The sequence below is a fragment of the Paramagnetospirillum marisnigri genome (genome assembly GCF_001650715.1).
In the GTDB taxonomy this organism is placed as follows: domain Bacteria; phylum Pseudomonadota; class Alphaproteobacteria; order Rhodospirillales; family Magnetospirillaceae; genus Phaeospirillum; species Phaeospirillum marisnigri.
In genome coordinates this window covers 169,896-270,336 of record NZ_LWQT01000077.1, presented here as the reverse complement: position 1 = coordinate 270,336, position 100,441 = coordinate 169,896, and the positions used below count along the sequence as shown (strand labels likewise).

Genomic DNA, 100,441 nt, shown 5'->3' with positions numbered 1-100,441 from the left:
TCACCTTCAGGCGGCTCGACTTTCCTGTTTACCTTGCTGACACCTGAGTAAACCCGTTTGGTTGACGATGCCTATTCATCGTGCCATTCGTTATGGCCATGCTTTTTGTAGGGGGGCACATGAACAAGACCGAATTGATCGCCGCCGTCGCCGATGGTGCCAACATGACCAAGGCCGACGCGGGCAATGCCATTGACGCTGTTTTTGCAGCCATCACTACCGCCATGAAGTCCGGCGATGATGTGCGTCTGGTTGGCTTTGGAACTTTCTCAGTTTCTGCCCGTCCTGCACGTGAAGGCAGGAATCCGCAGACTGGCAAGACCCTCACCATCGCGGCCAGCAAGTCTGCCAAATTCACCGCCGGAAAGAGCCTTAAGGACACCATCAATGGCCGATGACATCAAGGCTCTGACGACCAAGATCGTGGTCGCCTACTTGGGTGGCACCGCCTTGGCAGCCACTGAAATCCCAAGCCTGATCAAGTCCGTTTATTCGACTTTAGCCGCTACGGACAACCCTGCTTCAGCACCGGCTGAACGGCAGCAACCTGCCGTTTCTGTGAAGCGGTCGGTGACCCCAGATTACATTGTCTGTTTGGAATGCGGTGATCGGCAGAAGATGCTCAAGCGACACCTCACGACTGGGCATGGGCTGACCGCTGACGAGTACCGGGCCAAGTGGTCTTTGCCCAAGGATTACCCTCTCGTCGCCCCGGAATATGCTGCACGCCGATCCGAACTCGCCAAGGCAGCGGGGCTTGGCTTCACGCGGAAGAATCGTCGGCCCAAATCAGCCACCTGATGAACAGGGAAGGGATCGCCATGCCGCCACGTAAGAGTTCCAAGCCCGCAACCGCCCCCAAGCCTGCCAAGGTCGCCAAGAAGGCTGGCCGGTCTACCAGAGGTCGCTTGGACGATGGCAGTGCCAATCCCATTGATGTCCATGTCGGTGCCCGAATTCGGCTTCGCCGGACCCTGCTGGGCATGAGCCAGGAGAGGCTTGGTGAATGTCTGGGGCTGACCTTCCAGCAGGTCCAAAAATACGAGCGTGGAGCCAATCGGGTGGGGGCTTCGAGGCTGTTCGACCTGTCCCGCGTTCTGGATGTTCGCGTCGGCTATTTTTTCGAAGAAATCTCTGTGACTGCCCAGGCAGCATCGCCGGTCGAAGTGATCCGGGGCAATGTCACCAAGTCAGTTGATGTCCCCGACGATGATCCGATGACGAAGCGGGAAACTCTCGAATTGGTACGGGCCTATTTCAGCATCAATGACCACAAGGTCAGGGATCAGGTTCTGGCGATGGCAAAGGCTCTGGGCGGTGCCAAATAATGGGGGGCTTGGCGGAACATCATGCTGCTCTGGAAATTCCCTAAAGCTTCAGGACTATCTCGTCTGCAATCGCCCTGATCGACCGACCTTCCTTTTCGATCAACCCCGCAGCGGCCAGGGCGTCCACATCTTCATAGACGTTTTTATAATCTCGACCGAGTTGCCGGGCGAGTTCTGCAACTGATGTCGTGGGGTGCTCCCGAAGGAAGCGAACCATTTCCAATCGCTTCGGCGTAACGTGACGGAGAAAAGCCTCCATAGACTCGAATGTCACGTTGAGTTCGGGTTCACCGATTTTTCCATGTTCGGCGTTATGCCATGCCGCGATCACTCTCTTGCCCATGTCATCAAGAGGATCGCTATGCCCGTTGCCGATGGAAACATTGATCCGGTTCAATTTGCCCTCCGCCGTCTGACATCGGCCTTAAAATCCTCAATCAACTGCTCAATGGTGGAGAATGAGTACGCAGTCTCATCGCCATCAAGATGCCGGTGATCGCCCTTTCCAGCCTCGTTGTCGTAGCCGACGATCCGCCTTCCGTCTCGACCGTAGAACAGCGAGTACTTGAAACCATGGCCGCTGCCTTGAACCTGCATCGGCACTGCCCAGACTCTCATCTCAACGATGGACCCATCGTCGTAGACCGCCTTGGTGTGGAGAATAAGGGTCGCCTTCATCCGATCCTCAGAACCATATCAGATTTATGGTATCCACGGCCATAGATTGCTGCGGGCTGATGCATCTAATCGCCCATCATTGCAGATGCCAATCCTTCTGCAATGTCGTGATTCGCCTTGAGCTTGGTTTTCCGGGCAATCTTGTTGTAGTGGATTCTGGTGACCTCCGGGCTTGAGTGCCCAACTGCCTTCGAGACCGTCTCAAGGCTAATCTTCAAGTCATCAATGGCGAACGTAATCCATGATCGGCGAAGATCGTGGATGTTCACATGGGGCAAGCCAGCTTCCTTTCGGACATCACACCATACTTCGTCAACTGAGGTGATGTGTAATTCCGGGGCCGTGGAACGAGCAAAAAGCCACTTTGAGTTTTTCGGGATTCGGCCAAGCAGTTCCTGAACGGGTTCCGTGATCACGATTTGCTTGATCTTCGGCTTGCGACGCCGTGAATTTCCTTTGTCAGTCACATGAATATATCCATCTTTTATGGCATCCCACTGCATTGACAACACCTCCATTTTTCGGGCGGCTGTGAAAATAATCATTTCGATTGCCAGATACATTGATGGGTTGTTTTGAGGGTTTGCTGCTCGATGGGCAATGAGGGCTTTGTATAGCTCTCTATATTCATTTTCATCGATCACAACATCTCTTGATTTCTTCTCGTTCATCTCAACTTTAAATGTTGGGTTGCTGTTCATCGGCAGAATTTTTGGGATACACCAGTTCCAGGCGGATCGAAGGTAGCCAACGGCATTGTTGCCATTCCCTTCTCCCGATGTCTCCGTCACATGATCGAGTAGCTTCTGGCAGTCATCTTGGGTGACATCCTTCCATGGCTTAGTTCCCATGAATGGACGCACATAATTTTTATACATTGCTCTGTAGGAACGCTGCGTGTTTGCTCCTTTTTTCTCAATATGATTTGCCATGTACAAATCAAGTATATCATTTATAGTGATACACTTTCTGTCATCCTGCTTATCTTTAGCGGGGTCGCCGCCCAGAGTTACTTTCGCCAACACTTCTTTCGCTCTGGTTCGAGCTTGCTCAATGGTCAGCACTCGCACATCTGAAAGTGTCATGCGTCGATCTACGCCATACGAGTTGCGGTACTGAACGACATAGCTCCTGTGCCCATTGGGGGTGACCTTGACGCCAAACCCCGGCAGAGTTTCATCCCAGTAGATTCTGTCAGTGCATTGCGGCACGAGGTTGCGAAGAGCGGTGGTGGTTAGGCGAATTTTAGGCACAGTGGATTCCTTCGACGTGTTAGGCTTTGCTCATCCAAAGAAATGGCGGATTTCCGCCTTTCTTATTCGAATGTCGGCAGCCTTTTCGGGAAAGCAACCGGTAAGCAGCGAAGTACACTCGTGTACGTTATGTTGGTGTTGTGTTCTGTATGCATTCTCAGTTAAGCCCCCCGTTAGGACATTGAAATTGAGAAAAAAACAATAAAATCAATGGTGTGCGATTGGGGTTGACGAAATCATCCGCCAATGCCAATTGTCACCCTCCATGGTGTCCTGGGTGCTGCTGGAACTGGAATTGGCAGGCCGTCTGGATCGCCATCCCGGCAATCGGGTCTCGCTGCTGATGGGCTGAGATTGCCGAGAGTCAAAGATGTGATCGGAAGCGGATGAAAGTCGTCGTCGTCGAGTCTCCGGCCAAGGCCAAGACCATCAACAAATACCTGGGCAGCGACTTTCATGTGCTGGCCTCGTTCGGCCATATCCGCGATCTGCCGCCCAAGGACGGCTCGGTGAGGCCCGAGGAGGGCTTCGCCATGGACTGGGAGACCGACCCCAAGTCCGAACGCCACGTCAAGGAAATCGCCGCCGCCGTCAAGGGCGCGGAAAAACTGTTCCTGGCCACCGACCCGGATCGCGAGGGCGAGGCCATCTCCTGGCATGTGAAGAAGGTGCTGGAGGACCGCAAGGCGTTGAAGGGCGTCGAGGTCAAGCGGGTGGTGTTCAACGAGATCACCAAGACCGCCGTACTCGACGCCATGAAGAAGCCGCGCGACATCGACCAGGAACTGGTGGACGCCTATCTGGCGCGGCGCGCCCTGGACTATCTGGTGGGCTTCACTCTGTCGCCGGTACTGTGGCGCAAGCTGCCGGGCTCGCGCTCGGCCGGACGGGTGCAGTCGGTGGCGCTGCGCCTGATCTGCGAGCGCGAATCCGAGATCGAGGCCTTCCGGGCGCGGGAATACTGGACCATCGCCGCCGATTTCCAGACGCCCAAGGGCGCGGTGCTGGGGGCGTCGCTGACCCATCTCGACGGGGTCAAACTGGACAAGTTCGACTTAGGGAACGAGGCCGCCGCCCGCGACGCGGAGAAGAAGGTGGCCGCCGCCAGCTACTCCGTGTCCAAGGTCGAGCGCAAGCGCACCAAGCGCAATCCGTTTCCGCCCTTCACCACCTCGACCCTGCAGCAGGAAGCCAGCCGCAAGCTGTATTTCGGCGCCCAGCGCACCATGCAACTGGCCCAGCGCCTGTATGAAGGCGTCGATATCGGCGGCGAGACCGTGGGTCTGATCACCTATATGCGAACCGACGGCGTCCAGATGGCGGCCGAGGCCATCGCCGGGGCCAGGGACGTCATCGGCCGCGAATTCGGCAAGGCCTATGTGCCGGAAGCGCCGCGCCTGTACAAGACCAAGGCCAAGAACGCCCAGGAGGCCCACGAGGCCATCCGCCCCACCGATCTGGCCCGCAAGCCCGAGGATGTGGCCCGCTATCTCGACAAGGACCATCTGCGGCTGTACGAACTGATCTGGAAGCGCACCATCGCCAGCCAGATGGCCTCGGCCGAGCTGGATCAGGTGGCGGTGGACATCGCCAGCGCCGACCGCCAGATCATCCTGCGCGCCACCGGCTCGGTGGTGGTGTTCGACGGCTTCATGAAGGTCTACCAGGAAGACCGCGACGATTCCGACGACGACGAGGCCGAGAAGCTGCTGCCCGACGTGGCCGAGGCCGACGCCATGCTCCGCCGCTCGCTCAAGGCCGAGCAGCACTTCACCCAGCCGCCGCCGCGTTTTTCGGAAGCCAGCCTGGTCAAGCGCATGGAAGAGCTGGGCATCGGCCGCCCTTCCACCTATGCCTCCATCCTGGGCGTGCTGCAGGACCGCAATTACGTCAAGTTGGACGCAAGGCGCTTCATCCCCGAGGATCGCGGCCGTCTGGTCACCGCCTTCCTGGAAAGCTTCTTCGGCCGCTACGTGGAATACAATTTCACCGCCGAGCTGGAAAACCAGCTCGACGATATTTCCGGCGGCCGCATCGACTGGAAGACGGTGCTGGATCAGTTCTGGAAGGCGTTTTCCGGCTCGGTGGACGAGACCAAGGACCTGCGGGTGACCCAGGTGCTGGATGCGCTCGATCAGTTGCTGGGGCCGCATTTCTTCCCCGATGACGGTTCGGGCAAGGACCCGCGCGTCTGCCCCACCTGCTCGTCGGGGCGGCTGTCGCTGAAGCTGGGCAAGTTCGGCGCCTTCATCGGCTGCTCGGCCTATCCCGAATGCCGCTTCACCCGGCCGCTGACCACCGGCGAATCGGGGGGCGAGGACGAGGTTCGCGAAGGCCCCAAGGAGCTGGGCAACGATCCGGTGTCCGGCCATCCCGTGACGCTACGCAAGGGGCCTTACGGCTATTACGTCCAGTTGGGCGACGAGAGCACCCTGAAGGCCGAGCCGGTTCCCGAGCCCCAGCCCGAGGCGCCGCCCGCCAAGGGCAAGAAACCGGCCAAGCCCAAGGCGCCGAAGGCTCCCAAGGCGCCCAAGCCCAAGCGGGTCTCGCTCTACAAGGGGCTGGAACCCGCCGATGTCACCCTGGACGTGGCCTGCCAGTTGCTGGCCTTGCCGCGCGAGGTGGGGCCGCATCCCGAGACCAAGCTGATGATCAAGGCCGGTGTCGGCAAGTTCGGCCCCTATCTGATGTATGATGGCGGCTACAAGTCGCTGGCCAAGGGCGACGACGTGCTGACCATCGGCATGAACCGGGCGGTGGAACTGCTGGCCCAGGCCAAGGGCCGCTCGGCCGCCGCGCCGCTCAAGACCCTGGGCGAGGTGGACGGCAAGCCGGTGACTGTGCACGAGGGCAAGTACGGCCCCTATGTCTCGCGCGACGGCGTCCACGCCACCCTGCCCAAGGATACCACCCCCGATAGCGTGACCCTGGAAGCGGCCATGGCCCTGATCACGGCGCGGGCCGCCGCCAAGGGCGGCAAGGCCCCGGCCAGGAAGACCTCCGCCGCCAAGACAACGGCAGCCAAGAAGCCTGCCGCCAAGAAACCCGCTGCCAAGAAGGCTCCGGCGAAGACCAAGGCGGCAAAATAGGTCCGATGGCCCCCCTCCCGACCTCCCCCCATGCGGGGCACGGGGGGAGGGGTCGTTACGAGCGAGACAAAGATGAAGCCCGCCAATTCCATCCTGTCCTCCTTCGGCACCACCATCTTCGAAACCATGTCGCGCCTCGCCCAGGCCCATGGCGCCGTCAATCTGGGCCAGGGCTTCCCCGAAGGTCTGGAATCGTCCGAGGTCATCGCCAAGGCGGCCGAGGCGCTGGTGAACGGCCCCAACCAGTATCCCTCCATGATGGGGACGCCCGAACTGCGCCAGGCCATCGCCGCCCATGACAAGCGGTTCTACGGCCTGGAGCTCGACCCCATGGCCGAGGTGATGGTGACCTCGGGCGCCACCGAGGCGCTGGCATCGTGCCTGTTCGGCCTGATCGAGCCGGGCGACGAGGTGGTGTTGATCGAGCCGCTGTATGATTCCTACCTGCCCATCATCCGCCGCGCCGGGGGTATCCCAAAGCTGGTGCGCGTCGCGCCGCCCCATTGGGACTTGCCGCGCGAGGCCCTGGCCGCCGCCTTTTCCCATAAGACCAAGCTGATCATCATCAACAGCCCGATGAATCCGGCGGGCAAGGTGTGGGATGCCGAGGAACTGGCCTTCCTGGCCGGGCTGCTGGAGCGCCATGACGCCTATGCCGTCTGTGACGAGGTCTACGAGCATCTGGTCTATGACCAGCGCCGCCATATCCCGCTGATGACCCTGCCCGGCATGCGGGAGCGCTGCCTGAAGATCGGCTCGGCGGGCAAGATATTCTCGCTGACGGGCTGGAAGGTGGGCTGGGTGATCGCCGCGCCCGCCTTGCTGCAGCCGGTGGCCAAGGCCCATCAGTACCTCACCTTCACCACGCCGCCCAATCTCCAGACGGCGGTGGCCTTCGGACTGGGGTTGGGCGACGACTATTATGGCGGATTGCGGGCGCTGTTGCAGGCCAGGCGCGACCATCTCGCCGAGGGTCTGTCCCGGGTGGGGTTCGAGGTACTGGCCACCGGGGGCAGCTACTTCATCTCGGCCGATTTCCGCCCGCTGGGCTATAACGGCTCGGACGAGGATTTCTGCCGCATGATCACCGAGAAGGCCGGAGTGGCGGCCATTCCGGTCAGCGCCTTCTACCAGGCCAAGGATGTCAGCCATTTCGCCCGCTTCTGCTTCGCCAAGACCGATGCCGCCATCGATCAGGCGGTGGATCGGCTGGGGCGATACTTCGGCACTTGACGGGACCACCGGGTATTCGCTAAAAGTGCGCCCTCCGGTGGCGGGTGTAGCTCAGTTGGTTAGAGCGCCAGTTTGTGGTACTGGATGTCGTCGGTTCGATTCCGATCACTCGCCCCATCCCCCTTCTTTTGAAATATTCAATGTCGGTGTGGCGTCCGCCTGCCCGGACCGTTAGTATCCGGCGCGCAACGGTTCAGGACCCAGGCGCATGAGTTATCCCGACATCCATGCCCCCAATTCCATCTGGAAGGGGCGGCGCAATACCCTGAAAAGCCATCTGAAATTCGAATACCGCGCCTGGTTCGGCGAGACCTTCCTCAAGGACTTTCCCCCCGAACCGCCGATTCCCGGGCCGAGATACCTGAATATCGGCAGCGGCGAGAAGCCGACCGAGGGCTTCGTCAATGCCGACTTCTACAAGACCCGCCTGTTCGCCAAGTGGCGGCGCAAGGACAAGAAGTTCGATCCCAACTGGATGGTGGATCTGCGTCGGCCGTTGAAATGTGGCGATGGCCATTTCGACGGCATCTTCACCGAACATGTGATCGAGCACATGCAGCCCATGGAAGCCCTGGTCCTGCTGCGGGAGCTGCATCGCATCCTGAAGCCGGGCGGGGTGCTGCGCCTGATCGTGCCCGATGCTGATATCTATGTGCGGGCCTATCTGGGCGAGGTGCCCCAGGACTTTCCCTTCGCCGACGTGCAGGACCGCACTGACATCCTGGCCCAGCTCACCCAGGAACACGGCCATCAAAGCATCTGGAATGCCGAGATCATGGCCAAGGTGCTGGCGGCGGCGGGGTTCGCCCAGGTGGAGAAGGCGGCCTTCCGCCAGGGACGTAATCCCGACCTGCTGCGCGACAACCAGATGTACGAATGCCATTCGCTCTACATGGAAGCGGTGAAATAGCCCCCATGAAGCGTGTGCTGACCATCCTGGCGGTCAATCTGGGCCTGTTGCTGCTGGCGGCCCTGGCGGCCGAGCTGATCTTCGGCTCCTGGCTGTCCTCGGATCCCATCCATAAGCTGGCCCTGGCCCGTGACACCCGCCACGACGTGACCGCCGAGGGCCTGTATCCCGGCGGAACGAAATTCGTCTATCGCCGCGATCATTGGGGCTTTCGCGGTCCCGACTTCGACCCGAAGACAGTGGAGGTGGTCAGCCTGGGCGGCAGCACCACCAACCAGCTCTATCTGCCCGAGGAGGCCACCTGGCAGGCGGTGATGGCCAGCGCCTTCGCTGCCAGCGGCCGGTCGCTGGCCATCGTCAATGCGGGCATCGACGGCCAAAGCACGGTGGGCCATCTGGTGGCGGTGGAGTCCTGGCTGGCCCATGTGCCGGGGCTGAGGCCCAGGCTGGTGCTGGTCTATGTCGGCATCAACGACACCTTTGTCGGCGGCAATGTCATCGACCAGATGAAGCATTCCAGCCGCTTCAAGTGGCTGTCGCAGAACAGTGCCCTGCTGCGGCTGTGGCAGTCGGCGCTGGGGGCGGTCAAGGCGCGCAAGGCCCGCCTCAACCATCACGCCTTCGATTTCGCCGCCGCCAGTTGGACTACCGAAGGCGCCTCGCGGCCCGAGCTTGATCCCGACCCAGCCGCCTATCCCGGCCGCCTGCGCCTGCTGGCCGAACGTATCCGCGCCTTGGGGGCCGAGCCGGTCTTCGTCACCCAGGCGCGCGGCGACTGGCGGGTCAGGGATGGCCGGGGCGAGGGCGTGGCCGCCAGCCACGACGTCAACGGCGTCCTGCTCAACGGTGTCGACCATCACCGCCGTCTGGCCCGGATCAACGCCCTGACCCTTGAGGTTTGCCGCGAGACCGGCACCACCTGCCTGGATATGGCCGGCGAGATCGGCTTCCAGGACGGGGATTTCTACGACGGCGCCCATAACACGCCCCAGGGCGCCGAGCGTATCGGCCGCTATCTGTTCGAGAAGCTACGGTCACACCCCGCCCTGGCGCGCTGATCAGCCGCCATGGGTGCTCTTGGCCCGCTGCGCCGCCCGGGCATCCTCGGGGGAGTAGGCGCTTCCCTGCCACAGCAGGGTATAGGCGATCTCCTCGTTGCCGTTCTCGCACAGCTCCAGCACCTGCTGGAACAGCGGCTGGAAGGTGGGGCTGCGATGCGAGGCCTCATGCTCCTCGAAGCTGCGCCAGAAGGTGACGATCAGCGCCTCGCGCCCGGCCAGCGGGCTGGCCACCGCCTGGCCCACGGTGGAGCCCTCGTTGGAGATGCGCCCCGAATTCAGGCAGACGAACCCACCGATGAAGCCGGTCTCGGAATGCCAGGTCTTGACGTTCTCGCACAGCATCGCCACCCGCTCCTCCAGATCATCGACGGTATAGCCTTGGCGCAGCACCACCCGGTTTACCGTGATCACGCCATCGGAATTGAACCCTTCGATCATCATGGCCGCTCTCCACTCTAAATATTCGTTGATTCTAATATGTGTGCGACCGTGACGGTTTCAAGGGTGCAACGCGCCCATGACAGGTGGTGCCGAGCCTGCTAGGCTTCATGGGGGGAGAGATGCGGTAGTGGAGGACGAGATGACGGAAGCGGGTTGTCGGCAACCGGGAACGGTCTGGGCAGGGCATCCGTTGCTGACGGCGCGGCTGCGGCTGCGGCCGCTGACCATCCACGATGCCGAGCCGCTGGTGGCCCTGCTCAATGATTGGGACGTGGTGCGGCTGACCGCCGCCATTCCCCATCCCTATGGCCTGGACGACGCCAAGCGTTTCATCAATGACCAGGAAGTCCGCCGCATCGAGGGCAAGGGCGTCGCCCTGGGCCTGGAGCGAACCACCGACAATCTGCTGGTCGGCGTGATCGGCTTCGGGCTGGAGCGTAATGGCGAGCCGGAACTGGGCTATTGGCTCGGCAAGGCCTTCTGGAACCAGGGCTATGCCACCGAGGCCATCCGCCGACTGCTCCGCCATCTGTTCGACACCCTGGGCTTCCACCGGGTCTGGGCCTCGTTCCATCCCGACAACGAGGCATCCAAGCGGGTGCTGGAAAAGGCCGGGCTGAACTATTACGGCGTCGATACCTGCCCCATGCCCGCCCGTGGCCAAAGCGTCATCGCCCCGGTCTTTCACCTGAAAAAGGCGGAATGGCAGATGGCGCGTTCCACCCGGACCACGCTGCTGGTGGTGGCCGCCGCCCTGGTGGACCATGACGGCCGGGTGCTGATGGCGTCGCGGCCCACCGGCAAGGACATGGCCGGGCTGTGGGAGTTTCCCGGCGGCAAGGTCCATGAGGGTGAAACCCCCGAGGCCGCGCTGATCCGTGAATTGCAGGAGGAACTGGGCATCGATGTCACCGAAAGCTGCCTGGCGCCGGTGGCCTTCGCTTCCCACGACTATGACACCTTCCATCTGCTGATGCCGCTTTACGTGGTGCGGGTATGGAAAGGCACCCCCGCCGCCCGCGAGGGCCAGGAGTTGCGCTGGGTGCGGGCCGCCCGGCTGGCCGACCTGCCCACGCCGCCCGCCGATATTCCGCTGTTCGCGCTGTTGCGGGAATGGGTATGAGCACCGCCGCCGTCCTGGTCATCGGCAATGAAATCCTCTCGGGCCGCACCCGCGACGCCAATGTCGCCTATCTGGGGGCGGAACTGGCGGGGCTGGGCATCACCCTGGCCGAGGTCCGCATGGTCCGGGACGATACCGACGCCATTGTCGAGGCGTTGAACCATCTGCGGCGGACCTTCACCTATGTCTTCACCAGCGGCGGCATCGGTCCCACCCATGACGACATCACCGCCGCCGCCGTGGCGGCCGCCTTCGGCGTGGCGTTGGAGCGCGACCCCGAGGCGGTCGGTCTGCTGGCCGTCCGTTACGGCGCCGAGGATCTCAACGCGGCGCGGCTCAAGATGGCGGATGTCCCCAAGGGGGCCACGCTCATTGCCAACCCGGTCAGCCAGGCCCCCGGCTTCCGGGTCGAGAACGTCTTCGTGCTGGCCGGGGTGCCGCGCATCCTCCAGGCCATGTTCGACGGGCTGAAGGGCAGCCTGGTGGGCGGGCCGCCGCAACAGTCGCGCTCCATCACCCTGGCCGTGCGGGAAGGCGATCTGGCCGATGGTCTGGCCCTGATCCAGGCCGCCCATCCCGAGACCGAGATCGGCTCCTACCCCTCGTTCACCGAAGGGCGTTCACTGGTGACGGTGGTGGCACGCGGCATCCATGGCACACGACTGGACGAGGCCCTGGCCGAGACCCGGGCCTTGGCCAAACGTCTGGGTGCCCCCGTGCTTGATCCCTGAATCCTCGATCCCTGAGGGCCATGATGACGCCGCAGGAAAAGGAACCGCTGAAATTCCTGGGGCAGCACCTGATCTACGGCGTGGCAGCCGCCATCGCCTTTGGCCTTGCCGTTTTGGCCACCGATCTGTCCCATATCCGCACCATGCTGATGGAAACCAATAATCCCGGCCTGGTGCTGGCCCTGATGTTCTTCGGCCTGATCGTGACCTTCGGCAGCGTCGCCATGGGCGTCGGCATCATGAGCCTGGCCAGCGATGATGATGAAGGGGACCAGGATTCCGGTCCGTCATGATCCGAGCTTGCCCGGCAGGCTTTTCCTCCGGCCCGGCAGAAATTGCCGCCATCGTCCCGGGGATGCCTCCTCTCCCCAGCGGCCTCTGGAAAATTTTCATTTAATATCAGTGACGTAGTTAGGTTGGCCCGAGTTGGCCCGGCCCTTGCTGAGGGTAAGGCGCAACCATCCCATTCGCGGGGACCTGACCATGACCGTGCAATCCATCGACAAGCGCCTGGTAGCCGAGGCCAACATGACCTCCGTCACCACCGACAAGACCCAGCCGACGGTTTCGGTGGAGGACGCATTCGTCTCCCTGCTGGCGCAGACCAACCAGCGCTATGGCGCCAAGACCGCCGATGCCTCGACGCCCGGCAAGGTCCTGGCCCAGCACTTCAATCGCAAGGCGGCCGAGACCAAGGCCGACAAGGCGCAGCCGACCCGTGACGAGGCTCCGGCCGAGCGCGCCCCCGCCGCCAAGGAAACCCGTGCCGCCGCCAAGGCCGACAAGGCGCGTCCGGCCCAGGCCGCCGCGCCTGCCGCCAAGCCCGCGCCCAAGGATGATGCCCCCACCGCCAGCGCGCCGGTTTCCGATGAGGACGGCAAGACCGTTGCCGCCGCCGACGACAACGCCCCGCGCTCCGATGCCGATCAGGGTGATGCCCAGACCGCCGGTCAGGGCAATGCCAAGGCCGAGGCCCAGCAGGTGGAAGCCAGTGCCGTGGCGGTGCAGCAGCAGGTGGTGGTCGAAATCGACATTACGGTCGAGGAGACGGTCGAGGTGGTTGCCCTCGATGCGTCCGCTCCCGTGGCGGCCGATGCCGACGCCGATGCCGGTGATGATGGCCTGGACCTCGACGCCGTCACCAAGGGTCCGCTGGCCGGACTGAGCAAGGATGACCGCAAGCGCGTCCACGATCTGGAAAAGCGCATCGTCGCCGATCTGGACAGCGGCGACGTGAACGATGCCCTGGATGCCGCCACCGAACTGGTCAGCCAGTTGATCGACAAGGCCGGGCAGCAGAAGACCGCCGACGCCCAGGTCGTGCAGCAGGATCGCGACCTGTTCGACACCATGCGCGAGCAGATCAATGACCTGTCCCAGCGCCTGGCCGGAACCGACTCCCATCTCGACATTAAGGTCCAGGTCAACCAGACCGCGACCGATGCCGGTGCCGAGGTTTCCGCCGTGGACTCCACCTTGTTCCAGGTGGCGGCCGAGACCGAGCAGATGGCGGGCGACGCCGCCCGGCACGGCCCCCAGCAGCAGGGACCCCGTCTGGCCGATACCGCCGCCACCGCCCAGCTTGCCACCCAGGCCAATACTGCCGTCGAGCAGACGGTCGACGATCTGCGCACCTTCAGCGCCGTGCTGGCCGCCCAGGTGGAAGCCGCCGCCCAGGATACCAAGGCGGCGCCGGAACAGCGTTCGGTGACTGGCCTGGCCGCCATCGGCCAGACCCAGGCCGCCGAGAAGAGCTCATCCGCCCAGGCGGCCCAGGCGCCGCGCGCGCCGAGGGTTCCCCTGCAGCAGCAGGTGATGGAACAGGTCAGCGTCCAGATCGACAAGGCGGTCAAGGACGGCGCCGACACCGTCAAGATCCAGCTCAAGCCGCTGGAACTGGGCCGCATCGAGATCAAGCTGGAAGTGGTCGACGGCCGGGTTTCCGCCACCGTCACCGCCGACAAGCCCGAAACCCTGGCCCTGCTCCAGAAGGACTCCAAGGGCCTGGAAAAGGCGCTGGAAGATGCCGGTCTCAGCCCCGAGGCCAATGCCACCAGCTTCTCATTGCGCAACGGCGAACAGCAGAACACGGCTGATCGCGGTCAGCAGGGTCGTCGCGGGCGTGGCCACGCACAGGGCGGCAGTGATGCCGACCTGCCGGTGATCGACTCCGCCCAGGCTGCCCAGCCGCGCCGCTCCGGCGGTCGCGTCGGCGTCGATATTTCGGTTTAAGGAGAGCTGCCATGACCACCGTCGATACCAGCGCCTCCGCCGCCGCCTCCGCCGCCGCCGCTTCGTCCACCAGCAAGTCCACGGCCGCCAAGGCGACGCTTGGGACCAACTTCAACACCTTCCTGAACATGCTCACCACCCAGTTGAAGCATCAGGACCCGTTGTCGCCCATGGACTCGACCCAGTTCACCAACCAGCTGGTGCAGTTCTCCAGCGTCGAGCAGCAGATCAATGCCAATTCCAACCTGGAAAAGCTGATCAGCCTGCAGACCGCCACCCAGACCGCCCAGGCCATCGCCTATGTGGGCCAGACGGTGGAAGTGGCCGGATCGACCCTGCCCATGCAGGGTGGCACGGCGCCGTTCTCCTATACCCTGGACGGCAACGCCTCCAGCGTTGAAATCCAGATCAAGAATTCGTCCGGCAACGTGGTCTTCAAGACCAATGGCGATACCGCCTCGGGCCGCCACGACCTGAAGTGGGACGGCACCAACAGCTCGGGCGAGGCCCAGGGCGACGGGTTGTACACCATCGCCGTGGTGGCCAAGGACAAGGAAGGCAAGGCCATGGCCGCCTCCACCACCGTGACCGGCCTGGTGACCAAGCTGACCAACGACGCCACCAACGGCGCCACCCTCGAACTGGGGGCGGGCGACAAGGGCGCCAAGATCACCGTCACTCCCGACAAGGTTCTTTCGGTGGTGTCCGACACCACCCTGGCCAGCAGCCAGATGGCTGCGGCCAATGCCCAATACCAGGCCGCCATGGCAGCACTGCAGGCGGCTCAGTCCAACACTTCCTCGTCGTCCTCGACGACGACGGCGCAGTAGTTCCTAGGAGGCTGTCATGAGCTTGTACGGCGCATTATTCTCGGGTGTCTCCGGCCTGGCCTCCCAGTCCAGCGCCATGGGTGCCATCTCCGACAACATCACCAACGTCAACACCACCGGCTACAAGGGTGCCAAGGTCAATTTCCAGACCCTGGTCACCAAGCAGGTCTCCATCACCCAGTATTCACCGGGTGGTGTGCAGTCCAAGCCGCGCGCGGGCATCGACGTGCAGGGATTGTTGCAGGCGACCTCGTCCTCCACCGACATCGCGCTGTCGGGCCAGGGCATGTTCGTGGTCAACACCGCCCCCGACTCGGCCACCAGCGGCACCGGCATGTTCGCCTATACCCGCGCCGGGTCGTTCAAGACCGACAATCAGGGCTATTTGACCAATGTGTCCGGCTTCTATCTGCAGGGCTGGCCCCTGGCCGCCACCGATAACAGCTCGAGCGCCCGGCCGACCGAGACCGTGATCGACGGCAACACCTATATGAAGGCCTACAAGGACACTACCGGCAACTACCACTACGTCAACCAGAACACCATCAACGCCACCGAGATGAAGTCGCTGAACCTCAAGACCATCGGCGGCACGGCGGACCCCACTACCCAGGTCAAGATGGGCGCCAACCTGCCGTCCGGCGACGATATCTTCGATCCGTCGGTGGCGGGATCGGGCGGTCTGCATGAATCCAGCGTGCTGATCTATGACTCGCTGGGTGACAGCCACTCCATCAACACCACCTGGATGAAGACCAACGCCAATCAGTGGGATGTGGCCAACAAGACCAATTTCTTCGGTGTCGGCATGTCCATCGCCGATACCACCGCCACCCCGGAAACCTCGGCCACCTTCTCCATCGCCGGCCAGGCCACGGGCGGCAGCTCCACCGTCATCACCGGCAGCAGCTATGCCGGTGGTAACTCCATGGCCTTCTTCGCCAACGGTGTCATCGCCTTCCAGGCCGCCGCCGACGCCGCCGATCTTCCGGCAGGCACCTCCTTCACCGTGGCGGGCGCCGAGGATGCGGCCAATAACGGCACCTTCCTGGTGGATACCGCCTCGACCGCTTCGGGCGCGCCCACCACCATGACGGCGGGCAACATCACCGTGACCCGCAACGGCACCAGCACCACCTATCCCGGCGTCACCCTGGCGGCCGGTTCCTTCACCTTCGGCGGTGCCACCACGCCCACCCTGAACGCGGGCGACATTGTCAAGGTGACCGACTCCACCGGCGTCACCGGCTATTATCAGGTGACCGCCTACGCCGCCACCGTGGCCAGCGTCACCGCCTTGAACTATGTCACCATCGATACCACGCCGTTCCAGATGCAGCGCGGCATCAAGCCGCCATCGGGTGCCGCGGTGCTCGATATCTATGATCCCAGCGGCAATTCCAACGCGGTCTATGCCTCGCAGGCGCGGCTCGACTTCACCGCCGCGTCGCGGGCCGACATCACTGCCATGGACGGCAAGACCTTCACCATCACCCCGTCGGGCACCAGCGTCGCGGTGAAGATCGAGTTCGACACCGATGGCACCAACGACCTGTACGACGCCGGTACCAACCCCACCGGCACCACCAATATCGTCATCGACCTGTCCACCACCTCCTTCACCTCGGGCTCCGACGTGGCCGATCTGGTGGCCAAGGCGCTGAACAACGCCGCCAACTGGGACTCCACCACCAACACCCACCTGGCCAGCACGGCGGTGTCGACCTCCACCAGCGCGGCGATCCCCATGTTCCGCGCCAATGGCGGCACCCTGGAAATCGTGCAGCAGACCTCGGTGGCCGACAGCTACACCTTCGACGTCTCCGGCCTGGGGACCTCCTGCACCCAGTCCCAGACCCGCCAGTGGAACTCGTCCATCCCGTCGGTGGACCGGGTTACCGGCCTGTTCACCCTGCAGCACATCTCCACCTCGCTGGCCACCACCCCCGCCATCAAGTTCAACGGCGACGGCACGCCGCAGACCGTCATGGGCTATGGCAGCACCTCGGGCAGCTCCAGCACCGCGCCGACTCCGCGTATTTCGGTGACCTGGGCCAATGGCGCGCAAAGCATGACCTCGGTGCCCAACGGTACCGGCGCCGACCATCGCATCACCTGGTTCCTGGGCAATACCTCCCAGGCCGACGGCATGACCCAGCTGGGCGGCAACTACCAGATCTCCTACCTGACCCAGAACGGCGCCAAGTTCGGCAATTTCTCGGGTGTTTCGGTGGGCAGCGACGGCGTCGTCACCGCCTTGTTCGACAACGGCGTTCGGCGTCCGGTGTTCCAGATCCCGGTGGCGACCTTCACCAATGTCAACGGCATGGAATCCCTGACAGGCAATTCCTGGATCGAGACCAACTCGTCTGGCACCTACACGCTGCGTGAAGCCAACAAGGCCGGTGCCGGTTCGGTGGCCTCGGCCTCGCTGGAAGCCTCCACGGTGGATATCGGTGCCGAGTTCACCACCATGATCGTGACCCAGCGGGCCTATTCCGCCGCGGCCAAGATCATCACCACCGCCGACCAGATGCTGGACGAACTGGTCCAGATCAAGCGCTAAGTCCTGACATGACCGAACCGCCGATGGCCAGAACGGCCATCGGCGGTTTCGTTTTTGCTATACCCTGCCGCCAGGTGTTGCGCATAATCCCGCCATGGTTACGCATATCCGGTTCAGGAACGGCGCGGCGGCGGCCCTGGTCTTCTGGGCCTGGGGGCTGGGCTGCGCCTCGGCGGCGGACTGGTCTGCGGCCGAGGCCGAGCGTGTCATCGCCTTTGGTTTCGATGCGGTGGTGGAACGTCATCTTCAACCGGTGACGGCGGCTTCCATCGCGCTCGACGGCATGCGCGGCCTGGCCGATATCGATCCGCAACTGGCCGTGGCCTCCCAGGACGGGGCCGTGCGGCTGTCCACCGCCGAGGCGGTGGTGGCGGAATTCGCGGCGCCCGCCGCGACGGACACCCAGGGTTGGGCGCGCGTGACCGTGGCGGCGGTGAGCGAGGCCCGGCGGGTGTCCGAGCCCATCCGCACCGCCGATGACGAGAAGCTCTATCAGGCGGTGTTCGAGGGCGCGCTGGGCAAGGCCGATGTCTATTCCCGCTATGCCAGTGCCCGCGAGGCGCGCGAGCATCGGGCCAGCCGCAACGGTTTTGGCGGCATCGGCATCAAGTTCGATCTGGTGGATGGCGAGCCCCGGGTGGTGGAGGTGGTCGAGGACACCCCGGCCCATCGCGCGGGCATGAAGGCGGGCGACATCATCTTGAGCATCGATGACCAGTCGGTGCGGGGATTGGACCGGAACGCCATTTCCAGCCTGCTGCGGGGGCAGGTGGCCAGCGATCTGTCGGTTCGGCTGCGCCGGGGTGGCGACGCCCTGCAATTGAGCCTGCGCCGTTCGCGCATCATTCCCAAGACCGTGACCATGACCCTGACCGGCGGCATCGCCGCCTTCAAGATCAGCAGTTTCAACCAGGGCACCGCCCACAGCCTGGAAGGCCTGCTGCAGGATGCCCGTGCCAGGCTTGGCGCCGGTCTGGTGGGGGTGGTCCTGGACCTGCGCGGCAATCCCGGCGGGTTGCTGGACAAGGCGGTGGCGGTGGTGGATCTGTTCGTGGACAAGGGCACCATCGTCTTCACCAAGGGGCGCCATCCCGAGGCGGGCAATTCCTTCGACGCCCATCCCGGGGATATCGGAGAGACTCTGCCGGTGGTGGTGGTGGTGGACGGGCGCTCCGCCTCGGCCGCCGAGATCGTCGCCTCCGCTCTTCAGGATGCCGGGCGGGCGGTGGTGGTGGGGACCAACTCCTATGGCAAGGGCACGGTTCAGACCGTCATCGCCCTGCCCAATGACGGCGAGATCACCCTGACCTGGTCGCGCTTCCATACGCCGTCGGGCTATGCCCTGCATGGCCTGGGCGTGCTGCCCGCCATCTGCACCGGTTCCAATCCCAATCCCGCCGCCGTGGTGGATGGGTTGGCGCGGGGCAGCCAGGCGAGCCGCCTGCCCGAGACCCTGGCTGTGTGGCGCCATGCCGGTTTCGAGGAAACCGGACTGCGCCAGCGGTTGCGGGACGGGTGTCCTCCGGCTCGCCGTTCCGAGGCGCGGCTGGACATGGACATCGCGGAGCGCTTGCTGCTGAACCGCGCTGCCCATATGCGGGCCATCGCCCTGTCGGGGCCTGGACGGACGCTGGAAACCTCGCAGCGCCGGGCCTTGGAGCCGGAAAGCAGCCCGCACTGACAAGGCAGTCCTGCATATTTTCGACTTCCGATTCAGGCCTCGGAGAGGCCACAATGCAAAAGCAAGGGGTTACAATCGGAAGTTCAATGGACGCAGTCATCACGCCGGAATCGGTCCTGTCCTCCGTGGTCAGGATCACCGAGCAGCGCAGCCAGCAGCATCTCGAGGACAGTCTGGTCGCCACCTTGGCCGATCTGGCGGACCTTCCCTTTTGCGCCATCTGCCGTCCCACCCAGACGGCGGCGGGCATCTTCATCGATTACGTGGCGATCAAGGCGGCGCCAGGGCAGGACGTGCCCGAGTCCATGGCTGAAATCGGCAATGACATGTTGCTGCTGCAATGCATGGCCACCGGTGGCAGCCACGATATGGTGCTGCCCGACGGGGCGATTCGCCGGGCCCAGGCGGTGGTGGACGACCGCGGCACGGTCTGCGCCTTCCTGGTCACGGTCTCGGCGCCCGAGCAGGCGGGCAAGCAGGCGCTGGTGGATGGTTTCGCCGCCATCTATCGCAACTATCTCGCCATCCTGCGCGATGCCGCCCGCGACACCCTGACCGGGCTGAAGAACCGCAAGACCTTCGACGAGAATTTCAGCCGGATCGTCGCCAGTTCCCGTCATTTCGAGCTTCCCTATGCGGGTGACCGCCGCAACAGCCATCTCGACGGCGACCATCACTGGTTGGGTATGATCGACATCGACCACTTCAAGCGGGTCAATGACAGCTTCGGCCATGTGTTCGGCGACGAGGTGCTGTTGCTGCTGGCGGCGCTGATGCGCAAGGCCTTCCGGGGCGAGGACCTGCTGTTCCGCTTCGGCGGCGAGGAATTCGTGGTGATGCTGGCGCCGACCACCTTCGCCAATGCCCAGGCGGTGTTCGATCGTTTCCGCGCCACCGTCGCGTCCTTCCCGTTTCCCCAGGTGGGCAAGGTCACGGTCAGCATCGGCTTCGTGCGCATCCAGTCCGACGATTTGCCCTCGGTGGTGATCGGCAATGCCGACAAGGCGCTGTATTACGCCAAGGAGCATGGCCGCGACCAGGTGTGCTCGTACGAGCAGTTGATTGACGAGGGCGGGCTGTCGGTGGAGCGGCGGGCGGGTGACGATATCGAGCTGTTCGCCTGAAACGGAAAGGGCGCCCGATGGGCGCCCTCGCAACATAAATTCCTCAGGAGCGGCAAGACTACTTGATCTTGGCTTCCTTGAACTGGACATGCTTGCGCACGACAGGGTCGTACTTGCGGAATTCCAGCTTTTCAGTCGTCTTGCGCGGGTTCTTCTTCGCCACGTAGAAGAAGCCCGTCCCCGCGGTGCTCAGCAGCTTGATGAGAATGGTGGCAGGCTTGGCCATGACGAAAATCCCGACAAACGTTGGTGATCGAAACTCAGGGGGCGCACCATACTGATCCCGACGCCAGAGTCAAGTACAAGTGTGAGGGCTGCCCACCAGGATGATCTGGAGGTCGCAGACATTGGTTCCGGTGGGGCCGGTTCGCAGCAGTCCCCCTAAGCGATCGAAGAAGCCGTAGGAATCGTTATTGCCAAGGAAATGGGTCGGCGACAGCCCCAGGGCGCGGGCGCGGACCAGCACTTCCGGGGTAGCGAAGGCGCCTGCCGCGTCGGTGGGGCCATCACCGCCATCGGTGGCGGCGGACAGGAAGGCGATGTCGCGCCCGCCTTGGGGATCCCCCGCCATTTCCGCCAGGAAGGCCAGGGCCATTTCCTGGTTGCGGCCGCCGGAGCCGGTACCGCTCACCGTGACCACGCTTTCGCCACCCGCGATCAGGCAGGCCGGGGCGGGGGCCAGCAAGCCGCCGTCGCGGCAGTCCCGCGCTATGGCGAACAGCAGCTTGGCCACCTCGCGGGCCTCGCCCGTCAGGCTCGAGGTCAGCGCCAGCGTGTCGTAGCCCAGGGATCGGGCCTTGTCGCGGGCGGCCAGAACGGCGGCGCGGTTGCTGCCGATCACGGCATTGGTGACACGGGCCAGGGCGGCATCCCCGGGCTTGGCGGTTTCGGGCTCGTGGCCCTCGTCACCCCGGCGCAGCAGCGCCATCACCGAGGCGGGCAGGCTTTGGTCCAGACCGTACCGGCTGATCACCGCCAGGGCGTCGGCGAAGGTGGTGGGATCGGCGGCGGTTAGTCCCGAGGAGATGCTGTCCAGCCGGTCGCCCACCACGTCGGACAGGATTAGCGCCAGGCAGCGGGCGGGGGCCAGAAGCCGGGCCAACCCGCCGCCCTTCAGGGCCGACAGATGCTTGCGCACGCAATTGACCTCGTGAATGTCGGCGCCGCAGGCCAGCAGCGCCGCGGTGGTCGCCTGCTTGTCGGCCAGGCTCAGCGGCGGCCGGGGAGCGGGAAGCAGCGCCGAGCCGCCCCCCGAGATGAGCAGGATCGCCAGGCAGCGTTCGTCCAGCCCCCCGGCGTAATCCGCCAATTGGCGCGCCGCCTCGACCCCGGCATCGTCGGGCGTGGGGTGCGAGGCTTCCAGGACCCGGATATGCCGCAGGGGCAGGGCATGGCCGGTCTTGACAACCACCAGCCCGTCACCAATCCGGTCGCCCAGCACCTGTTCCAAACCCTGTGCCATGCGGGCCGAGGCCTTGCCCGCGCCCAGCACCGCGATGCGGTCGAACACTGTCAGGTCGATCTCCTCGTCGCCCTGGTCGCGGCTGAGCCTCAGCCGATCGCCCGCGAGTCTCACATGGTCCAGGATCATCCCCAGCGGATCGACCCGCTGCAATCCGGCTGTAAGGATGGCTTTCAAATCGTTTGGTGCCGTCACCTCGCCCTCCGGACTCCGTCGCGTCTTACGCAAGAATAGCGGCGCTGGAGTCCCCCCGCCACCAGCATGGGGATGCGCCAAAGACGCTCGGTCATGGTCACGGGCGGCACTGGGAAATAGGTTGATAGTATGGGGCAAGTACTATAGCGTCGGTATTAGAAGCCAGTTTGGGGTGCTTCTTGATTGCGTCTGGGTCATCTAGCTGACACAGTCGCAACAAAGGTATGGGGTACTGGGGAATACGAATAATGGCAGAAAAGAGAATTACCCCTTCGGGTAAGGAGCGGAGTTTCGCCGCCCATGAATTGATCGTCAGCAAGACCGACCCGAAGGGGCGGCTGACCTATGTCAACGACGTCTTCATGGCGGTCAGCGGCTACACCGAGCCCGAACTGATCGGCCAGCCCCATTCGCTGATCCGTCATCCCGATATGCCCCGCGCGGTGTTCAAGTTGCTGTGGGACACCATCTCGGCGGGGCGGGAGCTGTTCGCCTATGTCAACAACATGGCGAAGAATGGTGACAATTACTGGGTCCTCGCCCATGTCACCCCGAGTTTCGATTCGGCCGGGCAGATCATCGGCTTTCATTCCAACCGCCGTGTCCCCGACGCCGAGGCCTTGGCGGTCATCAAGCCGCTCTATGCAAACCTGCTGGGCGAAGAGGGCCGGCACGCCGATCGCAAGGCCGGGCTGGAATCCTCGTGGGCCATGCTGAACCGGGCCGTGGCCGATGCCGGGTTCGACAGCTATGACCGCTTCATTTTCGCCATCACCCCCGATCGTTGAGCGGAGCCAGTCCCATGCAGAAGACTCTTCACTCCGAGGCGCGGGCGGTGATGCTCGCCGTCCTGATTCCCGCCGTCATCTGCCTGCTGGCCGGTGTGGGCGGGATCTGGGCTGGAATCGTCGGGATCGGCAATGTGGCCGACATGGCCAGCCGTTTCCGCACTCAGGTGTTCGGCATCGCCCAGGCGTCCAAGGATCTGCGTTTCGACGTGGTGCAGGTCCAGCAATGGCTGACCGACGTGTCGGCTACCCGCGGCCTCGACGGCCTGGATGACGGTTTCGCCAAGGCCAAGGATTTCGCCGAGCGCTTCGATAAGGACGCCGCCCGTCTGGCGGAACTGGCCGGGCAGATGGGCAATGCCGACCTGACCGGGGCCTTGACCGCCGCCAAGAGCCATTTTCCCGCCTATGTCGCCGCCGGGCGGACCATGGCCGAGGCCTATGTCGCCCATGGCCCCGAGGGGGGCAATAAGCGGATGGCGGAATTCGACGCCAAGTCGGAGCAACTGCAAAAGGATCTGGAGAAGATCGACGCGACCGTCGCCCTGCTGATTCAGCGCAGCCAGGAAGACGAAGCCGCCACACTCGGCAGCAGCCGGGGCACCGCCATCGTCTTCATGATCGTCGCCGCCCTGTGCTCGCTGATCGGGGTCGGCGTCGCGGTCTATATTGGCCGCGGCGTCGGAGCGGTGGCCGAGGATCTGTCCGGCGCCAACAAGATCCTGGCGCGGAGTTCGGCCGGTGATCTCAATGCCCGCGTCATGGGAATTCGCCGCAACGACGAGATCGGCGAGTTGCTGCGCAACATTAACCGCCTGCTCGACGTGGCGGAAGCCTTTGGCAAGGAAGCCTTCGCGGCGGTGGAATCGGCCAATGGCCGCCGCTATTTCCGCCGCATCCTGCTGACCGGGCTCAGGGGTGACTATCTGGTCTACGCCAAGAGCATCAATCGCTCGCTGAAGCTGATGGAAAGCCGCGATGCCGAGTTCATCGCCTTCGCCAATGATCAGGTCAAGCCGGTGGTCAATGCCGTGGCCGCCGCCGCGACCGAGCTGGAAGCCTCGTCCGGCGCCATGTCGGCCCAGGCCACCGATACCACCCAGCAGGCCATGACGGTGGCTGCCGCCGCCGAACAGGCCTCGGTCAATGTTCAGGCCGTCGCCTCGGCGGTGGAGGAATTCTCCGCCTCGATCCAGGAGATCAGCGCCCAGGTCAACCGGGCCGCCGTGGTGGCGTCCGAGGCGGCGGGCGTGGCCGCCCGGACCGATTCCACCGTCCGCGGCCTGAGCGAGGCGGCCCAGCGCATCGGCGCCATCGTCAGCCTGATCAACGACATCGCGTCCCAGACCAATCTGCTGGCGCTCAACGCCACTATCGAGGCGGCGCGCGCGGGCGAGGCCGGCAAGGGCTTCGCCGTGGTGGCGGGCGAGGTCAAGAACCTGGCCAACCAGACGGCCAGGGCCACCGAGGACATCACCAATCAGGTCGCGCAGATCCAAGGCGTGGCCGCCGAGGCCATCTCGGCCATCCAGGATATCTCCCGCACCGTGTCCGAGATCGAGCAGGCCTCCTCGGCGGTGGCGGGCGCCGTCGAGGAACAGAACGCCGTCACCCTGGAAATCGCCCGCAACGTGGCCGAGGCCGCCTCGGGGGCGGCGTCGGTCTCGGCGGCCATCGTCACCGTCCAGGCGACGGCGGCCGAGGCGACCGAATCCTCCGGGCAGGTCGCGGCGGCCGCGGCGGAATTGTCCCTGCAATCGGAAACCCTCAGCCGCGAGGTGGATGGCTTCGTTGCCCGCATCGGCGGCAGTTAACTTGACGGTCGGACGACAGGTTTCTACAGTGGTCAGGTTGTCCCCGGGGAAACCCGGGCGGGCGGACAAAACCGTCTTTCGAATTCGACAAGGAACTTACCTATGAAGAACGTGACCGACTCCTCGTTCGAGGCCGATGTGCTCAAGGCCAGCGGTCCGGTTCTGGTTGATTTCTGGGCCGAATGGTGCGGTCCGTGTCGCCAGATCGCTCCGGCGCTGGAGGAACTGGCCAAGGAACTGGGGGCCAAGATCACCGTCGCCAAGATCAATATCGACGAGAATCCCGGCACCCCCGGCAAGTACGGCGTGCGGGGCATTCCCACCCTGATGATCTTCAAGGACGGCCAGGTGGCCGCCACCAAGATCGGGGCCCTGCCCAAGAGCAAGCTCTACGAGTGGGTCGAGGCCAGCATCTAGGCCGAGCATCCAAGGTCAGGAGCGAGCCCCGCCGGTGTGCGGGGCTCGTCGTTTTTGTGAACCGGGAGAGGGGCATGGCAGTCTTCGCCGAAGAGGATCGCAAACGGCTGTTCGATTTCATGGTGGCGTCCATGGACGAGGACAATGCCGCCACCATGGATGCATTCGCTCAGAACTTTCTGCACAATGGAAAAGTCTGGGATCTGTTGGCCGAGCACTTCCCAACAGCATCGCCGTCGGCCGTGAAGGCCATCATGCTGGACGCCTATGCGAGCAGGAAGTCCGCAGTCTAGCGTTACATTCTATTCATATAAGGTTGACTTGGTTTTCACAATATTTTGTGACGCTGTTCTAATAGTCACAAATGTATTGTGGGAACTATTGCCTTGCGGCCCGATTTTGCCGGGGTATACTATCGTCATGGATAAGCCTCGGGTTTGGGGAGGGGCGTTTGGACGGAAGGATGGCCCGGAGGGAACCGCATGGACGCCGCGACGCTTGAGATGGTTTTGACCGCCTATGACGAAACCGTCCAGGACGCCCTGGCCGGGGGGCGTCCCGACGATATCGCCCATACCGAGGGACTCGCCGCAGCGGCCATGTTGCTGGCGGCTGTAACCGGGGTGGAGGACGCCGCCGCCCGAGCCGAGGTGGAGCACGTCAATCCGCGTGCCCGTCTCGCGGCCTGAAAGCGGCGCCATGGTCCAGTCCTTGATTGCCGCCCTCAGGGAGGAAAAGAAGCGCCTCGATGCCCAATTGGACGAGGCGCTGCATACCTTTGCCGAATACGAGGAAGGCATGAACATCCGCTGGCAGACCGCCGACCCCGCCGCCCGGCAAGAGCTGATGGCGGAGCGTTCCCGGGTCGAGGAGGAACTGGGTATTGTCGCCCTGGTTCTTCGCCTGGACGAAATTCGCGAGGAACTGGAAGCCGCCGAGGCATCCCGGGTCGCCTGAGACCGCCGGGACCGCACCCTGCCGAGTCTGTGTCCTTGGCCTGAAGGCCGGGACGTGGCACAGTGCCCATCTCCCCGGTTGGAGATCATGGCACGATGATTGCCGAAATTCTTCCCCCCGATTCCTCATTTTCCCGGGCGGTCTATACCGAAATCCGTCCGGCCATTCCCCGGGGGCAATGGCCGATGGATGCCCTGCGCGCCACCTTCATGGTCGCGCCCGATGGCCTGTCGCTGCAGGCCAGCTTCGAGGGGCTGCCCGGTCCGGCCGCCGCCATCGCCACCCAGGTCGTCGCCCGCGCCAAGGTGAACCTGGTCCTGGCGTCGCCGGTGGCCTATCTGGCGGGGTCGGTGGTGCGGGCGCGGCGCTGGCGCGATACCTTCCTCTACGCCTTGCTGCCGGTACTGTTCGCCATTCCGCTGATGGCGCCCCTGGGCGAGACGGTGATGCGCCTGACCATGGGGCTGTTCGCTCTCGACGCTCTCGCCTTGATCCTGTCCCACGGCGCCTTGATGCAGGCGCGCGGACGCGCCATCGAGGGCCGCTTCATCGCCTTGATCCCCACGCCGGGTCTGCGGATCAAGGTGCCGGTCGGGACGCCGCTGCATCCTCAGGGCTGACGGAGCTTTTCAGGGCCTGGCGCTTGGCCTGTTCCCAGACCTCTTCGTGGCGGCGCTGCACCTTGGCGCCGCACGACACCAGGAATCCCACCTTGGCCGGCCATGGCGCCACCAGTTCCGGCGCCGCGAGAACCGGCGCCAGCATATGGGCTTCACTGCCCCGGATCATATTGGCCGAGCGGTTGAAATTGGACTGCAGGGCCGCGTTCTCCGGCTTCAGCATGAAGGTCAGGAACTTCAGGGCATTGGCGCGGTTGGGAGGATTGCGCGGCACCGCGATCACGTCGGTCCACACCAGATTGCCCTCGCGCGGATAGGCGTAAGCCAGGCTGGGGCGGCTGTCGCGAGCCCGCATGGCATCGCCGCTGCGAACCACCGCCAGGGCCAGATCGCCTCCTCCCAGGGACTGGACCATGTCGGCGGGGCGGACCAGCCGGGCCCGGGCCAGCAGGGGGTGCACTTCCTTCAAGGCCTTGTCCAGGCGGCCGGTATCGGGGGTGCAGCGGGCTTCTCCGAGATAAAGCAAAGCCAATTGCACGATATCGGCGCCGTCCAGTATGCCGACCCGGCCCGCCACTTCTGGTGGCGGGTCGAACAACAGGCGCAAGGTGTCGATGTCGCCCTTGTGGATGGAGGTATCCACGGCGAAGGAGGTGGTGCCCCACTGGTTGGGGATGGTGTATTCGTTGCGGGGGTCGAAGGAGCGCGACCGCCAGGGATCCTCGATATTCCAGAAACCGGGCAGGCGGTCGGCCCAGACCCGCTCCAGCAATCCGGCCTCGATCAGGTCTGCCACGTGATGATCGGGGGGGAAGGCGATGTCGAATCCTGATTGCCCGCCCTTGAGGCGGGCCACCATTTCGCCGGAATCGCCCACCTCTTCCCCGATGGCGCGGATGCCGGTCTCGCGTTCGAACTTGGTCAGCACCTCGGGGGCGATGGTCCTCGCCCTGGCCAGGACCCGCAAGTCGCCCGCCGCCAGGGACGGGCAGGGTGCGAGGGCAATGATCAGGGCCAGGATGGCCATGGCCACGCCTGCGGACCGTGGTTGCCAGCGGCGGGGCGCCGAGGAGGGCATCACGCCTCGTCCTCGATTCGCTCCATGTCGTCGTCCGACAGGCCGAAATGGTGTCCGATCTCATGGATCAGCACATGCTTGACCACCGAGGACAGATCCTCGCCGGTTTCGCACCAGTAATCCAGGATCGGCCGACGGTAGAGAAAGATCATGTCCACCGAGGAGGGCGCGCCACCAAAGGCCATGATGTCCTGGGCGGTGCCGCGATACAGCCCCAGCAGGTCGAACGGGCTTTCCAGATCCATCTCGCGCTCGACCTCCTCGTCGGGGAAGTCCTCGACGCGAATGACCACGTCGGCGGCGTAGCGGCGCAATTCCTCCGGGATATCGGCGAAAGCGGCGGCGGCGATGGTTTCCAGGTCGGCGCAGCTGGGTGGCGTGCTGTGGTGCGGGATGACTCTGCTCATGATGGATTGAATTTAGCCTGTCCTTGTCGCGGGCGCCAGAGAAGCCCATTTGGGGAAGGGGGGCCGCAGAAACAATCCGAGGATACCGCCATGTCCGCCGCTCTCACCGGTCCCCTGCGCGCCGCCGCCCTTGCCGAATTGCCGGAATGGCTGGAATGCGAGGGGCGCGACGCCATCACCCGGAGTTTCCGCTTCAAGGATTTTGTCGAGGCCTTCGCCTTCATGACCAAGGTAGCCCTGGCGGCCGAGCGGATGAATCACCACCCCGAATGGGCCAATGTGTGGAATCGGGTGGATGTCACCCTGACAACCCATGACGCGGGGGGCGTGACGGAACGCGACATCGCGCTGGCCCGCATCATGGAAGGGGCCGCGACATGACAAAGCCCATCCGCCACGCGGGGCGGCGGGCGAGCGGGAGATGATGGATGGCGTGCCCGTTAAAGGGCACCCCATGCCGGGTGGCGACGCAGGCCTAGCGGGAAAAAACCAACATTTGCATCACTCGCAAATTTTGGATTTGTTTCCGCGTTTCAATCAGTCGGTGTGTCGATTCACCTGACGCTTAGGGATCTAAGCGTCAGAATCGGACCGCTGTCTAGGCCTGGACGTCCAGAAGCTGACCCACCGCCGACTTGCCCACATCGGAGGGCTTCGCGGCCTGGGGCTGCTGCTGTTGTTGAAGCTGTTGCGCGCTTTGCGACAGGCTCAGCGCGATGGCCTGGGCGGCCTGCTCTTCCTGCTTGATAGCGCTCAGCGGAGCCTGCTGGCCGGTAGCGGCCTTTTGCAGGTATTGCGCCGAGTTCGCGACGCCGACGGATGATACGTCCATGGTCCTGCCTTTCTGGCTGAACATAAGTAAGCCAACGTTAACTCATTCTTTAGCAAATGTCACGAACTGGATTCGCCGTGCCGCCGTCTCACGGAGGCTGGCCGATCAGGTCGCGGGCAAGCTGGCCGATCAGCAGGCCGAACCGGCGGTCATCGGGGCCGTCCAGCCGGGCGACCCAGCCGCGTGACGAGGACAGCGGCGCGTCGCCCTCGCAAAACGAGGCCACCACCTCCAATCGTCCCTGGCCCACCGGGGCGGACCCGCCCTTGGCGCCGCCGGCGCAGGCGGCTCGCTCGTCGGCCCCGGCGGCGGCGCCCAGGATCATCACGATGCGGTATTTGGCTTGGGCGGCGGAGGCGGGGTCGAGGGTGACCTGGAAGGGGCGGCCGGGAACGGCCCCGGCGACCGCCGTGGACACGGCCCGAGCCAGGGTCGCGGCTCCGCCGCCGAACGGGTCGCCGCGCAGATCCAGCAGCAGCGGCCCTGACGAGGTGGCGTAGATGAACGAACTCCAGGTCGCCGGACTGCGATAGGTGCCGGGAACCGTGGAGGGGCCGTCGCCGCAGCCGCTGACCAGGGTGGCCAAAGCGGCGGCGCCGAGCGAGAGGAAGCGCTTGATCATGGGCGTTGTGTCCGGGGAGGGGGCGAAGGTCAGGCCAGGCCGGTCTTGCGGAGGAATTCGGGCGGCGCGGGAGCGGGTTTGCGGGCGGCGTAATCGAAGAACAGGATGCCGGTCTTGCCCTGGGCGACCTCGCGGCCGTCCTCCTTGGCGCGGGCGCGCCAGACCAGATCGCAGCCGTATTTGTTGAGGTCGGCGGCGGCCATCTCGAACACCAGGATCTCGCCGTGGAAGGCCTCGGAGCGATAGCGGATGGCGGCATCGGCCACGATGATGCCCAATCCCTCCACGTCCAGTTCCCCATAGCCCAGCGATTTGAGGAAGCGGACCCGGGCCTCTGAGACCAGCGACAGCAAGGCCGCGTTATCCAGGTGGTGGCCGTAATTGATCTGGCCGATGCAGATGGTAATCTCGGTGGCAAACTGGAAATCTGGGGGTATCTCGATGGTGACCCGCGGCATGACGGTGTATCCTGACGCTCTGTCCTGGGGCGGCTGACTGGCAGGCTAAGCGCTGGCGGAGGGAGGGTCAATGCCGCCGCGTCTCGGCTGAATCCCCTAATCCGTCAAAGGGCTTGCATTTCGCTGGAATATCTCCTAGGCTACAGTCAGTAGGGATCGAAATCTGGTCCTTGCCCAGGCCGTTGAGGCCGCTAGAATTGGCGCAGCCTCAAAGGCCTGCGATTGTCAAACGGCTTAATCCAGAAAGGATATCGCCATGGCCGACGTCACACTCTCTGCCACGATCCGCAACAACCTGCTGTCGCTGCAAAATACCGGCGACCTCGTTGCTCGTACCAATACCCGCCTGTCCACCGGCAAGAACGTCAGCTCCGCCATCGACGACGCGGTTGCGTTCTTCCAGGACAAGTCCCTGAAGGATCGCGCGGGCGACATGTCGACCCGCAAGTCCGAAATCGATCAGGGTATCAGCAATCTGTCGACCGCTCTTAATGCGGTGACGAAGGTTGAAAACCTGATGGTCCAGATGAAAGGTATCGTGCTCTCCGCCAAGTCTGCGTCCGAAGCGGACCGTAAGACCCTCGGCGACCAGCTGAATACCCTGGCCTCTCAGATGAACTACCTTGCGAACGACGCGTCCTATCAGGGCCTGAACCTGATCAACGCGACCGCTTCGAACATCAAGGTGCAGTTCTCGGAAAAGACCGCCAACGTTCTGCAGGTGGACGGCGCCAACGTCACAGTGTCCGGTGGCCTGGTCATGACCGCCTTCACCCTGGGCGCCTCCGTCATCGCTACCTCGGCCGGTATCTCCCGTATCGCCGGTGTGTCGATGTTCGCCGGCTTCTCCTCGGTGTCCTCGTCGGTGTCGGTGTTCGACGCCTACATCGCCATGTTCGAATCGGGCATCACCTCGGTTCGTACCACTGCGAAGACCCTGGGTGCCAACGTGGCTCTGCTCCAGACCCGTCTGGACTTCACCAAGGAATACATCAATACCCTGAAGATCGGCGGCGACAAGCTGGTGCTGACCGATCTGAACGAAGAAGGCGCCAACCTGGTGTCGCTGCAGACACGTCAGCAGCTCGGCATTCAGGCGCTCTCCGGGGCCGCCCAGGCCGAGCAGGGCGTTCTGTCGCTCTTCCGGTAAGTCGCGGGCTCGTTAGAGCTTGGTAGAATTGAGCGGACGGCGTTTATCGCCGTCCGCTTTTTCTTTCGTGACGCGCGACTGGCTTTTGGTGAGCCATCAACCCAAACTTAACCAATCCAGGCTCATTGTTACGGGATCATCGCCTGTGAAGCCGGAGGTTCGCTCAAATGGCCTATCCCAAAACCGATCAAGGCCGCTATCGGTCTATTCCTGCCGGGGGAAACCCGCGTGAGACCGAGGCCTGGGCGCTGACCGAGACGGCACGGCGCATGTCGGAAGGGCAATCGGAATCGGTGGATATCGAGGATTTCCTGGGGGCTGTGCGTCTCAACTGGAAGCTGTGGACGATCTATCAGTCGGAGCTGTCTTCACCCGAATGCGACCTGCCGCTGGAGTTGCGCCAGAACTGGCTGTCGCTATCCAATTTCGTCGATAAGCGCACGGTCGATATCATCGCCACCCGCGAACGCAGCAAGGCCGACGTCCTGATCAATATCAACCGGCAGTTGGCTGGTGGCCTGTTCACGGTCATCCCCCCCAAGGAAGGGACGGAGCCACAGCCCCAGGCCAATCTAACCACCAATGAAGTGATCTGATCGGCGGTATTTATCGTCGGGACGCAAGACCAGGGGGTGATCCGTGTCCAATTCCAACAGCCAGGCGGCGGCCGGGGCCGTCCAAGATTTCCGCAGCAAGATGATGGAGCTGGTCCGAGCCGGGGACGACAAGGCGGCTCTGGCTCTCGCCGAGACCTCAATTTCCGAGCCGGGTTTGGTCGCCGACGTCACCTGCGCCCTGGCCGCCATCTATTACCGTGCCGGTGGCATCGGTTATGCCATCAAGCTGCTGCGGTCCCAGGTGGACAGCGTGTCCTATCCGGCGGAGGTGCCGGAAATCCTGGCGGTGCTCTACGGTCTGGCCGGTTGCCTGGCCGACGCCATCTACTATGCCAAGCTGGCCACCACCGAAGAGGCCGCCAATGAAGTAACTCCCTATTTCGGGCCGGACTTCCCCAAGTTCACCGAAATCCTGACGCAGATCACCGCCAAGCCCTTGCTGGCCCGTGGCATCGCCGCCATGAACATGGGGGATCTGGAACAGGCCAAATTCCATGTGGAGCAGCATCTCAGCGTCACCTCCAATGATGTGGAAGCCCTGGACACCTATGCCCAGATCCAGTTGCTGCGGGGTGATACCGCCGAAGCCATCGGCATGCTGCGCTCCATCGCCACCCTGGCGGGTCCCAGCGCCACCCTGCTCAGCCGCCTCGCCCATTGCCTGATCAAGTCCGGCACGGCCCGCGAGGGTCTGGCCTGCCATCAGGAAGCCATCGCCCGCGCCCCGACCTCGGCCGCCATTCTTGGCGCGGCCATGGCCGATTTCCGCTATTTCGACGGTGCCGAGATCAAGGCGACCGGTATCGCCGAGGCTTGGGCGGCGCAACTGGCCGCCGCCGCGCCGAAGACGGTGCGCCCGGCGCCCAAATATGCCGGGGCCTCGCCCATCCGCATCTGCTATCTCTGCTCCTCCCTCGACACCCCCGAACTGCGGGCCATGGTTGGCGCCGTCGCCAAGGCCCATGACCGCTCCAAGGTCAATGTCATCGGCTTCGGCAAGGGCGAAGCCGACAGTCCCGCCAATTATTGGACCCGTGGCGCCTTCGAGCTGTGGCGTGACGTATCCGCCCTGGACGTCACCACCATGGGTGCCCTGATCCGTGGCGAGGGCGTGCATGTGGTGATCGACGCCGATGGTCTGTTGGCCCCCGCCAAGAGTGGGCTGTTCCAGCGCAATACCGCGCCCTTGCAGATCAATTGGCTGCATCTCCCGGTGGCCGGGCGCGCGCCCGGCAATTACCTGGCCTGTGTCGTGGGTCGTGAAGCGGGCGAGGGCGAGATCGCGCTCGCCTCGGGTCGCTATTGCCTGGGTGACCCCTTGGGGGCGGCGCCGGTGGCGACGCCTGCTCCCGCCGTCGAGGCGGGAACCATCACCTTCGGGACCGAACTGTCCCGGGCGGAACTCACCCCGCGACTGGCCATGGTCTGGGGGCGTATCCTGCAGGCGGTTCCGGGCTCGACCCTGTTGTTCCGTGATACCGGCCTGTTCCAGGACCCGCCGATGGTGGACGAGGTGGTGGCCCTGTTCGGCAATGCCGGTGTCTCCCACCGTATCGACGTGGTCCGGGGTGGCAGCCGCGCCGAATTCGCCGCCAGCATCGATGTGGCCCTGATGCCGTTCCCCTCCGCCGATAACCTTGCCTTTGGCGAGTTCCTCCGCGGTGGCGCTCCGGTGATTGCCCTGGCCAGCGAGGGCGTCGGCGCCGATATGGGGGCCTTCCTGGCCGCGGCCGGTTTGGGCGAGAGCCTGGTGGCGTCCGATGTGGCCGCCTATGTGGCGGCGGCGAGCGCCCTGGCGGGGAATGTGGCGGCGCTGTCGGCCATGCGGGCGGCGTTGCCCGAGCGGCTTGCCGCGGTTCCGGCCTTCTCGCCCAAGGGCTTCGCCGCCATGATCGAGGACGCGGTGACCCAGGCCCTTGGACGCCTGCAGGCGTGATGACCGAGGCCGCCGACGGATCGCCGGGACTGTTCGAACGTAACCTGGAACTGTTCCGGCGTCGGTTTCCCGAGGTGCATGAGCGGCTGACGGCCATCCGGACGCCGCTCAGCAGCATCATCCGCGACCAAGGCGTGCCGGTGGATATCGACCTGGGCAGCGGTCGGCTCTATAAGTGCGACGGCCGCGAACTGGCGCTGGCACAGGCGCGGGACTTCATCGAGACCCCGCGCCGGGTGGGCTATCAGGTCGTCAACGCCATGTCCGGCGACAGCCCCAGTTCGGCTCGGCTGTTCAACAGCATGCTCGACAGTGTCGTCCGCCATAAGGCCACCGTCCTGACCGGGGCGCCGGTCTGCCGGGCCGGTTTCCTGTTCGTCTTCGGCCTCGGTCTTGGCCATCACCTGCCCACCCTGGTGGAGAGCCTGACGGTGGATTGGGTGGTGGTGGTGGAAGCCATCGACGAATTCGTTCTGCATTCCCTGGCGACCATCGACTGGAGTGCCATTGCCGACCGCTGCGATCAGACCGGGACCAAGCTGTCCTTCGTCCTGGGCGAGTTGCCGGTCCAGCTGGTGCGCGATCTGGCGGTGTTGGTGGAGGAGCAGGGCGATCTGGGCATCGACGGCTCGTACTACTATCGCCATTACCCGTCCTGGGCGTTGGACAAGGCCTTCGAGGATCTCGTCAACAATGTTCCGCTGAAGATGATCCAGCGCGGATATTTCGAGGACGAGCGCAAGATGCTGTGGAACACCATAGCCAATCTGCAGAAATACGACTGTCATATGCTGTCGGGAGACTTTCAGCTTCCCATCAGCGCGCCCGCCTTCCTGATCACCTCGGGACCGTCGGTGGACAACGACATCGAATACATCAAGAAGTGGCGCGATCACGCGGTGATCTTCTCGGGCGGATCGTCACTGCAGATCCTGCTGGCCCATGGCATCGTGCCCGACTACCACGTGGAACTGGAAAACGTGGTCCAGGTCTGGGACTTTTTCGAGCACATGCTGGACCTGAATGCCGAGCGCTTCCCCGAGCGGCGCTTCACCGGCATCAAGCTGGTGGCCTCGGCGACGGTCAATCCCCGCATTTCCGCCCTGTTCGACGAGTCCTACTACTTCTTCCGCGACAGCGTGGTCTCGACCCGCTGCTTCAAGGGCGACTTCCCCGAAATGACCGCCATCGGCCCCAACGTGGCCAACACCATCGTGGCGGTGGCGGCGCGCATGGGGTTCCGCCACGTCTATCTGTTCGGCATGGATTGCGGCTGGCGCGACGGCGAGTCCCATCACTCCAAGAACACCGCCTATTACACCTCGAAGACCTTCAAGACCGGCAAGATGGTTGGGGATTACAGCTTTCCCGGCAATTTCGGCGGCACCATCCAGTCCAACCTGGTGCTGTCCTGGACCCGTGACATGCTGGAAGGCAAGGTCACCAAGTTCGGCCTGCGCGCCTTCAATTGCAGCGATGGCGGCTTCATCAAGGGCACCGTGCCCAAGCTGTCCGAGGCGCTGGAATTCGAAGGCCAGCCGTTGGACCGCGAGGCCATCTATGCCCGGGTCCGCAAGGATGCCACCTTCCTGGCCAAGGGCAGCTATCTGCCCCGCTTCGACTTTCCGGCCTATATCGCCGAGATCGACGCCTTCGAGGCAGCTATTGACGGACTGTACGCCGCCATCCAGCGCGAAGGCCACGACTTCCGCTGGATGCTGCATCGGCTGACCGAGATCAACCGGAACTGGGTGACCAGTCCCTATTCCCATGTCTATGCCATGTTCGTCGGCCCGACCATCGGCATGGCCAAGTGCGGCTGCGTCTTCCTCAACCGCATCGAGGATCCGGACGAACTGGCGGCGGTGTTCGCCGATTTCCTGGCCACCTACCACGCCTTGCTCAAGGAAATGGTCGACGAAACCCGCGCCATCTTCCAGGAGGGCAAGGCCTGGATCGACGGCGGGCCGGAGCCGCAATGGGCCAAGGGGTTGCAGACCACGCCCGGCTACACCTTCTGACCGGGTCCTTCCATGTGCGGCTTCGCCGGATTCCTCGACATCACCGGAACAACCCCCGAGCGGGCGCGGGTGGTGGCGGCCATGGCCGCCACCCTGATCCATCGCGGCCCCGATGACGACGGCGCCTGGGTGGATGAGCAAGCCGGGTTGGCGCTGGGTTTCCGCCGCCTCGCCATCCTTGATCTCAGCCCCCAGGGGCATCAGCCCATGGACTCCCATGATGGCCGCTGGGTCATCAGCTTCAACGGCGAAATCTACAATCACGCGGCGCTGAAGGCGCGGCTCGACCCCGCCATCGCCTGGCGCGGCCATTCCGACACCGAGGTGCTGCTGGAAGCGGTTTCCGCCTGGGGGGTGGAGGCGGCGGTGGCCGCCTTCGACGGCATGTTCGCCTTCGCCCTGTGGGACCGCCGCGACCGGGTGCTGTATCTGGCCCGCGACCGTTTCGGCGAGAAGCCGCTGTATTGGGCGCGGTGCGGCGGCAGCCTGCTGTTCGGTTCCGAGTTGAAGGCCCTGGCCGCCCATCCCGCCTGGGACGGCACCCTGGACCGCGACACAATGGGGCTGTATCTGCGGCTGGGCTGGATTCCGGCGCCGCACACCATCTACGCCCAGGCCCGCAAGCTGGAACCCGGCACGGTGATGACGGTGCGGGGCGGCGAGGCGTCGCTTGCGCCCTATTGGTCGGCGGTGGCGACGGCGCGGGCGGTGGAGGGCCGCTTCACCGGCACGGCGGATCAGGCCGCCGACCGGCTGGAGGAGTTGCTGCGGGCCTCGGTGGGCTTGCGCATGCAGGCCGATGTGCCGGTGGGGCTGTTCCTGTCGGGCGGCATCGATTCGTCCATCACCGCCGCCCTGATGCGTCAGCTGTCCGGCGCGCCGGTGCACAGCTTCACCATCGGCTTCGACCAGGACGGGCTGGACGAAAGCCGCCATGCCCGCGCCGTGGCCGACCATCTCGGCACCCTTCATACCGAAGTGCGCATCACCGATGCCGAAGCGTTGGAGCAGGTGCCGCGCCTGGCCTGGATGTATGACGAGCCCTTCGCCGACCAAGCCGCCCTGCCCACCGCCCTGCTGGCCCAGGTCACCCGGCGGCAGGTGACGGTGGCGCTGTCGGGCGATGGCGCCGACGAATTGTTCGGCGGCTACGGCATTTACCGTTCCATCCCCAGGGACTGGCGCGGGCTGGCCGCCACCCCCCGGCCGCTGCGGCGCCTGGGGGCGCTGGGGGCGCGATGGCTGGCGGCCCCGGCCGAGGGGCTTGCCGCCCTGGCCGCGCCCTTGTCCAAGCGACGCAGCCATCCCGGCTACCGCCTGGGCCGCGCCGCCGAGCGGCTGGGGGCCGACAGCCTAGCCAAGCTGCTGGGGCTGCATTATTCCCGCTGGCGCGGCATGCCCGACCTGGTGCCAAGCGCTGGCGCCAAGCCCTGCCTGTTCGACGCGCCGACCCCGGCGGTGACGGACCCCGCCCTGGCCACCATGCTGCTCGACGTGCTGGGCTATCTGCCCGACGATCTGTGCGTCAAGACCGACCGCGCCACCATGGCCGCCTCGCTGGAGGCGCGGCTGCCCTTCCTTGACCCCGCCGTGGCCGAATTGGCCTGGAGCCTGCCCACCGGCCTCAAGATCGACGGCGGCACCGGCAAGGCAGTGCTGCGGCGGGTTCTGTATCGCCATGTTCCCCGCGCCCTGGTCGACCGGCCCAAGATGGGCTTCGAGGTGCCGCTGCGCCGCTGGCTAGGCGGGCGGCTGAAGGACTGGGCCGACGACCTGCTGGCCGAGGACCGGCTGCGCCGCCAGGGTTGGCTGAACGCGTCGCTGGTGGCGCGCTGCTGGAGCGAGCAGCGCTCGGGCGCCAAGAACTGGCAAAGCGAAATCTGGCAGGTCCTCATGCTTCAGGCCTGGCTGGAGCAGGGGCGCCGGGCCTGATAGACTTGAGCCCAAGCATATAAGATCGCTGGGGGAAATCATGATCCATCCGGAAGACGAGACCAAGTCCGCCGCTGCCGCCGTCGTCGAGGCTTCGGCCCAGGAAACGGCGCCCGCGCCCAAGCCCGCCGCCCCGAAAGCCGCCACCAAGACGACCAAGCCGACGCCGCGGGCCAAGCCCCCCGCCGCGCCGTCCACTCCCACCGCCCAGGCGCTGCACGAACTGGCCGAGATGCGCCATGACCCCGAGGCCATTCGCCACGCCTTCGAAACCGGCGCCTATCCCTACAAGTCCAGGATGGGCCGGGCGGAATACGAGGAGAAGAAGGCGGCGCTGCAGGCCGAACTGCTGAAGGTGCAGTTGTGGGCCAAGGAAAGCGGCCAGAAATTCGTGCTGCTGTTCGAGGGCCGCGACGCGGCGGGCAAGGGCGGCACCATCAAGCGCTTTACCGAACACCTCAATCCGCGCGGCGCCCGCGTGGTGGCGCTGGAAAAGCCCAGCGAGGTCGAGCGCGGCCAATGGTTCTTCCAGCGCTACATCCAGCACCTGCCCACCGCGGGCGAGATGGTGCTGTTCGACCGCTCCTGGTACAACCGCGCCGGGGTCGAGCGGGTGATGGGATTCTGTAGTCCAGCGGAATATCTGGAATTCATGCGCCAGACCCCCGAGATGGAGCGCATGCTGGTGCGCTCGGGCATCAAGCTCTACAAATACTGGTTCTCGGTCACCCAGGACGAGCAGCGCCGCCGCTTCAAGTCGCGCGAGAACGACCCGCTGAAGCAATGGAAGCTGTCGCCCATCGACAAGGCGTCGCTGGGCAAGTGGGCGGAATACACCGAGGCCAAGGAGGCCATGTTCTTCTACACCGACACCGCCGACGCGCCGTGGACCATCATCAAGTCCGACGACAAGAAGCGGGCGCGGCTGAACTGCATGCTTCACTTTCTCAACTCGGTGGATTATCCCGGCAAGGACCGCTCCCTGGTGCACGCCCCCGACCCGCTGATCGTCGGCAAGGGCGCCCATGTGGTGCATAAGAGCGAGCATATCCTGGGTGGCACCCTGTAGAAGGGGCGCCCGCAACATAGAGGATGGAATGAAACAGGCCCTTCGGATCGTCACGGCGGCGATTGTCGTCTCCCTTCTTCCCGTCGCCGGGGCGGCAATGGCCGCGGATACCACCAAGCGCATCGGCACCCATGGTACCTGGGACGTCCTGACCTTCGCCGATGGCAAAGCTTTGACCTGCTATCTCGCCGCGCCGGCCGCCAAGGTCCAGGGCGGCGAGAAGGGGGCCAAGACCGCCACCTTCCTGACCGTGACCCATCGTTCGGGCGGCAAGAGCACCGACGAGGTCAGCATCAGCGGCGCCTATGGCTTCAAGAAGGACACCAAGGTGGAATTGCGGGTGGGCACCAAGCCGCACAGCCTGTTCACCAAGGGCGACCGCGCCTGGGGCGAGGACGCCAAGGCCGACAAGGCGATCGTCGCCTCGCTGAAGGGGGGCAAGGAAGCGGTGATGCATGCCACTCCCGTCAAGGGGGCCGATATCACCGCCACCTTCCCGCTGGCCGGGTTCTCCGATGCCCTGGCCGCCGCCGACAAGGCCTGCGGCGTCAAGCGCTGATCCGCGTGGGTGGCCGGGACAAGGCCCGGCCATGACGAAAGAGTGGCCGGATCAAGCCCAAAACGGGGCTTCGATTCGACCAAATCCAGATGAATTCTATCGCCGCCCCATGAAGGGCAGGAATTCCATGTCGCTGCCGGTGATGTGACCGAGCAGCCAGGTGGCCAGGGAATCGCCCAGGGTGCGGACGATGCCCGCCCTGACCTCGTCGTCGCCGTCGCGATAATGGCCCAGGGTCGATTCCAGCCGCTGCTGCAGCATGGCATGGGCAATCCTATGGCTGTCCAGTTCGGGAAAGCCGATGCGGCGCTGAAGATCTTCCTCGCGGGCGAAATGCTCGCGGCAGAGTTCGGTCAAGTCGTCCAGCACCCGGCCGGTGGCGTCCAGACCGAGCTCGCCCCGCGCCGCCGCTTCCAGCAGGGCGATCAGGCCGATCATGCGGCGGTGGTCGTCATCGATGACCGGGTCGCCGAGTGCGAGAGACTCATCCCAGGCGATAGACATCCTACTCCTCCCACCCGCGAGCTTACCCGAGGACGGCCGCCGGGGAAACGGTGGATGCATGCTTCCCTGCCCGGGCGATTTTCCGCTACGCTTGCCCGGTCAATTCCAGCCCAAGGAAACAGATCGCATGTTCGCCGTTCACTGCAAGGACAAGCCCGGCCACCTTCAGGTCCGCCTGGACAACCGCGCCGCCCATCTTGAGTTCATCAAGGCCCATATCGACAAGGTGGTGCTGGCCGGGCCGCTGCAGACCGAGGATCGCCAGGGCATGGTCGGCAGCCTGCTGGTGATCGACTTCCCCGACCGCGCCAGCCTCGACGCCTTCCTGGCCGCCGACCCCTATGCCAAGGCCGGACTGTTCGAAAGCGTCACCATCACGCCGTTTAAGAAGGTCTTCCCCTGATGGCCTTCTGGCTGGTCAAGTCCGAGCCCACCGCATGGTCCTGGGATGATCACGTCAAGAAGGGTGTCCAGTACTGGGACGGGGTGCGCAATCATCAGGCGGCGGCCAATTTGAAGGCCATGCGCCGGGGCGACCGCGCCTTCTTCTATCACTCGGTGGAAGAAAAGCGCATCGTCGGGGTGGTGGAGGTGGTGGGAGAATCCTACCCCGATCCCACCGATCCCGAGGGCAAATGGGTGGTGGTGGATTTCAAGGCGCTGATGCCTGTGAAGACACCGGTCACCCTGGCCCAGATCAAGGGCGATCCCCGGCTGGACCATCTGGCGCTGGTGCGCCAGTCGCGCCTGTCGGTGACGCCGGTGGACGAGGAGTCGTGGCGGATCATCTGCGGCCTGGCGGGGGTCGAGGCTTGAAGACCCTCTGTCCCCTGGATTCCATTCCCGATCCCGGCGCCCGCGAATTCAAGGTCATGCTCGGCGGCGAGAAGCGGCGGATCTTCGTGGTCCGCCAGGGAGACGAGGTGTTCGGCTATGTCAATTCCTGTCCCCATGTGGGGGCGCCGCTGAACATCGAGGACGACGCCTTCCTCGACATCTTCAAGACCTCGATCCTGTGCGCCAATCATTTCGCCCTGTTCGAAATCGAGACGGGGCTGTGCGTGCGCGGTCCCTGCAACGGCCGCAGGCTGGAGGCGGTTCCGCTCGAGGTGGTGGACGGCGAGATCAGGACCCTGGGTTGATGATCATTCCGTGACAGCGTACCTCCTACCCATTCGAGCGGGCTTGTGTCCCTCGCCCGAGTCGAACATAATCGTCACCCGCAGTAATGGGGAACACCCCGTGCCGGCCGCCGCCGAGCTTGGGTCAAATCAGAAAAGGGAGACACCCCCGAAATGTCCGAGGTTTATCCGATTCCCGCTGAAACCGCCAAGAGTGCCCTGATCGACGAGAAGACCTACCATGAATGGTATGACCGGTCGATCAAGGATCCCGAGGGCTTTTGGGCCGAGCACGGCAAGCGTATCGACTGGATCAAGCCCTTCACCAAGGTGAAGGACGTGTCCTATAACGGCGATGTGCACATCAAGTGGTACGAGGACGGCACCCTGAACGTGGCCGCCAACTGCCTGGACCGCCACTTGGCCAAGCGCGGCGACCAGACCGCCATCATCTGGGAAGGCGACGATCCCAGCGAATCCGCCCATATCACCTATCGTGACCTGCACGAGCGGGTGTGCCGTCTGGCCAATGCCCTGACCGATCTGGGCGTCAAGGCCGGTGACCGCATCACCATCTACCTGCCCATGATTCCCGAGGCCGCCGTGGCCATGCTGGCCTCCGCCCGCATCGGCGCGGTGCATTCCATCGTGTTCGGCGGCTTCTCGCCCGACGCCCTGGCCGGCCGCATCCAGGATTGCGATTCCTCCATCGTCATCACCGCCGACGAAGGTCTGCGCGGCGGCCGCAAGGTGCCGCTGAAGGCCAATGTGGACAAGGCGCTGGAGACCTGCTGGTCGGTGAAGAACGTGGTCGTGGTCAAGCGGACCGGCGGCAACGTTCACATGGTGACCGGCCGCGACAGCTGGTACGAGGATCTGGTGGCCAAGGCCGCTCCGACCCATACCCCGGTCGAGATGAGCGCCGAAGCTCCGCTGTTCCTGCTCTACACCTCCGGCTCCACCGGCAAGCCCAAGGGTGTGCTGCACACCTCCGGCGGCTATCTGGTCTATGCCTCCATGACCCACCAGTACGTCTTCGACTATCATGACGGCGACATCTACTGGTGCACTGCCGACGTGGGTTGGGTGACGGGCCACTCCTACATCGTCTATGGCCCGCTGGCCAACGGCGCCACGACCCTGATGTTCGAGGGCATCCCCAACTACCCGACCGTGTCGCGGTTCTGGGACGTGGTGGACAAGCACAAGGTCAACATCTTCTACACCGCGCCCACCGCCATTCGTTCGCTGATGCGCGAAGGCGAGGAGCCGGTGAAGAAGACCAGCCGCGCCTCGCTGCGCCTGCTGGGTTCGGTGGGCGAGCCCATCAATCCGGAAGCCTGGACCTGGTATCACCGCGTGGTCGGCGACGGCCGTTGCCCCATCGTCGATACCTGGTGGCAGACCGAGACCGGCGGCATCCTGATCACCCCGCTGCCCGGCGCCACTCCGCTGAAGCCCGGTTCGGCCACTCGTCCGTTCTTCGGCGTGGTTCCGCTGATGGTGGATGCCGAGGGCAAGGAGCTGTTGGGCGCCACCGAGGGCAATCTGTGCATCGCCGATTCGTGGCCGGGCCAGATGCGCACCCTGTGGGGCGATCACGAGCGCTTCAAGCAGTCCTACTTCACCACCTATCCCGGCCGCTACTTCACCGGTGACGGTGCCCGTCGTGACGAGGACGGCTACTACTGGATCACCGGCCGCGTCGACGACGTGATCAACGTATCCGGTCACCGCATGGGCACCGCCGAGGTGGAATCCGCCCTGGTCGCCCATCCCAAGGTGGCCGAGGCCGCCGTGGTCGGCTATCCGCACGAGATCAAGGGCCAGGGCATCTATGCCTATGTCACCCTGATCCAGGGCGAGGAGCCGACCGAGGAACTGCGCAAGGAGCTGGTCAACTGGGTCCGCAAGGAAATCGGCCCCATCGCCAGCCCCGACCTGATCCAGTGGTCGCCGGGCCTGCCCAAGACCCGTTCGGGCAAGATCATGCGCCGCATCCTGCGCAAGATCGCCGAGAACGATTACGGCGCGCTGGGCGATACCTCCACCCTGGCCGATCCCACGGTGGTTGACGATCTGGTCGAAAACCGCATGAATCGGGTCTGATCGGCGTGTAGAGGCTCAGGGGGCCCGTGGAGCGATCCGCGGGCCCCTTTCTCTTTGATGGGGACAGTATGGCCTTCAAGATCATCCTTCTGGCTTTCGCGGCATTCGGCGGGCTGTACCTGCTGTTCGTCCTTTTGCTCGCGCTCAACCAGCGTGGCATGATCTACCATCCGGAGCAGACCCGTTCCGACCCGGCCGAGGCCGATGTCCCGGAGATGGTGCCGGTGCCCTTGAAGGCCGAGGATGGCTGGCCGGTCGGCGGCTGGTATGCGCCGCCCAAGCAGTCGGGCAATCCCACGGTGGTGTTCTTCCACGGAAATTCCGGAACCATCGCGTCGCGCGCCTTCAAGGCCCGCTCCCTGCTGGATGCCGGGTTTGGGGTCTTCCTGGCCGAGTATCGCGGCTATGGCGGCATGCCGGGGCGGCCCAGCGAGAAGGGGCTCTATGCCGATGGCCGCGCCGTGGTCCAGTGGCTGCTGTCGCGCGGCGTGCCCGCCTCGAAGATCGTGCTTTACGGAGAATCCCTGGGGGCCGGGGTGGCCATGGAGATGGCCGGGCTGATGGACCCCATGCTGGTGGTGCTGGAATGCCCCTTCACCTCCATTCCCGATCTGGCGCCTCCTTACGTGGTGCCGCCGCTGCCGCATCTGCTGATCTCCGACCGCTTCGACAATCTGTCCAAGATGGCGGGGCTCAGGGTGCCGCTGCTCATCGTCCATGGCGAGCGCGACGAGACCGTGCCGGTGGAGATGGCGCGCCGACTGCTGGCCGCGACATCCACCGAGGCGAAGGAAGGCCTGTTTATTCCGACCGCCCATCACAATGACCTGTGGGACCACGGCGCGGGCGAGAAGGTCATCGACTTCATCGCCCGCCGAGGCCAGTAGGGTTATCCCTTGGTCCGCACCCGGTAGCGCAGCACCGCCTCGCCCTTGGCGGGCACGTCCACCCGCCAACGGACGGTGGCGGCGGAGTCGCGGGAATGCTTCTGGCTTTCCTCAAGGATCGTCCAGTCGGCGCGCAGCGCCTCGATGACCGTCACCGGGGCGGCATGGTCGCCGCCATTGGCGAGGCGGACTTCCTGGGCGGTTTCGGTGCTGTCGGGGGACAGGCGCTGGAAATCGGTCTGCACCCGGCGCGCGGTGACATCGAAGGCTTGCCCCAGGGAGATGCGGCCGTTGCGCCCCTCGGGCAGCGGGGGCAAAAGGTCCTCGCCTAGCGGCACCAGACGGCCATCGCGGCCGCGCTCGCCCACCCGGATGACGCCGCCCGGCAAGGGCTTGCCCAAGCCATTGGCGGAGGTATTGGCGAATTCGATCACCTGCACCGGGTGAAGGTCGCGGCTGTCGGACTGGCGCGCCTGATGGACCGGGACCGGCTGGGGCTCCAGCACCAGTTCCCGCGTGATGGGCACCGAGCGGGCGCTCAGCAGCGGCACCTGCCGGGTCTCGCCGTCTCTCAGGGTCAGCGGTCGCTCTACGGTATAGAGGTGATAGGGCCCCACCGCCTCGCGGACCGGTTCGGCCGCTGGAGCGGCGGTCATGGCCATGGCGCGCATCACCTTGGGCTGGGCGCGGTCGGGCTCGGGGGCCTGGTTGGGGCTGCCGGCCAGCAGCCGCAACCGGGCGTCGGTGTAATCGGCGCCGCTGGCATTGGTAATGCTGGCCCACAGGGTCAGGGTCATGCGGTCTGCGGACAGTTCGGCGCTGGCGTCGCTGCTCCAGCCCAGGCCGGTGGTGCGATAGGTCAGCTCCACCTCTCGTGGTCCCGCCGCTTCCGCTTCGATGGCGGCACGGAAGGCTGGGCCGGGGCGCAGCCCGGCGGGCAGGGCGTCGAACAGGATGCGGGCCGGGGTGCCGCTGACCACCTTGCCCGCCACCAGGAACAGCGGTTGCGGCCGGGCCGCCAGGACCTTGGCCCGTTCATTCCGCTCCGCTCCGCCGCCATCCTGCCAGACCAGGGTGACCTCGCGTCCCACCGACGCGGCCAGCAGCCGTTCGGGGGAAAGTCCGTCCAGGTCGAAGCCCTGCTCCAGGACCCGGAGGCCGGTGCCGGTCAGCATGGCGCTGCTGGCAAGGGCATCGCGCGCCACCGCCTCGAAGACCAGCGTGCCGGCTCCTCGTTCTGCCGTGATAGGGCGGCGGTCCTGGACCAGGGCGCTGCCGTTCTGGGACACGGTCAGGACGATGGACCCGGGCGAGGGGGCCATCTCGGCGGCATGGACGCCCAGGGGCAGGACAAGGCAAATGGCAACAACGGGCAGGATGCGCATGGCGGCCTCACCGGAAGGGATGGGGCATCATGGTGCACCGGGAATCGGGCGGGAAAAAGGCCGATCCGTCGCCCGGGTCGGGGTCAGGGGGCGGCGGAGAAGGTCATGGTGATGCGCCGCCCGCCCAGGCCGAAGCCGACCTTGCTGCAGCAACGGTGAATGATCACCAGGCCCAAGCCGCCCGCCGCTACCGGCGGTGGTCGGGTGGGACGGGTCAGCGGGGGGCTGAAGCCCCGGCCCCGGTCCTCGATGGAAACCTCCAACTCGGTCCCGCGCGTGCGGGTGATGATGGTGACCGGCAGGCAGGCCCGTGCCGGATCACCGCGGCGTTTCTCCATGGCCTCGGCGAAAATCCGCAGTCCCGCCAGATCGGCCCGCATGGACCCGTCCAGGCCAAGATTGCCGTGGATGACCGCATTGCCGATGGCTTCCTGCACGGCGCAGCGGATGTCCATGTCGGTGCTGTGCAGGCGTTGGTCGCCACGGGCATTGACCGCCGCCACCAGGGCGTCGGACAGATCGGTATCGATGGCGGTCAGGGTGGAGACCCGGATCACCAGATCGGCCGGGGTGGGAAGTTCGAATGCGGCATGGCCGTCGCAAGAGGCGTCGATGAAGATATCGGCGGTCTGCGTCAGGCTGGCGGCGGGGCCGCCGGGGGCGCGGCCATCGAACACCGCCACCATGCGGCGGCCGGAGAGGCTGCGGTTGAGATCGAGCATACGGCGGCGGATTCGGTCGAATTCCGCCTCGGCCACGCCTAGATTGAGGAAGTCGAGGCCGCTCACTTGAACTCGAACAAGGTGTCGAAGCTGGCGCGCCGCAAGGTATCGGCCACCATGCCCTGGGCATTGCGAACCACCACCTTCAGGCCGGACTCCTGGGCGGCATCGTAGACGTGGACGAACAGGCTCATACCGGTGGAGTCGATGAAGGTCAGGCCGGCCAGGTCGAGTTCGCACACCGTGGCGCCCTTGGCGACCTGATCGACGAATTGCGGAAACTGGGCGGCATCGGCAAAGGTCAGTCGCCCCGACAGGGAGGCCTGGATCTGGCTGCCATTGCGTTTGGTGGTGTATTGCATCTGACGAATCTCCCCACGAAGTCTTAGCGCATCCGGTCGATCCGGTCGATCCCCCGAAGGGTCAGGCGGCGCGAATATTTGATAGGAAGGTATCCACCTGCTGGCGCAGGGTGGTGGCCCGTTCCGCGACCGTCCGCGCCGCTTCCAGCACGTCCGAGGCGGCATGGCCGGTCTCGCCCGCCGCCTGGTTGACCCCGACCACGTTGGAACTGACTTCGTCGACGCCCTGGGAGACCTGCGACACATTGTTGGCGATTTCCGACGTGGCGGCATCCTGTTCGGAAACCGATGAGGAAATACCCGATGACAGCTCGCTCATCTGCTCGATGATGCCGGTGATCTCGGTGATGGCGTTCACCGCCGCGCGGGTTTCGTTCTGAACCGAATTGATCTGGGCGGTGATCTCGTCGGTGGCCCGCGCCGTCTGGTTGGCCAGGTTCTTGACCTCGTTGGCGACCACGGCGAAGCCCTTGCCGGCATCCCCCGCCCGCGCGGCCTCGATTGTGGCGTTCAATGCCAGCAGATTGGTCTGGGCGGCGATGTCGTTGATCAGGGTCACCACCTCGCCGATCTTGGTCACCGCATGGGACAAGCCGCGCACCGAGACATTGGTCTCCTGGGCGCGATGACGGGCGCTTTCGGCGATATGGACCGAATCGGCGACCCGATGGTTGATGGCTTCAACCGAGGCCGACAGATGATCGGCGGCCGAGGCGACGGTGCGCATGTTGACCGCCATCTCCTCGACCGCGGCGGCCACCACGGTCGCCTGGTTGGAGGTTTCCTCGGCGGTGGCCGACATGGTCTGCGAGGTGGCCTCCAGCTCGGTGGCCGAGGCGGCCATGGTTTCCAGGACCTCGGCGACCTCGAAGTTGAACTGGCCCAGGATGCCGTCGATCACTTTGGCGCGGCGGTCCTTGGCCTCCTGCTCGGCCTTCTGTTGGCGGGTCAGGTCCTCGGCGCGCAGCAGTCCCTGGCGGAAGGTTTCCACCGCCCGGGCCATGTCGCCGATTTCGTCATGGCGGTCCCCCCCCTCGATCTCATGGTCGAGATCGCCCTTGGAGAGGATTTTCATGCCCGTGATGATCTTGCTGAGCGGCCCCGAGATATCGGCGGCGATCATCCAGGCGATACCAATACCGGCGGCCAGCAGCACCACCGTGGCGATCAGATAGGTGGTCAGCGCCCGTTCGGTCTCGGCGCGGATGGAGCCCGCCAGGGCGATCAGCTCGGAGGCCACCTTGTCTTCGACCGCCTTGAGCAGATCGATCTTCTTGGTGATGGTATCGAACCAGACCGGGGCTTCGACCTCGCCGGTGGAGCCGGTGAACGGGCTGTCCATGGCGATGGTCCGCATGCGGTCCACCTCCTTGGTGATGGGGTCGGCCAGGGCGGTGGTCAGGGCCTGGCGCTGGTCATCATTGGCATAGATGGCATAGGTGGCAAAATAGGTGTCCTGCTGGGCGATCAACTGGGTGAAGCGGCGATGGATGGCGGCTTCGAACTTCTTGCCGCCGAAGCCGCCCGAGGCGGTGGCGCGCTCCTGGCCCGCCCGCTCCTTGCCGTGCAACAGCTGGGTATAGGCGGTGATGGCCTTGGACAGCCGCACATCCGATCCCATCACCGCCATCTGCTCGACCACCGCCAGCAGCTTGCCGATGGTGGCGGTGTAGTAGGCGGCGGTTTCGGCCTGGGAGAGGCCCAGTCCATCCACCGCCGAGCGCCGGGCGGCCAGAGTTTCCAGTCCGGCCGTGGCGGCGGTGATGGCCGCCTTCAGCCCGGCACCGGTTTCCGGCGAATCGAACTTGCGCAGGGCCGAGGTCAAGGCGCCGAGGCGGAGATCGGATTCCTTGCGCTGGCCGGGCAGCCGGTCGCCGAACTTGGCGCCCTTGCTGCCGACGAAGCCCACCGACATGCCGCGTTCCTTCTGCAGTTCATGGACCAGGGTGCCAATGGTGGGGCCAAGGGCGGCCAGGTCCTCCAACTGCTCCATCTTCTGGGCGAAGCCGATCTTTTCGGTCAGGCCGATGCCGGAAAAGACCAGCATGCCCAGAACTGGCAATAAGATCGCCAGTCCAATCCGCGAGCTGAGACGAAGATTTCTTAGAAGAGAATGCATCGTGGACCCCGTATCGCAGACGGCCAAGTTGTTTTGTATTTGTCCCGCGATCGAAGTCTTGGCGCAAGTCAAAAAGAGGCTTTGCGCATACCTCTTTAGAAGTAGCGAAATCCGAAATTTCCCCACCCTGCGACGCATGTGCCAATGCGAAGGAATAGGCCTGTCATTGAGACGAGGCGTTGACGCATTCGACCCGCCACCCCTCACCGGTGAAATCCAGCCGGGTCAGGGAGAGGGGGTGGACCGAAAAGCGCAGGGCTTGGGCGGCGGACAGCTCCAGGGCCTGGGCCAGGGCGGCACGGATGGTCCCGGCATGGACGATGGCCAGCAGGTCGCGGCCGGGATGGGCGGCGGAGAGGCCCAGAAGCGCCGGCGTCACCCGCTCGATCACGGCGGCGAAGCTCTCTCCCCCGGGCGGGGTCGCGGTGGCCGGGTCGCGCCAGAAGGCGGCAAGGTCCGGGTCCTTGGCGGCCTCCAGGTCGCTCCAGCTGCGGCCCTGCCAGCGGCCGAAATCCTGCTCGGCCAGATCGGGCTCGACGATGGGCGGCGGCAGCAGCAGGCCGGCGGCTTCAAGGGCGCCCGCCGTCTGGCGGCAGCGGATCAGGCCGCTTTCCACCAAGACCGGGTTGATGGGAAGGATGCGGGCGAGGGCGCGAAAGACCTCGTCCTCCGACGTGTCGCAGGCCACGTCCAGCCGACCGTGGATGCGGCCGAATGGGCAAGGGACCGGCGCGTGCCGCAGCAGCCACCAGCGGGTCGCGGTCTGGGTCACGGCCGCACCATCCCGGCCACGGCCAGCAGGATGGAGAGTTCCGCCACCTGCTGCACCGCGCCCAGCACGTCGCCGGTATATCCGCCGATGGCGCGTCGCGCCACCTGGACCACCGCCAGACTGCCCAGCACCGCCGCCAGTGCCGCCGCCAAGGCGCCGCCCAACCCGAGACAGAGGATACAAAGGCCGAGGCCGATGGCGGCCGCCGTGGCGGCAACCGTGGCATCGGGCGATCCCGCTCCGGCGCCCAGTCCATCGGGCCGGGCGGGCGGCAGAATCTGCATGGCCGCCGGAATCATCGCCCGCGACAGGGCGGCGGAGGCCACCAGCGCGGTTGCCATGGCCCAGCCGCCACCCAGGGCGGCCAGGGCGGCGGCGCGCAGCCCCACCGAGAACAGCAGGGCCAGCACGCCATAGGCGCCGGTGCGGGAATCGCGCATGACCTCCAGGCGGCGCTGGGTGTCGCCTCGCGCGCCTAGCCCATCGGCCAGATCGGCCAATCCGTCCTCGTGCAGCGCTCCGGTGATCAGGACCCCGGCCAGCACCGCCAGCAGGGCGGCGGCCAGGGGTGGCAACAGCGCGGCCGACGCCGCCCCCACCAGTCCGGCGGCCAGCCCCACTCCGGCTCCCACCAGCGGGAAGGTCCGCATGGCGGGCGCCAGGCCGCCCGGGACATAGCCGGGATCGGGCAGGGGCAGCCGGGTCATGAAACTGGCGGCGAGATGAAGCTCGGCCAGCCAGTTCCCAGGGGGCGGCGGCGGTGGCGAAGAGATGTTGACAGGTGACTCGCTCATCATCCTGGTTTATAGGACGAGCCTGACGGTGACGCAATATCTGGTGGAGCGCTCCCTTGAATTTATCTATTTCTAGCGTATCGTCCTTGCGGACCGTCCTGGCCGACCTGCCCGGACCCGATGCCGCCGCCCAGGCTCTGTGGGCGGCGCGCGAGCCGCAACTGACCAAGCCCGGCGGCTCGCTGGGACGATTGGAAGAGTTATCCTCCTGGCTGTGCGCCTGGCAGGGGTGCCACCCGCCCCGCCTTGAGCGGCCGGTCGCCCGCGTCTATGCCGGGAATCACGGCGTGGCGGCGCTGGGGGTTTCGGCCTTTCCCGCCGAGGTGACGGTGCAGATGGTCGCCAATTTCCAGCGCGGCGGCGCCGCCATCAACCAGTTGTGCGGCGCTTTCGGCGTGCAGTTGGAGGTGCTGTCCCTCGATCTCGACCGCCCCACCGCCGACTTCACACAAGCACCGGCCATGGACGAGGCCGAGTTCGTGGCGGCGGTCCAGGCGGGCATGGACTCGGTTCCCGCCGATGCCGACCTGTTGGTGATCGGCGAGATGGGCATCGGCAACACCACCCCGGCGGCGGCGGTGTCCTGCGCCCTGTTCGGCGGCGAGGCGGCGGACTGGACCGGGCGCGGCACCGGTGTCGAGGGCGGCGCCCTGGCGCGCAAGATCCAGGTGGTGGCCGAGGGCGTCGCCCGCCATGGCGGGCAGTCGGCGCTGGACATCCTGCGCTGCCTCGGCGGCCGTGAACTGGCGGCCATGGCGGGGGCCGTTCTGGCGGCGCGGCTGCGGCGGGTGCCGGTGCTGCTGGACGGCTATGTCACCACGGCGGCGGTGGCGGCCCTGGCGGTGGAACGCCCAGGGGCGCTCGATCATTGCATGGTGGGGCATGTCTCGGTGGAGCCCGGCCATCGCCGCCTGATCGAGCGGCTGGGCAAGGCGGCGCTGCTGGACCTGGGCATGCGCCTGGGCGAGGGCTCGGGCGCGGCGGTGGCGGTGGGGCTGGTGCGGGCGGCGGTGGCCTGCCACACCGGCATGGCCACCTTCGCCGAGGCCGGGGTCAGCGACGCCGGAGAAAAGTGACAAAGCCGGGGACGGCGGCCATAATGGATGCCGACCATCAGACGCGAGGCCGACATGCAAAGCCAAAACCCCTTCTTCGACGACCTGGCCCGGGTGGCTGGCGGCGCCATGGGCGCCCTGTCCGGCCTCAAGGCCGAAATGGAAGCCATGGTCCGCCAGCAGTTCGAGCGTGTCACCGCCAGCCTGGATCTGGTGACCCGCGAGGAGTTCGAGGTGGTCCGCGCCATGGCCGCCAAGGCGCGCGAGGAGCAGGAGGCTTTGGAGGCGCGGGTCGCGGCGCTGGAGGCCCTGTTGGCCGAAGCCGCCGCCGCGCCCAAGGGGACGGCGCCCAAGGCCAAGGCACCGCCCAAGCCAAAGACCTGATCTGGTTATCCACAAAAATTCACAAATACAGACTCAATAATGCCTTGCGCCGAATCGGGGCGTGTGGTTGGCTAGCCCTTGTGTGAACGCTTGTGAACCAAACACAAGGGTTTGATTCAGGTCCGGCACCGGACGGTAGCCATGCCAAGGAGGGCTCAGGCATGACCTTAACCGCCGCTTATGGGGACGACGACCCGGCTGCCAATCCCGTCGATATGGTCGAACGGATCGTTTCCGCCAATGACTGGGCTTTCGATCGCCGCAGCGATGAAGAACTGGCCGCCGAGGTTCCCGGCCAGTGGTGCAATTACTCCCTATACTTCGCCTGGCGCGAGGATATGGGGGCCATGCACTTCACCTGCGCCTTCGACATGAAGGTGCCCACGCCCAAGCGCACCGCCATCTGCGAATTGCTGGCCCTGATCAACGAGAAGCTGTGGCTGGGCCATTTCGGTCTATGGGACGAGGACTGCGTGCCCATGTTCCGCCATACCTCGCTGCTGGCCGGTGGTGCCGGCCTGTCGCCGGAACAGGTGGAGGATCTGATGGATCTGGCCGTCGCCGAGTGCGAGCGGTTCTATCCCGCCTTCCAGTTCGTGATCTGGGGCGGCAAGTCCGCCCGCGAGGCGGTCGCCGCCTCGCTGCTGGAAACCGCCGGCGAGGCGTGATCCCGGAGTTTTCGACATGACCAAGATTCTGCTGGTGGGCTGCGGCAAGATGGGCTCGGCCCTGCTGTCGGGCTGGCTGGACCAGGGCATCGCCGCCGCCGACATGGTGGTGGTGGAACCCGCCCTGCCCGCGCTCGGCGTCGCCGTGATGGCCGACCAGGCCGCCATTCCGGCCGGGTTCAATCCCGATGTGGTGGTGCTGGCGGTCAAGCCCCAGGTCATGGCCCAGGTCCTGCCCCCCTATGCGCGCTTCCAGGGCGCGGTGTTCCTGTCCATCGCGGCGGGCAAGCCCATCGACTTCTTCCGGACCCATCTCGGCCCGTCGGCCGCCATTATCCGCGCCATGCCCAATACTCCGGCGGCGGTGCGGCGCGGCATCACCGTCTGTTGTGCCGGTTCCGGCATCGGCGACGCCCAGCGCCTCTTGGCCGAAACGCTGCTCTCGGCCGTGGGCGAGGTCGGCTGGATCGAGGACGAGAGCCTGATGGACGCGGTCACCGCCGTTTCGGGGTCCGGCCCGGCCTACCTGTTCCTGCTGGCCGAGGTCATGGCCCAAGCGGGGGTGGCCCAGGGCCTGCCCGAGGATCTGGCGGTGCGTCTGGCCCGTGCCACCGTGGCGGGATCGGGCGAGTTGCTGCGGCAATCATCGGAAAGCGCTGCGCAGCTTCGCCAGAATGTCACCAGCCCGGGTGGTACGACCGCTGCCGCCCTGGGGGTGCTGATGGCCGACAGTAACGGCCTGCCCGGCCTGATGAATCAAGCGGTGGAGGCTGCCGTCCGGCGAGGGCGGGAACTTGCCGGATGACAGTATAAATATGCATCCTTAGTATATTTCGTCACAAAGCGGTTGAGTCTGATTGACTCTTTCGCACCTGCGAGATTATGTTCGCTGCACCGCACAAAACCCTCTCGGTTGGAGACGCCACAATGGCCGCCAAGCAGACTGAACAGTTTTTCGATTTCGACGTCAGCAAGTACCTGGGTGACTTCAAGGTCCCCGGCGTGGATGTCGAGACCATCGTTGCCAATCAGCGCAAGAACATCGAAGCGCTGACCCAGGCCAACAAGCTGGCCTTCGAGGGCCTGCAGAACGTGGTGAAGCGTCAGGTCGAGATCCTGCGCCAGACCATGGACGAAGTGGCCCAGGTTTCCAAGGATTTCGCCGAGCCCGGCACCCCCCAGGACAAGGCCGCCAAGCAGGCCGAGTTCGCCAAGGACGCCTTCGAGCGCGCCCTGGGCAATGCCCGCGAGCTGGCCGAGATGATCGCCAAGGCCAATTCCGAGGCCTTCGACCTGCTGAACAAGCGCTTCACCCAGAGCCTCGACGAGGCCCGTGAGGTGTTCGTGAAGGCCGGCAAGAAGTAATCTTCGCCGCTTTCCGGTGAACGAACGGATGGCCGCCCCGGTAACGGGGCGGCCATTTTATTTTCCCCCCATCCGCTGCAGCAGGTGGAAGGCGGGTGGCGCCAGCATGATCACCAGCACCACCCGGATCATGTGATGGGTGGAGACGAAGGCCACGTCCTGGCCCAGCGCCAGGGCCACCAGGCACATCTCGGCGATGCCGCCGGGCACGAAGGCCAGCAGCAGGGCGGGAAAGGGCAGGTCGGACACCGCCGCCAGCCCGGCCGCCGCCGCCGCCGACACTACCAGCATCACTGCGGTGGCCCCCAGTGCCGGGCGAACCATCGCCGCCACCTCGGACCATCCCAGGCCGCGAAAGCGCGCGCCGATGGAGGCGCCGGTCACCACCTGGGCGACGATCACCAGTTCCGCCGGGGGTCTGGCGGCGCTGAGGGCGGCCAGATGCAGCCCGGCGCTCATGAGCATGGGGCCGGTCAGCGGCCAGGCGGGCAGTCGGATCAGCTTCGCGATCAGGGCGCCCGAGATGGCGCTGGCCAGCAGCGCCAGGGCGTCGGTGCCCGCCAGATCGGCCAGGCTTCCCATGCTTTGCGCCATGGGGATGGATTGGACATGGGCGATCAGGCGATAGCCGAACGGCACGGTGAACACGATCAGCAGAATGCGCAGGGAATGGGACAAGGCGATGGTGCGTTCATCGCCGCCCAGAGCGGTGCCGGTGATCACCATCTCGTTGATGCCGCCGGGGGCTCCGGAAAAATAGGCGGTGACCGGGTCCATGGCGGCGGCGCGGCGCAGATAGGCCACCACCAGGGCGGTGGTGGCCACCATGGCAAGGAACAGGACGACCAGGCTGGTGCTCCAGCGTGCCGCCCGCTCGGGCAGGTCGGGGGTGAAGGCGCTGCCCAGCATCAGGCCCAGCACCCCGATCATGGTGGCGCGCAGCGGCGGGGGCACCGCCGGTCCCAGGCCCGACAGCGAGGCGGCGGTGGTGACGGCGAGCGCGCCCAGCATCCAGGGCAGCGGCAGGTCGAGGGCGGCGAACAGCGCTCCGCCCGCGCCGCCGAGGCCGAGCCCCAGCAGCCATTGCCGCCAAGGGGCGGCCATCACGGCAGGAACTGCTCGGCGATGATGCGCTCTTCCAGGTTATGCTCGGGATCGAACAGCAGGGTCAGGTGCGAGGAGCGGTCCTCGCTGACCTCCACCTCGACCACGTCGCGCACCTCGGTATAGTCGGCCACGGCGCTGACCGGCCGCTTTCCCGCTTCCTGGATCTCGAACAGCACCTTGGCGGTATGGGGCAGCAGGGCGCCGCGCCAGCGCCGGGGTCTGAACGGGCTGATGGGGGTCAGCGCGGTGATGCCCGCCCCCAGCGGGATGATGGGGCCATGGGCCGACAGGTTGTAGGCGGTGCTGCCCGCCGGGGTCGACAGCAGGATGCCGTCGCAGATCAACTCGTCGAGGCGCACCTTGTGATCGACGCGAATGCGCAGCTTGGCGGCCTGGCGGGTTTCGCGCAGCAGCGATACCTCGTTCATGGCCAGGGCTTCCACCACCTCGCCCGCGCCGGTCCTGGCCTTCATGCGCAAGGGATGCAGGGTGACGGTCTGGGCCTTGGACAGCCGCTCGATCAGGCCGTGCTCGCGGAAGGCATTCATCAGGAAGCCCACCGATCCCCGGTTGATTCCGTAGATGGGAACCTTGCGGGCGATGAAGCGGTGCAGGGTTTCCAGCATGAAACCATCGCCCCCCAGGGCGACGATCAGGTCGGCCTCCTCGGGCGCCACATGGGGATAGCGGTCCTTCAGCCGACCCAGCGCCGCCTTGGCGGCCTCGGTCTCGGCGCCGACGAAGGCGATGGAGGAGAAATTCATGACAGCCTCGAAGGCGGGAAGCGAAAGGCGAGTATACAGCCTTTATCAGCCGCCGGTCACGCTCATGTGGCGGCTGACCGCCGGATGGGCGTTGCGATCGATGATGAAGTCGTGGCCCTTGGGCTTGCGGGTGATGGCCTCGGCGATGGCGGCTTCCAGCAGATGGTCGGATTCGCTGGCCCGCAGGGGGGCGCGCAGATCGGCGGCGTCGTTCTGGCCCAGGCACATGTAAAGCGTGCCGGTGCAGGTGACGCGGACCCGGTTGCAGCTTTCGCAGAAATTATGGGTCAGTGGGGTGATGAAGCCGATACGCCGCCCGGTCTCCTCCACCCGCACATAGGTGGCGGGGCCGCCGGTACGATAGTCGATGTCGGTCAGGGTCCAGCGGCTTTCCAGGCGGGAACGCACCAGCGACAGCGGCAGATACTGCTCGGTGCGGTCGGCATGGATCTCACCCATGGGCATGGTTTCGATGAAGGTGAGGTCGAAGCCATGGCTGCCGCACCAGTCCACCAGATGGTCGTGCTCGTCCTCGTTGCCGTCCTTGAGGGCGACGGTGTTGATCTTGACCGCCAGCCCGGCCGCCTTGGCCGCCATGATGCCCTCGATCACCTGATCGAGCTTGCCCCAGCGGGTGATGGCCTGGAACCGCTCGGGGTCCAGGCTGTCCAGCGAGATGTTGATGCGCTTGACCCCGGCCTGGGCCAGTCCATCGGCGTATTTCGCCAGCTGGGTGGCGTTGGTGGTCAGCGTCAGTTCGTCGAGATCGCCCGATTTCACCAGTCCGCCCAGATTGTCCACCAGGCTCATGATGCCGCGCCGGACCAGGGGCTCGCCGCCGGTCAGGCGGATCTTGCGCACACCGGCCCGCACGAAGGCGCCGCACAGACGCTCCAGCTCTTCCAGTGACAGGATGTCCGCCTTGGGCAGGAAGTGCATATCCTCGCCCATGCAATAGACGCAGCGCAGGTCACAGCGGTCGGTGACCGAGACGCGCAGATAGGTGACGCGGCGTCCGAACGGATCGATCATGACGGTTCCTCCATGCCCCTCGGCGGGGGCTTGCCGAGATGATATATAGGAAGCCTTGTGAAGAACAGGAATGGCTTTGATCAAGGACCCGCCCATGACCGTCACCGCCCAACCCGGTGTGCCCCCCATCGGCGCCGTCATATACGCCCCAGGCAACCCGCCCGAACGGCTGCTGGCCGATTTCGCCGCCGATCTGCTGGCGCGCGGCTTCAAGGTGGGCGGGCTGATCCAGCACACCCAGCGGGCCGAGGATGGCCGCAAGACCGACATGACGGTGACCGAACTGGATACCGGCCGCACGCTCTCCATCGGCCAGAGCCTGGGCAAGGCCTCCAAGGCCTGCATCCTGGACAGCCAGGCGCTGGCCGAGGCCTCGGGCGCCATGCGTCGCGCCGTGGAAGGCCGCGCCGACCTGGTCTTCGTCAACAAATTCTCCAAGTCGGAATGCGAGGGCCAGGGGCTGGCCTCCGACATGCTGGCCGCCGTGGCGGAAGGCCTGCCGGTGCTGACCGCAGTGCCCGGCGTGCTGATCGGTGAATGGGTGGACTTCACCGGCGGGCGCACCGACCTGCTGCCGCCCACCTGGGCGGCGCTGTGGCGCTGGTGGGGGCCGAAGCACCTTTATGCCGACATGGCCCAGGGCGTGGGCGAGGCCAAGGTGAAGCGGGTGGTCGTGGGGCTCAACTGGACCATGGTGGAAACGGAGGATGGCGTCGGCCTGGCCCAGACGCCGGAACGGGGGACACCCGCCTGTCTCGCCGCCCCCCAGGCGGGGGACCGGGCGGGCGGAGCACTGTCGGAACTGGCGGCCCTGGTGCGCTCCAACAATCCCTTCGACGTGGCCCTGGGCGTCGCCGCCTGCAACGCCCATTACAACCGTTTCGACCTGGAGGCCGAGCGCGACAACGGCCTCGACAGCTTTGGCCGTCCCGAGGGCGAGGCGGTGGTGATCGGCGCCTTTCCATCGGTGGAACAGCGCCTGCCCGGCATCAAGGTCATCGACCGCCGCCCCGGTCCCGGCCAGTATCCGGAAGAGGCGGCGGAAACCCTGCTTCCGGCGGCCGAAACGGTGATCATCACCTCGGCCACCCTGGCCAACCGCTCGCTGCCGCGCCTGCTGACCCTGGCCCGCGATTCCCGCGTCGCCCTGGTGGGGCCGGGGGCGCCGCTGACGCCCCGGCTGTTCTCCTACGGCATCGAGGTGCTGTCCGGCCTGATCGCCGAGGATATGGACGGGCTTGCCCGGGTGGTGGCCGAAGGTGGCGGCGCCAAGGACCTGAAGCGCTTCTGTCGCCCGGCCACCTTGCGCGCCCCTATCCCATGACCGACGTGACGCCCCCGCGCGTGCTGGTCAATGCCGTCCATTCCAAGAGCGGCGGCGGATTGACCTATCTGCGCAACGTACTGCCCTTGCTGGCCCGCGACTGGGATGTGCATGTGGCGATCCAGGCCGACCAGCAGGCCGATCTCGGCCCGGTCTGCGCCGAGGCGGGGGCAGTGCTTCACGTCCTGCCGACCTGGGGTAAGCTGGCCACCGTGCTGGTGCAGGAACAGGTGACGGTGCCGTTGCTGGCGCGGCGGATCGGGGCGCAAGTGGTGTTCTCGCCCGCCAATTACGGCCCCATCCTCGGCCCGCCCACGGTGATCCTGTTGCGCAATGCCTTCGAGGTCACCGATCTGGAGGCGCGCCTCGCCAAGCGGGTCTATTGGGCGGCGGTCAAGGCGCTCACCTGGGCCTGCTTCAAGACCTGCCGCCGCGCCATGGTGGTGTCCGAGCATGCCGGGCGGACCTTCCTCAGGGTGTTCGGGCTGGCCGACGATCCCCGCCTGTCGGTGGTGCATCACGGGGTCGGCGCCGCCTTCCATCCTCCGGCCGAGGGCGAGGCTCGCATTCCCCAGCGCCTGCTGGCGGTGTCCGACATCTATGTGCAGAAGAATTTCGAGACCCTGCTGCGGGCCATGGCGCTGCTGGCGCCGGACTATCCCCATCTGGAGCTGGACATCGCCGGGCGCGAGCTGGACCCTGGTTATGCCGCGACCCTGCGCGCGCTGTGCGACAAGCGGATGATCGGCGAGCGGGTTCATTTCCTGGGCGGCCAAGGCCCGGCCCAGGTGGCCGCGCTCTACCGCCGCGCCGCTGTCTTTGTCTTCCCCTCGCTGGTGGAGACCTTCGGCAATCCCCTGGTGGAGGCCATGGCGTCGGGCATTCCGGTGGTGTGCTCGGACGCCGCCGCCCTGCCCGAGGTGACGGGCGGCGCCGCCCTGCTGGCGCGGCCCCGCGACCATGTCCATATGGCGGAACAGATCCGCCGCCTGCTGGACGACCCTGCCCTGTGGGCGGAGGTCTCGGCCAAGGGACTGGCGCGGGCGGCGGAATTCTCGTGGGAGCGGACCGCCGATCGGGTGGCCGAGGTGCTGCGGCAAGCGGCCGGACGTTGAACCCGGTCCTGGGGCGTGGCACCATGCCGCCGAATTTTAAAGGCCGAGCGAGGCGAAGCCGAAGCGCGGGAGCGTTGAGCGACCCGGAGCTTTAGCGGAGGAGCCAAAGGCGCGCGAGCGCCCGCCCGGCGATTGAGGGGCACTGAATACCTTGCGCATATCCTGGTCCCTGGGCCATTGGCGGCCGGTGCTGCGGCACCTGGACGATCCGACATCGGTGGCATTGACGGTGGACGACGCCCCCATGCCCGACACCATGCCGGAAATGCTCGACCTGCTGGACCGTTTTGGCGCCAAGGCCACCTTCTTCATGAGCGGCTGCCGCGCCGTCCATGCCGATGCGCTGGTGGCCGAGACGGTGCGGCGCGGCCATGCCGTCTACGCCCATGGCTGGGACCATGTCCGGCTCGACCGAGAAAGTCCGGCGCGGTTGATGGAGGATATGGAGCGCTGCGAGGCGCTGCTGGCCCGCCACCGCCCGACGCCCAGCCCCTATCTGGTGCGGCTGCCCTATAACGGCGGCTGGCGCAACGCCTCGGTTCATCGGACGCTGGCGCGCTGGCGGCCCGGCTGCGCCGTGGTCCATTGGGGACCCAGCACCGAGGACCACCTGATCCCCACCCGCATTGAGCGGCCCGAGGATGTGGAGCCCCAGTGCCGCCGCGAGGTGGAGCGCATGCTGAACGATCCCCGCCTGCCCGGCGGCATCCTGCTGATGCATGACCAGCCCATCAACGAGCGTCCCGGCGGTCCATTCAAGCCCGCCGTCACCGTCACCCTGATGCGGCTGCTGCTGGAAGGCCTGACCGCCCGGGGGCTCAAATCCGTCGTCCTGCCGCCGCCACCGCCGCAAGCCTGGTGGCGGCGCTTCGCCCTGGTCTGAAGGAGTCGACCGCTTGCGCATCCTGCACACCATACCCGGTCGCAACTGGGGCGGCATGGAACATCGCACCATCGAGCAGGTGCGCTGGCTGACATCCCATGGCCACGAGGTCTGGCTGGCCTCGCCCGCCGATGGCCAGTCCTACAAGAAGGCCGAGGCCGCCGGGTTGCCAGTGGTGGATTTCGACTTCGACCGCCCCTGGAAGCCCGCCACGGTGCGCGCCTTCCGCAAGCTGGTGCGCCAGCTGCGGCCCGAGGTGATCGACACCCATGTCACCCGCGACGCCAAGGCCGCCAGCGCCTGTCTCGACCTCTGCGCCGTGGTGCGCTCGCGCCATGTCAACCAGCCGCTCAAGCCCTCGCTGATCCGCCGCGCCCAGTGGCGGCTGGGGGCGGACCACATCATCACCGTGGCCGAATGCACCCGGAGCCACCTGATGGAGATCGGACTGGCCGATCCCAAACGCTCGGTCTCCATCGGCGGCTGGGCCGACGAGCGCTTCTTCGACCTGCCCGACCCCATCGCCACCCGTGCCCGGCTGCGGGCCGAACTGACGCTGCCCGAGTCGGCCTATGCCTGGGTCTGTGTCGGCATGATCCGGCCCGACAAGGGCCAGGACCATCTGCTGAACGCCCTGGCGCTGCTGCGGCAGCGAGGGCTGGAGCCCTCGCTGGTGGTGGTGGGCTCGGCCACCGAGGAATGCGCCGACTATGAATCCGGCCTGTATCGCCAGGCCGAGTCCCTGGGCTTGTCGGGGCGGGTGGTGTTCACCGGCTATCGCGACGACGTCTCGGAGCTGATGCAGATGGCCGACGCGGTGGTGATCCCGTCGCTGACCGAGGCCCAGCCCCGCGTCGCGGTGCAGGCCTTCGCCGTGGGCAAGCCGGTGGTGGCCTCGGCGGTGGGCGGCGTGCCGGAGATCGTCTTCGATGGGAAGACCGGCCGTCTGGTCCCGCCCGCCGACCCCCAGGCCTTGGCCGATGCCATGGCCCAGGTGATGACCGATGGCGAGGGCACCGCCCGCATGGCGGCCAATGCCCGCAAGATGGCGGAAGAGACCATGCGTTTCGACCACCGCATGGCCCAGACCCTGGAGACCTATCGCACCGCCATGGCCCATGCCCGCACCCGCAAACTGCCCCGGTTCAAGGGGATCGGACCATGAGCGGGGTTACACTGAGCGCCCTGGTGGTGGTCTATAACGAGGAGAAGCGGCTGCCGTCTTGCCTGGAGAAGCTGGGCTTCGTCGACGAGTTGGTGGTGGTGCTGGACAAATGCACCGACCGCTCCAAGGAGATCGCGCTGGAATTCGGCGCCCGCATCGTCGAGGGAAGTTGGGACCGGGAAGGCGAGCGGCGCAATACCGGCATCGCGGCGTGTCGCACCGACTGGGTGCTGGAGGTGGACGCCGACGAGCATGTGCCGCCCGCCCTGGCCGAGGAAATCCGCCGCGTCATCGCCGGTTCCACTTTCGCCTGGCACGAAATCCCGGTGGACAATTTCATCGGTGAAAAGCTGGTGCGCCACGGTTGGGGCGCCAGCTATGGCAAGGCCGCCTATCCCGGCCTGTTCCGCAAGGAGGCCAAGACCTGGGGCAACGACCGGGTGCATCCCTCGCTGGTCTGGCGCGGCACCAAGGGGCCGATGCTGGAGAATCGCCTGCTGCACTACGTGGACAAGAACATCTCGGACATGATCCGCAGGCTGGATTCCTACTCCACCGCCCGGGCGAAAGATCTGCGCGAACGGGGCGAGACCTGGGGCGGCACCGCGTCCAATGTGCGGCGCATGGCGTCGCGCTTCTTCAAGTGCTATGTCCGGCGCGGCGGCTGGAAGGAAGGCGGCTACGGCTTCATCATCGCCACCTGCGCCGCGCTCTACCCGATGCTGTCGCACCTGAAAGCCAAGCACGAGAAGGAGTAGGACGCTGGTTTGCGTCGTGATACCATGTATGACGCCGCATCCCAGGAGATACCGCCATGGACGAGCCCGCCGCCAAGATTCAAGTGTCGCTGCGCGTTCCCGCCGATCTGGTGGAGGCCTACGACACCATGGCCAAGGCTATGGAGCGTGACCGCAGCTGGATGATGCTGCGCGCCCTGAAGCAGTATCTGGAAAGCGAGGAGGGGTCGGACACCCTGGCCGAGGCAGAGGGCATCGCCGCCCTGGACCGGGGTGAAGGGGTCGATTTCGACACGGTGATGGATGAGGCCGACGCCATCATCGCCGCCGCCGAGGCCCGGCTGGCCAGGAAGGCCGGATGACTCCTACCCGTTTGGCCAGGATGTCGCCTGCCGCTCAGGCGTGGTATCTGGCCGAGATCGCCTATATTTCCGAGCGCAATCCCGATGCCGCCGCCAAGATTTCCCGCATGATCCGCGCCGCCCGCCAGACCCTGGCCGACTATCCCAAGATTGGGCCGCCGGGCCGTTCTCCGGGGACGCGGCGGATGGTGGTCGGCCCCTATGTTCTGACCGTGCGCCTGCGCCGGGGAGAAACCGAAACCATCCATATCCGCCACGGTCGCCAGACCGACAAGAGCAAGGAATAAGGCATGGCCCGCATCGTCATGACCGACGACGGCATCAGCTTCGACGGCGCCACCCTGGAGGAGCGCCCGCTGGGCGGTGCCGAGACCTCGTTCATCGAGATGGCCAATGCCCTGGCGGCGCGCGGTCACGATGTGCTGGTCTGTAACAAATGCGAGGCGGAGAAGACCCATCGCGGCGTCACCTGGCGGCCCATCGCCCAAGGCGTGCCCGACACCGCCGACCTCTACATCCCCAATCGCGGCGACAAGCTGATCCGGCTGTGTCCCGCCGCGAAAAAGACCATCTTCTGGATTCACAATCCGGCCGGATACCTGATGAAGTGGCGCTATCAATGGAAGCTGGCGTTGCGCCGTCCGGTGATCGTGTTCTCGGGGGCCAGCCACGCCTCCACCTATCCCGGCTGGGGCTTCGCCGGTGGGCGGGAAACCGTGCCCTACGGCCTGACCGACATCTTCTGCCATGCCGTCGAGCGGGCCGAGCCGCCGCCCCCCCGGGTGGTGTTCACCTCGAACCCCATGCGCTCGCTGGACTGGCTGCTGGACCTGTGGGAGGCCCGCATCCGCCCGGCGGTGCCAACGGCCGAGCTGCATATCTTCGCCGGAATCGCCACCTATGGCGCGGCCGGGGCAGCCAAGGCCGGACGCATGGGGCCGGTGCTGGAGCGTGCCGCCACCCTGGGCGATGCGGGGGTCATCCTGCGCGGCCCCGTCCCCAAGACCCAACTGGTGGAGGAACTGGCCCAGGCCCGCACCCTGCTCTATCGCGGCGATATCGGCGAGACCTTCTGTTCCGCCGTGGCCGAGGCCCAGGCCATGGGCGTGCCCGCCGTGCTGGGCGATATCGCCTGCATGAACGAGCGGGTGGTCCAGGGCGAGACCGGCTGGTGCGTCAAGGGCGACGACGCCTTCGTCGAGGCGGCGCTGCCGCTGCTGACCGATGATCAAGTCTGGCGCCGCTTCCATCGTGCCTGCCTGGACAAGCAGCGCTCCTGGCGCTGGGATCACGCGGCGGCGGAGTTCGAGCGCATCGGCGGTCTGGCCTGATGCGGATTCTGTTCGTCACCGCCAGCCGCATCGGCGACGCCGTGCTGTCTTCCGGCCTGCTGGCCCATCTGGCGGAACGCTACCCCCAGGACCGCTTCACCGTCGCCTGCGGCGCCCCGGCGGCGCCGCTGTTCAAAGCCGCGCCCTTCGTGGACGAGGTCATCCCCATGGTCAAGCGCAAGCGGGCCGGGCACTGGCTCGACCTGTGGACGCGCACGGTGACGCGGCCGTGGCGGCTGGTGGTGGATTTGCGCGGCTCGGCCATCGGCTGGCTGGTGCCCGCCTTGAGCCGCCGGGTGCTGAAATCCTCGTGGGAACCCAAGCACCGGCTGGAACATCTGTCCTCGGTGCTGGGGCTGGACCGGCCCCTGGCGCCGCGCCTATGGGCGACGGCGGAGCAGCGGGCGCGAGCCGCCGAGTTGATCCCCCCGGGCGGCCCGGTCCTCGCCATCGGCCCCACCGCCAATTGGGGCGCCAAGCAATGGCCGGGCGAGAGCTTCGCCCAGGTGATCCAGGCCCTTACCGCGCCAGGGGCCATACTGCCCGGCGCAATGCTGGCGGTCTTCGCCTCCGCCGACGAGCGCGCCAAGGCGCAAGCGGTGCTGGACTCGGTACCGCCCGAACGGCTGATCGACCTAGCGGGCGGGGTGGACCTGCCCACCGCCTTTGCCTGCCTGGAACGATGTTCCTTCTATCTCGGCAATGATTCCGGGCTGATGCACATGGCCGCCGCCTCGGGCATTCCCACTTTGGGCCTGTTCGGCCCGTCGTCGGAGGTGTTCTACGGCCCCTTCGGCCGCCATTGCGCCAGCGTGCGCGGCCCGCGCTCGTTCGAGGATATCTGCCACGCGCCCGACTACGATTACCGCAGCCAGGACTGCATGATGCGCGACCTTCTTCCCGAGCGGGTGATCGCCGCCGCCGAAAGCCTGTGGATTCGGCGCCAAGGCTGCGCTACATCTCCGGGACTTTTTTGAAGAATCGGGTCGCGCCATGAATTCCACCAGGATCGTCGTCATCGGATTGGGCTATGTGGGCCTGCCGCTCGCCGTGGCGCTGGCGCGGCATTTCCCCACCACCGGCTTCGACATTTCCACCGATCGCATCAAGGAGCTGCACAAGGGCTTCGACCGCACCGACGAGGTGGAGCCGGCCAAATTGCGCGCCAGCACCTTGAAGCTGACCGCCGATGCCGCCGCCATCAAGGGCGCCGACGTCTATATCGTCACGGTGCCCACCCCGGTGGACGAGAAGAACGAGCCCGACCTGCGCCCGGTGCTGGCCGCCAGCGGCACGGTGGGGCGCGTCCTGGCCAAGGGCGCGGTGGTGGTGTTCGAATCCACCGTCTATCCCGGCGTCACCGAGGATATCTGTGGCCCCGAGCTGGAGCGCATCTCGGGCCTTGAATGCGGCGTCGACTTCTTCCTGGGCTATTCGCCCGAGCGCATCAATCCCGGCGACCGCGAGCATACGGTGGACCGCATCACCAAGGTGATCGCGGGCCAGACCCCCGAGGTCACTGCTTTGCTGGCCAAGGTCTATGGTGCCGTCACTACCGGCGGCGTGTTCAAGGCCGCTTCCATCAAGGTGGCCGAGGCCGCCAAGGTGATCGAGAACTCCCAGCGCGACATCAATATCGCCTTCATCAATGAAATCACCCAGATATTCCAGAAGCTGGGCATTTCCATCTATGACGTGCTGGACGCCTCGGCCACCAAGTGGAATTTCCTGAAATTCATGCCCGGTCTGGTGGGCGGCCACTGCATCGGCGTCGATCCGTTCTATCTGGCCCGCTGCGCCCAGGATCACGGTCTCAATCCGGAAATCATCCTGGCGGGGCGGCGCATCAATGACGGCATGGGTCCCTGGATCGCCGGGCAGATTTCCGCCCAGTTGCCCCCCGCCTCGCGCATCCTGGTGCTGGGCCTGACCTTCAAGGAAAACGTGCCCGACCTGCGCAATTCCAAGGTGGTGGACGTGATCCGCACGCTGCGCGATCTCGGCCATGCGGTGGAGGTTCACGATCCCCTGGCCGACCCGGCCGAGGCCGCCCATGAATACGACGAGACCCTGATGCCGTCCCTGGACGGCGCGGGCGGCTATGACTGCCTGATCGGGGCGGTTCCCCATGCCCCCTATCTCGGCTTCACCGACGAGACCTTCTCGGTTCTGGTGCGGCCGGGCGGTCTGGTGGCCGACGTCAAGGGCATGTGGCGGGCCATGGACGTGCCCGAGGGCCTTCGGCTGTGGCGGCTGTAGCGGCGCCTGATTCCACACTGCGTATCGACAAGTGGCTGTTCTTCGCCCGCTTCTTCAAGTCCCGTTCCCTGGCGGCCGCGGTGGCCGAATCCGGCGAGACCCTGGTCAACGGAAGGGTGGTGGCCAAGGCGTCGCAGCCGGTCAGGGTGGGTGACGAACTGGTGTTCCCCACCGGGCCGAGGCGGCGCCGCGTCCGCGTCCTCGCCCTGGGGGAGGCCCGACGCCCCGCCCCGGAAGCCCGGGCCTTGTACCAGGAGCTTGCCGAGGGGTAATCTCGCATAAGCTTCCCCCAGTATGGATGTTTCGCCATGAAGCCCCTTCTTGCCGCCTGTGCCCTCGCCCTGCTGACCGCCGTCCCGGCTTTGGCCGGGGACAAGGACGTCACCATGTGGAAGTCGCCCAGCTGCGGCTGCTGCGGCGGCTGGGCAGCCCATATGGAGAAGAACGGCTATCGGGTGAAATCCGTGGACGTGGATGATATCGACCGTATCAAGAAGGGCCTGGGCGTGCCCCCGGCCCTGGCCTCCTGCCACACCGCCAAGGTGGGTGGCTATGTGGTGGAAGGCCATGTCCCGGCCGAGGCGGTGGACCGTCTGCTGAAGGAAAAACCCAAGGTGGGCGGCTTGGCCTCGCCCGGCATGCCCTCGGGCTCTCCCGGCATGGAGGGACCGAAGGAGGACAATGTGGTGCGGGTCATCGGCGGCGCCAATCCCGGTTCCGTCTTCGCCACCTATTGAGGCCGATCATGGCCGCGCCGCTGCTTCGCCATCGCACCTTGCGCCTCGCCCGTCCGGCCGAGGCCGAGCGTCTGGCGGCGCTGCTGGGCGAGGGCATCGTGGCGCTGGAACCTGTATCGGACGGGCGGCGGCTGCGGCTCACCTACGATCTGGACCGCGTCACCCTCGCCCAGGTGGTCCAGCGGCTGGAAGCCGCCGGGCTGGCGCCGCGATCGGGCCTGCTGGCCCGCTGGTGGCTGGCCTGGGCCGGTTTCCAGGACGACAACCGCCGCGACCAGTCCCGCATCGAACATCAGTGCTGCAACCGGCCGCCCGGCGGCTCGTGACGGTTCGGTGTCAAATGGCGATATCGCTTTCCCGCCTTCGGGTGTAGCCTAAACCAAAGGCATGGTTGGGCGAGGGGAAGCGCCATGAAGACTTCGCGGTCCGAAACCCTGGTGGGTGATATCTGGGGCGGCACCGCCGCCATGCTGGTGGCGCTGCCCTCGGCCATCGCCTTCGGCGTCACCATCTTCGCCGCCCTGGGCAGCCAATACGGCGCCCAAGGGGCGGTGGCGGGCATTCTCGGCACCGTGGCCATGGGGCTGCTGGCGCCGCTGTTCGGCGGCACCAATCGGCTGATCAGCGCGCCTTGCGCCCCGGCGGCCGCCGTGCTGTCGGCCTTCGCCATCGACCACATGGCCCGGGGCGGCGATCCCCGCCTCGGCCTGCTGTTGCTGGCCCTGCTCGGGCTGATGGCGGGCGGCCTCCAGGTGCTGATGGGGGCGCTCAAGCTGGGCCGCCTGATCAAATACATGCCCTATCCGGTGGTCAGCGGCTATCTGTCCGGTGTCGGCATGATCATCATCGCCAGCCAGTTGCCCCGCTTCCTGGGAACCCCCAAGGGCACCAGCTTCTGGAACGCGCTGGCCTCGCCCAATCTGTGGCGCTGGCAGGGCATGGCGGTGGGCGGCGCCACCATTGCCGTCATGCTGCTGGCCCCCAGGGTGACCAAGAAGGTCCCCGCCCCGGTGCTGGGCCTGGCGGCGGGCATCCTGACCTATCTCGGCCTGGGATTGATGGACCCCGCCCTGCTGACCCTGGCGGGCAACAGTTTCGTGGTGGGGACACTGGGCGGCGGCGAGGGTAGCGTGCTCGACGCCCTGGCGGCGCGCGGCGCCTCGCTGGGCCAGTTGGGTTTCGGCGTGCTGCGCGATCTGCTGGTGCCGGCCCTGACCCTGGCGGTGCTGCTGTCCATCGACACCCTGAAGACCTGCGTGGTGCTCGATGCCCTGACGCGCACCCGCCACGATTCCAATCGTGAGCTGATGGGCCAGGGCATCGGGAATCTGGCCGCCGCCGCCCTGGGGGGCGTGCCCGGCGCGGGGACCATGGGCGCCACCCTGGTCAACATGTCCAGCGGCGCCGCCACCCGGCTGTCGGGCATGGTGGAAGGCATCGCCGCCCTGATCGCCTTCGTGCTGCTGGCGCCGCTGATCTCGTGGGTGCCGGTGGCGTCGTTGTCGGGCATCTTGCTGGTGATCGGCGTGCGCATGATCAACTGGAGCAGCCTCGCCTTCCTGAAGTCGCGCTCCACCGTGCTGGATTTCTGCGTCATCGCCGCGGTGGTGGCCTGCGCCTTGTCGGTCAGCCTGATCGTGGCGTCGGGGGTGGGGGTGCTGCTGGCGGTGCTGCTGTTCCTGCGCGAACAGGTTCACGGCTCGGTGGTGCGCCGCGTCACCAGCGGCGAGGTCACCCATTCCAAGCGGGTCCGGGTCCACGAGGAAATGGACATCCTGGCGGAAAAGGGCGGTCAGTTCGCGGTGGCCGAGTTGCAGGGCAGCCTGTTCTTCGGCACCACCAGCCAATTGTTCCATTCCCTGGAAGCCGATCTCAAGCTGCGGCGCTACCTGATCCTGGACATGCGCCGGGTGCAGTCGGTGGACATCACCGCCGCCCATATGCTGGACCAGATCAAGGACATGCTGGGCGAACGCGGCGGCATGCTGATTTTCAGCCATATTCCGCGCTCGCTGCCCAGCGGCCGCGACATGCAGCACTATTTCGACCAGTTGGGGCTGGTGCGCTCGGGCCATCCGGTCAAGGTGTTCGGCGAGGTGGACGAGGCGGTGGAATGGGCCGAGGACCACATCATCGCCGAGGCGGCCCTGGTGGCGCCCGAGGAAAGCCCCCTGGAACTGGCCGAGATCGAGCTGTTCAAGGGCCGCAAGAAGGAAACCCTGACCGAGCTGGAAGGCCATATGGAGGCCCGGGTGGTTCCGGCGGGCGAGAAGATCTTCTCGGTGGGCAACCAGGGCGACGAGTTGTTCCTGATCCGCAAGGGAGCGGTGCGCATCGTGCTGCCCCTGGCCGACGGTCAGGTGCGCCACCTCGCCACCTTCGGGCGCGGCTCGTTCTTCGGCGAGATGGCCTTCCTGGACGGCGAGACCCGCTCGGCCGACGCCATCGCCTTCACCGACGTTCACCTGTTCGTGCTGTCACGCCGGAATTTCGACGGCTTCGCCGACAGCCACAAGAAGGTCGGCCTGGTGCTGATGGAGGGCCTCGCCAGCATCCTGGCCGGTCGGCTACGCTACACCAACGCCGAATTGCGCGCCTTGGAAGCCTGACGGGTTAGTCCGGGCAGATCAGTTCCACAGTGTCGTCGCCCACCGAAATCTCGGCGGGCAGGCGGGCGACGATGTCGCCGTCGCCCTGGACCGGCGCGCCGCGCGGCCCGGTGATCAGGATGGAGCGCGCCGAGACCACCTGGACCTCGGGCAGTTCCGACAGCCGCCCCATGGGCAGGGCCAGGCCATAGCGCACCACGCCGCCGATGCCTGAATTGGGCAGGATGCAGACATCCAGCTTGGGGGCTTCCAGGCTGGCATCGGGGGCGGCGACAAAGGGACCGCCATAGAAGCGTCCCTTGCAGGCCACCACCATGCGGCCCTCGTATTCGACGCCATCGGCGCGGATGCCCAGCACCGGGAAATCGTAGCCCACCGCCTGTTTCAGGCTTTCCACCACATAGGCCAGCTTGCCGGTGCGGCGCTTCAGGGCGATGTTGACCCCGGCCACCACATGGGCGTCGAGACCGGCGCCCGCCATCAGCAGGAAGCGGCGGCGATTGGCAACGCCCACATGGACGTGGCGGGCATGGCCGAAAGCGATGGTCCGTGCGATCTGGTCGCAATCCTTGGGGTCGAGGCCGATCTCGCAGGCCAGGACATTGGCGGTGCCCAGGGGGATGACCCCCAGGGCGACTCCGCCCGGCCCCCGGCCCAATCCGTTCAGGACCTCGTTGACGGTGCCGTCGCCCCCCGCCGCCACCACGGCGTCGCAGGTATCGGGCGATGCCAGGGCAGCGAAGTCCTCGGCGTCGCCCCGCATGCGGGTTTCGCGGCAGACCACGGCGGCGCCCAGGCGCTCCAGCCGGTCGATCACGTCTTGCAGGCGCTTGCGCTTGTGGCGCCCGGCGGTGGGATTGTGAATGACCAGCACCCGGCGCGGCGCGGCGGTCGGTTCGGCGATGGCGGTCGGGGCGCAGGAAATGGACATGAGGCCGTGTATATATCGGCGCGCCGCCGCATCAGCATTAAATAAATGTTACAGATATGAGGCTGAAACATTAAATGTAATGGCCGAGAATCAAAATATATGTACTTGTCACCCCTAGGGATACTAAAAGTCACGGAGAAACGTTACCGGAAATTAAGGTTGGACGCTTCATCATGAATGCCAGTCCAGAGACAAAGCGGCGTTACCGGACCATTTGGATTTCCGATATCCATCTCGGGACACGTGGCTGCAAGGCCGATGATCTGCTGGATTTCCTGAAGAACACCGAGTCCGACACCTTGTATCTGGTGGGCGACATCGTCGACGGCTGGCGCCTGCGCCGCTCGTGGTACTGGCCCCAGGCCCATAACGACGTGGTGCAGAAGATCCTGCGAAAAGCGCGCAAGGGCACCAGCGTCCTGTTCATTCCCGGCAATCACGACGAATTCGCCCGCGAATATCACGGCCTGCTGTTTGGCGATATCCGGGTCGAGACCACCGCCCTCCACCAGACCGCCGATGGCCGCACACTGCTGGTGCTGCACGGCGACGCCTTCGACGGGGTGGTCAAGCACGCCAAGTGGCTGGCCCATCTGGGCGACGGCGCCTATACCCTGGCCCTGGCCGCCAACCACTGGTTCAATGTGGTGCGCCGCCGCCTGGGCTTTCCCTATTGGTCGTTGTCGGCCTATCTCAAGCACAAGGTCAAGAACGCGGTGCAGTTCATGGCCAATTTCGAGCAGGCCATGGCCGAGGAAGCACGGCGCCACGGCGCCGACGGCGTGGTCTGCGGCCATATCCACCATGCGGAAATCCGCGACCACGGCGGCGTGCTCTACTGCAACGACGGCGACTGGGTCGAAAGCTGCACCGCCCTGGTGGAGGATTTCGACGGCCATCTGGAAATCGTCCACTGGCTCGGCCGTCCCGGCGTTTCCACCATCAGCGAAGAGCGTAAGGAGCAGGAATGCGCATACTCGTCGTCTCGGATGCTTGGCGTCCTCAGGTCAATGGTGTCGTCCGCACCCTCGACACGCTGAAGACCGAGCTGGAACGCACCGGCCACGACGTGGTGATGGTGACGCCGGACCGCTTCCGCAGCATTCCCTGTCCGACCTATCCGGAAATCCGCCTAGCGCTGCGTCCCGGCCCCAAAGTGGCCCGCATGATCGAGGAGGCGCAGCCCTGCGCCATCCACATCGCCACCGAAGGCCCGCTGGGCTGGGCGGCGCGACGCTATTGCATCCGCCGGGGCATCCCCTTCACCACCGCCTACCACACCCGCTTTCCCGAATACATCCAGGCCCGCTTCCGCCTGCCGCTGCGGCTGTCCTACGCGGTGATGCGCCGCTTCCACGGCGCGTCGTCGTCGGTGATGGTGGCGACCCAGGGCATCGAGACCGAACTGGCCCGGCGTGGCTTCGCCAGGATCAGCCGCTGGTCGCGCGGCGTCGATACCGAGCTGTTCCGGCCGCGCCCCGAGGCCAAGGGCGAGACCGGCCCCTTCGCCGGTCTGCCCGGTCCCATCTTCCTCTATGTGGGCCGGGTGGCGGTGGAGAAGAACATCAAGGCCTTCCTCGCCATCGACCTGCCCGGCACCAAGGTGGTGGTGGGCGACGGCCCCCAACTGGACGAGATGAAGCGCAAGCATCCCGAGGTGCATTTCACCGGCGCCAAGTTCGGCGAGGAACTGGCGGTGCATTACGCGGCGGGCGATGTCTTCGTCTTCCCGTCGCGCACCGACACTTTCGGCCTGGTGCTGCTGGAGGCGCTGGCCTCGGGCCTGCCGGTGGCGGCCTATCCGGTGCCCGGTCCCAACGATGTCATCGGCAGCCATCCGGCCGGAGTGCTGGACGAGGACCTGGGCAAGGCGGCTCGGGCGGCCCTGGTCATCGACCCGGCCCTGTGCCGCGCCCATGCCCTGGAATTCTCGTGGGGGGCGGCGGCGCGCCAGTTCGTGGACAATCTGGCGCCGTTCGAGACCTTTCCCGCCCCCGGGCGTCCGGCTCGGCGCTTGTCGGCGGCCTGATCGGGGACTAGACTCAGGGTCTTAGTCCGGCAACGGGGGATGACTCCATGACCAATCCAACCCGGCTTCCCGCCTGGGGCGCCCTGGAAGCGCGCGCCCGCACGGTGGGCGAGCGCCCCATGCGCGAGATGTTCGCCGCCGATCCCGACCGCTTCCGCTCCTTCTCGGTAAGCCTGGGCGATCTGCTGTTGGACTATTCCAAGAACCGGGTCGACGGCGACACTATGGGGCTGCTGGAAGCCCTGGCCCGCGAGGCCGGGGTGGAAGCTGCCCGCGACGCCATGTTCAGCGGCGAGCGCATCAATGCCACCGAGCATCGTTCGGTGCTGCATGTGGCGCTCAGGAACCGCTCGGCGCGGCCAATGCCGGTGGACGGCGTCGATGTGATGCCCCAGATCCGCGCCGTGCTGGACAAGATGAAGGGCTTCACCGAGCGGGTGCGTTCGGGCGAATGGCTGGGCGCCACGGCCAAGCCCATGCGCACCGTGGTCAATATCGGCATCGGCGGTTCCGACCTGGGGCCGGTGATGGTGACCGAGGCCTTGAAGCCTTATCAGCGCCCCGACCTGGCGGTGCGCTTCATCTCCAATGTGGACGGCAGCCATGCCGCCGAGGTGCTGAAGGCCTGCGACCCCGAGACCACCTTGTTCATCGTCGCCTCCAAGACCTTCACCACCCAGGAAACCATCGCCAATGCCCGGACCTGCCGCGACTGGCTGGTGGGCAAGCTGGGCGAGGCGGCCATTCCCCGGCATTTCGTCGCCCTGTCCACCAATGGCAAGGCGGTGGCGGAATTCGGCATCGACACCGCCAATATGTTCGAGTTCTGGGACTGGGTCGGCGGGCGCTATTCCCTGTGGTCGGCCATCGGCCTGTCCATCGCCGTCGCCATCGGTTTCGAGCGGTTCGAGGAGTTGCTGGACGGCGGGTTCAGTATGGACGAGCATTTCCGCACCGCGCCGCTGGCCGCCAATATGCCGGTGATCCTGGCCCTGCTCGGCGTGTGGTACGGCAATTTCCTCGGCGCCCAGGCCTATGCCGTGCTGCCCTATGACCAGTATCTGCACCGGCTGCCCGCCTATCTGCAGCAGTTGGACATGGAGAGCAACGGCAAGGGCACCGCCAAGGACGGCAGTCCCGCCATCTGGCAGACCGGCCCCATCGTGTTCGGTGAGCCCGGCACCAATGGCCAGCACGCCTTCTACCAGTTGATCCACCAGGGCACCAAGCTGATCCCCTGCGACTTCCTGGCCGCCGCCGAAACCCATAATCCGCTGGGCGAGCACCATCTGATGCTGTTGTCCAACTTCCTGGCCCAGCCGGAAGCGCTGATGCGCGGCAAGTCCGAGGCCGAGGTCAGGGCCGAACTGGCCGCCGCCGGGATGGGCGAGGCCGAGATTGCCATCCAGGCGCCGCACCGGGTGTTTTCCGGCAACCGTCCCACCAATACCCTGCTGTATCGCCAACTGGATCCCCGCACGCTGGGCATGCTGATCGCGCTCTACGAGCACAAGGTCTTCGTCCAGGGCGTGATCTGGGACGTCCATAGCTTCGACCAGTGGGGGGTGGAACTGGGCAAGGTACTGGCCAAGACCATCCTTGCCGAACTGTCGGGGGCAAAGCCAGTGACGGGGCATGACGGCTCCACCGCCGGGTTGATCGAGAAAATCCGCGACTGGCGGAGTAATCACTAACTAAATAGACGCCGCGGTCACAATTCGTTTCAATTCGCCCTGAGAAACCCTGTAAGTCATGAGGCTTTCGGATTATACCTAGACGTGAAGGGTGATCCGTCTTGCTGGGGGAAACGGCCGGGCGGACTTGGGGCAGGTGGATTGGGCATGACGGTTATCGATACTCATGGCGCGGCGGCCGAACGTCGGCGCCGGGGGCCGCGCTTCGGCTCGAATTTCATGGCGGTGCTGGAAGTCTCGCGTGACTTGGTATGCCTATGCGAGGATGGCATCATTCTCGACATCAATAGCGCCGGTATCGACCTGCTGGCGGCCAAGGACAGCTCCGCCCTGGTGGGGCGGACCTTCTGCGACCTGGTCGGCGGCGACTATGTCCAGGTGCTGGAAGAGCTGCTGCTGCTCAACGAAATCGAAAGCCAGGCCATCCCGGTGGCGGTGCGCGGCCTGAACGGCGCCACCTTGGACGTGGAATTGCAGATTCACCCCGCCCGCGAACTGGGGGCGGGGCATGCGGTGGTGATCGCCCGCGACATCAGCCGTCAGGGCCATCTGGCCCGCACCGCCCGGGCCAGCGAGGACCGTTTCCGGGTGCTGGTGGAGAAGTCCATGCATCTGATCGCCCAGTGCCATGGCGGTCGGGTGGTCTATATCAACGATGCCGGAGCCGCCATGCTGGGCGCCCTGCGTGCCGCCGAGCTGCAGGGCATGGCGGTGGCCGACATGTTCCATGGCGATTACCGGGAAATCTTCGCCTCCGATCTGACCATGCTGCTGTCCGAGGAAGGCATGATGCCGGTGCGCATGGCCGATCGCGACGGTGACGCCTTCGACGCCCAGATTCTGGTGACGCCGCTGCCATCGGTGGGCTCGGTGCCGGAATACATGATCGAGGCCCGCGACATTTCCGACCATCTGCGCGCGGTGGCGGCGCTGCGCCACATGAACGAGACGCTGGAACATCAGGTGGCGGAACGCACCCGCGAACTGGCGGAAGAGCGTTCCAAGGCAGTGGAAGCCCGCCTGTTCGTGGAAAGCCTGCTGGAGGCGGTGCCCAACCCGCTGTGGTGGAAAGGGATCGACGGCCAGTATCGCGGCTATAACCGCGCCTTCCGCGAGATGCATGCCATCGGCGCCGAGGAATGGATCGGGCGGACCATGGGCGAGTTGCTGGACCCGGACTTCGTCAAGACCTCCCATGCCGCCGACCTCCAGGCCCTGGGCGCCGACAAGCGGGTGCAGTTCGAGGGGCGCCTGACCCTGGCCGACGGCCTCGCCCACGACGTGGTGGTCAGCAAGATCGCCTGGCGGTCCCGTGCCGACCAGCCCGAAGGGGTGATCGGCGTCATGATGGACATCACCGAGCGCAAGGCCATGGAAGCCGAATTGCGCCGCCTCGCCACCACCGACGCCCTGACCGGCGTGTTCAATCGCCGCTATTTCATGACCACGCTGGGCACCGAGGTCGAACGGGTGCATCGCCATCCCCGGCCGCTGTCGGCCCTGATGCTCGATATCGACCATTTCAAGCGCATCAACGACACTTTCGGCCATCCGGTGGGCGACAAGGCCATCAAGGCCATGGCCGATGCCTGCACCGATGCCATCCGTACCGTCGATGCCCTGGGCCGGTTGGGCGGCGAGGAATTCGCCATCCTGCTGCCCGACACCGATCTGGAAGCCGCCATGATGGTGGCCGAGCGCATCCGAGTGGCCGTCAGCCGCATCTGCATCAATACCGGGATCGGCGACGTGGTCTTTACCGCCAGCATCGGCGTCGCCCAACTGATCGAGGCGGATGTCTCGGCCGAGGCGCTGCTGTCGCGGGCCGATGCCGCGCTGTATACCGCCAAGAACAGCGGTCGCAATCGGGTGGTGGCGGCTTAGCCGTCCCCAAGATGCCGCGCCGTCTTTCGTTTGCTCGGAAACCGGGATAAGCTGGCGGGGAAACTCGTTTCAGCGCGCCAGGACCCCATGAGCACCACACTCCGATCCGGTTCATCCGCCCTGTTGAGGCTGGTGGGTCTGGCTATTGTCCTGGGTGGTCTGGCCCTGGGCGGCGCCGCGCTGATGGTGGATGCCGATGCCTCCATCCAGGCCCTGATGGGGATCATCGCCCTGGGCGGCCTGGTCATCGCCCTGGGGGGTGGCGCGGTCATGGCCGTGGGAGCTTTCCTGGGCCGGGGCAAGCCCCCTCCCACTCCACCCGCCCTCAGCCCCGAACAGCAGCAGTTGCGGGATTCCCGGGAATTCCTGGAGGCGAGTTCCAAGGATTAGGCTGTATCGACATTCAGAGAGTTTGTCCGGTTTAGGTGGAAGCGTACTCTCTACCCGTCATGGCCGGGCTCGACCCGGCCATCCATGGACCCCCGGATCAAGTCCGGGGGTGACGACAGGGAAGGCCGGTTTCGCCAAACTCTGACAGTCTAATACGGCGTGCCGTCCTTGTGCAGCATGGCCCAGCCGTCCGGCCCCAGCACCGCCATCAGGTCCTCGTCGGGATAGATGACCGTGTCGCCGGGGGTCCGGTCGCCCACTTCCAGATAGAGCACCGCCTCGGCCCCCCGGTTGACCAGATGGTGGCCGTTACCGGTGCCTGCCGGAAAGCCGGCGCACATCCCCGGGCGCAGTTCGGTCTCGCCCTCGTCGGTGATCAGGATGGCGGTCCCTTCCAGGACATAGACGAATTCGTCCTGGGTCGCATGGGTGTGGCGCAGCGCCGATTGGCAACCGGGGGGCAGTCGGGTCAGGTTGACCCCGAAATTTTTCAGCCCGAAGGGATCGCCCAGGGCGCGCTTCTCGCGCCCCGCCACCCGCTGGGCGAATTGGGGGGGATAGATGGAGGGCCTGGCCCGGGGCGCCACGGCGAGGGCCTCCAGGGCGTTGGGACGGGGGGTATCGGTCATGGCGGTGTCCTCCTTTCGCGGGGGCCAGCATAGCCGGGAATCCTCCAGGTCGGGACGGGGTTTGTCGCAGGCGCGCCGACCCGCTACACTGCCCTCACCATGACCGTCCGCCTGCTTCCCCCCACCCTGGTCAACCAGATCGCCGCTGGCGAGGTGGTCGAACGCCCGGCCTCCGCCGTCAAGGAACTGGTGGAAAACGCCCTCGACGCCGGGGCCACCCGTATCGAGGTGGTGCTGGTGGAGGGCGGGCAGGCGCTGATCTCGGTGGCCGATGACGGCTGCGGCATGGCGCCCGACGAGATGAGTCTGGCGGTGGAGCGCCACGCCACCTCCAAGCTGCCCGACGACGATCTGGTGCGCATCCGCTTCCTCGGCTTCCGGGGCGAGGCGCTGCCCTCCATCGGCTCGGTGGCGCGCCTGTCCCTGACCAGCCGTCCCAAGGGCGCCGAGACCGCCTGGAGCCTGATGGTGGAAGGCGGCGCCAAGGGCGAGCCGGTTCCGGCGGCGCTGTCGGCGGGCACCAGGGTCGAGGTGCGCGACCTGTTCTATGCCACCCCCGCCCGGCTGAAATTCCTCAAATCGGTGCGCGCCGAGTTGGGGCAGGCGGTGGATGTGCTGGAACGCCTGGCCATGGCCCATCCGGCGGTGGCCTTCTCGCTGTCGGACGGCTCGCGCAAGCTGCTGGACCTGGCGGCCCGCCGCGGCGAGCCCCGCGCCGCCCGGCTGTCGCGCGTCGCCCAGGTGGTGGGCCGCGATTTCGAGGCCAATGCCCTGGAACTGGACGCCGAGCGCGACGGGGTGCGGCTGTCGGGCTGGGCCGGGCTGCCCACCTACAACCGCGCCACGGCCGCCGCCCAATACCTGTTCGTCAATGGCCGCCCGGTCAAGGACCGGCTGGTGGTGGGCGCGGTGCGTGGCGCCTATCAGGATGTGCTGGCCCGCGACCGCCACCCGGTGGTGGCGCTGTTCCTCGATCTCGATCCCGAGCAGGTGGACGTCAATGTCCACCCCGCCAAGGCCGAGGTCCGCTTTCGCGATTCCGGCAATGTGCGCGGCCTGATCGTCGGCGCCATCCGCCATGCCCTGGCCGGGGCCGGGCACCGCGCCAGCACCACGCTGACCGGCCACGCCCTGGGCGCCCTGGGCGGCAGTCTCGGCGAGCCGCCGTCGCCCACTCCTTATCGTCCCGGCTTCTCGTGGCAGGCACCGCCGCGCCCCAGCCTGCCGCTGATGCGCTCGGCCGATTCCGCCCAGGCGCCGTTGGGATTGGCCGAGGCCGTGCCCAGCGCACCGCCGGGAGCGGTGGCCGAGGACGAACCGGCCCAGGATTATCCCCTGGGGGCGGCGCGGGCGCAGTTGCACGACACCTATATCATCGCCCAGACCGCGTCGGGCATGGTGATCGTCGACCAGCACGCCGCCCATGAGCGGCTGGTGTTCGAGCGCCTGAAGCGGTCGCTGGAGGAGGGCGGCGTCGCCCGCCAGGGATTGCTGCTGCCCGAGGTGGTGGATCTGGGCGAAGCCGCCTGCGCCCGCCTCGCCGAGCATGCCGATGATCTGGCGCGCCTGGGGCTGGTGGTGGAAGGCTTCGGCCCCGGCGCCGTGGTGGTGCGGGAGGTTCCCGCCCTGCTGGGCGACGGCGATGTCCAGGGGCTGGTGCGCGACCTCGCCGACGAACTGGCGGAATGGGGCCAGGGCCACGCCCTCAAGGACCGGCTGCTGCATGTCTGCGCCACCATGGCCTGCCATGGTTCGGTGCGGGCGGGGCGCAGGCTGGGGGTGGGCGAGATGAACGCCCTGCTGCGCGCCATGGAGGCGACGCCGTTGTCGGGCCAATGCAATCACGGCCGCCCCACCCATGTCAGCCTCAGCCTGGCCGAAATCGAGAAGCTGTTCGGCCGGAGGTAGGTCTTGCCCCGGCACGGGGTTCGGCGTAACCCTTGAAGGCTTCCAATGATTGGGACGATGGCCATGATCTCCCTTAACGTGAATGGCGAGCGGCGCAAGGTGGATGCCGCGCCCGACATGCCGCTGCTCTGGGTCCTGCGCGATCATCTGGGTTTGAACGATATCCGCTTCGGCTGCGGCCAGTCCCTGTGCGGTGCCTGTACCGTGCTGGTGGACGGGGCGCCGATGCGGGCCTGTTCCACTCCGGTGGGCGAGGTGGCCGGACGCAAGATCACCACCCAGCAAGGCCTGGACGGGCCGGTGGGCAAGGCATTGAAGGCGGCGTGGATCGAGCTGGACGTGGCCCAGTGCGGCTATTGCCAGGGCGGGCAACTGCTGTCGGCCGCCGCCCTGTTGCGCCAGACGCCGCGTCCCAGTGACGCCGATATCGACACCGCCATGACCGGCAATCTGTGCCGCTGCGGCACCTATGGCCGCATCCGCGCCGCCATCCATCTTGCCGCCCGGCGGCTGGGAGGCGCGTCATGAATCGAATGATCCGCGAAGCCGCCAATCTGGATCGCCGCGATTTCTTCAAGGTCTGCGCCGCCGCCGGTCTGGCCCTGGCGGCGGGAAGCGCCTCGGCGGCCGAGGCGGGGGACTTCGTCGCCAACGCCTTCGTCACCATCGCTCCCGATGGCAAGGTGACGGTGACGGTCAAGCATCTGGAGATGGGGCAGGGGGTCGCCACCGGCCTGCCGGTGCTGGTGGCCGAGGAATTGGAAGTGGACCCCGCCGCCATCCGGGTCGACTACGCTCCCGCCGACGCCAAGCGCTACAACAACGTCTTCTGGGGCCCCATGCAGGGCACCGGCGGTTCCACCGCCACCGCCAATTCCTGGGAGCAGTTGCGTAAGGCCGGGGCGGCGGCCCGCGAGATGCTGATGGAGGCCTGCGCCCGTCGCCTCAAGGTGGATCGTTCCGGGCTGATGGCGGTCAATGGCGAGGTGGTGCACTGGTCTTCCGGGCGCAGGCTGGCCTATGGCGAACTGGTGGCCGAGGCGGCGAGGCTGACGCCGCCCGCCGATCCGCCGCTGAAGCCGGTGGCCGAGTTCCGCCTGATCGGCAGGCCGGGGGTGCGGCGTACCGATGGCCGCGCCAAGGCCGAGGGCAGCGTGGTGTTCGGTTCCGACATCCGCCTGCCCGGCATGGTCACCGCCCTGGTGGCTCGTCCCGCCGTGTTCGGCGCCACGCTGAAGACGGTGGATCGCCGTTCCGCCCTGTCCATCGCCGGGGTGACGGCGGTGGTGCCCATTTCCTCGGGCGTGGCGGTGGTGGCGAATGACTTCTGGGCCGCCCAGCGTGGCCGCGCCGCCTTGAAGCTGGACTGGACCCTGCCCGAACAGCGTCCCTCCACCGAGGATTTGCGCCGCGACTGGACGGCGCTGCTGGCGACGCCGGGGCTGTCGGCCCGCAGCCAGGGCGAGGGCGACTCCGCCCTGGGCAAGGCGGCGAAGCGGCTGTCGGCGGTCTACGAGACGCCCTATCTCGCCCATGCCCCCATGGAGCCGCTCAATTGCGTGGTCCGGTTGGGCCGCGACCTGTGCGAAATCTGGACCGGCTGCCAGTTCCAGACCCACGACCAGGCCATGGCGGCCAAGGCGGCGGGGCTGACCCCGGCCCTGGTGGTGATTCACACCCTGCCGGCGGGGGGCAGTTTCGGGCGCCGCGCCAATCCCGCCTCGGACTATATCGTCGAGGCGGTCGAGGTGGCCAAGGCGGTGGGCGCCCCGGTGCGGCTGATCTGGACCCGCGAGGACGATATCCGGGGCGGCTATTACCGGCCCATGACCCTGCACGGCTTCGAGGGCGGGCTGGACGCCGCCGGGCAGCCGCTGGCCTGGCGTCATCGCGTCTGCTGCCAGTCCATCATGGAGGGCGGCCCCTTCGCCGGAATGATCAAGGACGGCATCGACCCGGTATCGGTGGAAGGCGCCGCCAACCTGCCCTATGCCATTCCCAATCTGCAGGTGGAGTTGCATTCGCCGCGAAATCCGGTGCCGGTGCTGTGGTGGCGCTCGGTGGGCTCCAGTCATACCGCCTTCGCAACGGAATGTTTCCTGGACGAAATGGCCCATGCCGGGGGGCAGGACCCTCTGGCCCTGCGCCGGGCCTTGCTGGCCGCCCATCCCCGCCACCGGGCGGTGCTGGACCTGGCGGCGGCCAAGGCCGGATGGGGGGAGCCCATGGCGCCGGGCCGGGGCCGGGGGCTGGCGGTGCATGAAAGCTTCCACTCCTTCGTCGCCCAGGTGGCCGAGGTCACGGTGGCCGCCGATGGCCGTTTCACCGTGGACCGGGTGGTCTGCGCCGTGGATTGCGGCATCGCCGTCACCCCCGACGTGGTCAAGGCCCAGATGGAGGGCGGCATCGCCTTCGGCCTGTCCGCCGCCCTGTTCGGCGAGATCACCATCAAGGACGGCGCCGCCGAACAGTCCAACTTCCACGACTACCGCTGCCTGCGCATCTCCGAGATGCCCCGGGTCGAGGTCCATATCGTTCCCAGCACCGCCACCCCCACCGGGGTGGGCGAACCCGGGGTGCCGCCCATCGCGCCCGCCGTCGCCAATGCCCTGTTCGCCGCCAGCGGGAAGCGGGCCCGCAAATTGCCCCTGGGTGAAAAAATATAGACGGGGATGCGCGTGGAACGCGGGACTGGAAAATGAAGAATGTGTTAAGCTGCGATCATGGGCGGCACTAGGGAGGACGACATGCCGAACATTTTCGAGATGGGGGATCGCCCTGGCGAGCGTACCGGCGATCTCCGCGATCATGACGAGTTGGACTACATGGCTACCGAGGCCCGCGCCCGGTCGCTCGATCCGCGTCAGCGTTACGTTCCCAGCCTTCAGGTCCAGTCGACCGACGCTCTGATCGAGATCGGGCCAACCCGCAAGGGGTGAGTCGCTCTCGGGCGGGAATGATGAACGAACCGTAAGGGTCGCCGACGTCGCCATTTCTTGAGCCCGGCCGAAATCCGGGGTATGAAATGCGCCCATGCATCGTTTCGCCAATCCCGCCCGCTTCTTGCGCCTGGCCAAGGTGATCCTGCCGTATTCGTCGGGTGTCGCCGTGCTTTCCCTTGCCCTCGGCCTGTGGTTCGCCCTGGCCGCCTCACCCGCTGATTATCAGCAGGGTGACAGCGTCCGCATCATGTATGTCCATGTCCCCGCCGCCTGGATGGGCATGTTCTGCTATGTGGCCATGGCGGCCTTCTCGGCCATGGCCCTGATCTGGAAACATCCCCTGGCCGATCTGCTGGCCAAGGCCACCGCTCCGGTGGGCGCCGCCTTCACCTTCCTGTGCCTGGTGACCGGCAGTTTGTGGGGCAAGCCCATGTGGGGCACCTGGTGGGCCTGGGACGCCCGGCTGACCAGCATGCTGATCCTGCTGTTCCTCTATCTCGGCTATATGGCCCTGGTGAACGCCTTCGACGATCCCGAGCGCGGCCACAAGGCCGCCGCCATCCTGGCCCTGGTGGGCGCGGTCAATGTGCCGGTGATCAAGTGGTCGGTGGACTGGTGGAACACCCTGCACCAGCCAGCCTCGGTGGTGAAGATGGGCGGTCCCGCCATCGATTCCTCCATGCTGGTGCCGCTGCTGCTGATGGCGCTGGGCTTCAAGGCCTATTGGATCAGCATCCTGATCCTGCGCGGCCGGGCCGAGATCGCCGCCCAGAAGGTCCGGGTCATCCGCATGGCCCAGATCCACGCCGCATCCCGAGGGGAGTGACCAACGTCATGGAATCCATCTCGGCCCTGGCCCATATGGGCGGTTACGGCGGTTATGTCTGGCCCGCCTATGGCATCAGCATCCTGGTGCTGTTGGGCGTGCTGGTGGCATCGGTGATCGGCGCCCGCTCGGCCGAGGCCGAGCTTGACGCCATCCAGCGCGTCCGCCGGGCGAATCGCGGCACGGAGAGCACAGAGTGACCCGCAAGCAACGCAGGCTTTACTTCGTCCTTCTCGGCATGTTGGCGCTGGGCGCTGCCGTGGCGCTGGTGCTGACCGCCATTTCCGACAGCCTGGTCTATTTCTATTCCCCCACCGACATCGTGACGCAGCGCATTCCCGAGGGGCGGCGCATGCGCATCGGTGGTCTGGTGGAGGCCGACAGCGTCAAGAAGGACGGCAAGACCGTGACCTTCACGGTCACCGACGTCACCAACGCGCTGCCCGTGGTCTATTCCGGCATCCTGCCCGACCTGTTCCGCGAGGGCCAGGGCGTGGTGGTGGAAGGGCGCATGGACAAGGGCGTCTTCGCCGCCACCGAGGTGCTGGCCAAGCATGACGAGAACTACATGCCCAAGGAAGTGGCCGACGCTCTGAAGAAGTCGGGGCAGTGGAACGACGGCAAGTCGAAGTGATTTTTGTCCGTCATCGCCGGGCTTGACCCGGCGATCCATGGATGCACGGGTCAAGCCCGTGCATGACGGGATCGGGAAGAGGATATGACCCCATGATCGCCGAGATCGGCCATTTCGCCCTGGTGCTGGCGCTGTGCGTCGCCATGGTACAGGCAACGGTGCCGCTGATCGGCGCCGCCCGCGGGCGGGCTTCGTGGATGGCGGTGGCCGGGGCGGCCTCCGCCCTGCAATTCCTGTTCATCGCCGTGGCCTTCGCCGCCCTGACCAATGCCTTCGTCACCAGCGATTTCTCGGTGATGAACGTGGCGCAAAACAGCCATACCGACAAGCCGCTGCTCTACAAGGTGGCGGGCGTCTGGGGCAATCACGAGGGCTCGCTGCTGCTGTGGATCACCATCCTGGCGCTGTTCGGTTTCGCGGTGACCCTGTTCGGCGGCAATCTGCCGCCCGGCCTCAAGGCCCGGGCGCTGGCGGTGCAGGCCATGATCGCGGTGGGCTTCCTGCTGTTCATCCTGCTGACCTCAAACCCCTTCGCCCGGGTCGAGCCGCCGCCCTTCAACGGCAGCGGCCTCAACCCCATGCTGCAGGACCCTGGGCTGGCCTTCCATCCGCCCATGCTCTATCTCGGCTATGTCGGCTTTTCCATGGCCTTCTCCTTCGCCATCGCGGCGCTGCTGGAAGGCCGGGTCGACGCCGCCTGGGCGCGCTGGGTGCGGCCCTGGACCCTGGCCGCCTGGGTCTTCCTGACCGGCGGCATCATCCTGGGCTCGTGGTGGGCCTATTACACCCTGGGCTGGGGCGGCTGGTGGTACTGGGACCCGGTGGAAAACGCCTCGTTCATGCCCTGGCTGGCGGGCACTGCCCTGCTGCATTCCGCCGTGGTGGTGGAAAAGCGCGACGCCCTGAAAAGCTGGACCATCTTGCTGGCCATCGTCGCCTTCGGCCTGTCGCTGCTGGGCACCTTCCTGGTGCGCTCCGGCGTGTTGACCAGCGTGCACGCCTTCGCCACCGATCCGGCGCGCGGCGTCTTCATCCTGCTGCTGCTGGTGTTGGCGGTGGGCGGCTCCTTCGCCCTCTACGCCGTGCGGGCGCCGGCCATGAAGATGGGCGGGCTGTTCTCGCCCATCTCGCGGGAAGGCTCGCTGCTGCTCAACAATGTGCTGATGGCCACCGGCGCCGCCACCGTGCTGCTGGGCACCCTCTATCCCCTGATCGCCGACGCCTTGAACCTGGGCAAGGTCTCGGTGGGGCCGCCCTTCTTCAACGCCGTGTTCCTGCCGCTGATGGCGCCCATGGTGGTGGTGATGGCGATTGGGCCCATGATGGCCTGGAAGCGTGGCGACCTGCCCGGCGTGCTGTCGCGCCTCAAATTCGTCGGCGCGGCGGCCTTGGGCGTCGCCATGCTGGTGTGGTTTCTCCAGGGCGGATCATCCGGCCCCTGGTGGACCGGGGCGGGCTTCGCCCTGGCGGTGTGGCTGGGGCTCGGCACCCTGGTCGATCTGGCCGACCGCACGCGTCTGATTCAGGCCCCGGCCGAGGCCTGGGGCCGCGCCGCCCGCCTGCCGCGCTCGTTCTGGGGCATGGTGCTGGCCCATCTGGGGGTGGCGGTGTTCATCGTCGGCCTGACCGCGTCCTCGGCCTGGACCACCGAACATATCCAGACCCAGAAGATCGGCGAGACCGTCATGGTCGGCGGCTTCGGCGTCACCCTCAAATCGGTGGACGAGGTTCCCGGCCCCAACTATACCGCCAGCCGCGGCAGTTTCGAGATTTCCAGGGGCGGCACGGTGATCGATGTGATGCAGCCGGAAAAGCGCACCTATCGCCAGCCGCCGCGTCCCACCACCACGGCGGCCATCCGCTCGGGCTTCCTCGGCGATCTTTACGTGGTGATCGGCGATCCCGATCCGGGCAAGGGCGGCCATGTCACCCGGCTCTATTTCAATCCCTGCATTCCCTGGCTGTGGGCGGGCGCCTTGCTGCTGGTGATCGGCGGGCTGATCAGCCTGGCCGACCGCCGCCACCGGGTCGGCGCCCCGACCCGGGCGGGTGCGGTTCGGGGAGCAAAGGCATGAGACGGGCGCTGTTCCTGCTGCCGGTGATCGTGTTCGGCGTCATGGCGGCGCTGTTCGTCAAGGGTCTGACCATGGACCCCAAGGTCATTCCCTCGGTGCTGATCAACCGGCCGGTACCCGAGATGAGTCTGGCGGCGCTGCCGGGCCGGGGAGAGAACTCCGGCTTGGCCACCAAGGACCTCAAGGGCCGGGTGTCGCTGGTCAACATCTATGGCTCGTGGTGCATCGCCTGCGTCCAGGAGCATCCCTATCTGATGGAGTACAAGAAGCAGGGCATCGTGCCCATCCACGGCATCGACTGGCGCGACGACCCCGCCTTGGGCGCCGCCTGGCTGAAGAAGCACGGCGACCCCTATGAGCGGGTCGGCGTCGACCCCGCCCCCGGCCGGGCCGCCGTCGATTTCGGCGTCACCGGCGCACCGGAAAGCTTCATCGTCGATAAGGACGGCATCATCCGCTACAAGCATATCGGTCCCATTTCGCCCGAGGTCTGGACCAAGACCCTGCTGCCCATCATCCGGGAGTTGCAGAAATGAGATGGCTGTCCCTCAGTCGCCGGGCACTCGCTCCGCTCGCTTGGCTTTCGCGCCATGGGGCGCGCGCGCTCAACGCGCCAACTCCTCGCGCCCTTGGCGCTCGTCGGCTGTTCATGGCCTCGGCGATCATCCTGTTCGCCGCTCCCGCCCTGGCGGTCAATCCCGACGAGATGCTGAAGGACCCGGCCCAGGAGCACCGCGCCCGCGAGCTGGGCAAGGATCTGCGCTGCCTGGTCTGCCAGAACCAGTCCATCGACGATTCCGACGCCGATCTGGCCAAGGATCTGCGCGTCATCGTGCGCGAACGCATATCCGCCGGGGATTCCGACGATCAGGTGCGCAAATTCGTGGTCGACCGCTATGGCGATTACGTGCTGCTGAAGCCGCCGTTCAAGGGCACCACCCTGGTGCTGTGGGTGGGGCCCTTCGTGCTGTTCGCCGTCGCGCTGGCGGTGGTGTTCGGCTTCTATCGCCGCCGGGCCGGGGCCGCCGCCGCTCCGCCGCCGCCACCGCTGTCGGCCGATGAGAAGCGCAGGCTGGAAAAGCTGCTGAAGGAGACGTTGCCGAAGGAGAAGGGCAAGTGATCTGGTTCGTCTTCGCCGCCATGACCGCCCTGGCGGTGGGGGGCATCTTGCGCCCCCTGCTGCGCCCGACCGTCGCGTCCGCCTCGCGCGCCGATTATGACCTGACCGTCTATCGCGACCAGTTGGAGGAAATCACCCGCGACGTGGAGCGCGGCCTGCTGTCGGCCGACCAGGCCGAGGCGGCGCGGACCGAAATCCAGCGGCGCATGCTGGCCTCGGCCGAGGCAGAAAAATTCCTGGCCAAGCCGGACATCCGGGCGGGCCGCCGGATCGCCATGGCCATCGTGGTGGTGCTGCCGCTGTTCGCCCTGGGCTTCTATATGTCGCTGGGGGCGCCGGAACTGCCCGACCGTCCCTATGCCGGTCGCGCCGCCCAGATCGCCGAGATGAAGGAACGCAGCGCCACCATCCAGGGCATGGTCTCGCGTCTGGCCGAGCGACTGAAAGCCAGTCCCGACGACGGCAAGGGCTGGGCCATGCTGGGGCGCTCATACCGGGCGCTGGGCGATGTGGACGGCGCCATCGACGCCTATGGCAAGGCGGTCAAGCTATTGCCCGGAGACGTGCCGGTGCGGGTGGACTTCGCCGTGCTGCTGCTGGACCAGGCCGATGGCTCCGCCCTGCCGGAACGGGCCGTCGGCCTGCTGAAGGAGGTGCTGGTCCTCGATCCCAGCCAGCCCGACGCCCTGTATTTCGTCGGGCTCGACGCCGCCATGACCGGCGACAAGGCCAAGGCCGCTACGCTGTGGACCCGGTTGCTGGAGACGCTGCCGCCCGACTCGCCCGGTCGCGGTCAGGTGCAGCAGCAGATCGACGGTTTGAAATAGGGACGGTCGGGATCAACGGGGACGGCGCATGGTGCCGAACCAGTAGTCCTCGATGCCCTTGATCAGGTTGAACAGGCTGTCCACGTCCACCGGCTTGCTGACATAGCCCGAAGCCCCGGTCTGATAGGCCTTGGCCACGTCGCGATCGGCTTCCGACGTGGTCAGCATCACCACCGGGATGTCGCGCAGCGCCGCGTCGGCCTTGACCTCGGACAGCACCTCGATACCGTTCTTGCGGGGCATGTTGATGTCGAGCACCAGAAGATCGGGCAGGCGGGCGCCGGAGTCCAACGCGGACTTCAGCATGAGCATCAGTTCCGCACCGTCCCAGGCATGCTCGATCTGGCAGGAATAACCGCCTTCCTGAAAGGCGGTCTTCACCAGATTGGCGTCACCCGGATCGTCCTCGGCAAGGAAGACGAGGAAGGCCGACGATCCCTTCTCACTCATGTCTCAATGGGCCCTTGGGCTTGATGAAGGTCAGTCCGTCACGGAAACCTATCATCGCCGGGTAGGGGTGGTCCATATTCATGGCCTTGGGCCGGAAGAAAATTTCCGCGACGGAAAGCTTGACGTGGCTTCGCCGCCTGGGGCAGTGTGACGGCATGATGACTCGTTTCGCAACCGCCCTGCTGCTGCTTAAGAGCCCGGTGTCGTAATCACGGCGCCGGGGTGGACGTTTTTCCAGCGGTCTTTCGGTCGGGTTTGTTCAAGATGTCATCCTTCTCCTTCTCTTCCCTGCTGCTGCTGTCGCTGCGACTAACCACCGGTCGCCGGGCCTGATTTCGCGTGGCCGCCCGGCGGCCGCCAGACCGAGCCGCGCTCGAACCCGAGAGCCGCACCGAACAGACAAGGAGGACGAGGCCATGATGCCCGCCGCCCACACCAAGTACAAAGCCTACGACACCGTCCGCCCGGCCAACCGCACCTGGCCCGACCGCCGCATTTCCGCGCCGCCCGCCTGGTGCAGCGTCGATCTTCGCGACGGCAATCAGGCCCTGATCGACCCCATGGGCACCGAGCGCAAGATGCGCATGTGGACCACTTTGGTGGATATGGGCTTCAAGGAGATCGAGGTGGGCTTTCCCGCCGCCTCCCAGACCGATTTCGACTTCATCCGCACCCTGGTGGATGGTGGCCATATTCCCGACGACGTCACCATCCAGGTGCTGGTGCAGTCGCGGGAAGACCTGATCCGCCGCACCTTCGAGGCCCTGGCCGGGGCCAAGCGCTGTATCGTCCATATGTACAACTCCACCTCGGAGGCCCAGCGCCGCATCGTGTTCGGCATCGACCGCCGGGGCTGCATCGACCTCGCGCTGGGCGGCGTGCGCCTGATCCGCGATCTGTCCGCCGCCCGGCCCGAGGGCGAGGTGGTGTTGCAGTATTCACCCGAGAGCTTCACCGGCACCGAACCCGATTTCGCGGTGGAGATCGTCGAGGCGGTGGCGGCCGAGTGGGGCGCCAGCCCGTCGCGCAGGCTGATCTGCAACCTCCCCGCCACGGTGGAGATGTCGACCCCCAATCTCTATGCCGATGTCATCGAATGGTTCTGCACCACGGTGAGGAACCGCGAGTCGCTGATCGTCTCAGTCCATCCCCATAACGACCGGGGAACCGGCGTGGCGGCGGCGGAACTGGCGGTGATGGCGGGCGCCGACCGGGTGGAGGGCACCTTGTTCGGCAATGGCGAGCGCACCGGCAATGTGGATGTGGTGACCCTGGCGCTCAACCTCTACACCCAGGGGGTCGATCCCGGCCTCGACCTGTCCGACATCGATTCCATCCGCCGCACCGCCGAGCACTGTACCGGCCTGCCCGTGCATCCGCGTCATCCCTATGCCGGGGATCTGGTCTATACCGCCTTTTCCGGTTCGCACCAGGACGCCATCAAGAAGGGCTTCGCGGCGCGCAAGAACGCCAACGATCCCCATTGGGAGGTACCCTATCTCCCCATCGATCCCGCCGATGTGGGCCGCAGCTACGAAGCGGTGATCCGCATCAACTCGCAATCGGGCAAGGGCGGCATCGCCGCCGTGCTGGAACGCGACCACGGGCTTGAACTGCCCCGCCCGCTCCAGGTGGAATTCGCCCGCATCGTCCAGGCCATCGCCGACCGCGAGGGCCGCGAGCTGAATCCGGCGGAAATCATGGAGGCCTTCGCCGCCACCTATTTCCGCTCCGGCACCCTGGAACTGGTGGATTACTCCACCGTGCCGGTGGGCAAGGGCGCCCAGCGGGCACTCACCGCCACCTTGCTCCGGGATGGCCGCGAAGTGGTGGTCCAGGGCGTGGGCTCGGGTCCGCTCGATGCCTTCGTCCATGCCCTGGGCAAGGATCTCGGCCTGTCGGTGAAGATCCGGGACTACCACGAACACGCCATCGGCAGCGGTTCCGAGGCCCAGGCCGCCTGCTATGTCCAGGCGGTGGTGGGCTCGGGAGCGCCCGCCCACGGCGCGGCGGTGGATGCGGGCATCACCATGGCCTCGCTCAAGGCGGTGGTCAGCGCGCTGAACCGGGCGGGATAGTCTCTGAAGGCCAAGGCGGGTACACTCCCTGACCAATTTGGGGGTGCCGCCTTGGCCGAAGCCGAAATCCTGTTCGACGTCCTGTTCCTGCTGCTGGCCGCCGTGGTGGTGGTGCCGGTGCTGCAGCGGCTCGGCATTCCCTCGGTGCTGGGCTATCTGGCGGCGGGGGTGGTGCTGGGGCCTTATACGCCGGGGCCGGTGATCGATGCCGAAACCACCCGGCCGCTGGCCGAGTTCGGGGTGGTGTTCCTGCTGTTCGCCATCGGCCTGGAACTGCCGCTGTCCCGGTTGCGCACCATGCGGCGCTACATCTTCGGCCTGGGATTGCTGCAGGTGCTGGCCAGCGGTGCCCTGCTGGCGGGGCTGGCGGCGTGGTGGGGGCTGGTCCCGGCGGTGGCGCTGATGGTGGGGGCCACCCTGGCCTTGTCCTCCACCGCCACCGTGCTGGCGCTGCTGGTGGAGCGCAACGAGGCGGTCACCCATCACGGCCGCGTCGCGGTGGCGGTGCTGATCTTCCAGGATCTGGCGGTGATTCCCATCCTGGCGCTGCTGCCGCTGCTGGCGGGCAAGACCCACGACATCCTGCCCGCCCTGGGGCTGGCCGGGCTGAAGGCGGCGGGCGCCGTGGTGGTCATCTTCGCCCTGGGCCGTCTGGTGCTGCGGCCGGTCTATGCCTTCATGGCGGCGAGCCGCAGCCCCGAGGTCTTCACCGCCGCCACCCTGCTGCTGGTGGTGGCGGTGTCGTGGGGCACCGCCGAGGCGGGAATGTCCATGGCCCTGGGCGCCTTCCTGGCCGGGCTGATGCTGGCGGATTCCCCTTATCGCCATCAGGTGGAAGCGGATATCGAGCCGTTCCGGGGCCTGCTGCTGGGCCTGTTCTTCATGACAGTGGGCATGTCCATCAACCTGCCCTTCGTGGCGGCGCGCGGCGGTGAACTGTTGGGGCTGACCGTCCTGGTGATGGCGTCCAAGGTGGCGGTGATCCTGATCCTGTGCCGCCTGTTGGGCATCGGCATGGTCCAGGGCGTGCAGGTTGGGTTCCTGCTGGCCCAGACCGGCGAGTTCGCCTTCGTGATTCTTGATCGCGCCATGGGATTGAAGCTGCTTCCCGCCTCCGTCGGCCAGAGCCTGATGGCCATGACCGCGCTGTCCATGGTGTTGACGCCGGTGCTGGCCAAGCTGGGACGCATCCTGTCGCGCAGGCGCCAGCGGCGCGAGGGCGAGGCCTTGGAGCCCACCGGCATCGAGCATCTCAGCCAGCATGTCATCATCGCGGGCTATGGCCGCATGGGCCGCGCCATCGCCCGGCTGCTGACCCGCCACCATATCGACTTCATCGCCCTGGACGAGAACGCCGAGCGGGTGACCCAGGCCCGCAAGGACGGGCTGCCGGTCTATTTCGGCGATGCCAGCCTGCCCGGGGTGCTGCGCTCGGCCGGGATCGACGGGGCGCGGGCGGTGGTGGTCACCGTTGGCGCCCATCGCCAGACCGAGCGCACGGTGGCGACGGTGCGCCGGGTGGCCCCCGGCGTGCCGGTGGTGGTGCGCGCCACCGATCGCATCCACGAGGCCCAGATGCACAAGCTGGGCGCCACGGCGGTGATCCCGGAAACGGTGGAGGCCAGCCTGCAGATGGCCGCCGTGGTGCTGCGCTCGGCGGGCATCAAGGAGGACGAGGTGGAAGCCAGCCTCAACGCCTATCGCTCGTCACGCTACGGCAAGGGCAAGGCGGAGTAGGGTTGACGAGTGCTTGATTCCAACGTCCTTGTCATCCCGAGCGGCGCGAGGGATCTCCGCTTGGTATGGCCGTGCCGATTCTGAAACGCCAGATCAGGACGGGATCCCTCCGCCCAAGGGCGTCGGGATGACACGTCACTTCGAGTGAAAAGGCTGCTCGCCCTACTCGTCCTTGGGCACCTCGGCGCCGCGTTCGCTGGTGCGCAGATAGTTCACCATCTCGGGCTTCAGGGCGCGGACCTGGACCTTGTGCAGGTCGCGCATGGCGGCCACCAGGGCGCCGCCCCGGTCCAGCAGACGGTCGGCCATGCCGATCATGCGGGAATTGGGCCAGGCCTGGGGGCGGATCCCGGCCAGATGGGCGAAGGCCTCGGCCTCGCGCCCGGGATTGTGCTGGGCCATCAGGATCGCCGCCGTGGCGGTGGAGCGCGAGATGCCCATGTGACAGTGGACCAGCAGATGGGCCACCGCTTCGTCCTGCAGCGCGGTGCCGTAGTCCAGGATGGCGCGCACATTGCGCTCGGTGGGGTGCTGCTGGCCGTCATGCTCGTTGACGATGTCGTGGAAGCGCCAGATGGTGCGCTTATGCGGCTTGAACGCCCTGAAATGCTCGGGATCGGGCCAGTCGGGGTCGATGATGGTCAGGACATGGCTGACTCCGGCCTCGGCGTGCTCGGGCAATTCGTCGATGCCGCAGATGGTCAGCGGAAAGGGAAGAAGGGGAAGCATCCGCGCGTTCTCCATTGTCATCCCGAGCCCAAGCGAGGGATCTCGTCCTGGTACGATGGCGCCGGTCCTGGACCATCGGAACAAGTGGAGATCCCTCCGCTCCGGGGAGCGTCGGGATGACAGGTCTGAGTCTACCCCACGATCTTCTTGGACAGCATCTCGTTGACCATGGCCGGGTTGGCCTTGCCCTGGGTCGCCTTCATCACCTGGCCGGTGAACCAGCCCAGAAGCGCGGTCTTGCCGTCCTTCACCTGCTGGACCTTGTCGGGATTGGCGGCAATCACCGCATCCACCGCCGCCTCGATGGCGCCGGTATCGGTGACCTGCTTCATGCCCTTTTCCTCGACGATGACGGCGGGCGGTTTGCCGGTTTCCACCATCAGGGCGAAGACGTCCTTGGCCAGGCGGCCGGACAGGGTGCCATCCTTGATCAGGTCGATCAGGGCGCCCAGGTCGGCGGCGGTGACCGGCGGGCTCTCGATGGTCTTGCCGGTGGCGTTGAGGGACGCGAAGAAGTCGCCCATCACCCAGTTGCAGGCGATCTTGGCGTCGCGGCCCTTGGCCACGGTCTCGAAGAAGTCGGCCGAAACCCGCTCGGCCACCAGCACGCCCGCGTCATAGGCGTTGAGGCCGTATTCAGCCATGAAGCGGGCCTTCTTCTCGTCGGGCAGTTCGGGCAGGCCCGCCTTGATGCCATCGACGAAGTCCTGGCCGATCACCAGCGGCAGCAGGTCGGGATCGGGGAAATAGCGGTAGTCGTGGGCGTGTTCCTTGGACCGCATGGAGCGGGTCTCGCCCTTGACCGAATCGAACAGGCGGGTTTCCTGGTCGATGCCGCCGCCCGATTCGTAGACGTCGATATGGCGGCGGGCTTCGAACTCGATGGCCTGCTGCACGAAGCGGATGGAATTGACGTTCTTGATCTCGCAGCGGGTGCGCAGCTCGGTGGAGCCCACCGGCCGCACCGACACATTGGCGTCGCAGCGCATGGACCCTTCCTGCATGTTGCCATCGCAGGTGCCGAGATAGCGCAGGATGGAACGCAGCTTGGTCAGGTACAGGCCCGCCTCTTCCGGCGACCGCAGATCGGGCTTGGAGACGATTTCCATCAGCGCCACGCCAGAGCGGTTCAGGTCGATGAACGACTTGGACGGGTGCATGTCGTGGATGGATTTGCCCGCGTCCTGTTCCAGGTGCAGGCGCTCGATCCCCACCGTGCGGGTAGATCCGTCGGGCAGGTCCAGGATCAACTCGCCCTCGCCGACGATGGGCAGGTCGTACTGGCTGATCTGATAGCCCTGGGGCAGGTCGGCATAGAAGTAGTTCTTGCGCGCGAACACGCTGGTCAGGTTGATCTTGGCCTTCAGCCCCAGGCCGGTGCGCACCGCCTGTTCGACGCAGGTCTCGTTGATCACCGGCAGCATGCCGGGAAAGCCCGCGTCGACGAAGCTGACCTGGGTATTGGGCTCGGCGCCGAACTCGGTGGCGGCGCCGGAAAACAGCTTGGACTTGGAAATCACCTGGGCGTGGACTTCCAGGCCGATGACGATTTCCCAATCGCCGGTTTCACCCTGCAGGATATACGCCATTTCAGCAGCCCTCCGCCGTCATCATTCCACCACCTTGGGCACGGTGAAGAAGCCGTCCTCGGCCTCGGGGGCATTGGCCAGCACCGCGTCGGGCATGCCGCCATCGGTGATGGCGTCGACGCGCATGGGCAGCGTCACTGCCGCCGCCGCGGTCATGGGCGCGACACCGTCGGTGTTCACTTCCGACAATTGTTCGACGAAGGTGAGGATGTTGGACAATTCGCCCGCCAGATGGTCGAGCTCGTCGTCGCGAACCTCGATCCGCGCCAGATTGGCGATATTGCGCACGGTGGCTTTGTCGAGCGACATGGGCCTATGAAACTCCGGGAAAGACTTGCGATTCCAAGCGCCCGGACGTTATCACCCACGGCCCAGCCGTGCAACCGGGGAAGGGGCTGTCACCCCTTCCCCGATGGAAGGATCAGGCGGCGCGGACGCGGTACCACAGGCCATAGGCCCAGCAGGCGGCGCAAAAACCGGTGGCGGCATCGATGAAGGCGAAGATCAGGATGGCGGTGGCCGGGATATTGCCCACATCCGAGCCCAGCAGCCAGGTGGCGGCCATGGCGGTGCCGGCGACGAAGGCGATCTTGTCGGCGAACATCTTGGACCCGGCATTGACCTTCAGGGTCCAGCCCAGCTTTTCGGTCAGGGCGGCGAACAGGCGATAGCTCAGGCATTTGTGCGGCGAGACGAAGCCGCGGATCAGGCCGCCGAAAGCCAGAATGAAGGCCACCCACTTATACGGGGTGAACAGGTAGACGGCGGCGATGGCAAAGCTCATGGTGGCCTGGAAGCGATAGGCATTGGAGCAGACCGGAGCGATGTCGAAGCGGAGCATGGAAGCACCTCGGGGAATGAAGATTGTCATTAAATTAGACTGTTCTAATGTTGAAGTCAAGTGTTGCGTTGCGGGAGCGACCCCATGACCAGCCTTGCCTACCAGCTTCAGCGCGCCCCGGTCGGCGTCATCGTTCTCGATGGCGAGCGCCGGGTCATCGCCGCCAATGCCCTGGCGCGGCGGCTGCTGGAACCGGTGGGGGGCTCGATCCTGGGGGCCGATCTGGCCTCGCTGCATCCCGACGCCGCCCGCCCCAAGGTGCAATGGCTGTTGGATGCCGCCCGCGCCCGGCCCGGGGAACCGGCGGGCATGGCCATGACCCTGCCCTTTGGCACGCTGGTGGCCCGAGTTACGGTGATGGAGGGCGTGGACGGCACCGATGCGGGTTGGTGCATGATTTTCCATGTGCCGGAAGGATTCTCGGTGGTGCCGACGACGGTTCCGGCCTCGGGCGACATTCTGGTGAAGCTGCCGGTGGCATCGCGCTCCGGCGTGGTGCTGCTGGACGTGGCCGAGGTGGCCTATCTGGAGGCAGAGGGCCATTACACCAGGGTTCATTCCGAGGATGGCAGCCATTTCTGCTCGTTGTCCCTGGCGGAACTGGGGCGCAGACTGGACCCCTCGGTGTTCCTCCGGGTCCATCGCAGCTATGTGGTCAATCTGCGCCATGCCCAGGCCATCGATCGCCGCGACGGCCGCTGGAGCATCGTCATGGCGGCCCCCCATGCGCCGCTGGTGCCGGTCAGCCGTAGCCGCGTCGATCTGGTGCGGCGGCGGTTGGCGCTTTGAGGGTGCGGCTGGTGCGTGGGCAATCCCGTTCATGCAGCCGGGATTGCCATTGGTGCGCGCCTTGGCCAGGGTGGGGCCAGCCAGTCAGGAGCCCAGCATGACCGTTTCCGTTCCATCCGATCGCTATGCCTCGTTCCGGGGCATCGACTGCGAGGGCAATGCCCGGATCGTCATCGACCGTATCCTGGCGCTGGTGGAGGACCCCGCCAATGACAGCGTGTTGTGGCAGCGGTTCCGGGTGCGCCTGGCCGAGGCGGGCAAGCTGGGAGCGCGCCTGGCCGACGAACTGTGCCTGGCCTGCTCGCACACTTATTATATCGAGGAACTGTTCGAGGCGGCGGACGACCAGGACGGTCTGGCGGCGCTGCGCCGCCTGGAAGACGAGTGCTGCTGAATAGCCCCCCTCCCGACCTTGCCTACGGCGTCGGGCAGGGATGCTTGGCCGGGTCGTTGAGGTCGCACAGCGAGACGTTGCGCAGGAAGGCCGACCAGTCCTGCAACATGCCGGTGGGCACCGGCGCCGCCTCGTTGCGCTCGAACGGCTTGCCGCGCCAGATGCGCTGGACCACATAGACCGCCGAGCTTCCCCGGATGGCCTTCACCGCCACCAGCCCGCCCAATCCGCTCTGGCGGCCCTTGGTGCAGGTGACGGTCATGGTCGCCACCGGATAGCCGTTGCTCTGGCCCTCGGCCACCGGGCTGGGCCCGGAGGCCTCGCAATTGGACTGGCTGGCCTCGATCACCCGCTGGACATGGTCGCGGGGCGACAGCTTGGGATCGGCCAGCACCTGGATGGACAGCATCTCGCTCCAGCTGTCGGCGCTCTGACCCGGCGGGAACATCTGGCGGGTGACGGAATGCTGGCTGGCGGCCGACCCGCCCACCTGCCAGCCCTGGGGCGGCGCCATCACCAGCTGTTCCGAGGTTTCGGCGGTCTGCTGCTGGCGCGGCTGCGGCCGCATCTGGGCCTCGGCGGCCAGCGGAAAGGCGGCCAGCGCGGTCATCACGGCGAGACGAAGGACGGGACGCATGGGCTCTCCTTAAGTCAATAGGCCTTGGCCAGGGCGTGGCGCACCACCTTGCGCATCAGGGTGGGCAGGCCGTGCTCGTCCAGCCGGTCCAGCGGACACCACAGGCCGCGCGCCTGGGGGCTGGCGCCGGTACGGGCCACCGCCACTCCGAGGTCGAGGTGGAAGTGAGTGAAGGTATGGCGAACCGCGCCGGGTGCCAAGCGCCATCCGTCGCGCAATTGCGCGGGCGCCAGGGGCGCTTCGGCGGCGGCCTCGTCCAGGTTCCAGGGTTCGGTCCGCCAGGGGGTCGAGGGTATCTCCATCATGCCGCCCAGCAGGCCGGTGGGCGGGCGGCGGCGCAACAGCACCGAGCCGTCCTTGGCCAGCAGCCAGAAGGCGATGCCGAAGCGGGTGGGGCGCTCGGGCTTTTCCAATCGGGCAGGCAGCGAGGCCTCGATTCCTTTCGCGCGTCCGGCGCAGGCGTCGCGCCAGGGGCAGATGCCGCAGGCGGGGTTGCGGGGCGTGCAGATGGTGGCGCCCAGGTCCATCACCGCCTGGGCATAGTCGCCCGGCCGGGTCTCGGGCGTCAGTTGGGCGGCCAGGGCCTTGAGGCGCGGCTTGACCTTGGGCAGCGGCTCGGTGATGGCGCCGAGCCGTGCCATCACCCGCTCCACATTGCCGTCCACCACCACCGCCGGGCGGCCGAAGGCGATGGCGGCGATGGCGGCGGCGGTATAGTCGCCGATGCCGGGCAATTGGCGCAGGGCCGATTCCTCGTCGGGAAAGCGACCCTGGCGCCACTGAGCCACGGTCTTGGCGCATTGGTGCAGGTTGCGGGCCCGGGCGTAATAGCCCAGCCCGGCCCAGGCCTCCATCACCTGCTCTACCGGGGCGGCGGCCAGGGCGGTGATCGTGGGCCAGCGCTTGAGGAAAGCGGTGAAGTAGGGCTGCACCGCCGCCACCGTGGTCTGTTGCAGCATGACCTCGGACAGCCAGACCCGGTAGGGATCGGCCAGTTGCCCCGGCTCGGCCCGCCAGGGCAGCAGGCGGCGGTCGCGGTCGTACCAGGCGAGCAGGGCGGCGGCCAGGGCATCGGGGGCGGCGGGGGTCCACATGCGGCGAGGATAGTGCAAAACCGCCCTTCGCGGTATGCTGACCTGATGACGACACCGCGATCCCAGGCCGAGGACGACGACCGCCGCACCCGCGGCATGGTTTCCATCGCCGTGCCTTCGGGCAAGGTGACCCGGCCGGTGTTCGGCCGCCACGGTTTCGCGGGTGGCGCCCTGGTGGTGGACTGGCCCGCCATCGTCGGTTCGGCGGTGGCCAGCCACACCCTGCCGGTGCGCATCAAGTTTCCGCCGCAGGACCGCGCCGACGGCACCTTGGTGGTCAAGGTGGCGTCGGGGGCCTTCGCCCTGGAGATGCAGCATCTGGAACCGCTGATCCTGGAGCGCATCAACGGCTATTTCGGCTGGAAGGCGGTGGCCCGGCTCAAGTTGGTGCAAGGCCCGCTGCCCCAGCCGGTTCGCCGTCCCAAGACCGTGGCTCGGCCAGCGGTGACGACGGCTGCCCCGTCCACCCTGGCCGCACGGTTGGACTCGGTCGAGGATCCCGACCTGCGCGCGGTGCTGGAACGGCTGGGACGCAGGCTAACCAATTCCTAACCCCTGGCGTCGTAAACTGACGCGGGCAATTTTGAGGCAACTCGTATGGGTTCGTTGCGGGATCTGAACCAGATGTCCCGGGATTTCGGCCTGGGCAACCGATATTTCCTGCTGGTCGGCGCCATCCTGGCGGCGCTGCTCACCGCCTTGTTCGTCTGGGGGCACTCCGATGCCATGACGGATGCCCCGCCGCCCGTCCCGGCAAGCCCGGCGGCATCGACCCCGTCAAGCTACTGAGCTTGTGCGGCCGGGGCTCTGCCCCTAATATCCGCCTGGATTTCATGCCAGGGAGGATATTCGGGTGAAGCCGTTCAATCGTCTGCTTGCCGCCGCCGCTGCCCTGCTGATGTCGGCCGGGTTCGCCGCCGCCGCCGATCTCAGCTATCCCATCGACCATGTGCTGGGGCGCGCCGACGCGCCGATCACCATCGTCGAATACGCCTCCACCACCTGCGGCCACTGCGCCAATTTCCACAAGACCACCCTGCCGCGCCTCAAGACCGAATGGATCGAGACCGGCAAGGCCAAGCTGATCTATCGCGATTTCCCCACCGGGCCGCGCGGCCTGTCGGTGGGGGCGTCCATGATCGCCCATTGCGTCGGCGACGACCGCTATTTCGGCCTGTTGGGCCTGATCATGGACCAGCAGGAAAAGTGGATGAGCGCCAAGAACCCGCTGGACGAGTTGAAGAAGCTGGCCAAGCTGGCGGGCATGGGCGAGGACAAGGTGGACGAGTGCCTGAAGCGTCAGGACCTGGCCAACGCCCTTGATGCCCGCGCCAAGGACGCCCAGGAGAAGCTGGGCATCGAAAGCACGCCGTCCTTCGTCGTCGGCGGCAAGGTCCTGGTCGGCTCCCAGCCCTTCGAGGAGTTGGACAAGGCCCTGAAGGCCGTCAAGAAGTAGCTCCGGGGCCCCGCGCCCCGTGGGGCGCGCAAGCCAAGCGCGAGCGCCCGGCGCCTGAGGGACAAACAGGCGCCCCGTGGGGCGCCGATAATGGGATGGAAGACCAGGCTTGATCCAGTTCGCCAAGCTGCGGCTGTCGGGGTTCAAGTCCTTCGTGGACCCGGCGGAGCTTCTGATCGAACCCGGCATGACCGGGGTCGTCGGCCCCAACGGCTGCGGCAAGTCCAACCTGATCGAGGCGCTGCGCTGGGTGATGGGCGAGACCTCGGCCCGCCAGATGCGCGGCGGCGAGATGGACGACGTCATCTTCGGCGGCACCTCGTCCAGGCCCGCCCGCAATATCGCCGAGGTCGGGCTGGTGCTGGACAACACCGCCCGCACCGCGCCGCCCCAGTTCGACGGCGACGAGATCGAGGTCATGCGCCGCATCGAGCGGGGCAATGGTTCGCTCTATCGCATCAACGGGCTGGAAACCCGGGCGCGCGACGTGCAACTGCTGTTCGCCGACGCCGCCACCGGGGCGCGCTCCTCCGGTCTGGTCAGCCAGGGCCGGGTCGGCGCCCTGATCAACGCCAAGCCCGCCGACCGCCGCCTGTTGCTGGAAGAGGCGGCGGGTATCTCGGGGCTCTATTCCCGTCGCCACGAGGCCGAGCTGCGGCTGAAGAACGCCGAGCTCAACCTGTCGCGCCTCGACGACGTGCTCGCCACCCTGGACGAGCAGTTGAAATCGCTGCAAAAGCAGGCGCGTCAGGCCAACCGCTACCGCACCCTGTCGGACCAGATCCGCCGCATCGAGGCCCAGGTGCTCTATCTCGGCTGGCTGGAGGCCTTGGCGGTGGTCGATGCCGCCCGTTCCGCCTTCCGCGAGGCCGAGATGAAGGTGGAGGAGGCCGCCGAACTGGCCGCCGTCGCCGCCACCGCCCAGGCCGAGGCCGCTGCCGCCCTGCCCGAGTTGCGCCGCGCCGATGCCGAATCCCTGGCGGCCTTGCAGAAGGTGAGCGCCGAGCGTGAGCAGTTGGAGGCCGAGGAAGGCCGTCTCGCCGAACTGCGTCGCGACCTGGAAGCGCGTCTCGCCCAGGCCGGGGCCGATCTTCAGCGCGAACACGCCCGCGTCGCCGATGCCCAGCAGGCCGCCACCCGGCTGGAGGACGAGCGCCGCATGCTGGTTGAGGCTGCCGAGGGCGAGGCCGAGGCCCGGCTGGAGGCCGAAGCGGTGGTCGACCGGGCGGCCGAGGCGGTGGTGGCGGTGGAACACGACCTCGCCGCCCTGATGGAGGAGGTGGCCGCCGCCGACGCCGAGCGCGCCAGCGCGCTGCGTCGCCTGACCGAGACCGAGGGGCGCGGCCAGCGGCTGCGGGAACGGCTGGCCCAGGCCGAGGCCCAGAAGGCGGCGGTGGAAAGCGACAGCATCGACCGCGCCGATCTCACCGCCCTGGAAATGGACCTGGAAGGGGCGCTGGAATACCTCGACGAATCCCGGGACGCCGCCGAATCCGCCGATCGTGCCCGGGTCCAGGCCCAGGCCGCCCGCGACGCCGCCCGCGACGCCTTCCAGGCCAAGGTGGCGGCCCGCTCGCGGCTGCAGGCCGAGGCCGATGCCCTCAAGCAGGTGCTGGCCCAGGGCAAGGGCTCCGACCATCGCCCGGTGCTGGAAGACATCTCGGCCATGACCGGCTTCGAACCGGCCCTGGCCGCCGCCCTCGGCGATGATCTCGGCGCGCCCGCCGATGCGGCGGCACCGCTGCACTGGGACGATCTCGGGCCGCTGGACAGCCCGCCCGCCCTGCCCGCCGGGGTCGAGCCGCTGGCCCGTTTCGTCACCGCGCCCGCCGCCCTGGCGCGGCGCCTGTCCCAGGTGGGGGTGGTGGCCGA

Annotated in this window: 107 protein-coding genes, 1 tRNA gene and 3 pseudogenes (1 of these 111 running past the window's edge); 81 read left to right on the top strand and 30 right to left on the bottom strand. The window is 66.3% G+C overall.

Annotated elements, in window-relative coordinates:
• Positions 1 to 119: 119 nt before the first annotated feature.
• Genes A6A04_RS15645 through A6A04_RS15635 form a run of 3 tightly spaced genes read left to right on the top strand, consistent with a single transcriptional unit; the run spans position 120 to position 1,328 of the window.
• Positions 120 to 398 carry an HU family DNA-binding protein gene (locus A6A04_RS15645; RefSeq protein WP_068494496.1) on the top strand — a complete coding sequence of 93 codons (279 nt, stop codon included), beginning with the start codon at positions 120 to 122 and terminating at the stop codon, positions 396 to 398.
• Positions 388 to 801 carry a MucR family transcriptional regulator gene (locus A6A04_RS15640; RefSeq protein WP_068494494.1) on the top strand — a complete coding sequence of 138 codons (414 nt, stop codon included), beginning with the start codon at positions 388 to 390 and terminating at the stop codon, positions 799 to 801. The genes A6A04_RS15645 and A6A04_RS15640 overlap by 11 nt, the downstream gene beginning before the upstream one ends.
• Before the next feature lie 20 nt (positions 802 to 821).
• Positions 822 to 1,328, top strand: coding sequence for a helix-turn-helix domain-containing protein (locus A6A04_RS15635; RefSeq protein ID WP_245651230.1), 507 nt, complete (start codon positions 822 to 824; stop codon positions 1,326 to 1,328).
• Between the two features lie 40 nt (positions 1,329 to 1,368).
• On the opposite strand, the gene A6A04_RS15630 is transcribed toward A6A04_RS15635, so the two are convergent.
• The 3 genes from A6A04_RS15630 to A6A04_RS21825 form a co-directional block, all read right to left on the bottom strand.
• A complete protein-coding gene (locus A6A04_RS15630; protein WP_008616589.1) occupies positions 1,369 to 1,725 on the bottom strand; it encodes an HVO_A0114 family putative DNA-binding protein in 357 nt (118 codons plus the stop codon).
• Positions 1,722 to 2,006, bottom strand: coding sequence for a toxin-antitoxin system TumE family protein (locus A6A04_RS15625; RefSeq protein ID WP_068494492.1), 285 nt, complete (start codon positions 2,004 to 2,006; stop codon positions 1,722 to 1,724). The genes A6A04_RS15630 and A6A04_RS15625 overlap by 4 nt, the downstream gene beginning before the upstream one ends.
• A 65-nt stretch (positions 2,007 to 2,071) precedes the next feature.
• A complete protein-coding gene (locus A6A04_RS21825) occupies positions 2,072 to 3,259 on the bottom strand; it encodes an integrase family protein (protein WP_082914968.1) in 1,188 nt (395 codons plus the stop codon).
• A gap of 220 nt (positions 3,260 to 3,479) precedes the next feature.
• Between A6A04_RS21825 and A6A04_RS22445 the strand changes: the two are divergent.
• The 6 genes and pseudogenes from A6A04_RS22445 to A6A04_RS15595 form a co-directional block, all read left to right on the top strand.
• Positions 3,480 to 3,611 (top strand): annotated as a pseudogene (locus A6A04_RS22445) (DprA-like winged helix domain-containing protein); the annotation flags it as partial.
• A 34-nt stretch (positions 3,612 to 3,645) separates the two neighbouring features.
• Positions 3,646 to 6,348 (top strand): type I DNA topoisomerase, encoded by a 2,703-nt coding sequence (gene topA / locus A6A04_RS15615; RefSeq protein ID WP_068494487.1) that lies wholly within the window; start codon positions 3,646 to 3,648, stop codon positions 6,346 to 6,348.
• Positions 6,349 to 6,420: 72 nt separating this feature from the next.
• Positions 6,421 to 7,581, top strand: a complete 1,161-nt coding sequence (locus tag A6A04_RS15610) for an aminotransferase (protein ID WP_068494485.1) — start codon at positions 6,421 to 6,423, stop codon at positions 7,579 to 7,581.
• A 40-nt stretch (positions 7,582 to 7,621) separates the two neighbouring features.
• Positions 7,622 to 7,698, top strand: a tRNA-His gene (locus tag A6A04_RS15605).
• Positions 7,699 to 7,789: 91 nt separating this feature from the next.
• The gene (locus A6A04_RS15600) at positions 7,790 to 8,491 is read left to right on the top strand and encodes a class I SAM-dependent methyltransferase (RefSeq protein WP_068494483.1); all 702 of its coding nucleotides are present in this window, start codon (positions 7,790 to 7,792) and stop codon (positions 8,489 to 8,491) included.
• 5 nt (positions 8,492 to 8,496) lie between these two features.
• The gene (locus tag A6A04_RS15595) at positions 8,497 to 9,549 is read left to right on the top strand and encodes an SGNH/GDSL hydrolase family protein (protein ID WP_068494481.1); all 1,053 of its coding nucleotides are present in this window, start codon (positions 8,497 to 8,499) and stop codon (positions 9,547 to 9,549) included.
• Here the strand turns inward: A6A04_RS15595 and A6A04_RS15590 are convergent, their stop codons facing one another.
• A complete protein-coding gene (locus tag A6A04_RS15590) occupies positions 9,550 to 9,993 on the bottom strand; it encodes a ligand-binding protein SH3 (RefSeq protein WP_068494479.1) in 444 nt (147 codons plus the stop codon). It lies immediately after the preceding gene.
• 76 nt (positions 9,994 to 10,069) lie between these two features.
• Between A6A04_RS15590 and A6A04_RS23675 the strand changes: the two are divergent.
• The 9 genes and pseudogenes from A6A04_RS23675 to A6A04_RS15550 all read left to right on the top strand — a co-directional run.
• Positions 10,070 to 10,600, top strand: a pseudogene (locus A6A04_RS23675) (GNAT family N-acetyltransferase); the annotation flags it as partial.
• Between the two features lie 102 nt (positions 10,601 to 10,702).
• Positions 10,703 to 11,116, top strand: coding sequence for a (deoxy)nucleoside triphosphate pyrophosphohydrolase (locus tag A6A04_RS23670; protein WP_456095284.1), 414 nt, complete (start codon positions 10,703 to 10,705; stop codon positions 11,114 to 11,116).
• A complete protein-coding gene (locus A6A04_RS15580; RefSeq protein WP_068494475.1) occupies positions 11,113 to 11,847 on the top strand; it encodes a competence/damage-inducible protein A in 735 nt (244 codons plus the stop codon). Before A6A04_RS23670 ends, A6A04_RS15580 begins: the two co-directional genes overlap by 4 nt.
• 20 nt (positions 11,848 to 11,867) lie before the next feature.
• The gene (locus tag A6A04_RS15575; RefSeq protein ID WP_245651229.1) at positions 11,868 to 12,140 is read left to right on the top strand and encodes a hypothetical protein; all 273 of its coding nucleotides are present in this window, start codon (positions 11,868 to 11,870) and stop codon (positions 12,138 to 12,140) included.
• Positions 12,141 to 12,330: 190 nt separating this feature from the next.
• Positions 12,331 to 14,079 carry a flagellar hook-length control protein FliK gene (locus A6A04_RS15570; protein WP_068494473.1) on the top strand — a complete coding sequence of 583 codons (1,749 nt, stop codon included), beginning with the start codon at positions 12,331 to 12,333 and terminating at the stop codon, positions 14,077 to 14,079.
• Between the two features lie 11 nt (positions 14,080 to 14,090).
• Positions 14,091 to 14,909, top strand: a complete 819-nt coding sequence (locus A6A04_RS15565; protein ID WP_068494471.1) for a flagellar hook assembly protein FlgD — start codon at positions 14,091 to 14,093, stop codon at positions 14,907 to 14,909.
• Between the two features lie 16 nt (positions 14,910 to 14,925).
• The gene (locus tag A6A04_RS15560; RefSeq protein WP_068494469.1) at positions 14,926 to 17,475 is read left to right on the top strand and encodes a flagellar hook-basal body complex protein; all 2,550 of its coding nucleotides are present in this window, start codon (positions 14,926 to 14,928) and stop codon (positions 17,473 to 17,475) included.
• A 94-nt stretch (positions 17,476 to 17,569) separates the two neighbouring features.
• Positions 17,570 to 19,156, top strand: coding sequence for a S41 family peptidase (locus tag A6A04_RS15555; protein ID WP_082914966.1), 1,587 nt, complete (start codon positions 17,570 to 17,572; stop codon positions 19,154 to 19,156).
• A gap of 86 nt (positions 19,157 to 19,242) precedes the next feature.
• On the top strand, positions 19,243 to 20,280 hold the full coding sequence (locus tag A6A04_RS15550; protein ID WP_156612642.1) for a GGDEF domain-containing protein: 1,038 nt from the start codon (positions 19,243 to 19,245) through the stop codon (positions 20,278 to 20,280).
• 58 nt (positions 20,281 to 20,338) lie between these two features.
• Here the strand turns inward: A6A04_RS15550 and rpmG are convergent, their stop codons facing one another.
• Together rpmG and A6A04_RS15540 are read right to left on the bottom strand one after the other, a co-directional pair.
• Complete coding sequence (gene rpmG, locus A6A04_RS15545; RefSeq protein ID WP_002725389.1) at positions 20,339 to 20,506, bottom strand: 50S ribosomal protein L33; 168 nt, start codon at positions 20,504 to 20,506, stop codon at positions 20,339 to 20,341.
• Between the two features lie 69 nt (positions 20,507 to 20,575).
• Entirely contained in the window at positions 20,576 to 21,937 is a 1,362-nt protein-coding gene (locus A6A04_RS15540) for a glycerate kinase type-2 family protein (RefSeq protein ID WP_068494465.1), read from the bottom strand.
• Between the two features lie 248 nt (positions 21,938 to 22,185).
• On the opposite strand from A6A04_RS15540, the gene A6A04_RS15535 reads away from it, so the two are divergent.
• The 7 genes from A6A04_RS15535 to A6A04_RS15505 all read left to right on the top strand — a co-directional run bounded on the left by A6A04_RS15535 (position 22,186) and on the right by A6A04_RS15505 (position 26,533).
• Positions 22,186 to 22,725: a PAS domain-containing protein gene (locus A6A04_RS15535; protein WP_068494463.1), complete on the top strand. Its 540-nt coding sequence runs from the start codon at positions 22,186 to 22,188 to the stop codon at positions 22,723 to 22,725.
• 14 nt (positions 22,726 to 22,739) lie between these two features.
• Complete coding sequence (locus A6A04_RS15530; protein ID WP_245651228.1) at positions 22,740 to 24,539, top strand: methyl-accepting chemotaxis protein; 1,800 nt, start codon at positions 22,740 to 22,742, stop codon at positions 24,537 to 24,539.
• A gap of 102 nt (positions 24,540 to 24,641) precedes the next feature.
• Positions 24,642 to 24,956 carry a thioredoxin TrxA gene (gene trxA / locus A6A04_RS15525; protein WP_068494461.1) on the top strand — a complete coding sequence of 105 codons (315 nt, stop codon included), beginning with the start codon at positions 24,642 to 24,644 and terminating at the stop codon, positions 24,954 to 24,956.
• A gap of 74 nt (positions 24,957 to 25,030) precedes the next feature.
• Positions 25,031 to 25,249, top strand: a complete 219-nt coding sequence (locus tag A6A04_RS15520) for a hypothetical protein (RefSeq protein WP_068494458.1) — start codon at positions 25,031 to 25,033, stop codon at positions 25,247 to 25,249.
• Between the two features lie 189 nt (positions 25,250 to 25,438).
• Positions 25,439 to 25,645: a hypothetical protein gene (locus A6A04_RS15515; protein ID WP_068494456.1), complete on the top strand. Its 207-nt coding sequence runs from the start codon at positions 25,439 to 25,441 to the stop codon at positions 25,643 to 25,645.
• Between the two features lie 10 nt (positions 25,646 to 25,655).
• Entirely contained in the window at positions 25,656 to 25,913 is a 258-nt protein-coding gene (locus tag A6A04_RS15510) for a hypothetical protein (RefSeq protein WP_068494454.1), read from the top strand.
• 95 nt (positions 25,914 to 26,008) lie between these two features.
• Positions 26,009 to 26,533 (top strand): hypothetical protein, encoded by a 525-nt coding sequence (locus tag A6A04_RS15505; RefSeq protein WP_068494452.1) that lies wholly within the window; start codon positions 26,009 to 26,011, stop codon positions 26,531 to 26,533.
• Here A6A04_RS15505 and A6A04_RS15500 read toward each other — a convergent pair.
• The gene (locus A6A04_RS15500; protein WP_068494451.1) at positions 26,493 to 27,560 is read right to left on the bottom strand and encodes an extracellular solute-binding protein; all 1,068 of its coding nucleotides are present in this window, start codon (positions 27,558 to 27,560) and stop codon (positions 26,493 to 26,495) included. The two genes, A6A04_RS15505 and A6A04_RS15500, sit on opposite strands and share 41 nt — an antisense overlap.
• Positions 27,561 to 27,610: 50 nt before the next feature.
• Entirely contained in the window at positions 27,611 to 28,018 is a 408-nt protein-coding gene (locus A6A04_RS23225; protein ID WP_068494449.1) for a metallopeptidase family protein, read from the bottom strand.
• Positions 28,019 to 28,102: 84 nt separating this feature from the next.
• Here A6A04_RS23225 and A6A04_RS23220 point away from each other — a divergent pair.
• Positions 28,103 to 28,399 (top strand): annotated as a pseudogene (locus tag A6A04_RS23220) (4a-hydroxytetrahydrobiopterin dehydratase); the annotation flags it as partial.
• Between the two features lie 217 nt (positions 28,400 to 28,616).
• Here the strand turns inward: A6A04_RS23220 and A6A04_RS15485 are convergent.
• The 3 genes from A6A04_RS15485 to A6A04_RS15475 all read right to left on the bottom strand — a co-directional run bounded on the left by A6A04_RS15485 (position 28,617) and on the right by A6A04_RS15475 (position 29,930).
• Positions 28,617 to 28,850 carry a hypothetical protein gene (locus A6A04_RS15485; RefSeq protein ID WP_156612640.1) on the bottom strand — a complete coding sequence of 78 codons (234 nt, stop codon included), beginning with the start codon at positions 28,848 to 28,850 and terminating at the stop codon, positions 28,617 to 28,619.
• Positions 28,851 to 28,938: 88 nt separating this feature from the next.
• Entirely contained in the window at positions 28,939 to 29,472 is a 534-nt protein-coding gene (locus A6A04_RS15480; protein WP_068494443.1) for a hypothetical protein, read from the bottom strand.
• A 29-nt stretch (positions 29,473 to 29,501) separates the two neighbouring features.
• Complete coding sequence (locus A6A04_RS15475; RefSeq protein WP_068494441.1) at positions 29,502 to 29,930, bottom strand: acyl-CoA thioesterase; 429 nt, start codon at positions 29,928 to 29,930, stop codon at positions 29,502 to 29,504.
• Positions 29,931 to 30,186: 256 nt separating this feature from the next.
• Here A6A04_RS15475 and A6A04_RS15470 point away from each other — a divergent pair, with 256 nt between their 5' ends.
• The 7 genes from A6A04_RS15470 (at position 30,187) to A6A04_RS15440 (ending at position 39,214) form a co-directional block, all read left to right on the top strand.
• A complete protein-coding gene (locus A6A04_RS15470; protein ID WP_068494439.1) occupies positions 30,187 to 31,080 on the top strand; it encodes a flagellin in 894 nt (297 codons plus the stop codon).
• Between the two features lie 167 nt (positions 31,081 to 31,247).
• On the top strand, positions 31,248 to 31,676 hold the full coding sequence (locus A6A04_RS15465; RefSeq protein ID WP_068494438.1) for a flagellar biosynthesis regulator FlaF: 429 nt from the start codon (positions 31,248 to 31,250) through the stop codon (positions 31,674 to 31,676).
• 43 nt (positions 31,677 to 31,719) lie between these two features.
• On the top strand, positions 31,720 to 33,633 hold the full coding sequence (locus A6A04_RS15460) for a tetratricopeptide repeat protein (RefSeq protein ID WP_068494436.1): 1,914 nt from the start codon (positions 31,720 to 31,722) through the stop codon (positions 33,631 to 33,633).
• Positions 33,633 to 35,654 (top strand): motility associated factor glycosyltransferase family protein, encoded by a 2,022-nt coding sequence (locus A6A04_RS15455; protein WP_068494434.1) that lies wholly within the window; start codon positions 33,633 to 33,635, stop codon positions 35,652 to 35,654. Before A6A04_RS15460 ends, A6A04_RS15455 begins: the two co-directional genes overlap by 1 nt.
• 12 nt (positions 35,655 to 35,666) lie before the next feature.
• A complete protein-coding gene (gene asnB, locus A6A04_RS15450) occupies positions 35,667 to 37,586 on the top strand; it encodes an asparagine synthase (glutamine-hydrolyzing) (RefSeq protein ID WP_068494432.1) in 1,920 nt (639 codons plus the stop codon).
• Between the two features lie 40 nt (positions 37,587 to 37,626).
• Entirely contained in the window at positions 37,627 to 38,655 is a 1,029-nt protein-coding gene (gene ppk2 / locus A6A04_RS15445) for a polyphosphate kinase 2 (protein WP_082914965.1), read from the top strand.
• 28 nt (positions 38,656 to 38,683) lie between these two features.
• The gene (locus tag A6A04_RS15440) at positions 38,684 to 39,214 is read left to right on the top strand and encodes an invasion associated locus B family protein (RefSeq protein WP_068494430.1); all 531 of its coding nucleotides are present in this window, start codon (positions 38,684 to 38,686) and stop codon (positions 39,212 to 39,214) included.
• A 96-nt stretch (positions 39,215 to 39,310) separates the two neighbouring features.
• Here the strand turns inward: A6A04_RS15440 and A6A04_RS15435 are convergent, their stop codons facing one another.
• Positions 39,311 to 39,718 (bottom strand): bacteriohemerythrin, encoded by a 408-nt coding sequence (locus tag A6A04_RS15435; RefSeq protein ID WP_068494428.1) that lies wholly within the window; start codon positions 39,716 to 39,718, stop codon positions 39,311 to 39,313.
• 127 nt (positions 39,719 to 39,845) lie between these two features.
• Here A6A04_RS15435 and A6A04_RS15430 point away from each other — a divergent pair, with 127 nt between their 5' ends.
• The 5 genes from A6A04_RS15430 (at position 39,846) to A6A04_RS15410 (ending at position 43,835) form a co-directional block, all read left to right on the top strand.
• Positions 39,846 to 40,121 (top strand): YciI family protein, encoded by a 276-nt coding sequence (locus A6A04_RS15430; protein WP_068494427.1) that lies wholly within the window; start codon positions 39,846 to 39,848, stop codon positions 40,119 to 40,121.
• A complete protein-coding gene (locus tag A6A04_RS15425) occupies positions 40,121 to 40,534 on the top strand; it encodes an EVE domain-containing protein (RefSeq protein ID WP_068494425.1) in 414 nt (137 codons plus the stop codon). The genes A6A04_RS15430 and A6A04_RS15425 overlap by 1 nt, the downstream gene beginning before the upstream one ends.
• On the top strand, positions 40,531 to 40,860 hold the full coding sequence (locus tag A6A04_RS15420; protein ID WP_245651227.1) for a Rieske (2Fe-2S) protein: 330 nt from the start codon (positions 40,531 to 40,533) through the stop codon (positions 40,858 to 40,860). Before A6A04_RS15425 ends, A6A04_RS15420 begins: the two co-directional genes overlap by 4 nt.
• Before the next feature lie 153 nt (positions 40,861 to 41,013).
• Positions 41,014 to 42,948 (top strand): acetate--CoA ligase, encoded by a 1,935-nt coding sequence (acs, locus tag A6A04_RS15415; protein ID WP_068494423.1) that lies wholly within the window; start codon positions 41,014 to 41,016, stop codon positions 42,946 to 42,948.
• Between the two features lie 68 nt (positions 42,949 to 43,016).
• Complete coding sequence (locus A6A04_RS15410) at positions 43,017 to 43,835, top strand: alpha/beta hydrolase (protein ID WP_068494421.1); 819 nt, start codon at positions 43,017 to 43,019, stop codon at positions 43,833 to 43,835.
• 2 nt (positions 43,836 to 43,837) lie between these two features.
• On the opposite strand, the gene A6A04_RS15405 is transcribed toward A6A04_RS15410, so the two are convergent.
• The 6 genes from A6A04_RS15405 to cobS form a co-directional block, all read right to left on the bottom strand.
• Complete coding sequence (locus tag A6A04_RS15405; RefSeq protein WP_245651226.1) at positions 43,838 to 45,220, bottom strand: DUF4139 domain-containing protein; 1,383 nt, start codon at positions 45,218 to 45,220, stop codon at positions 43,838 to 43,840.
• Between the two features lie 83 nt (positions 45,221 to 45,303).
• Positions 45,304 to 46,008: an ATP-binding protein gene (locus tag A6A04_RS15400; protein ID WP_156612639.1), complete on the bottom strand. Its 705-nt coding sequence runs from the start codon at positions 46,006 to 46,008 to the stop codon at positions 45,304 to 45,306.
• On the bottom strand, positions 46,005 to 46,304 hold the full coding sequence (locus tag A6A04_RS15395) for an STAS domain-containing protein (RefSeq protein ID WP_068494417.1): 300 nt from the start codon (positions 46,302 to 46,304) through the stop codon (positions 46,005 to 46,007). The genes A6A04_RS15400 and A6A04_RS15395 overlap by 4 nt, the downstream gene beginning before the upstream one ends.
• Before the next feature lie 61 nt (positions 46,305 to 46,365).
• Positions 46,366 to 48,366, bottom strand: a complete 2,001-nt coding sequence (locus A6A04_RS15390) for a methyl-accepting chemotaxis protein (protein ID WP_245651225.1) — start codon at positions 48,364 to 48,366, stop codon at positions 46,366 to 46,368.
• 220 nt (positions 48,367 to 48,586) lie between these two features.
• Positions 48,587 to 49,195 carry a histidine phosphatase family protein gene (locus A6A04_RS15385; protein ID WP_068494412.1) on the bottom strand — a complete coding sequence of 203 codons (609 nt, stop codon included), beginning with the start codon at positions 49,193 to 49,195 and terminating at the stop codon, positions 48,587 to 48,589.
• Positions 49,192 to 49,989, bottom strand: coding sequence for an adenosylcobinamide-GDP ribazoletransferase (gene cobS / locus A6A04_RS15380; RefSeq protein ID WP_068494410.1), 798 nt, complete (start codon positions 49,987 to 49,989; stop codon positions 49,192 to 49,194). The genes A6A04_RS15385 and cobS overlap by 4 nt, the downstream gene beginning before the upstream one ends.
• Positions 49,990 to 50,045: 56 nt before the next feature.
• On the opposite strand from cobS, the gene cobT reads away from it, so the two are divergent.
• The 5 genes from cobT (at position 50,046) to A6A04_RS15355 (ending at position 53,461) form a co-directional block, all read left to right on the top strand.
• Positions 50,046 to 51,065: a nicotinate-nucleotide--dimethylbenzimidazole phosphoribosyltransferase gene (gene cobT, locus A6A04_RS15375; protein ID WP_068494408.1), complete on the top strand. Its 1,020-nt coding sequence runs from the start codon at positions 50,046 to 50,048 to the stop codon at positions 51,063 to 51,065.
• Positions 51,066 to 51,092: 27 nt separating this feature from the next.
• Positions 51,093 to 51,428, top strand: coding sequence for an accessory factor UbiK family protein (locus tag A6A04_RS15370; RefSeq protein WP_245651224.1), 336 nt, complete (start codon positions 51,093 to 51,095; stop codon positions 51,426 to 51,428).
• A 161-nt stretch (positions 51,429 to 51,589) separates the two neighbouring features.
• Positions 51,590 to 52,096, top strand: coding sequence for a type III secretion system chaperone family protein (locus A6A04_RS15365; RefSeq protein WP_068494406.1), 507 nt, complete (start codon positions 51,590 to 51,592; stop codon positions 52,094 to 52,096).
• Positions 52,097 to 52,112: 16 nt separating this feature from the next.
• Positions 52,113 to 52,901 carry a pyrroline-5-carboxylate reductase gene (proC, locus tag A6A04_RS15360; protein WP_068494404.1) on the top strand — a complete coding sequence of 263 codons (789 nt, stop codon included), beginning with the start codon at positions 52,113 to 52,115 and terminating at the stop codon, positions 52,899 to 52,901.
• A 122-nt stretch (positions 52,902 to 53,023) separates the two neighbouring features.
• A complete protein-coding gene (locus A6A04_RS15355) occupies positions 53,024 to 53,461 on the top strand; it encodes a phasin family protein (protein ID WP_068494402.1) in 438 nt (145 codons plus the stop codon).
• Positions 53,462 to 53,518: 57 nt separating this feature from the next.
• Here the strand turns inward: A6A04_RS15355 and A6A04_RS15350 are convergent, their stop codons facing one another.
• From A6A04_RS15350 to moaA, 3 genes are read right to left on the bottom strand one after another with little or no spacing between them, the layout of a single operon-like run.
• Positions 53,519 to 54,565 (bottom strand): AbrB family transcriptional regulator, encoded by a 1,047-nt coding sequence (locus tag A6A04_RS15350; RefSeq protein WP_068494401.1) that lies wholly within the window; start codon positions 54,563 to 54,565, stop codon positions 53,519 to 53,521.
• Positions 54,565 to 55,332, bottom strand: a complete 768-nt coding sequence (locus A6A04_RS15345) for an NAD kinase (protein WP_068494399.1) — start codon at positions 55,330 to 55,332, stop codon at positions 54,565 to 54,567. The genes A6A04_RS15350 and A6A04_RS15345 overlap by 1 nt, the downstream gene beginning before the upstream one ends.
• Positions 55,333 to 55,377: 45 nt before the next feature.
• Entirely contained in the window at positions 55,378 to 56,364 is a 987-nt protein-coding gene (moaA, locus tag A6A04_RS15340; RefSeq protein WP_068494397.1) for a GTP 3',8-cyclase MoaA, read from the bottom strand.
• A 70-nt stretch (positions 56,365 to 56,434) separates the two neighbouring features.
• On the opposite strand from moaA, the gene A6A04_RS15335 reads away from it, so the two are divergent.
• The 14 genes from A6A04_RS15335 (at position 56,435) to A6A04_RS15270 (ending at position 68,886) form a co-directional block, all read left to right on the top strand.
• Positions 56,435 to 57,688 (top strand): DUF2478 domain-containing protein, encoded by a 1,254-nt coding sequence (locus tag A6A04_RS15335; protein ID WP_245651223.1) that lies wholly within the window; start codon positions 56,435 to 56,437, stop codon positions 57,686 to 57,688.
• Positions 57,685 to 58,803: a glycosyltransferase family 4 protein gene (locus A6A04_RS15330; RefSeq protein ID WP_082914964.1), complete on the top strand. Its 1,119-nt coding sequence runs from the start codon at positions 57,685 to 57,687 to the stop codon at positions 58,801 to 58,803. Before A6A04_RS15335 ends, A6A04_RS15330 begins: the two co-directional genes overlap by 4 nt.
• Positions 58,804 to 58,954: 151 nt before the next feature.
• Positions 58,955 to 59,686, top strand: a complete 732-nt coding sequence (locus tag A6A04_RS15325) for a polysaccharide deacetylase family protein (RefSeq protein ID WP_068494394.1) — start codon at positions 58,955 to 58,957, stop codon at positions 59,684 to 59,686.
• 13 nt (positions 59,687 to 59,699) lie between these two features.
• A complete protein-coding gene (locus tag A6A04_RS15320; RefSeq protein ID WP_068494392.1) occupies positions 59,700 to 60,851 on the top strand; it encodes a glycosyltransferase family 4 protein in 1,152 nt (383 codons plus the stop codon).
• Positions 60,848 to 61,609 carry a glycosyltransferase family 2 protein gene (locus tag A6A04_RS15315; protein WP_068494390.1) on the top strand — a complete coding sequence of 254 codons (762 nt, stop codon included), beginning with the start codon at positions 60,848 to 60,850 and terminating at the stop codon, positions 61,607 to 61,609. The genes A6A04_RS15320 and A6A04_RS15315 overlap by 4 nt, the downstream gene beginning before the upstream one ends.
• 56 nt (positions 61,610 to 61,665) lie before the next feature.
• Positions 61,666 to 61,950, top strand: a complete 285-nt coding sequence (locus tag A6A04_RS15310; RefSeq protein ID WP_068494388.1) for a CopG family ribbon-helix-helix protein — start codon at positions 61,666 to 61,668, stop codon at positions 61,948 to 61,950.
• Complete coding sequence (locus tag A6A04_RS15305; protein WP_068494386.1) at positions 61,947 to 62,237, top strand: type II toxin-antitoxin system RelE/ParE family toxin; 291 nt, start codon at positions 61,947 to 61,949, stop codon at positions 62,235 to 62,237. Before A6A04_RS15310 ends, A6A04_RS15305 begins: the two co-directional genes overlap by 4 nt.
• A 3-nt stretch (positions 62,238 to 62,240) precedes the next feature.
• Positions 62,241 to 63,281: a glycosyltransferase gene (locus tag A6A04_RS15300; protein ID WP_068494384.1), complete on the top strand. Its 1,041-nt coding sequence runs from the start codon at positions 62,241 to 62,243 to the stop codon at positions 63,279 to 63,281.
• On the top strand, positions 63,281 to 64,258 hold the full coding sequence (locus tag A6A04_RS15295) for a glycosyltransferase family 9 protein (RefSeq protein ID WP_068494383.1): 978 nt from the start codon (positions 63,281 to 63,283) through the stop codon (positions 64,256 to 64,258). Before A6A04_RS15300 ends, A6A04_RS15295 begins: the two co-directional genes overlap by 1 nt.
• Before the next feature lie 16 nt (positions 64,259 to 64,274).
• Positions 64,275 to 65,540: a nucleotide sugar dehydrogenase gene (locus A6A04_RS15290; RefSeq protein ID WP_068494381.1), complete on the top strand. Its 1,266-nt coding sequence runs from the start codon at positions 64,275 to 64,277 to the stop codon at positions 65,538 to 65,540.
• Positions 65,528 to 65,812 (top strand): RNA-binding S4 domain-containing protein, encoded by a 285-nt coding sequence (locus tag A6A04_RS15285; RefSeq protein WP_068494379.1) that lies wholly within the window; start codon positions 65,528 to 65,530, stop codon positions 65,810 to 65,812. The genes A6A04_RS15290 and A6A04_RS15285 overlap by 13 nt, the downstream gene beginning before the upstream one ends.
• A gap of 36 nt (positions 65,813 to 65,848) precedes the next feature.
• A complete protein-coding gene (locus tag A6A04_RS15280) occupies positions 65,849 to 66,277 on the top strand; it encodes a DUF411 domain-containing protein (protein ID WP_068494377.1) in 429 nt (142 codons plus the stop codon).
• 8 nt (positions 66,278 to 66,285) lie between these two features.
• Positions 66,286 to 66,603 (top strand): hypothetical protein, encoded by a 318-nt coding sequence (locus tag A6A04_RS15275; protein ID WP_068494376.1) that lies wholly within the window; start codon positions 66,286 to 66,288, stop codon positions 66,601 to 66,603.
• 84 nt (positions 66,604 to 66,687) lie between these two features.
• A complete protein-coding gene (locus A6A04_RS15270; protein WP_068494374.1) occupies positions 66,688 to 68,886 on the top strand; it encodes an SLC26A/SulP transporter family protein in 2,199 nt (732 codons plus the stop codon).
• Between the two features lie 4 nt (positions 68,887 to 68,890).
• Here the strand turns inward: A6A04_RS15270 and A6A04_RS15265 are convergent, their stop codons facing one another.
• Positions 68,891 to 69,817 (bottom strand): diacylglycerol/lipid kinase family protein, encoded by a 927-nt coding sequence (locus A6A04_RS15265; protein ID WP_068494372.1) that lies wholly within the window; start codon positions 69,815 to 69,817, stop codon positions 68,891 to 68,893.
• Positions 69,818 to 69,990: 173 nt separating this feature from the next.
• Here A6A04_RS15265 and A6A04_RS15260 point away from each other — a divergent pair, with 173 nt between their 5' ends.
• The 5 genes from A6A04_RS15260 (at position 69,991) to A6A04_RS15240 (ending at position 75,814) form a co-directional block, all read left to right on the top strand.
• Complete coding sequence (locus A6A04_RS15260) at positions 69,991 to 70,857, top strand: UDP-2,3-diacylglucosamine diphosphatase (protein WP_068494370.1); 867 nt, start codon at positions 69,991 to 69,993, stop codon at positions 70,855 to 70,857.
• Positions 70,785 to 71,846 carry a glycosyltransferase family 4 protein gene (locus A6A04_RS15255; protein ID WP_068494368.1) on the top strand — a complete coding sequence of 354 codons (1,062 nt, stop codon included), beginning with the start codon at positions 70,785 to 70,787 and terminating at the stop codon, positions 71,844 to 71,846. The genes A6A04_RS15260 and A6A04_RS15255 overlap by 73 nt, the downstream gene beginning before the upstream one ends.
• Positions 71,847 to 71,893: 47 nt before the next feature.
• On the top strand, positions 71,894 to 73,540 hold the full coding sequence (gene pgi, locus A6A04_RS15250; RefSeq protein WP_068494365.1) for a glucose-6-phosphate isomerase: 1,647 nt from the start codon (positions 71,894 to 71,896) through the stop codon (positions 73,538 to 73,540).
• A gap of 147 nt (positions 73,541 to 73,687) precedes the next feature.
• On the top strand, positions 73,688 to 75,424 hold the full coding sequence (locus A6A04_RS15245) for a sensor domain-containing diguanylate cyclase (RefSeq protein ID WP_068494362.1): 1,737 nt from the start codon (positions 73,688 to 73,690) through the stop codon (positions 75,422 to 75,424).
• Positions 75,425 to 75,511: 87 nt separating this feature from the next.
• The gene (locus A6A04_RS15240; protein ID WP_156612638.1) at positions 75,512 to 75,814 is read left to right on the top strand and encodes a hypothetical protein; all 303 of its coding nucleotides are present in this window, start codon (positions 75,512 to 75,514) and stop codon (positions 75,812 to 75,814) included.
• Between the two features lie 149 nt (positions 75,815 to 75,963).
• Here A6A04_RS15240 and A6A04_RS15235 read toward each other — a convergent pair whose 3' ends face one another.
• The gene (locus A6A04_RS15235; protein ID WP_068494359.1) at positions 75,964 to 76,443 is read right to left on the bottom strand and encodes a cupin domain-containing protein; all 480 of its coding nucleotides are present in this window, start codon (positions 76,441 to 76,443) and stop codon (positions 75,964 to 75,966) included.
• 99 nt (positions 76,444 to 76,542) lie between these two features.
• Between A6A04_RS15235 and mutL the strand changes: the two genes are divergently transcribed.
• The 11 genes from mutL to ccmI all read left to right on the top strand — a co-directional run bounded on the left by mutL (position 76,543) and on the right by ccmI (position 86,775).
• Positions 76,543 to 78,351 (top strand): DNA mismatch repair endonuclease MutL, encoded by a 1,809-nt coding sequence (mutL, locus tag A6A04_RS15230; RefSeq protein ID WP_068494356.1) that lies wholly within the window; start codon positions 76,543 to 76,545, stop codon positions 78,349 to 78,351.
• A 63-nt stretch (positions 78,352 to 78,414) separates the two neighbouring features.
• Positions 78,415 to 78,879: a (2Fe-2S)-binding protein gene (locus A6A04_RS15225; protein WP_068494521.1), complete on the top strand. Its 465-nt coding sequence runs from the start codon at positions 78,415 to 78,417 to the stop codon at positions 78,877 to 78,879.
• Positions 78,876 to 81,017, top strand: coding sequence for a xanthine dehydrogenase family protein molybdopterin-binding subunit (locus A6A04_RS15220; RefSeq protein WP_281196790.1), 2,142 nt, complete (start codon positions 78,876 to 78,878; stop codon positions 81,015 to 81,017). Before A6A04_RS15225 ends, A6A04_RS15220 begins: the two co-directional genes overlap by 4 nt.
• Positions 81,018 to 81,098: 81 nt before the next feature.
• Entirely contained in the window at positions 81,099 to 81,290 is a 192-nt protein-coding gene (locus A6A04_RS15215) for a hypothetical protein (protein WP_156612637.1), read from the top strand.
• Between the two features lie 94 nt (positions 81,291 to 81,384).
• Entirely contained in the window at positions 81,385 to 82,119 is a 735-nt protein-coding gene (locus A6A04_RS15210; RefSeq protein ID WP_068494351.1) for a heme ABC transporter permease, read from the top strand.
• Between the two features lie 8 nt (positions 82,120 to 82,127).
• Positions 82,128 to 82,319 (top strand): heme exporter protein CcmD, encoded by a 192-nt coding sequence (gene ccmD, locus A6A04_RS15205; protein ID WP_245651222.1) that lies wholly within the window; start codon positions 82,128 to 82,130, stop codon positions 82,317 to 82,319.
• On the top strand, positions 82,316 to 82,753 hold the full coding sequence (gene ccmE / locus A6A04_RS15200; RefSeq protein WP_068494349.1) for a cytochrome c maturation protein CcmE: 438 nt from the start codon (positions 82,316 to 82,318) through the stop codon (positions 82,751 to 82,753). Before ccmD ends, ccmE begins: the two co-directional genes overlap by 4 nt.
• Before the next feature lie 92 nt (positions 82,754 to 82,845).
• A complete protein-coding gene (locus A6A04_RS15195; RefSeq protein WP_068494347.1) occupies positions 82,846 to 84,828 on the top strand; it encodes a heme lyase CcmF/NrfE family subunit in 1,983 nt (660 codons plus the stop codon).
• Entirely contained in the window at positions 84,825 to 85,364 is a 540-nt protein-coding gene (locus A6A04_RS15190) for a DsbE family thiol:disulfide interchange protein (protein ID WP_068494344.1), read from the top strand. The genes A6A04_RS15195 and A6A04_RS15190 overlap by 4 nt, the downstream gene beginning before the upstream one ends.
• 113 nt (positions 85,365 to 85,477) lie before the next feature.
• Positions 85,478 to 85,948 (top strand): cytochrome c-type biogenesis protein, encoded by a 471-nt coding sequence (locus A6A04_RS15185; protein ID WP_068494342.1) that lies wholly within the window; start codon positions 85,478 to 85,480, stop codon positions 85,946 to 85,948.
• Complete coding sequence (gene ccmI, locus A6A04_RS15180) at positions 85,945 to 86,775, top strand: c-type cytochrome biogenesis protein CcmI (RefSeq protein ID WP_068494340.1); 831 nt, start codon at positions 85,945 to 85,947, stop codon at positions 86,773 to 86,775. Before A6A04_RS15185 ends, ccmI begins: the two co-directional genes overlap by 4 nt.
• Positions 86,776 to 86,787: 12 nt before the next feature.
• Here the strand turns inward: ccmI and A6A04_RS15175 are convergent, their stop codons facing one another.
• Positions 86,788 to 87,225, bottom strand: coding sequence for a response regulator (locus A6A04_RS15175; RefSeq protein ID WP_068494337.1), 438 nt, complete (start codon positions 87,223 to 87,225; stop codon positions 86,788 to 86,790).
• A 416-nt stretch (positions 87,226 to 87,641) separates the two neighbouring features.
• Between A6A04_RS15175 and leuA the strand changes: the two genes are divergently transcribed.
• Together leuA and A6A04_RS15165 are read left to right on the top strand one after the other, a co-directional pair.
• Positions 87,642 to 89,303, top strand: a complete 1,662-nt coding sequence (gene leuA / locus A6A04_RS15170; RefSeq protein ID WP_068494335.1) for a 2-isopropylmalate synthase — start codon at positions 87,642 to 87,644, stop codon at positions 89,301 to 89,303.
• Positions 89,304 to 89,354: 51 nt separating this feature from the next.
• Complete coding sequence (locus tag A6A04_RS15165) at positions 89,355 to 91,040, top strand: monovalent cation:proton antiporter-2 (CPA2) family protein (RefSeq protein ID WP_068494334.1); 1,686 nt, start codon at positions 89,355 to 89,357, stop codon at positions 91,038 to 91,040.
• 162 nt (positions 91,041 to 91,202) lie between these two features.
• Here the strand turns inward: A6A04_RS15165 and A6A04_RS15160 are convergent, their stop codons facing one another.
• The 4 genes from A6A04_RS15160 to A6A04_RS15145 form a co-directional block, all read right to left on the bottom strand.
• A complete protein-coding gene (locus A6A04_RS15160; RefSeq protein WP_068494332.1) occupies positions 91,203 to 91,769 on the bottom strand; it encodes a tyrosine phosphatase family protein in 567 nt (188 codons plus the stop codon).
• A gap of 131 nt (positions 91,770 to 91,900) precedes the next feature.
• Positions 91,901 to 93,358, bottom strand: coding sequence for an Asp-tRNA(Asn)/Glu-tRNA(Gln) amidotransferase subunit GatB (gene gatB, locus A6A04_RS15155; protein ID WP_068494330.1), 1,458 nt, complete (start codon positions 93,356 to 93,358; stop codon positions 91,901 to 91,903).
• 21 nt (positions 93,359 to 93,379) lie between these two features.
• Positions 93,380 to 93,667 (bottom strand): Asp-tRNA(Asn)/Glu-tRNA(Gln) amidotransferase subunit GatC, encoded by a 288-nt coding sequence (gene gatC / locus A6A04_RS15150; protein ID WP_068494327.1) that lies wholly within the window; start codon positions 93,665 to 93,667, stop codon positions 93,380 to 93,382.
• A gap of 112 nt (positions 93,668 to 93,779) precedes the next feature.
• Entirely contained in the window at positions 93,780 to 94,199 is a 420-nt protein-coding gene (locus A6A04_RS15145; protein ID WP_068494325.1) for a DUF4395 family protein, read from the bottom strand.
• Positions 94,200 to 94,283: 84 nt separating this feature from the next.
• On the opposite strand from A6A04_RS15145, the gene A6A04_RS15140 reads away from it, so the two are divergent.
• On the top strand, positions 94,284 to 94,988 hold the full coding sequence (locus A6A04_RS15140; RefSeq protein WP_068494323.1) for a LytTR family transcriptional regulator DNA-binding domain-containing protein: 705 nt from the start codon (positions 94,284 to 94,286) through the stop codon (positions 94,986 to 94,988).
• A 97-nt stretch (positions 94,989 to 95,085) separates the two neighbouring features.
• Complete coding sequence (gene cowN, locus A6A04_RS15135) at positions 95,086 to 95,382, top strand: N(2)-fixation sustaining protein CowN (protein ID WP_068494321.1); 297 nt, start codon at positions 95,086 to 95,088, stop codon at positions 95,380 to 95,382.
• A 22-nt stretch (positions 95,383 to 95,404) separates the two neighbouring features.
• Here cowN and A6A04_RS15130 read toward each other — a convergent pair whose 3' ends face one another.
• Positions 95,405 to 96,019, bottom strand: a complete 615-nt coding sequence (locus tag A6A04_RS15130) for a hypothetical protein (RefSeq protein WP_068494319.1) — start codon at positions 96,017 to 96,019, stop codon at positions 95,405 to 95,407.
• 14 nt (positions 96,020 to 96,033) lie between these two features.
• Positions 96,034 to 97,113 (bottom strand): A/G-specific adenine glycosylase, encoded by a 1,080-nt coding sequence (gene mutY / locus A6A04_RS15125; protein ID WP_068494317.1) that lies wholly within the window; start codon positions 97,111 to 97,113, stop codon positions 96,034 to 96,036.
• Between the two features lie 45 nt (positions 97,114 to 97,158).
• Here mutY and A6A04_RS15120 point away from each other — a divergent pair, with 45 nt between their 5' ends.
• The 4 genes from A6A04_RS15120 to smc form a co-directional block, all read left to right on the top strand.
• Entirely contained in the window at positions 97,159 to 97,665 is a 507-nt protein-coding gene (locus tag A6A04_RS15120; RefSeq protein WP_082914959.1) for a DUF721 domain-containing protein, read from the top strand.
• 72 nt (positions 97,666 to 97,737) lie between these two features.
• The gene (locus A6A04_RS15115) at positions 97,738 to 97,902 is read left to right on the top strand and encodes a hypothetical protein (RefSeq protein ID WP_156612636.1); all 165 of its coding nucleotides are present in this window, start codon (positions 97,738 to 97,740) and stop codon (positions 97,900 to 97,902) included.
• Positions 97,903 to 97,966: 64 nt separating this feature from the next.
• Positions 97,967 to 98,569 carry a DsbA family protein gene (locus A6A04_RS15110; RefSeq protein ID WP_068494313.1) on the top strand — a complete coding sequence of 201 codons (603 nt, stop codon included), beginning with the start codon at positions 97,967 to 97,969 and terminating at the stop codon, positions 98,567 to 98,569.
• Between the two features lie 109 nt (positions 98,570 to 98,678).
• Positions 98,679 to 100,441, top strand: partial view of a chromosome segregation protein SMC gene (smc, locus tag A6A04_RS15105; protein WP_068494312.1) — the 5' portion only. Its footprint extends 1,705 nt past the window's final position; only the first 1,763 of its 3,468 coding nucleotides appear in the window; the start codon lies at positions 98,679 to 98,681; its stop codon lies beyond the right edge, outside the window.

Bases quoted from the DNA above. Each gene is read 5' to 3' on its own strand.
- A6A04_RS15190 (WP_068494344.1), top strand. From the start codon at position 84,825: ATGAGACGGGCGCTGTTCCTGCTGCCGGTGATCGTGTTCGGCGTCATG.
- A6A04_RS15535 (WP_068494463.1), top strand. From the start codon at position 22,186: ATGGCAGAAAAGAGAATTACCCCTTCGGGTAAGGAGCGGAGTTTCGCC.
- A6A04_RS15160 (WP_068494332.1), bottom strand. From the start codon at position 91,769: ATGCTTCCCCTTCTTCCCTTTCCGCTGACCATCTGCGGCATCGACGAA.
- A6A04_RS15485 (WP_156612640.1), bottom strand. From the start codon at position 28,850: ATGGACGTATCATCCGTCGGCGTCGCGAACTCGGCGCAATACCTGCAA.
- A6A04_RS15365 (WP_068494406.1), top strand. From the start codon at position 51,590: ATGACCTTAACCGCCGCTTATGGGGACGACGACCCGGCTGCCAATCCC.
- A6A04_RS23670 (WP_456095284.1), top strand. From the start codon at position 10,703: ATGGCGCGTTCCACCCGGACCACGCTGCTGGTGGTGGCCGCCGCCCTG.
- A6A04_RS15270 (WP_068494374.1), top strand. From the start codon at position 66,688: ATGAAGACTTCGCGGTCCGAAACCCTGGTGGGTGATATCTGGGGCGGC.
- A6A04_RS15210 (WP_068494351.1), top strand. From the start codon at position 81,385: ATGCATCGTTTCGCCAATCCCGCCCGCTTCTTGCGCCTGGCCAAGGTG.
- A6A04_RS15225 (WP_068494521.1), top strand. From the start codon at position 78,415: ATGATCTCCCTTAACGTGAATGGCGAGCGGCGCAAGGTGGATGCCGCG.
- A6A04_RS15560 (WP_068494469.1), top strand. From the start codon at position 14,926: ATGAGCTTGTACGGCGCATTATTCTCGGGTGTCTCCGGCCTGGCCTCC.
- A6A04_RS15435 (WP_068494428.1), bottom strand. From the start codon at position 39,718: ATGTCTATCGCCTGGGATGAGTCTCTCGCACTCGGCGACCCGGTCATC.
- A6A04_RS15470 (WP_068494439.1), top strand. From the start codon at position 30,187: ATGGCCGACGTCACACTCTCTGCCACGATCCGCAACAACCTGCTGTCG.
- A6A04_RS15595 (WP_068494481.1), top strand. From the start codon at position 8,497: ATGAAGCGTGTGCTGACCATCCTGGCGGTCAATCTGGGCCTGTTGCTG.
- A6A04_RS15530 (WP_245651228.1), top strand. From the start codon at position 22,740: ATGCAGAAGACTCTTCACTCCGAGGCGCGGGCGGTGATGCTCGCCGTC.
- moaA (WP_068494397.1), bottom strand. From the start codon at position 56,364: ATGATCGATCCGTTCGGACGCCGCGTCACCTATCTGCGCGTCTCGGTC.
- A6A04_RS15255 (WP_068494368.1), top strand. From the start codon at position 70,785: ATGCGCATACTCGTCGTCTCGGATGCTTGGCGTCCTCAGGTCAATGGT.
- A6A04_RS15145 (WP_068494325.1), bottom strand. From the start codon at position 94,199: ATGCTCCGCTTCGACATCGCTCCGGTCTGCTCCAATGCCTATCGCTTC.
- A6A04_RS15555 (WP_082914966.1), top strand. From the start codon at position 17,570: ATGGTTACGCATATCCGGTTCAGGAACGGCGCGGCGGCGGCCCTGGTC.
- pgi (WP_068494365.1), top strand. From the start codon at position 71,894: ATGACCAATCCAACCCGGCTTCCCGCCTGGGGCGCCCTGGAAGCGCGC.
- cobS (WP_068494410.1), bottom strand. From the start codon at position 49,989: ATGAGCGAGTCACCTGTCAACATCTCTTCGCCACCGCCGCCGCCCCCT.
- A6A04_RS15395 (WP_068494417.1), bottom strand. From the start codon at position 46,304: ATGCAATACACCACCAAACGCAATGGCAGCCAGATCCAGGCCTCCCTG.
- A6A04_RS15590 (WP_068494479.1), bottom strand. From the start codon at position 9,993: ATGATGATCGAAGGGTTCAATTCCGATGGCGTGATCACGGTAAACCGG.
- A6A04_RS15195 (WP_068494347.1), top strand. From the start codon at position 82,846: ATGATCGCCGAGATCGGCCATTTCGCCCTGGTGCTGGCGCTGTGCGTC.
- A6A04_RS15425 (WP_068494425.1), top strand. From the start codon at position 40,121: ATGGCCTTCTGGCTGGTCAAGTCCGAGCCCACCGCATGGTCCTGGGAT.
- trxA (WP_068494461.1), top strand. From the start codon at position 24,642: ATGAAGAACGTGACCGACTCCTCGTTCGAGGCCGATGTGCTCAAGGCC.
- A6A04_RS15335 (WP_245651223.1), top strand. From the start codon at position 56,435: ATGGCTTTGATCAAGGACCCGCCCATGACCGTCACCGCCCAACCCGGT.
- A6A04_RS15185 (WP_068494342.1), top strand. From the start codon at position 85,478: ATGGCCTCGGCGATCATCCTGTTCGCCGCTCCCGCCCTGGCGGTCAAT.
- A6A04_RS15580 (WP_068494475.1), top strand. From the start codon at position 11,113: ATGAGCACCGCCGCCGTCCTGGTCATCGGCAATGAAATCCTCTCGGGC.
- A6A04_RS15610 (WP_068494485.1), top strand. From the start codon at position 6,421: ATGAAGCCCGCCAATTCCATCCTGTCCTCCTTCGGCACCACCATCTTC.
- A6A04_RS23225 (WP_068494449.1), bottom strand. From the start codon at position 28,018: ATGAGCAGAGTCATCCCGCACCACAGCACGCCACCCAGCTGCGCCGAC.
- A6A04_RS15260 (WP_068494370.1), top strand. From the start codon at position 69,991: ATGAATGCCAGTCCAGAGACAAAGCGGCGTTACCGGACCATTTGGATT.
- A6A04_RS15350 (WP_068494401.1), bottom strand. From the start codon at position 54,565: ATGGCCGCCCCTTGGCGGCAATGGCTGCTGGGGCTCGGCCTCGGCGGC.
- ppk2 (WP_082914965.1), top strand. From the start codon at position 37,627: ATGATCCATCCGGAAGACGAGACCAAGTCCGCCGCTGCCGCCGTCGTC.
- A6A04_RS15500 (WP_068494451.1), bottom strand. From the start codon at position 27,560: ATGGCCATCCTGGCCCTGATCATTGCCCTCGCACCCTGCCCGTCCCTG.
- proC (WP_068494404.1), top strand. From the start codon at position 52,113: ATGACCAAGATTCTGCTGGTGGGCTGCGGCAAGATGGGCTCGGCCCTG.
- A6A04_RS15635 (WP_245651230.1), top strand. From the start codon at position 822: ATGCCGCCACGTAAGAGTTCCAAGCCCGCAACCGCCCCCAAGCCTGCC.
- topA (WP_068494487.1), top strand. From the start codon at position 3,646: ATGAAAGTCGTCGTCGTCGAGTCTCCGGCCAAGGCCAAGACCATCAAC.
- A6A04_RS15240 (WP_156612638.1), top strand. From the start codon at position 75,512: ATGAGCACCACACTCCGATCCGGTTCATCCGCCCTGTTGAGGCTGGTG.
- ccmD (WP_245651222.1), top strand. From the start codon at position 82,128: ATGGAATCCATCTCGGCCCTGGCCCATATGGGCGGTTACGGCGGTTAT.
- A6A04_RS15430 (WP_068494427.1), top strand. From the start codon at position 39,846: ATGTTCGCCGTTCACTGCAAGGACAAGCCCGGCCACCTTCAGGTCCGC.
- asnB (WP_068494432.1), top strand. From the start codon at position 35,667: ATGTGCGGCTTCGCCGGATTCCTCGACATCACCGGAACAACCCCCGAG.
- A6A04_RS15300 (WP_068494384.1), top strand. From the start codon at position 62,241: ATGGCCCGCATCGTCATGACCGACGACGGCATCAGCTTCGACGGCGCC.
- A6A04_RS15570 (WP_068494473.1), top strand. From the start codon at position 12,331: ATGACCGTGCAATCCATCGACAAGCGCCTGGTAGCCGAGGCCAACATG.
- A6A04_RS15480 (WP_068494443.1), bottom strand. From the start codon at position 29,472: ATGATCAAGCGCTTCCTCTCGCTCGGCGCCGCCGCTTTGGCCACCCTG.
- A6A04_RS15235 (WP_068494359.1), bottom strand. From the start codon at position 76,443: ATGACCGATACCCCCCGTCCCAACGCCCTGGAGGCCCTCGCCGTGGCG.
- A6A04_RS15410 (WP_068494421.1), top strand. From the start codon at position 43,017: ATGGCCTTCAAGATCATCCTTCTGGCTTTCGCGGCATTCGGCGGGCTG.
- A6A04_RS15330 (WP_082914964.1), top strand. From the start codon at position 57,685: ATGACCGACGTGACGCCCCCGCGCGTGCTGGTCAATGCCGTCCATTCC.
- A6A04_RS15220 (WP_281196790.1), top strand. From the start codon at position 78,876: ATGAATCGAATGATCCGCGAAGCCGCCAATCTGGATCGCCGCGATTTC.
- A6A04_RS15265 (WP_068494372.1), bottom strand. From the start codon at position 69,817: ATGTCCATTTCCTGCGCCCCGACCGCCATCGCCGAACCGACCGCCGCG.
- A6A04_RS15515 (WP_068494456.1), top strand. From the start codon at position 25,439: ATGGACGCCGCGACGCTTGAGATGGTTTTGACCGCCTATGACGAAACC.
- A6A04_RS15315 (WP_068494390.1), top strand. From the start codon at position 60,848: ATGAGCGGGGTTACACTGAGCGCCCTGGTGGTGGTCTATAACGAGGAG.
- A6A04_RS15355 (WP_068494402.1), top strand. From the start codon at position 53,024: ATGGCCGCCAAGCAGACTGAACAGTTTTTCGATTTCGACGTCAGCAAG.
- A6A04_RS15645 (WP_068494496.1), top strand. From the start codon at position 120: ATGAACAAGACCGAATTGATCGCCGCCGTCGCCGATGGTGCCAACATG.
- A6A04_RS15140 (WP_068494323.1), top strand. From the start codon at position 94,284: ATGACCAGCCTTGCCTACCAGCTTCAGCGCGCCCCGGTCGGCGTCATC.
- A6A04_RS15130 (WP_068494319.1), bottom strand. From the start codon at position 96,019: ATGCGTCCCGTCCTTCGTCTCGCCGTGATGACCGCGCTGGCCGCCTTT.
- A6A04_RS15600 (WP_068494483.1), top strand. From the start codon at position 7,790: ATGAGTTATCCCGACATCCATGCCCCCAATTCCATCTGGAAGGGGCGG.
- A6A04_RS15275 (WP_068494376.1), top strand. From the start codon at position 66,286: ATGGCCGCGCCGCTGCTTCGCCATCGCACCTTGCGCCTCGCCCGTCCG.
- A6A04_RS15245 (WP_068494362.1), top strand. From the start codon at position 73,688: ATGACGGTTATCGATACTCATGGCGCGGCGGCCGAACGTCGGCGCCGG.
- A6A04_RS15475 (WP_068494441.1), bottom strand. From the start codon at position 29,930: ATGCCGCGGGTCACCATCGAGATACCCCCAGATTTCCAGTTTGCCACC.
- A6A04_RS15120 (WP_082914959.1), top strand. From the start codon at position 97,159: ATGACGACACCGCGATCCCAGGCCGAGGACGACGACCGCCGCACCCGC.
- A6A04_RS15520 (WP_068494458.1), top strand. From the start codon at position 25,031: ATGGCAGTCTTCGCCGAAGAGGATCGCAAACGGCTGTTCGATTTCATG.
- leuA (WP_068494335.1), top strand. From the start codon at position 87,642: ATGATGCCCGCCGCCCACACCAAGTACAAAGCCTACGACACCGTCCGC.
- A6A04_RS15295 (WP_068494383.1), top strand. From the start codon at position 63,281: ATGCGGATTCTGTTCGTCACCGCCAGCCGCATCGGCGACGCCGTGCTG.
- A6A04_RS15310 (WP_068494388.1), top strand. From the start codon at position 61,666: ATGGACGAGCCCGCCGCCAAGATTCAAGTGTCGCTGCGCGTTCCCGCC.
- A6A04_RS15465 (WP_068494438.1), top strand. From the start codon at position 31,248: ATGGCCTATCCCAAAACCGATCAAGGCCGCTATCGGTCTATTCCTGCC.
- gatC (WP_068494327.1), bottom strand. From the start codon at position 93,667: ATGTCGCTCGACAAAGCCACCGTGCGCAATATCGCCAATCTGGCGCGG.
- A6A04_RS15455 (WP_068494434.1), top strand. From the start codon at position 33,633: ATGACCGAGGCCGCCGACGGATCGCCGGGACTGTTCGAACGTAACCTG.
- mutL (WP_068494356.1), top strand. From the start codon at position 76,543: ATGACCGTCCGCCTGCTTCCCCCCACCCTGGTCAACCAGATCGCCGCT.
- A6A04_RS15510 (WP_068494454.1), top strand. From the start codon at position 25,656: ATGGTCCAGTCCTTGATTGCCGCCCTCAGGGAGGAAAAGAAGCGCCTC.
- A6A04_RS15305 (WP_068494386.1), top strand. From the start codon at position 61,947: ATGACTCCTACCCGTTTGGCCAGGATGTCGCCTGCCGCTCAGGCGTGG.
- mutY (WP_068494317.1), bottom strand. From the start codon at position 97,113: ATGTGGACCCCCGCCGCCCCCGATGCCCTGGCCGCCGCCCTGCTCGCC.
- A6A04_RS15440 (WP_068494430.1), top strand. From the start codon at position 38,684: ATGAAACAGGCCCTTCGGATCGTCACGGCGGCGATTGTCGTCTCCCTT.
- gatB (WP_068494330.1), bottom strand. From the start codon at position 93,358: ATGGCGTATATCCTGCAGGGTGAAACCGGCGATTGGGAAATCGTCATC.
- acs (WP_068494423.1), top strand. From the start codon at position 41,014: ATGTCCGAGGTTTATCCGATTCCCGCTGAAACCGCCAAGAGTGCCCTG.
- A6A04_RS15290 (WP_068494381.1), top strand. From the start codon at position 64,275: ATGAATTCCACCAGGATCGTCGTCATCGGATTGGGCTATGTGGGCCTG.
- A6A04_RS15405 (WP_245651226.1), bottom strand. From the start codon at position 45,220: ATGCGCATCCTGCCCGTTGTTGCCATTTGCCTTGTCCTGCCCCTGGGC.
- rpmG (WP_002725389.1), bottom strand. From the start codon at position 20,506: ATGGCCAAGCCTGCCACCATTCTCATCAAGCTGCTGAGCACCGCGGGG.
- A6A04_RS15115 (WP_156612636.1), top strand. From the start codon at position 97,738: ATGTCCCGGGATTTCGGCCTGGGCAACCGATATTTCCTGCTGGTCGGC.
- A6A04_RS15640 (WP_068494494.1), top strand. From the start codon at position 388: ATGGCCGATGACATCAAGGCTCTGACGACCAAGATCGTGGTCGCCTAC.
- A6A04_RS15575 (WP_245651229.1), top strand. From the start codon at position 11,868: ATGATGACGCCGCAGGAAAAGGAACCGCTGAAATTCCTGGGGCAGCAC.
- A6A04_RS15370 (WP_245651224.1), top strand. From the start codon at position 51,093: ATGCCGACCATCAGACGCGAGGCCGACATGCAAAGCCAAAACCCCTTC.
- A6A04_RS15505 (WP_068494452.1), top strand. From the start codon at position 26,009: ATGATTGCCGAAATTCTTCCCCCCGATTCCTCATTTTCCCGGGCGGTC.
- A6A04_RS15215 (WP_156612637.1), top strand. From the start codon at position 81,099: ATGCCGAACATTTTCGAGATGGGGGATCGCCCTGGCGAGCGTACCGGC.
- A6A04_RS15550 (WP_156612642.1), top strand. From the start codon at position 19,243: ATGGACGCAGTCATCACGCCGGAATCGGTCCTGTCCTCCGTGGTCAGG.
- cowN (WP_068494321.1), top strand. From the start codon at position 95,086: ATGACCGTTTCCGTTCCATCCGATCGCTATGCCTCGTTCCGGGGCATC.
- A6A04_RS15345 (WP_068494399.1), bottom strand. From the start codon at position 55,332: ATGAATTTCTCCTCCATCGCCTTCGTCGGCGCCGAGACCGAGGCCGCC.
- A6A04_RS15565 (WP_068494471.1), top strand. From the start codon at position 14,091: ATGACCACCGTCGATACCAGCGCCTCCGCCGCCGCCTCCGCCGCCGCC.
- A6A04_RS15280 (WP_068494377.1), top strand. From the start codon at position 65,849: ATGAAGCCCCTTCTTGCCGCCTGTGCCCTCGCCCTGCTGACCGCCGTC.
- A6A04_RS15625 (WP_068494492.1), bottom strand. From the start codon at position 2,006: ATGAAGGCGACCCTTATTCTCCACACCAAGGCGGTCTACGACGATGGG.
- A6A04_RS15175 (WP_068494337.1), bottom strand. From the start codon at position 87,225: ATGAGTGAGAAGGGATCGTCGGCCTTCCTCGTCTTCCTTGCCGAGGAC.